This window comes from Campylobacter sp. 107, assembly GCF_002383835.1.
Lineage (GTDB): Bacteria > Campylobacterota > Campylobacteria > Campylobacterales > Campylobacteraceae > Campylobacter_D > Campylobacter_D jejuni.
The window spans coordinates 1-115,343 of record NZ_NXBA01000020.1 but is presented as its reverse complement, the minus strand read 5'-3'; the positions used below and the strand labels follow the sequence as shown (position 1 = coordinate 115,343).

The window sequence follows — 115,343 nt, the reverse complement described above, 5'->3', positions numbered from 1 at the left end:
TATAGGAGATTTTTTGCTTCCTTGTGATATTAAGGCTATAAATTCAGTTTTTGTTTGTTCAAATGAAAATTTAAAATTTCTTGCAAGTTTAGAAAAACCTTTGATGAAACTAAGGCTTAATGCCATGTTTAGAAAAAATCACAATCTTGATTTTAATGATTTTAAGATCAGACTTGCTAGGGATTTGTTTTGTTTTGCTTTAGGTTTAAAACTTTTTGAAAATGAATATAAATTTTTGAGCGTAAAAAAGATAGAAGAATATCAAAAAGATTTTTATATCAGTGCTTTAGATGAGCAAGTGGTGGTTTTGGAAGGCTTTGAATTTATCAATGCTAAGGCAAGAGAGCTTATTTTTTCTAAAGCAGATAAAAATATGGCAAGAATTTCTTATCTTGTAAGCCGTTATAAAGAAAAGGCTTTTATTTTAGAGCTTAGTAAGGATTATGAAGATATTTTGCTTGTCAATAAAGAGCTTAATTTACTTAAACTTTCCTTGCCAAAACACAGCAAAGAACTTTATGAAGAAATTAAAAAAGATGAAATTGGTGCAAGGCTTTTAGAAAATTTTAGCAAGGAATTTCCTCTTTTAGATGAAAATTTTGAGCTTCAAAACAATTTTTATTCTTTGCTTGGGTTAGTAGGTAGAGTGCTAAATTTGGGTAAAAATTTACAAGAGAGTGTTAGCGAGCTTTTAAAAATCGCTGATGAGTCAAAAATGCCTCGTGGAGTAAAGATTGATTATCGTTTGAAAGAAGATAAAAGTTTTGATTATACAAGAACCTTAAGATCTGCTATGAGTTTTATGTTAGCAGGTGTAGATAGTGCTAATATCGCTTATGGAGCGGTTGAGAGTTTGGCTTATTTCTTACGTGATACTTATGATGAATTAAGAGAGAAAAAGCAAAGTGATTTAGCGCTTATAAGTGGATCTTTGTTTGAACATAAATCTTTGCTTAAAAATACTTTAAAACATCTTAAAAATTGTCAGTTAAGCAATGTACCACTTAGGGTATAAGATCAAAATTTCAGGCTTAGTTCAAGGGGTGGGTTTTCGCCCCTTAGTTTATGAACTAGCTTTGAAATCAAAGCTTTTTGGAGAGGTAAGAAATGATGGTTTTGGGGTAGAAATCATCCTTGCTTGCACTCAAAAAGAATGTGAAAATTTCATAGAAAATTTAAAAAATCATCTTCCACCTTTAGCAAGAATAGATCAGCTTATAATCACGCAAATTTCTATTTCAAACTATGAGAATTTTAGCATTACTCCTTCTTTAGAGAATACAAAAAGCACGCCTATGTTAAGCGATTTTGCGCTTTGTAAGGAGTGTAAAAAAGAATTTTTTGATGAAAAAAATCCACGCTTTTTATATCCTTTTATCACTTGCACACATTGTGGGCCACGCTTTAGTATTATAAAAAGTCTTCCTTATGATAGATTTAATACCTCTATGCAAGAATTATTGATGTGTGAGTTTTGTAAAAGTGAATACGAAGATCCTAAAAATAGGCGTTTTCATGCCCAGCCTATTAGTTGTCCTAAATGCAAAATCAATGTTTTTCTTAAAAATCCAAAGGGTGAAATTTTAGCTAAAGATCAAGAAGCTTTTATGCAAAGTGCGAAGTTTTTAAAGGAAGGTAAAATTTTAGCCATAAAAGGCATAGGTGGTTTTCATCTCATGTGCGATGCTTTTAATGAAGAAGCTTTAAAAACTCTAAGACTTAGAAAAAATCGCCCTAAAAAACCTTTTGCTTTGATGTGTAAAGATTTACAAAGTGCTAAAGAACTTGCCTTTATAGATGAAAAAGAAGAAGCTTTGCTTGGTGGGGTTTTAGCTCCTATTGTGATTTTAAAGGCAAAAAAAGCCTTTTCTTTAATCGCTCCTGATGTTGATAAAATCGGTATTATGTTAGCTTATACACCTTTACATCTTTTGCTTTTTGAGTATTTTAAAGGAAGCCTTGTAGCAACGAGTGCAAATTTAAGCGGAGAAAGTATTATTAAAGATGAGTTTAATTTGTGTAAAAAACTTGATAAAGTTTTTGATTTTTATTTGGATTATGATAGGGAAATTATCAATGCAAGTGATGACAGCATAGCTCAAGTGGTAAATGGTGAAACTATGTTTTTGCGTACTTCAAGGGGTTTAAATCCTTTTTATTTGGAAAGAAATTTTAATAAAAAAGGCACTTTTTTAGCTTTAGGTGCGGAACTTAAAAATGAATTTGTGATTTTTTATGAAAATAAACTTTTAATTTCTCCTTATATAGGGGATTTGAAAAGTCTTGATGCGCATGAGAGATTTTTTAAACTTTTAGAATTTTTTAAACAAAATTATGATTTGAAATTTGATGCGATTTTGTGCGATAAACACCCGCATTTTAGCTATGCAAAAGAATTTGAAGAAAGGATTAAAATTTCTCATCATTATGCGCATTTTTGTGCGGCTTATTTTGAATATGAAGAAAATTTTGCAAAAGATGAAAAGGCTTTAGCTTTTATTTGTGATGGAACAGGTTATGGCGAAGATGGTAAAATTTGGGGTGGAGAAGTTTTTGTAGGAAATTTAAAAGAATATGAAAGAATTGCACATTTTGAAAATTTCACTCTTATAAATAGTGATATTAAAAATATACAAAATTTAGCCTTAAGTCTTATTTTTCATTATGATTTAGAAGATAAGGCTAAGGATTTTTTAGCAAAAATTCCAAAAATTAAACTTAAAAATCTTAAAAAAATTTATTCTCATTCTAACTTACAAACAAGTTCTTTAGGACGCATTATCGATGCTTTTGGAAGTATTGTTTTTAACTTAGAAAAAAGTTCTTATGAAGCTCAAGTTGGCTTAATGTGTGAAGCTTTTTATGATAAAAATCTTGATTTTTCTTATAAGCTTTTTGTAGAAAAAGGGCAGGTTAATTTTAAAAATTTAATCCTAGGGGCTTTGCAAGATGAAAAAACTAAGGCGATTACAGGTATGTTTAATGCCTTGGCAAATTTTATCATAGATTTTAGCAAAGATTATGATTTAAAAGTGCTTTTAAGCGGAGGGGTTTTTCAAAACAAAACCTTGCTTGAAATTTTAAAAGCTAAAAATTTTGATTTTTTTATACCTTTAAAGTACCCTTGTAATGATAGCTCCATAGCCTTAGGACAAATGGTGCATTTTTTAAATTTAGAAAAATAAAGCAAATATTCTAAAAACTCATAATTTTTTAATGCTTTTAAGGTTAAAATGAAACAAAAAATATATAAGGAAAGAAAATGTGTAAAGATTGCGGCTGCTCTATAAATTCAAGCCATACGCATGGTCATCATCACGATCACCATCATGAAAATCCAAGCTTAAAAGAGGGTAAAACCATAGAAGTGATTTCTAAAATTTTAAGCAAAAATGATGAAGAAGCTAAGCATAATAGAGCGCATTTTAATGAAGCTAACACGCTTTGTATCAATTTAATGAGTTCTCCAGGTAGTGGAAAAACCACGCTTTTAGAAAGCACGATTAAGGCTTTGAAAAATGAACTTAAAATTGCTGTGATTGAAGGGGATTTAGAAACCAATAATGACGCTCTAAGGGTAAAAAATGCCGGAGCTTTGGCGTATCAAATCACTACAGGGCAAAGCTGTCATTTGGACGCTTTTATGGTGCATGAGGCTTTGCATCATTTAGCCATTGATGATGTGGATTTGCTTTTTATAGAAAATGTTGGAAATTTGGTTTGTCCTGCAAGTTATGATTTAGGAGAGCATTTAAATGTGGTTTTGCTTTCGGTAACTGAAGGAAGTGATAAACCGCAAAAATATCCTGTGATGTTTAAAAAGGCTGATATAGTTTTAATCACAAAGGCAGATTTGGCTCATCATTTTGATTTCGATATTAAAGAGGCGACTAGGTTGATTAAAGAATTAAATCCTAGAGCAGATATTATCACTCTTGATGCAAAAAATGGCACTAATATGGAGCTTTGGTATAAGGTGCTTAAACTTAAAAAGGAGCTTTTTTAATGTGTTTGTCTATACCTTCTGAAATTTTAGAAATCGATGAATTAAACAATGCTTTAGTACAAACTTTAGGTGTGAAAAGAAAAGTTAATTTGGATTTGATTGATGAGCCTTTAAAACAGGGCGATTATGTCTTAATCCATGTAGGCGTTGCTATGGAAAAAATTGACAAAGAAGCTGCACTAGAAAGCATTAAAACCTATCAAGAAATAGTAGAAAAAATGAATAGTGGAGAGATAAAAAGTGATGAGGGAGATTTGGGTTTAAATGAATTTCATCGATGAATTTAGAGATAAAGAAAGCATTTTAGCTTTAAAAAAACTTATAGAACAAGAACTTAAAAATCCTATCAATATCATGGAAATTTGCGGTGGGCATACGCATAGTATTATGAAATATGCCCTGCCTTCTATTTTGCCAAAGGAAATTAACTTTATCCATGGGCCAGGATGTCCTGTTTGTGTTATGCCAAGAGTTCGCATTGATACAGCTATTAAGCTAGCCTCCATGAAAGATACGATTTTTTGTACCTTAGGGGATCTTTTAAGGGTGCCTGGAAGTGAAATTTCTTTACTGGATTTAAGAGCTAAAGGGGCTGATGTTAGAGCACTTTATTCTCCGCTTGAAGTTTTGGAAATCGCTAAGCAAAATTTAAACAAAAATATCATCTTTTTTGCTATAGGTTTTGAAACCACTACGCCTATGAGTGCTTTACTTCTTCAAAAGGTTATAGAAGAAAAAATAAATAATGTCTTTTTTCATATCAATCATATCACGGTTCCAGCACCTGTGGAAGCGATCATGAATGATGAAAATGTAAAAATCAATGCTTTTTTAGGCCCTTCTCATGTGAGTGTGATAACAGGTTATGGTATTTATGAGCCTTTAGCAGCAAAGTTTAAAACCCCTATAGCGGTGAGTGGTTTTGAGCCAGTTGATATTTTAGAAAGTGTGTTAAATATCATAAAACAAAGCAATGAAGGCACTTTTAAAGTGTATAATCAATACAAAAGAGCCGTAAGCAAAGAAGGTAATGTTAAAGCACAAAATTTAGTAAAAAAATACTTTAGGGTGTGTGATTTTGAATTTCGTGGCTTAGGACTTATTAAAGATGGAGGCTTGGAGTTAAAAGAAGAATTTAGCGCTTACGATGCGAGTAAAAAATTTGATTGTACGGTGCAAAGTAAAAATGAAAGCAAAGCCTGTATTTGTGGGCAAATTTTAAGAGGTTTGGCCAAGCCTTATGATTGTAAAGTTTTTGGTAAGGCTTGTACGCCAAGAAGTCCTATAGGAAGTTGTATGGTTTCTGGCGAGGGTGCTTGTGCGGCGTATTATAAATACTCAAAGGTGAATGTATGAAAAATATTTCCTTAGCCCACGGAGGTGGCGGAGAAGAGATGAACGAGCTTTTAACTAAGCTTTTTAAGATCTTTGATAATGAAATTTTAAATGCAAATAATGATGCAGCGATTTTAGGAAATTTGGCTTTAAGCACGGATTCTTTTGTTTTAAGTCCGATTTTTTTAGATGAAGAGGTCAATATAGGCAAACTTTGTGTTTGTGGTTCTATTAACGATGTTTTGATGGTAGGTGCTAAGCCAAAATATCTAAGTTTAGGGCTTATCTTAGAAGAAGGTTTTGAGCTAGAAAAACTAGAACGCATTTTAAAAAGCATTAAAGAAGAATGTGAAAAATGCGGAGTTATGTTAGTTTGTGGCGATACTAAAGTTGTTCCTAAGGGCAAAGCAGATGAAATTTATATCAACACTACAGCCTTAGGTGAAATTATTTCTAAAAAAGAAAGTAAAAATATCAAAGCAGGGCTTAGCATACTTCTTTCAGGTGATATAGGAAGGCATGGAGCTAGTGTTTTAATCAAAAGAAATGAGTTAGAAGCTGATGTTAAAAGTGATTGTAAGGCTTTGGATAAAGAGGTTTTAGAGCTTTTAGAAAAAGATATAAAGGTTGTAGCAATGAGAGATGCTACTCGTGGGGGGCTTAGTGCGGTTTTAAATGAGTGGGCAAAGCAAAGCGGAAATGATCTTTTGATCTTTGAAGAAAAAATCATCGTTCAAGATGAGGTTTTAGGACTTTGCGAGCTTTTTGGTTATGAAGCTTATGAGCTTGCAAATGAAGGCACTTTCATACTTTGCGTGGAAAAAGAAGATGAGTTAAAAGCCTTAGAAATTCTAAAAAAATACAATGCAAATGCGAGTATTATAGGAGAAGTTTTAGAAGAGAAAAAAGCACGTGTGATCTTACAAAACGCTTATGGGGCAAAACGCTTTTTAGAAAGTCCTAAAGGCGAGCTTTTACCAAGAATTTGCTAATGCACGAATTAAGTATAGTAGAATCTTTAATCGAACTTTGTGAAGAAAATGCCTTAAACAATAAGGCTTACAATGTGCAAGAAATTTATGTAAAAATCGGGCGTTTGAGTGGTATAGAAGTGGATCTTTTTAAGCGTTGTTTTGAAACTTTTAAAGAAAACTCAAATATTTGTAAAAATGCTAAACTTTTTATAGAACTTGCTCCACTTGAAATTTTATGCTTAAAATGTGATCAAGTAAGCATTTTAGAAGAAAATGTTTTTAAGTGTCCTAAATGTCAAAGTATAGAATATAAAATCACACAAGGTGAGGACTTGCACCTTATGCGACTTGTGATGGAGTGAGATGATAAATTTAGAAACATTGTTTTTTGTTTGATTTTACATAATTTTTAGTATTATAATAAAATAAAATTTTTAATTTTACAAGGATTAAAATATGTTAAAAGATAAATTATTGCAAGATTTAGAAGAACATTTTGAAACTTTAGGACAAGTTAGAAATTTAGCACAAAATTATGATGAGAAATTATTTGATTATCTTTTAGAAGAAAGTAAATATAAAGAAGAATTTAAAAGTAGATTTTTTATTTTTAGCAAAAAAACTTTGGTTTTTAAGCTTAATGATTTTTTGAATTTTTTAGATCTTAGAAGCTTAGGTGGTAGTTTTACAAGCTATGCTAACAAAATAGGACTTGCAAATAAAACAAAATCTCTTTTAAAAACAAATAACGAAGTAGTATTAAATTTTGCTTTTAAAGATGGTGTTATAAAAGGCGGACAAAGCAAAGATGATGAAATTCAAAATGAAATATTTTTCAATGAAATACTAGCTCGTGATGAAATAGATGTGTTATTTGATAAAAAAGCTTTGCAGAATTTTGAATTAATAGGCGAAAGTAAAAATCCACAAGAATATTTAAAAGATAATCCAAATTTACTTATAAAAGGCAATAATTTACTAGCACTACATTCTTTAAAAAAGCTTTATGCAAATAAAGTAAAATTAATCTACATTGATCCACCTTATAATACAGGTAATGATAGTTTTAATTATAATGATAAATTTAATCACTCTACTTGGCTTACTTTTATGAAAAATCGTCTTGAAGTAGCTAGAGAATTTTTAAGAGATGATGGTGTGATTTTTGTGCAATGCGATGATAATGAACAAGCATATTTAAAAGTGCTTATGGATGAGATTTTTGGAAGAGATAATTTTGTAAGCTGTATAACTTGTAAAGTTAAAAGTGCTGGAGGACTTACAACAGATACAGAGATGTTTTTTAATTGTGTAGAATATATATTATGCTATGGAAAGGGTATAAAATTATTAAATTATAATTCAATAAAGATTGAAACTGAAGTTATAAATTCATTTTCTAAGACAGCAAGTCAGTATAATAGTAGAATATATAATATAGATCTAAGTAAAAAAGAATTTATTGTGGAAAAAGATAAGATTAAATATTACAGAATACCAAAAGGAAGCTTTACTATTGAAAGATTACCTATAAAGTCAATGTCAGAAAAGGATTTTTTTGAAATTAGAAATGAAGTTTTTAGACTTACGGCTCTTAGTGGTGGTATTGGAAAAAAATTGAAAAGACATATTGAAGACTTTACTAATAGTGAAGATTTGTTTATATTTGAGTACATTCCTTCAAAAGGGAAAGATAAAAATAAATTAAGTCAATATTTATTATATAAAAATCAGACAATTACCATGCTTAATAAACTTATAAAAGTTGATAATAAGAATGAAAAAATAATAAAATTAGAGCCTATTAGTAACATTTTTACTGATGATTTTTGGCAAGGTATATCAAATGAAGGGCAAATTACATTAAAAAATGGAAAAAAACCTGAAGCCTTGCTTCAAAGAATTATAGAAATTTCCACAAACGAAAACGACATAGTAATGGACTTTTTTGCAGGAAGTGGTACTACTTTAGCTGTTGCTCATAAAATGAAACGCAAATGGATAGGCATAGAGCAAATGGATTATATAGAAACTATCACAAAAGAAAGACTTAAAAAAGTAATAGAAGGCGAACAAGGTGGTATCAGCAAAGCAGTAAATTGGCAAGATGGTGGAAGTTTTGTTTATGCTGAGCTTATGCCTTTAAATGCAGTTTATAAAGAAAAAATACAAAATTTAAATGATGAAAAAGAGCTAGATGGTATTTATCAAGATTTAAAAACTAAAGCTTTTTTAGATTATAGAGTAGATATAAATGAAATTTTAAAAGATAAAGAATTTGAAAATTTAGACTTAGAAAGCAAAAAAGAAATTTTAAAGCTTGTTTTAGATTCTAATATGGATTATGTTTTATATGGTGATATAAAAGATGAAGATTATGCTATATCTAAAGAAACAATAAAACTTAATAAAATATTTTATGGTGATGAAAATGTTTAGCAAAAAACTACATGAGCTTTTACAAGATGAATTTGGAAAAAGAGGTATAGAGCAAATAGAAATTCCTTTTTATATAAAAGAGAATTTATCAAAAGAGCTAAGAGCCTATCAAGAAAAAGCTCTAAAGTATTATTATGCAAATTTTGATAGTATAAAACAAAGACACTTAATGTTTAATATGGCAACAGGAAGTGGAAAAACACTTATAATGGCAGCTTTAATGCTAGATTGTTATAAAAAAGGATATAGAAATTTTATCTTTTTTGTAAATTCTACTTCGATTTTAGAAAAAACGAAAGCAAATTTTGCCAACAAATACTCAAGTAAATATCTTTTTAAAGAAAATATAAATATAGATTCTAAAAATATAGAAATTAACATTATTAATAATCTTTCTGAAAGTAAAGATGACTGTATAAATATATATTTTACCACCATACAAGCCTTGTTTTCTCTTTTTAAAAATGAAAGGGAAAATTCTTTAAGTTTTGAAGATTTAAAAGACAAAAAGCTTGTATTTTTAGCTGATGAAGCTCATCATTTAAATAGTGATACTAAAAGCAAAAATGAAAATGAGATCAAAGAAGGTTGGGAAGCTATTATAAAAAGAGCTTATGAGAGCAATAATGAAAATTTATTGTTTGAATTTAGTGCTACTATTCCGCAAGAATTTAATGTATTAGAAAAATATCAAGATAAAATCATTTATGAATACACCTTAAGAGAATTTTGCAAAGATGGATATTCTAAGCGTATATTTTTAGTTAAGTATGATAATGATAGTTTAGAACATAGACTTTTAGGAGCAGTACTTTGTAGTCTTTATAGAGAGTTGTTGGCTCAAAAATATAATATCGTATTAAAGCCTGTTGTTTTATTTAAGAGTGAATCTATAAAAGAATCTATGCAAAATCAAGAAAAATTTATAGATTTTATAGATAATTTAGAAAGCTTGCATATAGAAGATTTTTATAAAAATATAAACAAAGAAAGCGATCTTTTAAATAAAAGCTTAGAGTTTTTTAAAAAAGAATATCAAAATACTTATGCAAAAACTATTGTAAATTTTTTGAAAAATAATTTTAAAACGCTTTATATGTTAAACACAAATGATGATAAAGAGCTAGAAAAAAATCAAATTTTACTTAATAGCTTAGAAGAAAAAGATAATCAAATAAGAGTTATTTTTTGCGTTGATAAACTTAATGAAGGTTGGGATGTTTTAAATCTTTTTGATATAGTTAGGCTTGGAAATAAAAAGGCAAGCAAAACAATAACCACAAAGGAAGCGCAACTTATAGGAAGAGGTGCTAGATATTATCCTTTCAAAAGCGATTTGTTTGATTTTGATGATGAGTTTAAATTTAAAAGAAAGTATGATAGTGATCTTGAAAATGAGTTAAATGCTTTAGAGAAATTAACTTATCATACTAGAAATGATGTTGAGTTTATCAAGCAACTCAATGAAAGCATGAATAAAGAAGGATTATTATTTGAGGAGGAAAAAACACGCATAGATTTAATAGTCAATGAAAAAATAAAAGAGATTATTAAAAATAACAAAATTTATTACGCTAATAATAAAAGAATCAAAAAGCGTGATTTGAAAAATTTTTACATTACAAGAATTGAGATGGAACAAAAAATAAAAGGTTTGCAAATTCCTTATTTTTCAAATTCTATAAAAGAAAGTGAGGAGAAATTTGAAGAAATCAAAGAAGAATATGATCTTCAAAAACCATCTGCTCTTAATCATATAGATAATATATATTTTTTAAAAGCTATGAATATATTAGGACTTGATTTTAACAAAATCAATGAAAATTTTACCTTTAAAAGCAAAAAAGATTTTATAGAAAATTGTTTAAAAAATACAGTTGTTTGTTTTTCAAAACGACAAGAATTTAATCAAATAAATAATCTTGAAATAGTCAAATATATTTTAGAAAATTTTAAATCGCTCAAGCAAAACATAAAACAAGAATACGAAGTAAGTGAGTTTATAACTCATGAATTTAATATAGGTAATAAGGTAGTATTTAAAAATAAAGAGAATTTCAAGGAAATGAATTTTGAGTGGCTTTATCACAAAACTTTTTGTTTTGATAGTAATTTAGAAAAAGAATTTTTAAATTTTATAGAAGTGAAAAAAGATGAAATCAATAAAGTGTTTTCTAAATGGTTTGTTATAAGAAATGAAGGCTTTGAAGAATTTAAAATTTATGACAATAGAAAAGATGAAGTAACTTATGCTATGGGATTTGAACCTGATTTTATTTTCTTTGGTAAGAAAAATAAAGATGATGATAATTTTTTAAGTATACAATGTTTTATAGAAACAAAAGGGGAGCATTTAGCAATAGCAAAAGATGCTTGGAAGGAAGAATTTTTAGAGACTTTAAAAGGAAAAATCATAACCACTAAGGATGATAAAAAATTAACTCTTCAATCTTTACCGTTTTTTATAAACAAGAACTTTAATATAAATGATAAATTCCTTAGTAGTTTTGATGAATTTGTAAGTTTTCAAGATGAAAGATAAGTAATATTTATTTTTACCAAGTATAAATCTAGCTTTTCAAAATCCTTGCAAGTTTAAGCAAATTTGAAATTAAAAATTCTTTTTTTACGAGCTTAGAATTGGTTTTAAGCTCGTATTCGCATTTAAGCAAAAGAGTGAAAATTTCTTTATATTGTTCGATTTTTAAACTAAAGGCTTGAGAGCTTAAATTTTGTCCCACTTGAGGAGGTGGAGTATAGCCTAAAAGATCTTTAAAGTCAATTTTACCATTGACTTTAGCATAAAGTGCGATTTTAAACAAACGATAAAAAGAATTATACAAAGAGTTGATTAAAGCAATTTCATTAAAATTATCTAAAATTTTTTCAAGTTCGCTTTTAAAGTCTTGTTTCTTTAAAATTTTCTCAAAAAAGCTTTCAAAACTTCCTGTATTCAAACTATAGCAGTATTGTTCTATGGTTTTTTCATCTACTCTTAAACCACTAAATTTATTAAGCTCACTCGCAGCAAGATATAAGTTTTCATCAAAACTTGTAAAAAGAGTAAATAAAGCATTTTGAGTGATTTCAACCCCTAGTTGTTTTGCTTTTATGCTTAAAAGCTCCACGCCTTCTTTAGCTCCGTTAGCTTTAAAAAATCTTACAAAATGAGGAGAGAAAATTTTTTCTATATCGCTTTGTTTAGAACTTTCATCATAAAGCTCTAAAAGAAAGAAATTGTCCGTATTGTTTTTACAAAGATCTACTAAAACTTTAAGATCTTTTGTTGGAATTTTTTTAGAAGTTTTAATTTCGAGTAATTTTTTTTCACTAAAAAGCGATCCTGCGCTTAAAAAATCACTCGCACGAGTGAAGTTGTATTCTTCAAAAAAAAGTTTCAAAGTTTCATCGGGCTTATATTTTTCTTTTATAAATTCAGCATAAAGTTCGCTTTGAAAATTATCTGCTCCATAAAGAAAGAAAAAATTAGGTATTGAATCTTTAGAAAGTAAGATTTGAAGCTCTTTTCTATACATTTTCTTCCTTTATAAGTCTTTGGGTGATTTTAGCATAAATTTTTGCCATAACTATATCCGCTTCCATGATTTGTACTTCAACATTTTCTAGCAAATTTACACGCGTATCATAAAGGATTATATCCGCTCCTTTGATTTCATCATCTAGTTTGGCTATGCAAACTCCATCATTTTGGACAACTAAAGCTTTAAATTTTTTGCCTATATTTTTAGCTGCCCATCTAGCAAATTTTCTATCCATAAAATCAAAAGCAACCTTATCCGCCTCTCTTTCAAGTGTGCTAAGATTCTCACAAGTACTTTCTATGTTTAAAAGTAGATAATTAAAAAGTTTTTCATCGTTTTTTTGCTTGGCTTTTAAAAGTCTGTGCAAAATAAGATCAGAATACCTTCTTATAGGGCTTGTAAAATGTGAGTATTTATCAAAACCTAAGCCAAAATGTCCCGCATTGACGCTAGAATATTCCGCTTTTTTTTGTGCTTTGATGATGAGTTTATCTACTTCTGCTCTTAAATTTAACTCATCGGCTAAAGCTTGTATGTCGCGTATGAGTTCAGGAAGATTGGGCTTAAAATTTACATCGATGCCTAGTTCGCGTAATTCATTTAAAAGCTTATCGATTTTTCTTACATCAGCACTTAAGTGATTTCTAAAAACACCTATATCTATGAGTTTTGCTGCGGCTTTATTGGCTAAAAGCATACAATCTTCGATCAAATTATGTGAAGGCGTGTCTTTTTCAAAAACTGTACTTTTTAGACTTAAATTTTCATCTAAATTCATTCTTAATTCTTCGGTGCGAAATTCAAAGGCATTTTTAAGACGCATTTTGCGTAAATTTTTTGTGATTTTAAAAAGCTCATAAAGCCATGAAAGCTCTTTTAAATCAGGTTTTTGTATCAAAATTTCATCAACTTCATCATAATTAAAACGGCGTTTTGAGTTGATAATACCTTCAAAAAGTTCTTCTTTTATGACTTTATTTTCATGATCGAGTGTGATTTTAAAACAATACGCTAAGCGATCTAAATGAGGTTTTAAAGAACAGATATTTTCACTTAAAGGATGCGGTAACATAGGTATAGCAATATGTGGAAAATAAATAGAAAATCCACGATTTCTCGCTTCTTTATCTATAGCACTATAAGCATAAACATATTCGCTAACATCAGCAATAGCTACATAAATTTCTCGTTTTTGGATGTCAAAATAAATCGCATCATCAAAATCTTTTGCATGTATAGGATCTATGGTGCAAAAAGGCAAGGCTCTTAAATCCATGCGATTTTCATACATACTCGCATCAACGCTATCACCGTTTGCTAGAGCTTCCTTGATACAAGCGTCGCTAAATTCGTTATTTTTATTAAAAAGAGCTAAGGAGATTTTTTCATCCACGCTTTCATCATCGATATGTCCTAAAACTTCTATGATATTATTATTTTCATTTTCTATTTTTAAAATTGTCCCTAAAGGTAGTGCTTTTAAGGATTTTTGAGAAGCTTTTAAGGCAGTGCTTAATCCTGTTTTGATATTCATTCCAAGCACGGCTTCGCCATATCTTTTGGTGATCACTAAAGAGGTTTCATTAGCTCTTTTTAGAACTAAAATCACCTTTGCACTGGGACGTTTTTTCTTTAAAGGTAGAAGTTTTACCGCGACTATATCTTTATAGTTTGCGCCTTTTAGGTTTTTGTTTTCTATCAAAAGATCTTTTTTGAAACTTTCATCAAAGCATTGTAAAAAACCTGTGCCTTTGTTTGAAATATCAAGTACTCCAAAGGCAAAACCATTGTTAAGATAGTATTTGTTTTTGTGTTCTTTGATGATATGATTGGTTAAAAGTTCTCTTAAAATTTGTTTAAATTCATTGCTTACTTCATGAGAACTAATGCCATAACTAAGACTGTTTAAAAATTCTTTCACTTTTGATACTTTATGATTTTTTATAAAATTCTTACATAAAGTTTATAAAAAAAATATGAAATTTATACTTTAATTGCTATAATAGTATCTTTAATTTTTGAATTTTTAAGGAGTGAATATGGCTATTACAGTATATTATGATAAAGATTGTGATTTAAATTTAATCAAATCAAAAAAAGTAGCAATTATAGGCTTTGGCTCTCAAGGACACGCTCATGCGATGAATTTAAGAGATAATGGCGTAAATGTAACTATCGGACTTCGTGAAGGTAGTGTAAGTGCTGTTAAAGCGAAAAATGCTGGTTTTGAAGTGGTGAGTGTGAGTGAGGCTTCTAAGACAGCAGATGTGATTATGATTTTAGCTCCTGATGAAATTCAAGCAGATATTTTTAATGTCGAAATAAAACCAAATTTAAGTGAAGGCAAGGCTATAGCTTTTGCACACGGTTTTAATATCCATTATGGTCAAATTGTTGTTCCAAAAGGTGTAGATGTTATCATGATAGCACCTAAAGCACCAGGTCATACAGTAAGAAATGAATTTACTCTAGGTGGTGGCACTCCTTGTTTAATAGCTATCCATCAAGATGAAAGCAAAAATGCTAAAAATTTAGCCTTAAGTTATGCAAGTGCGATCGGGGGTGGACGTACAGGTATTATAGAAACAACCTTTAAAGCCGAAACAGAAACAGATCTTTTTGGTGAGCAAGCTGTGCTTTGTGGTGGACTTAGTGCTTTGATTCAAGCAGGTTTTGAAACTTTGGTTGAAGCAGGTTATGAACCTGAAATGGCTTATTTTGAGTGTTTGCATGAAATGAAACTCATTGTGGATTTGATTTATCAAGGTGGTATTGCAGATATGCGTTATTCTATTTCAAATACTGCAGAATACGGCGATTACATCACAGGGCCAAAGATTATCACTGAAGAGACTAAAAAAGCGATGAAAGGTGTTTTAAAAGATATACAAAATGGTGTTTTTGCAAAAGATTTTATCTTAGAACGCCGTGCAGGTTTTGCTAGAATGCATGCAGAACGCAAAAATATGAATGATTCTTTGATAGAAAAAACAGGACGCAATTTGCGTGCTATGATGCCTTGGATCAGTGCTAAAAAATTAGTAGATAAAGATAAGAACTAAACATTGTCAAAGAAAAAATTAGTTCAAATTCAGCGTTATTTAATCATAGCTATACTTTTTTTACTTTGCATAGCTTTAGCTTTGGGAATTTTAGTAAAATATCAAAATTCCCAAGATGTTTCTTCTGTTAAGCCGGATTATTTTATTGATAAACAAGAAGATTTAATTTCATTAAATAAAGATCATTATGAAATTGGTATTTTTCAAGAGAATGAGTTTGATAATAATAAATCTGTAAGTATTTTAGAGCAAAAAATTCAAGAAATTGATGATTTAAATACAAGTTTAAATGAGCAAAATTTAAGCAGTGTGGAGCAGAATTTAAGTTTAGAGCAAAATCAGAGTTTAGAACAAAATTTTATTCTAAAAGATACAAATTTAACCCAAGATCAAAATTTAACTTTTAATGAAGATATTCATTTAAATAAAATTTCTAAAAAACCAAAACTTGCTATTATTATCGATGATATGGCAAATACAAGTCAGGTTAGAGGTTTAAAAGCTTTAAATTTAAAGTTAAATCCTTCTTTTTTTCCGCCAGATAAAAACCATAGCGAAACGCCAAAACTTGCTTTAAAATTTGATTTTTATATGGTGCATTTACCTTTAGCAGCGATTAATTACAATAAACCCGAGCTTGATACTTTAAATCCAAATGATAGCAAAGAAAGAATTTTTAAAAAAATCAAGCAAATTAAAAAAGATTTTAAGGATTTAAGATACATCAATAATCACACGGGAAGTTTATTTACAAGCAATGAAGAAGCTATGAGAAAGCTTTATGAGGTTTTAAAAAATCAAAATATATTTTTTGTAGATTCTAAAACTATAGGAAATTCTAAAGCAAATAAAATAGCCAAAGAGTTAAATGTTCCTTATATACAAAGAGATGTGTTTTTGGATAATGAAGATGATGTTAATTATGTTAAAAAACAAATTCAAAATGCAGTAAAACTTGCACAAAAAAAAGGTTTTGTTATAGCCATAGGACATCCTAGGAAAAATACTTTTAAAGCTTTAGAGCAAAGTAAAGATTTGTTAAAAAGCGTTGATCTTGTGTATTTGAGTGAAATTTATGGCAAGTGAAATTTTGCCTGATGAATTTTTAGAACTTTTTAAAGATTTAAAAAAGCCTCCTAAAAAATTACACTATAAAGGAAATTTATCTTTATTAAAACAAGATAAAATTGCTATTATAGGTTCAAGGCGTATGAGTGTTTATACGAAAAATTGTGTTTTTTCCTTAGCGAGTATGCTTAAAAATGCTCATCTTTGTGTGGTAAGTGGCGGTGCTTTGGGTGTGGATATCACCGCAAGTATGGCGGCTATGCCAAATACTATAGGTATTTTTGCTAATGGTTTAGATCAAATTTATCCAAGAACTAATGAAAAAATCATTAAACAAATTTATGAAAATGCTTTGGCTTTAAGCGAATACGAAGATGATTATTTGCCAAAAAATTATGACTTTTTACTAAGAAATCGTTTGGTTATTGCTTTAAGTAAGGCCGTTGTAGTTGCACAAGCAGATATAAAAAGTGGTTCTATGCAAAGTGCAAAACTTGCTTTAGAACTCAATAAACCTTTATATGTTTTACCGCAAAGACTAGGAGAAAGTACAGGGACTAATTTGCTTTTAAAGGAAAATAAAGCAAAATTGATTTGTGATTTCAAAGAATTTGTAAGTGAGTTTGCAAGTATAGATATAAATCAAGATGAGTTTTTAGAGTTTTGTAAAAAAGGTGTGAGTGTTGATGAGGCTTTAAAAATTTATGGACAAAAAGTTTATGAATATGAACTTGAGGGAAAAATTTCCATAGAAGGGCTTTTTATAAGGGTTTTAGCATGAGAGCTTTGGCTTTAGATGTAGGTTTAAAACGCATAGGTGTAGCGCTTTGCATAGATAAAAAGATCGCTTTGCCTTTAGATGCAGTTTTAAGAAAAAATCGCAATCAAGCCGCTAATGAAATTAAAAATTTACTTAAAATACATGAGATTTCTTTACTCATTGTTGGCATTCCTAAGGGTGGATCAAGTGAAGAAGAAATGACAAGACGCATTAAGCATTTTGTTTCTTTGCTTGAATTTGATAAAGAAATTTGCTTTGTAGATGAAAGCGGAACAAGCAAAGAAGCTTTAGGATACGGTGTAGCCAATACACGCAAAAAAGATGGTAAATTAGACTCTTTATCCGCTTTTATCATGATAAAGGATTATTTTGCTCTCTAGAATAGAAAAACTTTATACCAAAGATGAAATGCAAAATATTTTATCTTCTTTTACTCAAGAAAAAAATGTTTGTGTATTTGCAAATACTTTAAAAATTAGCATTGAAGAATTAGAAAAAGAATTTTTAAAACAAAAATTAAAATTTAAAAAGATCAATGCTTATTGTTATTTGTTTGATGCCAAAGATAAGGCTATCTTAAGTTCTATGAAAGCTTTTAATGAGGCGCACTTTTATATACAAAATTATTCTTCTTATTTGTGTGCTTTAAATTTAGAAGTCAAAGCAGGGCAAAGGGTTCTTGATATGTGTGCAGCTCCGGGTGGTAAAAGTATCAATCTTGCAAATTTTATGCAAAATACAGGTTATTTAGCTTGCAATGAGATGAGTAGGGATAGATTTTTTATTTTGCAAAAAAATCTTAAAAATTACGGCGTGAATGCTAAAGTTTTTATGAAAGATGGTAAAAATATAGGCAATTTATGTCCTTTAAAATTTGATAAAATCTTACTTGATGCACCTTGTTCGACTTTTGCTAAAATAGGTTTTGATTTGGAAAAAAGTTATAAAGAAATCAAAAATATTGCAAAAACTCAAAAAAAACTTCTACATTCTGCTTTAAAGGCATTAAAAATAGGTGGAGAGCTTGTATATAGTACTTGCACCTTTACCAAAGAAGAAAATGAAGAAGTGATAGAGAATGCTTTAAAAAGTGAGTTTAAATTAGAGCTTTTAGATATTGATTTGGAAAATGTTGAGGCTAAAGCAGGGCAAAGTGAAGAATTTGCTGAAATTTCAAAATGCAGACGGATTTTACCAAGCTTAGACTATGATGGATTTTTCATAGCTAAACTTAGGAAATTATGTTAATTAATAAAATTATTCACATTTAAATACAAATTCATAAAAAAACTTAAAAAACAATAAATAATTTTTTCTTTATTTTAAAGCTTAAAGTTCTATTTTTAAGTACTTTGAAAAGAAAATCACAGCGTGAAAAGGCTGTGAATAAAGTTGAATTTTTTTTAACCTTAAAAAGATGAAATTAGCCTGATTGTATTTTTTGCAGTTTTGGAGCTATTACAGCTTGACAATATCCTTGATCGGGATTATTTATAAAATAATGTTGATGATAGTTTTCAGCTTTATAGTAAGTTTGCAATCTTGAAATTTTAGTAACTATTTTTTTACTAAATATTTTTTGCTGTTCTTCAATGAAATTTTGAGCTAAAATTTTATCTTCTTCATTTTCGTAAAATATTATTGAGCGATATTGTGTGCCAATATCTTCACCTTGTTTATCTATACTTGTTGGATCATGAATTTTAAAAAAGAGTATTAGGATTTCAAGAAGAGAGATTTGTTTTTCATCGTAATTTATTTTGACAACTTCTATGTTACCATCACCATTACATACGCTTTCATAGCTAGGATTTGGTTTTCCTCCGCTATATCCAACTTCAGTATTGATTACACCTTTTAGACGTTCAAATACGGCTTCAATACACCAAAAACAACCACCACCTAAAATGATATTTTTCATTGCGAGTTTTCCTTAAGCTTAGCCCTTTGAAAGGGCTAAGCTTATTTATAGTTTTTGATTGCTTTTTCTAAAATTTCAATTGCGGCTTTTTCATCTTTGAAGTCTTGCACTTTAACCCATTTATTTGGTTCTAAAATTTTATAAGTTTCAAAGAAGTTTTTGATTTTATTCAAAGTTGCCTGTGGTAAGTCTGTATAAGTTTTTATATTATCATATCTCGCATCTATTTTTGAATTTGGAACTGCAAGAAGTTTTTCGTCCATTCCACTTTCATCTTCCATGATTAAAACACCGATTAAGCGGCAAGGAATCACAGCTCCAGCTTGGATAGGATATTCATTAAGCACTAAAATATCCACAGGATCACCATCATCAGCCAAAGTATTAGCAATAAAACCATAGTTTGCTGGGTAAAACATCGCGCTAGCCATAACGCGATCTACCATGATAGCACCGCTATCTTTATCGATTTCGTATTTTATGTTTGAGCCATATGGAATTTCAATTACGGCATTGATTTTATTTGGAATATCTCCGATTTTGATTTTGCTTAAATCCATTTTTTCTCCTTATATACTTTGAATTTTTTTAATCAGTTCTTTCATGTCTGCAACGATAGGTTCGATAGCGCGCTCTCCATCGATAATAAAATGAAGTTTTTTCTTTTGATAAAAATCTAAAATTTCATTTAAAGGTTCTGTATAAACTTTCATTCTATTGTAAAACACTTCTTCATTATCATCTGCGCCACGATTTCTGCCTAAAACTCTTTCTTTGGCAACTTCTTCGCTTACTCTTACTTCTATGACGCCTTTAAGACAAATTTCATTTTGCTCACTTAAAACCTTATCAAATTCCATCATTTGCTCTACGCTTCTTGGATAGCCATCGATGATGATAGTTTCAGTTGGAGCAGCTTTTAGAGCACAAACTATAGTATTTATAACAACATCTAAAGGAACAAGATTACCTTTGGAGATAAAACTATCTATAGTTTTTCCAAGCTCGCTCCCACTTGCTACTTCAGCTCTTAAAAGATCTCCTGTTGAATAGTGTGTAATATTTGTCGCATCTGCTTGTGCGATTAAACTAGCATCGGTAGTTTTTCCACTACCTGGTGCACCTATGATTAAAAACAATTCTTTCATTTTATATTCTCCCTTAATTTGATTCCTAATTCTCTCATTGCTTCATTGCTAGCAGGCGATGGTGCATCTGTCATTAAGCATTGCGCTCTTTGGGTTTTTGGAAAGGCTATAACCTCTCTTATGTTGTTTGCTCCTGTAACTAGCATGATGAGTCTATCAAGTCCTATAGCGATACCTCCATGTGGTGGAGCACCAAAACTTAAAGCATCAAGCAAGAAGCCAAATTTTTCTTTTTGTTGTTCTTCATCGATATTTAAAAGTTTAAATACTTTTTGTTGAATATCATTTTTATGGATTCTTATACTACCTCCACCTAGCTCAACGCCATTTAACACTACATCATAAGCAATAGATGAAATTTCTTCTAAATCAGTCTCATCAATATTTTTTGGCATGGTAAAAGGATGGTGCATCGCAGAATAACTTCCGTCATCATTTTGCTCAAACATAGGAAAATCAACAACCCATAAGAATTCCAAGGTATTTGGATCTATAAGTTTTAACTCGTTGGCTAAGAAAATTCTAAATCTTCCCATATAATCAAGCACGGTTTTTTTAGCTCCTGCACCGAAAAATACCACATCTCCTACTTCAAGCTCACAGCGTTTGCTTAGCTCATTTAAATCTTCTTCGCTAAAGAATTTACAAAGTGGACCTTTAAGCCCATCTTCTTTAACTTGTATGAAAGCTAAGCCTTGGGCGCCAAATTTACGCACAAATTCTTCAAATCTTTGCATTTGTCTTTTTGAAAAAATAGTATCGCCTTTTGGAACGCGTATGGCTTTGATGCGATTTTTCTTTGTATCTTTGGCAATATTTGCAAAAATTTCATTATTTGACTTAGCGAAAATATCAATCACATCAATAAATTTAAGATCAAACCTTAAATCCGGCTTATCAGAGCCATAATTTTCCATAGCGTCTTTGTATTGCATTTGTCTAAAAGGGGTTTGAATTTCTTTGCCACAAGCTTTGAAAATATCTTTTAAAAAAGTTTCAGCTACCTTGATCACATCTTTTTGTTCGCAAAAGCTCATTTCAACATCAATTTGTGTGAATTCAGGTTGGCGATCAGCTCTTAAATCTTCATCTCTAAAACATTTTGCAATTTGAAAATAACGATCAAAACCGCTACACATTAAAAGTTGTTTGAAAAGCTGAGGGCTTTGTGGAAGAGCATAAAATTCACCCTGATGCACACGAGAAGGCACGAGATAATCTCTTGCGCCTTCGGGAGTAGCTTTGGTAAGGATAGGGGTTTCAACTTCTAAAAATCCCATATTTGCCAAAGAATTTCTAGCTGCTATACAAGCTTTAGAACGCAAGGCAAAATTTTCATAAAGTTTAGGATTTCTTAAATCTAAAAAGCGATATTTTAAGCGTAATTCTTCATTTACACTTTCATCAGCGATAGCAAAAGGAGGTACGGCACTTTCATTTTCTATGGTAAGTTTAGAAACAACTACTTCGATTTCTCCTGTTTTTAACTTAGGATTTACAAGTCCTTCGCCACGCGGACGAATAGTACCTTCTGTAATAAGTACAAATTCATTTCTTGCATTGGAAGCGATTTCATGAGCTTCTTTACTATCATTTGGATCGCAAACAAGTTGGATAATACCGCTTCTATCTCTTAAATCTATAAAAATAACTCCACCATGATCGCGGTAGCTATTTACCCAACCGCAAAGTTTAACGCTTTGACCAACATGGGAAATTCCCAAGTCTGTATTATAATGACTTCGCAAATTTATTCCTTGAAAAAGATTTTTTAAGATAATGGGCAAAATTATAGTATTTTTATTCTTTTGCTTTGCTAAGATTTGATATAATTTTTTATGCAAAATAAAATAGATTATAAAAATATTAAAAAAATTGGACTTGTTACGCGACCCAATGTGAGTTTAGATAAGGAAATTTTAAAACTTCAATCGATTTTATCTATATATAAAGTTGAACTTATATTGCTTAAAGAAAGTTCTGAAATTTTAGATTTGCCAAAGTATGGATTGGATGATTTGTTTAAAATATCCGATTTTGTTATTTCTTTAGGTGGAGATGGAACTTTGATTTCTTTATGCCGTAAAGCTTGTGAATATGATAAAGCAGTTTTAGGAATTCATGCTGGACATTTAGGTTTTTTAACAGATTTTAAAGTTGATGAAGCTGAAAATTTTTTTCAAGCTTTTTTTCAAGGAGAATTTAGAATAGAAAAGCCTTATTTGTTAAGTATTTTTTTAGAAGATAGGCAAGGAAAAATTTTAGAAAAATTGGCTTTTAATGATGTGGTTATCAGTAAAAACAATCAAGCTTCTATGGCTCATATAGAAGTTTTTAGAAAAGAAAAGAAATTTAATGAATATTTTGGAGATGGGCTTATTGTTGCAACTCCTGCGGGTTCAACAGCTTATAATTTAAGTGCAAATGGACCCATAGTTTATACTTTAGCTCAAGCTTTTATCTTAACTCCTGTTTGTTCTCATTCTTTAACACAACGCCCTATTGTCTTGCCAAAAGGTTTTGAAATAGAGATTATGGCAAAGGATTGCATGCTTTGCATTGATGGGCAAGAAAATTATAAAATGAATGATTTTAAAAGTATAAAAGTGGGTTTAAGTGATAAAAATGTGGCTTTAATTCACCCAAAAAATAGGGATTATTTTCAAATTTTAAAAGAAAAATTACACTGGGGAAATTGATGATAAATAGAATTTTTATGAAAGAAAATCTTGGTTTTAAAAAGGCTGAGCTTGAAATTTCTAAAGGGCTTACCGTTTTTACAGGCCTAAGTGGAGCTGGAAAATCGGTCTTGTTTAAAGGAATTTTATCCGCATTTTCTTTGAGTGAAAGTGAGGCTAAAATTGTCGAAATAGAAGTAGATGATAAGTTGGATTTAGAAAGTTTTGGTATAGAAAGTGAAGAGGAGAATGTTTTTAAGCTCTTAAAAGAAAAAAACACAAAATATTTTATTAACAATCAAAGCATAGCGAAAAAAAGTTTGCAAAATTTAAGTAAAACTTTTATTAAGTATTTAAGCGCAAAGGAAAATAACGAATTTGGAAATGAAAAATTTTTAAATCTCTTAGATGCCTTGGAGATGCAAGAAAATACAAATTTTGTTTCCTTTTTAGAAGATTTTAAAAAAGATTTTAATGCTTATAGTCAAATTTCTAATGAGCTTAATGCAATTTTAGAAGAAGAAAAAAAAGTAGAAGAATTAAAAGAACTAGCTAGAGCGCAAATTGAAAAAATTTCAAGCATTAATCCTAAAATAGGTGAGTATGAAGAGCTTTTAATACTTAAAAAAAAGCTTTCTAAAAAAGATAAATTAGAAGAAGCTTGGAGTAAGGCAGAGCGTATTTTTGAGCTTGAAAAAGTTGTTATTGAAGCTTTAAATTTAAGCGAAGTTGATGCGAGTTTTTTTAGTGAATGTTTAAATGAATTGCGTGTGATTTGCGAAAATCAAAAAATGGAAGATTTGGATTTTGATGTGGAGGCGCTTTTAGATCGCATTGAAAATTTATCCTATCTTATCAAGCGTTATGAAAGCATAGAAAATGCTTTAGAAGTTTTAAAACAAAAAAAATATGAGCTAGAGCATTATGAAAATTTAAGTTTTGAAAAAAAAGAACTTGAAAAAAAAATTCAAGAATTAAAACAAAAATTAGAAGAAAAAGCACAAATTTTAACTCAAACAAGAAAGAAAAACCTTAAAAAATTAGAAAAATGTTTAAATAATTATCTTAAAGATCTTTATATGAAAGATGCAAGTTTGACGCTTAAAGAAAATGAAAAAATTTCAATTTTAGGCAAAGATGAGATAAGGCTAGATATTAATTTAGCTAATTTAAAAAATTTAAGTTCGGGTGAATTAAATCGCTTAAGACTTGCTTTTATAGCCACAGAATGTAATATTTTAAATGCGGGCAAAGGGATATTATTTTTAGATGAAATTGATGCAAATTTAAGCGGAAAAGAGGCTATGAGTATAGCTAAGGTTTTAGAGGAACTTTCTAAGTTTTATCAAATTTTTGCTATTTCTCATTTGCCTCAACTTTCCTCTAAGGCACATAATCATTTTTTAGTTGAAAAAAATGGTGAAGAAAGTAAGGTAAAAAAGCTTGATCAAGAAGAAAGAATTAAAGAACTTGCTAGGATGGTAAGTGGAGAGCTTGTTAGTGATGAAGCGATCGAATTTGCTAAGACCTTATTTAAGAATTAAGCGGATTTTTTATTTTGCTATGTTAAAATATATAACTATAAAATTTCCTTTCTTTTGAAACAAATATAATAAAAAATTTTAGATATAAAGGTATTTTACACACTATGAATAAGAAAATTTTAATTATTGATGACAATAAAATGCTCGGCAAACTTTTGGCTAAAAAAATTCAAATGACTTTAGATTATGAGGTAGATATTGCTTTTGGTTTTGCTGAAGCTAAGGAGTTAATGAATAATGATTATTTTTTAGCTTTTGTGGATTTATGCTTGCCAGATGCCCCAAATGGTGAAGTTGTGGATTATGTTATAGAAAAGAAAATTCCTGCTATTGTTCTTACGGCTAGTGGTGATAAGGCTACTAAAGAAAAATTTATGGATAAAGATATATTAGATTATATTTTTAAAGAAAGTGAAACTTGCATTGATGAGATTATTAGTTCTATTGTAAAACTTAATCAATATGCAAAAACTAAAGTGATTGTAGCTATGAGCAAGCTACCTGAACGTAATGAAATTAAAAAAATACTTACTCAAAGACAATTTAATGTTTTAGCTGCGGCTCATGGTGAAGAAGCAATGAGTTATTTAAATGATAATAATGATGTTAAGCTTATTATAGCAGATGTCAATATGCCAGTAATTAGCGGTTTTGAGCTTTTGACTCAAGTAAGAGAACGTTTTAGTGATGATGAATTAGGTGTGATTCTTTTGGGGGATCATAATGATTCATTTGAAGCGAATTCTTTTAAAAATGGAGTTAATGAGTATTTGTTTAAGCCTTTAAGCAAAGAAAGTTTTAATTGTCGCTTAGATCGTTGTTTATCTTACATGGATGATAAAAAAATTTTAAGCACTTATAATGTTTTAGATCTTGTATCTGGGGTTAAAAATTATAATGCTTTAATCGATGGAATAGATGATTATTTTAACGAAATAGCAACAAAAGACGAGGAATTTGCTTTTGCTTTCTTAGATATAGATAATCTTCAAATGATTAACGATGAATACGGCCGTGAAGTTGGTGATGAAGTAATTAAAATCTGTGCCAATGAAATAGTCAATGAAACTAAAGGAAGAGATCTTGTAGGTAGATATAGTGCAGAAAAAATTTGTATTTTGCTTAAAAATATATCTCAAGAAAGAGCGATTAAAATCTTTTCTCGCATACGAGTAAATATAAAAAAGGCTGGTGTTTTAGTTAATTTAGATGAAGTCTTTTTTACAGCTTCTATAGGCGCGGTTTTTGGAAAAAGTGGAGATAAGATTGATTCTTTGGTTGATAAAGCAAGCAAAATATTGTCTCAAGCAAAAGATAACGGCAAGGATAGAGTTGAAGTATGTTCTTAAATCTTGATTTTCAAGATGGTTTAAGGATTGTTGATACGCATTGCCATCTAGACAGTGAAGCATTTAAAGATGATTTAGATGAAACTTTAAATCGTGCTTTTAAAAATGGTATAGAGAAAATCATTATACCTGGTGCTGATATAAAAGACTTGCCTTATGCAGCTACAATTGCTCATAAATATAAAAATATTTTTTTTGCAGTAGGGGTGCATCCTTATGAAATTGATAATTATGATGAGAAAATTTTAAGGCAGTATTTATGCGATGAAAAATGTATAGCTGTAGGTGAATGTGGGCTTGATTATTTCCGTTTTAAAAGTGATCTTGCTGAAGAAATTCAAAAAGAAAAAGAAAATCAAAAAAAGATTTTTACCGCGCAACTTGAACTTGCTATTGAATTTAAAAAACCTGTTATCATCCACTCAAGAGAAGCAAATCATGATACCTATGAGATTTTACATGGGTATTCTAAGGATCTTGCAGGAGGAGTTTTACACTGCTTTAATGCAAGCGAGCATTTATTAACTCTTTTTGAAGAGGGATTTTATTTTGGCATTGGGGGAGTTTTAACTTTTAAAAATGCTAAGAAATTAGTTGAAATTTTACCTAAAATTCCAAAAGATAGATTGTTGCTTGAAACTGATGCTCCATATCTTACTCCAGAGCCTTATCGTGGTAAAAGAAATGAACCTTTATTAACTCAATTGGTAGCAAATAAAATGTGTGAAGTATTGAATTTATCAAGAAAAGAGCTTCTAGAAATTTGTTTTAATAATTCTGAAAAATTATTTTTTAAAGGTTTTTAATGAAAAAAATTTTATTGTGTTTTTTAATATGTTTTAATTTTCTTTTTGCACAAATTAATACTCCTGAATTTTATGAAAGACAAATGAATGTTTTAAGAAATTTAGATATTAATCCAAGTTTTATCAGTGATTTGATTTTTGTACAAACTCAACAAGATATAAAATCAAAACACGCTCAAACTTTAATAGATAGTATGCAAAATTTTTCAAAAGTTACTCCTATGATAAGAAAAATTTTAGCCCAGCAGGAAGTTCCTGATGAGATTTTGTATCTAGCTATGGTTGAATCAGGCTTGAAAACTCATAGCGTTTCTAATGCCAAGGCTGTAGGGGTTTGGCAATTTATGCAACCAACAGCTAGAAATTTGGGTTTAAGAATCGATGCTTATGTTGATGAAAGGCGTGATCCGGTCAAGTCAACTTATGCTGCTACAAATTATTTAAAAGAGTTAAAAGAAGAATTTGGCAAATGGTATTTAGCACTTTTAGCTTATAATTGCGGAAATGGCAAACTAAGACAAGCTATCAAGCAAGCAGGAAGTGATGATTTAAGTGTTTTATTGAACCCAGATAAGAAATATCTTTCTTTAGAAACTAGAAATTTTATAAGAAAGATTTTAACGCTTGCTTTTTTAGCCAATGATAGGGATTTTTTACTAGATAAAGATGCGTCTTTAATGAATTATGCTTTAAGCAATGAATTTGCAAAAGTTGATGTCCCTTCTTCTGCATCTTTAAAAGAAATAGCTAAAAATTTAAATATGGATCTTGCAACTTTTAAGAAATATAATCCACAATTTAAACATAATTTTACGCCTCCTGGTAAAGGGTATTATATGTATATACCACTTAATAAAGTAGCATTTTTTGATAAAAATTTTAAAGCAGAAAAACTTGCGAAGGTTGATACAACTATACCTATGACAAGAATTTATACCGTTAAGTCTGGTGACTCTTTATATAAAATAGCAAAAAATTATAATATAAGTGTTGATGAAATTCGAGAATTTAATAAAATAGCAAAAAATCATCTTAGCATTAATCAAAAATTAATTATACCAATCAAGGAGAATAAAAATGCAAATAAAAACAATTACACTAAAGTTGTCAGCCGTTAGTCTAGGGGCTTTATTTTTTAGTGGTTGTTTAGGCACTAGTTTTTTTTCTAGCTTGGATAATGCTCAAGTGTATTATCCTTCAAACGATTTTAAAAGCAGTCCTAGTTCTTCATCAGGGACTAAAGGAACGATGAAGCCTTATACTATCAACGGTAAAACTTATTATCCTACTGTTGTAGCAGTAGGCGAAACTGCTGATGGTATTGCGAGTTGGTATGGACCAGGCTTTCACGGCAAGAAAACCTCTAATGGCGAAACCTATAATCAAAATGCTTTAACCGCGGCTCATAAAACTTTACCTATGAATACCATCTTAAAAGTAACCAATCTAAATAACAATCGTCAAGTTACCGTTCGTGTGAATGATAGGGGTCCTTTTGTAAATAATCGTATTATAGATTTATCAAAAGGAGCTGCTAGTCAAATTGATATGATTGCTTCAGGAACAGCTCCAGTAAGGCTTGAGGTTATAGGGTTTGGATCAAGTAATTCGGGTAATAATATTGTACATTCTAATGTAAACTATGGAAATAGTGGAGAGATTGCAAATAATGGACAAATTTATGAAGGTGGAAATTTTATGGTTCAAATTGGAGCCTTTAAAAACCCAGCTGGAGCACAAACGATAGCAGCAAGATATAAAACTTATAGAACTTATAGCTCTACTATACGCACAAGCTCAGTGGATGGGTTAAATCGCGTTTTCTTAACAGGCTTTAGAAGTGAAGATGAAGCAAGGGATTTTGCTGCAAGTGGTGCATTTGCAGGTGCATTTGTTGTAAGAGAATAGAAATTATGACAGAATTGATTTTTTTGGATGTAGATGGCTGTTTAACTGATGGAAAAATTATTTATACTTCTAATGGAGAATTTATTAAAGAATTTGATGTAAAAGATGGAGCGGCTATCGAGGCTTGGCTAAAGCTTGGTAAAAAAATTGCTATTATTACAGGTAGAAATTGTCCTTGTGTTGAAAAAAGAGCTAAAGATTTAAAAATAGAAATTTTATATCAAGGTATCAAAGATAAGTTAGCTTGTGCAAAAGAAATTTTACAAAAACTTAATTTAGATTTTTCTCAGTGTGCGGCTATTGGGGATTATTTTAACGATAAGGCTTTACTTGAAAGTGTAGGACTTAGTTTTAAGCCAAAAGATGGTCATAAAGATTTAAATGTAGACATAGTGCTTAGCAAAAAAGGTGGTAAGGCTGCTGTAGCACAGATGATAGAAATTTTAGTAGAAAAAAATCATCTAAAAGAAGAATGGAATAAGCTTTGGCTATAAAAATTTTTGGAATTTTAATTGCTCTTTTTACAATTACTTTTACGATTTTAAGTCTGCAAGATCCGTATTCTTTGAATTTGCAAACTAATGCTTTAAATTTTAAAAATATTGAGGCTAAAAATTTGAAAGCTTATGAGAGTAATGCTAGTACAATTAAGGCATATTATAAGGCAAATTCTTGGGTGAGATATGCAGATAGAGATGAATTTAATGACTTTATTACTTTAAATTTAGATTTTAATCTTAGTGCGAATCGTTTAGAGTTTTTCAATAAAGATATGAGCAAGGTTTTGTTTGAAGGAAATGTTACTTATATAGGTTCTAATAATGTCAAAATTATTTCTCAAGAGGTAGAATACCAACCTAAGGATAAAATTTTACACACAAATACTAATTTTAAAGCTCTGATCAATGGAAGTATTATTAACGGAAATACTTTAAACTATGATATAAAAAATAAAATTTTAAATATCCAAGGAGTAAGTGCGTGGTTGCAAGACAAATAATTTTATTGTTGGCTTGTGTAAGTGTAACTTGGGCAACTCAAATTGAAGTAAAAGCTTTAAATTTTTACTCAGATGAAAATAAGGGTGAAAGTATTCTTAGTGGAAATGTAGAAGTAATTAGGGGTGATGATATTTTAAATTCTGAAAAATTGATTATTTATACGGATAAAAATCGCAAACCTATTCGTTATGAAGCAATGCAAAATGCTAGCTTTAAGATTGTTTTAAAAGGTAAAACTTATAAAGGTAGTGGAGATAAATTTATTTATAATGTTATTAAAGATACTTACGAGATTAATGGTCATGCTTATATAAATGAGCTTGGAAGCAATCAAAAACTTTTTGGTGATAAAATAATAGTCGATAGAAAAGCTAATATTTATCGAGTAGAGAGCAAGGATCAAAAACCTGCTCGTTTTGTATTTGACCTTAAAGACAAATGATAATTAGTGCTAAATTTATCACTTCTTTAGTGAAATTTGATGAGAATTTGAGCTCAAATTTTAGTGAAGTAGCATTTTTGGGGCGTTCCAATGTCGGAAAAAGTTCTTTAATCAATTCTTTGTGTAAACAAAAAAATTTAGCCAAAAGTTCGGCAACTCCTGGAAAAACTCAGCTTATAAATTTTTTCGAAGTAGCTTGCAAAAGAAATGAAGAAAAATTTAATATCAATTTTATCGATTTACCAGGGTTTGGTTATGCAAAGGTTTCTAAAAATTTAAAAGAAATATGGAATCAAAACTTAGATGAATTTTTAAAATTAAGAACCTCGATAAAGTTATTTATACATTTAATCGACTCAAGACATACTCATTTAGAGATCGATGTAAATTTAAACGACTATTTGAAAAGATTTTTACGACCTGATCAAAAAATTTTAAAAGTTTTTACCAAATGCGATAAATTAAATCAAAGTGAAAAAGCTAAGTTAAAAAATGAATTTAAAGACTCTATTTTAGTTTCAAATTTGAATAAATTTGGCCTTGATTCTTTAGAAGATATTATTATCAATCAAACTTTAGGTCTTGATAAATGAGAAGAAATTTAAGTGCTTATAAAGCAAAATTTAATGGAGCTTATGTCTTTTTAGGATTTTTTTTTCTAATTTATCAGATTCTTGGTTCGACTTTTGTATATACCCCGTTACTTTATGGGATTTTTTTCTGTTATATGTTTTGCTTATTAGAAGAGAGAGAGAGAACTTTTTCAAAGTTTGATTTTAGATGGTATTTTTCTTTATTTTTTTTATTTTTTACTGATATAACTTATAATTTTTTTATTTTTTCATCTTGGTTGGCATTTTTTATTTTTTATTATCTTTGTGCAGATTGGATTAAGACAAATTTAAAAATTGGTAAATTTATCCCTGTTGTTTTTGTGCTTTGTGCTTACGGCATTATTTTGTTTTTGGATATGATATTGTCTTATATTGGAGATGAAAAAATTAAAATTTTAGGATGGGCGTATATTGTTTCAGTTTTTATAGAATGTTGTTTAGCTTATGTGTTTTTTAAAGGTAAAATTTAAATGAGAATGCGTCTAGTTGTTGGATTTATACTATTGTTTTTTATATTTTTATTAAGTCGTGTGTATTATTTGAGTATAAAATCAAATGTATATTATGAAGAGCTTGCTAAACAAAATGCCATAAAAACTGAATTTTTACCACCTGTTAGGGGTCAAATTACAGATAGAAATGGAACTTTATTGGCTATTAATGATTTGGGTTTTAGTATTTCTATTAAACCTTATTTAAGTATTAAAAAGTCAAATAAAGGAATTTTAGATAAAGAATTATCTGAACTTATAAATTTATTCCCCGATTTAAATGCTAGTAAATTAGCAGAAATTTATAAGAGAAATGATTCTTACTATAATCAAGATTTTATTAAAGTTGTAGATTTTATACCCTACGATGAGATTATTCCGCATTATTCAGAGTTAAATCTTAATAAAACAATAAAAATAGATCCTGTTGTAAAAAGAAAATATCCTTTTGGAAAATTGGCTTCGCATATTATTGGGTATGTAGGTAAGGCAAATTTGCAAGATGTTCAAGAAAATGAAATAGCAAAACTTTCTAACTATACGGGAAAAAGCGGTATAGAACGCTATTATAATGATATTTTACAAGGAGAAAAAGGAACTAGGGTTTATAAGGTTAATGCCTTAAATCAAGAAGTAGAACAGCTTACTTACACTCCTGCTAAGTCTAATGATATAGAACTTACGATAGATATAGAGCTTCAGTCTTATTTAACTTCATTGTTTGAAGGGAATGCTGGGGCTGCTATAATTATGAATGTAAATGATGGATCTATTTTAGCTGCAGGGAGTTTCCCTGAATATGATCTTAATCCTTTTGTAACAGGGATTTCTTTTAAGGATTGGGATGAGCTTTCAAATAGTCTTGATCATCCTTTTACAAATAAACTTATAAATGGATATTATCCTCCAGGTTCTGTTGTAAAAATGGGAGTAGGGCTTTCTTTTTTAAATTCTAAAAATATTAGCCAGTCGACTCAATATGTTTGCAATGGAAGCATTGAGCTTGGAGGCAGGTTTTTTAGATGTTGGAATCGATCGGGTCATGGACCTGTGGATTTAAAACATGCGATAAAATATAGTTGTGATGTTTATTTTTATAATGGCAGTTTGCAAGTTGGAATCGATCAAATAAGTGAAACTTTATCTCGCATTGGCTTTGGAGTGAAAACAGGGGTAGATTTACCTAGTGAATTTGTAGGAACTTTACCAAGCAAAAAATGGAAGATGCAAAGATATAGACAATCTTGGTTTCAAGGTGATACTTTAAATACAGCTATAGGTCAAGGTAATTTTCTTGCAACACCTATGCAAATTGCTAGATATACGGCTCAAATCGCAAAAGGTGGAGAGGTTATACCTCATTTTTTAAAAAGCATAGAAAATAATAATACAACTATAGAAAATCAAATGGATGAAAATAAAAAAGAAATTTTTACTTTATTTGAAAAGAGTCAATTGCCTTATATAAGAGATGCAATGTATGCCGTTGCCAATGAGCAAGGAGGAACCTCTTATCGTTATTTGCATAATCTTGATGTGAAAGTTGCAGCAAAAACAGGAACCGCTCAGGTTGTGGGATTTTCACAAACAGATAAAAATAGGGTCGATGAAAAACAATTTGAGTATTATACTAGATCTCATGCGTGGCTTACTTCTTATGCTCCTTATTCTAAGCCAAAATATGTAGTTACCGTTCTTTTGGAGCATGGTGGGAGAAATATTACTTCAGGGGCAACTGTAGCTAAAATTTATCAAAAAATGATTGAACTTGGATATTTTAAATAATTTTTAGTTGTAAATTGAGTTTTGCAAAAAAAACTTTTTTAGCATTTGGTTTAAAAACCTTGTATTAAATAAATTATAAGTTTAATACAAGGAAAATTTATCTATATTAACAAAAATATCTTAAAAGATGGCTTTTGTTCTTTTTTCAAGCCAAACTAGAGCTTTTGGAAAATCACCTAGCTTAGGAGAAAGTTTTTCAAATACTTCTTTGTGGTAATTGTTTAACCACTCTTTTTCTTTTTCATCTAACATTTTTGTATCAATACAAGATATTTCAAAAGGACAAAGAGTAACAGGTTTAAAGTATAAAAATTCTCCAAAATCTTTATTTTTAGGATTTTCTACTTTGGTATGAATAACTAAATTTTCAAGTCTTATACCCCATTTACCTACTTTGTAAATACCTGGCTCTATGGAAGTTAGCATACCTTCTTTGGCTTTTGTTTTTTCAAGCACAGGGGATAGATAAGATAAAACTTGTGGACCTTCATGGACATTTAAAAAATATCCCACGCCATGTCCTGTGCCGTGCATATAGTCAATTTGTTCTTTCCATAAAGGTGCGCGTGTGATTGCATCAAGTAAGGGCATAGCTATATCTTTTGGAAAAATTGCACTGGAAATGGCAATATGTGCTTTTAAAACCAAGGTATAGTCATGAATTTGTTCTGCATTAGCCTTTCCTATTGGTACAACGCGTGTAATATCTGTTGTGCCATTTTTATATTGTCCACCAGAATCAATAAGTAAAAGCCCATCTTTTTTAAGATAAGCAAAACTCTCTTTTGTGGCTTTATAATGTGGATATGCTGCGTTTTCGTTAAAGCCTGCTATAGTGGCAAAACTATCACTTATGTAGTACTTGCTTTGTGCTCTAAATTCGCTCGCTTTAGTATCTATGTCCAATTCGCTTATTAATTCTTTATTTTCTATCGCTTCTTCAAGCCAAGCAAAAAATTTACATAAAGCCACTCCATCTTCTATCATAGCATCTTGTATATGCGCTATTTCTTTTGTATTTTTAGCTGCTTTTAAATGAGTGCTTGGATTAATTTCTTGAATGATTTTTACGCTTTTGTCTAAAGAATTCATGAGTAAAGCGGTCATTTTTGAAGGTTCAATAAGCAAATTTGTATTTGCAAGTTTTTCAAGCTCCATGATGATTTCATCATAATTTTTAAGCCAAAACCCATCTAAATTTAATTTTTTTTCAAGTTCTGAATTTACTTTTTTCTGATCAACAAAAAGCAAAACTTTGTCTTCCAAGATTAGTAAATGACTTAAAAATACAGGATTGTAATTTACATCATTCCCCCTTAAATTTGTAAGCCAAGCTATATCATCAAGGCTGGAGATTAAATGAGAAGTAGCATTTAAATTTTTCATTTTTTGACGCACTAATGCTAATTTTTCTTTTCTTGAGTAAGAGCAGTATTCTAGTTCGTGTTCATAAATTTTTTCTTGTGGTAAAGTAGGACGATCTTTCCAAAGTGGACTTATCAAATCTATATGTTTTAAATTTGCCTTGCAATTAATCTGTAAATCTTTTTGCAAAGATAAAGGTAAAAGTGCAAAATCGATGCCTAAAATTTGATCTTCGCTTAAATTTTTTTCCAACCATTTGGTAAAAGTATTTTTAGCATCTTGCTTTTGTAAAAGTATGCCACTACCTTCTAATTCCTTTTGTGCTTGAAGCCAATATCTTCCATCTACCCACAAAAAGCCCTTTTCTTGTGTGATAAGAACTGTTCCAACAGAACCCTTAAAGCCACTGATAAAGACTCTGTTTTTGTAATATTCTGGTAAATATTCGCTCAAATGCGGATCCGCGCTTAAGATGAGATAGGCGTCAATATTATTTTCTTTCATTAATCTTCTAAGTTTTAATACTCTTTGTTTGTAAATACTCATATTTTCTCCTTAATATTATTTTTTAGTATTTTATTGATAGGTTTTTTGAGTATAAGTAAAATTATAACAGCACCAAGTAATATCCACATACATTGGTAAAATAAATTTGGCAAATAAGCTATATTTTCTTCACTTGCTTTACCACCTATGAATCCAGCTAAAGCATTGCCTAATGCACTTGCCACAAACCAAAGTCCCATGACTTGATTTTTGATTAAATCAGGGGCGACCTTAGTCATTATAGAGAGTCCAATAGGAGACACGCATAGTTCCCCAAGTGTTAAAAAGAATATACTTATGATAATCCAAGCCATGGATATTGGTAAACCATTGTTATTTATTAGATTTTGTAAAGCAAAGGTTATCATCATAAAACCAATACCGGCAAATAATATTCCTAAAATAAATTTTCTAATGGAAGAAAAATATATATTTTTTTCTCTAAAAATATCCAAATATAACTTGCTATAGGAGCAAGTATGATGATAAAAATTGGATTAAAAGATTGAAACCAGTTTGTTGGAATTTTCCAATCAAAAATATTTCTATTTGTAAAATCTTGCGCAAAAAGATTATAAGCGGTAGGGTTGTTGTTTAAAAGTACTCCAAAAAAAGTGGCTGCAAAGAATAAAACAATTAAAATTATTAATTGTTGTTTCTCTCTTTTATTTAAGGCTTTAAAAACAAAAAGATATATGAAATAAATTACCAAACATAGTAAAATTACAATTAGAAGTTTTTTTGATAGTATTATATGGGATTGATATTTACAAGATTAATAAACATTAGAAAAAATCCAATAATACTTAACAAGCTTATACTTAGTATAAGAGTTAAATTTTTACTTTTTTAAATGGTTGTTCCCAGTTTTGCTTTAAGGTGCAATTTTTATGAAATTCTTCAAGCTCAAGGGCAACTTTAAAATATAAAATAAGCAAAGAGATTAGCATGCCTAAATCTCCTAGCCAAATCCTAAATGATAAATTCCATTTTGCTTGAACAAAACCACATATAAAGAGGAGTAATAAATGTTCCAGTGTTAATTCCTATATAAAAAATCGTATAGCCAGTATTGCATCTTGTATTATTTTGTTTATATAACATTCCAACTGTTACAGAAGCGCTAGTTTTAAAAAATCCAGTACCAATAACGATAAAAGCAAGCCCTAGAAAATATAGATGTGCTTAAAATAGATAAGGCTATGCTAATATGTCCTAAAGCTATAATAAAAGAACCTGGAAATAAAGCCTTTTTTGCCCTGAATAATTATCAGTAATCCAGCCTCCAGGAAGCGTGCTGTTAAATACAAGCTCCTGCAAAAATACCATAAAAGCAAATCTTTCTCAAAGTTCTACCATTGATAAAGAGAATAAGGGCTTGCGATGACCTAGGAAATTTGTATCGAGTTTTTGTATTTTTTGTTTAGTCACTTCCCAATACCTTTCTTTTTTTATGCTTAAAATATTTTAACTAATAGTAATAAAAAAATAATTAAATTATAATATTTTAATATTATTATAAATTAACAAATTTGAACATTAAATCAAGCTTTAATTTTAAACCCTGTGTGTTGTATAGTTTTATTTTATCAATTTTTAAAGCTATAGGAAGATTTTCTAAATTTTGTATAAAATTGAGTAAGTCTTTAAAGTTGCCATTTAAACTTAGAAAAACATAATTATAGTGGATAAAATTTTTGTTTTCTTGGGAAAATTTTATTTCATTAATGGTTAAATTTTTGGATAAATTATTGATTTTTTTATTGAAAAAATCTTTATCATAAAAAAATAAATGCAATTTTTCTTTATAGTATTTTAATTTTTCTTCCTCTGTTTTTATCTGTTTTGTTAGCTTTGTCTCTATTTCTTTAAGATGTGAATTTTCTATTTTTGCTTCATTTAACGTAAGGTAATTATGTTCTACTAATGTTTTTTGAAAAATATCTTCCAAAAAGTGATCGTGAATTTTAAAAGCTAAAAACAAAGCACAAAGGCAGATAAAAGAAATAAAAAGAAATTTTTCCCTAGGATTTAAATTTTGCAAAAATACTTCTATTTTATTCATGTATGACTTCTAATATGATATTAAATGTTTCTTCATTTTTATCAAGAATTTTAAAAGCAGAATTTAGATTTTTTAATGCTCTTTTAAAGTGGTTTTCATCGATAAAAGAAAGAATGATTTTTGTTTGTTCAAATTCAAGATTTGTGATTTTGAGTTCATTGGAGTTAAGCCATGATATGATTTGATTTAGAATGATTGCCTTATTTTTGTCTAAATTGATTTCTTTTGTTATAGTGGATAAAATATGAAATTGTTGTTGTGTAGATGATATTTTATTAGAAAGAGTAAAGTTTAAATCTTGTATGTTTGTTAATAATTTTTGCTTATCTTGTTTTAGTTTAGAAATTTCTTCTTGTATGATAAAATTTTTATTTTGAATTTCCTTATTTTGTTTGTACTCTATAAAATCTTTAAATAATAAAGTCATCATGCTAAGACCAAAGCTAAAAATAAATATTAATATAATTTTAAAAGAAATAGATATTTTTATTTTATTATGCTTGATAAAATTACAATTTTGATCTAGATTTTTTATACTATATGAACTTAATTTCAATAAACTATTTTTATCAAGAATATCATTTAGATTTAAACATTTTATTTGAGATGAGAAGTAATGTTTGATTGTATCCAAATCCTGATAAAGTAGCAATTTGCTTTCATAGTGTTTTAAAAGTTCTATAAATCGATTTTGTTTAAAAAATAAATCCATATTGCTTGGGTTGAAATTTTCGATTTTTTTAAGATTGATAAATTTTCCCTCTTGGTAAAAATATAAATATAAAGTTTGATCATATAAATTTAAAACACAATAATTACTTTCCTCAATAAATCTTTCATCAAATAAAGCTTGAAAAATTAAAGGCTCGGGAAAGCAAAAACGACTTTTTTTTAATTTGTAAACAGGTGCTAAAAAACAATGATAAATTTCATTATGTTTAAAAAAAGCTATTTGATAGTCAAAGGGTTTGCTTAGCTTAAAATCTGTGGTTAAATTGTTAAAAAGTTTGTCTTCTTTGAATATTCCTGTTCTTTGAGTATAAAGCAAATCTGTAGATTTTATAAAATTTATTTTATTTAATGAATTAATTTTCATCATTTAAAAGTTTTTTTAAAAATTCTTCATCTTTTTGCCAGTTTTTTTTCACTGTTACGAAAAGCTTTAAAAGTACCTTTTTTTGTGCAAGTTTTGAAATTTTAAAGCGTGCATCTTTGCCTATTCTTTTTAAAGTTACCCCTTCTTTTCCTATAAGCATACCCTTGTGAGAGTTTGTATCTGTGATGATATTGGCTTCTAGGATTAAAAGATTAGGTGTATCTTTGGTGCGATTGATAAGCACTTCGCTATTATAAGGAAGCTCATCGCTTAAATTTTCATAAATACTTTCAAGTATGAAATCTCTATAAATTTCTTTTTCGCTACTCGCGCTTAAAAATTCAGGATCATAAAAATACTCATGTTCATCAAGGTATTTTACTATCTCGTCTAATAAACCTTTTTTATAGCTTTTTTTCTTGGAGGAATAAGGAATGATAGCCTTAAAATATTCGCTAAATTTTGCATATTCGCTAAGTTTTTTTAAAAGTGTAGCATTGTCGGTTAAATCTACTTTATTTAAAGCGATGATATGTGGTACTTGTGGGTTTAGACTAAGAAAATTTTCATAGTCTTTTGTGCTATCAAAAACACTTGCTACAAATAAAATCATATCACAATCCCCCATGGATTTAATAGCACTTTGGACAAGCAGTTGATTAAGCGTAGCACCGCTTTCGTGAAGTCCTGGGGTATCGATAAAAATGATTTGATTTTTTTCATGCATCACTATGGCTTTGATTTTACGCCTTGTGGCATTTTGTTTGTGAGAAACTAGGGCGATTTTTTCTTCTAATAAGGAATTGATTAAAGTACTTTTTCCTGCATTAGTACGCCCTATGATGCTAACAAAGCCACTTTTCACAAAATATACCTTGCAAGATCTTTATTTTCTATGATATCTCCGAGTTTTTCTTCTACCATTTTTTTATCCACTACGAATTTTTTACCCGCATACTCATCAGCTTCAAAGCTTAAATCTTCAAGTAATTTTTCTATCACAGTATGTAAGCGTCTAGCACCTATATCTTGCATTTCTTCATTGGCTCTTGAAGCTATTTTTGCTATTTCTTTAATTGCTTCATCATTAAAATCAAGTTCTAAATTTTCAGTTTTTAAAAGCTGAGAGTATTGTTTTAAAAGTGAATTTTTAGGGCGTGTTAAAATTTCATAAAGAGCTTTATCATCAAGACTATCTAATTCCACTCTTAAAGGAAAGCGTCCTTGCAATTCAGGGATAAGATCGCTTGGTTTGCTAAGATGAAAAGCTCCTGCGGCGATAAAAAGAATATGATCGGTTTTTAAAGTACCTATTTTTGTTTGTACATTTGATCCCTCGACTATAGGAAGTAAGTCTCTTTGCACCCCTTCTTTGCTTGGATCTTGGCGGTTTGAATTTCCGCTTGAAACAGCGATTTTATCGATTTCATCAATAAAAATAATCCCTTCATTTTCCGCTCTTTTTAAGGCTTCGCTTTTGATGCTTTCTTGATCTAGGATTTTTTCTCCTGCTTCGTTTTTTAAAGCATTTTTAGCGTCTTTGATTTTCATTTCTTTTTTGACTTTTTTACTGCCAACGCCTATAACCTTAACTATATCTTGCATTGCACCCATTTCAGGAGGTAGGTTAGGATTGGTATCAAACATATTTTGTGAAATTTCTATCTCTATGGCGCTTTCATCAAGATCGCCATTTCTTAGTTTAGTTCTCATTTTTTCAAGACTGTTTTTATATTCTTCTTGTTTTTCATCGCTGATACCCTTTGGTAGAGGTGGCAAAAGTTTTTCTAAAATTTTATTTTCTATAAATTCATCGATTTTATCTTTGTTTTTTTCTCTTTGTTCGTTTTTTACTAAATTTAAAGCTGCATTGGCAAGATCTCTTACCATGCTTTCTACATCACGACCTACAAAACCTACTTCAGTATATTTACTCGCTTCGATTTTGATAAAAGGAAAGCCCATCATTTTAGCTAAACGCCTAGCGATTTCTGTTTTTCCAACACCTGTAGAACCTATCATCAAGATATTTTTAGGCACGATATCATCTTGTAACTCAGAGCTAAGTTGCATTCTGCGGTAGCGATTTCTTAAAGCTATAGCTATGATTTTTTTAGCTTTTTTTTGTCCTATAACATAATCATCTAAAAATTTAACAATTTCTTTTGGAGTTAGATTCATTTCTCATCCTCGATTACATAAGTTTTGATATTGGTATTAGTATAAATGCAAATTTCACCTGCAATTTGAAGACTTGATTTTACAAGTTCTTCTTCATCTAAATTGGTATGTTTTGCTAAGGCTCTGGCAGCTGAAAGTGCATAGTTTCCACCACTTCCTATAGCTGCGATTTGTCCATCTTCAGGTTCGACCACATCGCCTGTACCAGAAAGTAGAAAAATGTGATTTCTATCAAGTACAAGCATCATGGCTTCAAGTTTTCTTAGGTATTTGTCTTTTCTCCATTCTTTAGAAAAGTCAATTGCTGCTTTTAAAAGATCGCCTTTAGAACTTTGAAGGAGATTTTCAAACATATCAAAAAGATTAAAAGCATCAGCCGTTGATCCTGCAAAACCTGCCAAAACTTTGCCATTGTTGAGTTTTCTAATCTTTACAGCATTGCCTTTTAGCACTGTATTTCCAAAGCTTACTTGTCCATCTCCGCCAATTACGGATTTATTTTTACCTTTGTAAGCTAAAATTGTTGTTGCGTGAAACATTATTCTGCCTTTATGTTTATGTTAAATTTAGCATGGATTGCGTGTCCAAGTTTTACGCTTACTTCGTGGATTCCTAAGCTTTTTAAGGTGTCGCATTCTAAACTTTTTTTATCGATTTCTATATGGCTTTGTTCTTTTAGTGCGTGAGCGATTTCATCTTTAGTTACACCACCAAATAAACTTCCATTTGCACCTACAGGTTTTGAAATTTCAAGAGTGATTTTGCTAAGTTCTTTTTTGAGTTTTTCTAAATTTGCGATTTCAAAGCGTAAATTTTCAGCCTCTTTTTTCTTATCGCTTTCGTATTTTCTTAAAACTTCATTAGTAGCTGCTTTAGCAAAGCCTTTAGCGATTAAGAAATTTTGTCCGTAACCGTCTTTTACTTCTTTTATTTCTCCTGCTTTTCCAAGTGCTTTTACATCTTTGATTAATAATACTTTCATTTTATTCCTTTATTAAAATTTTCTTCCATTTTTTCCTGCGATGATAAAACGCAAAGCATTAAGCTTGATAAAGCCTGCTGCATCTTTTTGATTATACACTTCATCTTCTTCAAAAGTACAATAAGCTGCGTTAAACAAGCTATCGTTCGAACTTTCGCGTCCTATAACCATCACATTGCCTTTATAAAGCTCGAGTTTTACTCTACCATTGGCGTGAATTTGTGACTCATCGATTAAGGCTTGAAGCATCATTCTTTCAGGCGAGAACCAATAGCCATTGTAAATTAAACTTGCGTATTTTGGCATGAGTTCATCTTTTAAGTGTGCTGCTTCTCTATCAAGCGTGATGCTTTCAAGCGCCCTGTGTGCTTTTAAAAGTATGGTACCGCCTGGAGTTTCGTAACAACCACGGCTTTTCATACCTACATAGCGATTTTCTACTATATCAAGGCGTCCTATACCGTGTTTGCAGCCTAGTTCGTTAAGTTTGGTTAAAAGTCCTGCAGGACTTAGTTTTTCTCCATTTATCGCTACTAAATCTCCTTTTTGGAAATCAAGTTCTATAATTTCACTTTCATTTGGAGCATCTTTTGGGCTTTTACTCCATCTCCACATATCTTCTTCAGGTGCGTGTGCAGGATCTTCTAAGACAAGTCCTTCGTAAGAAATATGAAGTAAATTTGCGTCCATAGAATAAGGAGATTTTCCTTTTTTCTTGGAAATATCAATGCCGTGTTTTTGTGCATAAGCAAGGAGTTTTTCACGGCTGTTTAAATCCCACTCACGCCATGGAGCGATGATTTTTAAATCGGGACTAAAAGCAAGATAGCCAAGTTCAAAACGCACTTGATCGTTTCCTTTACCTGTGGCACCATGGCTTACCGCATCAGCACCTGTTTGTAGGGCGATTTGTGCTTGACTTTTTGCTATGAGTGGTCTTGCTATGCTTGTTCCTAAAAGATACTCTCCTTCATAAATCGCATTGGCTCTAAACATAGGAAATACATAATCTTTAACAAATTCATCTCTTAAATCTTTAATGAAAATATTTTCTTCTTTTATGCCTAAAGAAAGGGCTTTTTTTCTCGCAGGTTCAAGTTCTTCGCCTTGACCAATATCTGCTGTAAAAGTTACAACTTCACAATTATATTCATCTTGAAGCCATTTTAAAATAATACTCGTATCAAGCCCTCCAGAATACGCTAAAACTACTTTTTTTACTTCATTTTTCATAAGATATCCTTTGTTAAAATAGATTTGAAAATTATAAAATTGTATCCAAATTTCATTAAAGAAAAGTTTTTACTTGCTATTTTCTTAAAAAAATAAAGCAAAGGCGTAAGCAAATTTTGTTCCAAAAATTGATTTTTTTTGCTAAAATTGCTTTTATGAGAGTAGATAAATTTTTAAATGTAGTTAATATCACGAAAAGAAGAGCTATTTCTGAAGATATGTGTAAAAGTGGTGTAGTGGGGATTAATGGCGTTATTGTTAAGGCGAGTAAAGAGGTTAAGGTAGGTGATATTATTACTTTACATTTTACTGAATACACTCAAAAATATAAAGTGCTAGCTCTACCTAGTACGAAAAGCATTCCTAAAAACGCACAAAATGAATATGTGGTAAAATTATGAAAGAATTTATTTTAGCAAAAAATGAGATCAAAACGATGCTTCAAATAATGCCTAAAGAAGGTGTTGTTTTGCTTCAAGGAGATTTGGCTAGCGGAAAAACAAGCTTGGTGCAAGCTTGGGTTAAATTTCTTGGTCTTGATGCAAGGGTAGATTCTCCAACTTTTTCCACTATGCAAAAATATGAAAATCATGATATTTGCATTTATCATTATGATATTTATCAAGAAGGTTTAGAAGGACTTTTAGCGAATGGTTTATTTGAAAATTTTTTTGAAAAAGGTTTGCATTTGGTTGAATGGGGCGGTGAAAATTTGAAAAAAACTTTAATGAAATTTGGAATTTCTACTATCCAGATTAAAATTAGCATTAAAGATGACAAAAGAAAGTATGAAATTTATGAGTAAATTAGAAATTGTAAATTTGGAAAAAATTATTAAAAAAACTAAGATTATACATGGAATTTCTTTGGAGGTTAATAGCGGAGAAGTTGTAGGACTTTTAGGGCCAAATGGTGCAGGAAAAACAACAACTTTTTATATGATATGTGGACTTATTTCTCCAAGTAGTGGAAAAGTTCTTTTAGATGGTTTAGATGTGACAAAAGATCCTTTAAATAAAAGAGCTCGATCAGGGATAGGTTATTTACCTCAAGAAAGTAGTATTTTTAAGGATTTAAGTGTAGAAGATAACCTGCTTTTAGCGGCTCAGATTTTTTATAAAGATAAAAAAATTTTACATGATAAAGTTGAGCAAATGCTTGAACTTTTAAGTATAGAACCTATTCGTTTAAGGAAAGGTTTAAGTTTAAGTGGAGGCGAAAGAAGGCGTTGTGAGATCGCTCGAAGTTTGATGTGTGAACCTAAGTTTTTGCTTCTTGATGAGCCTTTTGCAGGTGTTGATCCTATAGCAGTAGCTGAAATTCAAACTTTAATTAAAGAGCTTAAAAGATTAGGAATTGGGGTTTTAATTACCGATCATAATGTGCGTGAGACTTTGGCTATTTGTGATAGAGCTTATGTTATAAGATCAGGTTCTTTACTTGCTAGTGGGAATGCTGATGAAATTGCAACCAATAAAGACGTGAAAAAGTATTATTTAGGAGCGGAGTTTAAACTCCTTGATTGATGTTAAAGCAAAAAATCACCCAAGCGCCCAAGACTAAAATTTCTCAAACTTTACGCTCTTGGTTGCCTATTTTACAAGCAAATATAGAGGATTTAAAAGAAAATTTAGATAAATTTGCTGAGGATAATCCTTTCTTAAATGTTCAAGATTCGATACAAATTCATGATAAGGGTAAGAATTATTTTGATTCATTTTATAAACATAATGTAAATTCGGCTTTTGTGGATAGTAAAGGAGTTGCCAAAAAAAGTGTTTATGAGCTTTTAAATGAACAGATTCTTCCTCCTTTGTTTCCTACAAACAAATCTCAAGAACTCGCAAAAAAAATTATAGAATGCTTAAATGAGGAAGGATATTTTGAATACGATGAAGAATTTTTAAAAGAGTATTCCTTAGAAGAAATTGAGCGAGTAAGAACAAGATTTAAATTTTTAGATCCTGTAGGAGTGGGAGCTAAAGATTATAAAGAAGCATTTTTATTTGCTCTTGAAAATATGGAATTAGATGAAGATATTGATGAATTTTGCAGAATGTTGATTATGGATTTTGAAAATATACAAAACTATACCAAAGAGCCTTTATATAAAGAAGCATTAGCTGTACTTAAGCGTTTTAGCACTCCTCCTTTTTTGGAATATTTTGAAGATTCTCGTATAATTGTTCCTGATATTTTTGTTTATAAAGAAAATGGTGAAATTAAAGTAAAAATCAATGATGATTATTATCCTGAAATTTCAATCCAAACTGATGGTTTAGAGCATGATTTTTTAAGTCATTACATCAAAGAAGCAAAAAATTTAGTTGATGCTTTAGCGATGAGAAAAGCTACTCTTTATAAAATAGGGCTTATGATAGTAGAATATCAATATGATTTTTTCATGGGAAAAGAGATAAAACCTATGACTTTTAAGGATTTAGCACTTGATTTAGAACGCAATGCTTCGACTATATCAAGAGCTGTGGCAAATAAATATTTAAGTTGTGAAAGAGGACTTATTCCCTTGCGTGATTTTTTTGCTTTTGCTCTTGATGAAGAGGGAGAGACTTCAAATGTAGGTGTTAAAGAATTTGTGGCAAATTTAGTAAAGAATGAAGATCGCAATAAACCTTTAAGCGATAGTAAAATTTTAGAATTAATCAAAGAAGAATTTAAAGTCGATATAGGACGAAGAACTATTACAAAATATCGCAAACATCTTAATATAGCAAGTTCTACAGATAGAAAAAAATTTTATGAACTTGAAGGATGAAATTCTATCAATCTATCAAACCCATTACACTTTTGTTTTATATTTAAATTTAATTTAAATAATATAAAAAAATATTGTTTTATTTTTATAAATATTATTCTTTAATTTAAAAATGTGATACAATAATAACTGTTTTTAAATATCAATTTTCAAAGGAGTTAAAATGGACTTTTTAACAAGCCTTAGTGAGGCAGGGCAATTTGCAATCCAAATCATTATCGTTTTAATTTGTCTTTTTTATGGTGCAAAAAAAGGCGGTATAGCGCTTGGCTTACTTGGTGGTATAGGTATTTTAATGCTTGTATTTGCTTTTCATATAAAGCCTGGAAAACCAGCCATAGATGTTATGCTTACAATTTTAGCGGTAGTGGTTGCGAGTGCAACTTTGCAAGCAAGTGGTGGTTTGGATGTCATGCTTCAAATAGCAGAAAGAATTTTAAGACGCAATCCCAAATTTTTAACAATATTAGCGCCTTTTGTAACCTGCTTTTTGACTATACTTTGTGGAACAGGACATGTGGTTTATACTATTATGCCTATTATTTATGATATAGCGATTAAAAACGGTATTCGTCCTGAGCGTCCAATGGCAGCAGCTTCTATATCATCACAAATGGGTATTATTGCATCTCCTGTATCTGTGGCTGTTGTGAGTTTGACTGCTTTGCTTTTAAATGCTAATCATAAATTAGCAGGTTTTGATGGTTATATTAATCTTCTTCAAATTACTATACCTAGTACATTATTTGGCGTATTGTGTATAGGAATTTTTTCTTGGTTTAGAGGAAAAGATTTGGATAAAGATGAGGTATTTCAAGAAAAACTTAAAGATCCTGAATTTAAAAAATATGTTTATGGGGATTCTAAAACACTTTTAGGTGTTAAACTTCCAAAAAGAAATTGGGTTGCAATGTGGATTTTTTTAGGAGCTATTGCTTTAGTGGCTTTACTAGGTGTATTTGATTTCTTGCGTCCAAACTGGGGGCAAGTTGTAAAAAATGGCATTCCTCAAGTAGATGCTTTAGGCAATCCTAAAATGGATGTTTTATCCATGGTTTCAGTTATTCAGATGTTTATGCTTTTAGCAGGTTCTTTGATTATCATCTTTACTAAAACAGATGCAAAGAAAATCGGCTCTAATGAAATTTTTAAATCAGGTATGATAGCACTTGTTGCGGTTTTTGGAATTTCTTGGATGGCTGATACTATGTTTGCAGTTCACACTCCTATGATGAAAGCAGCGCTTGGAGATATAGTAAAAGAACATCCTTGGACTTATGCTGTCATGCTTCTTTTAATTTCAAAATTTGTAAACTCTCAAGCAGCGGCTATTTCAGCTTTTGTTCCTTTGGCTTTAGGAATTGGTGTTGAACCTGGTGTGATTGTTGCTTTTGCGGCTGCTTGTTATGGATATTATATTTTACCAACTTATCCAAGCGATTTGGCTACTATACAATTTGACAGATCAGGTACTACTCACATCGGTAAATTTGTTATCAATCATAGTTTTATTTTACCAGGTCTTATAGGTGTAATCACTTCTTGTATAGCAGGATATTTTATCGCTATGGCAGCGGGTTATCTTTAACAATTTTTAGCAGGATTTTTCCTGCTAAATTCTTCATTTGTCTTTTTATTTAATATAGATAAAAATTATAAATAAATCATAAAATTAGTATTAATCAAAATATAAGCTTAACAAGGATAGAATAAATCCTATTTTGAATCAATGAGAAAGGGCTATCCTATGGATGTTATCTTTGCTTTGCTTCTACTTTTAGCTTTTGGTAGTTTATGGTTTTTTATCTATTTTTGTGAAATTCAAACTTAGGACATGCGGATGATATTTTTACTAGTTTTAAGCTTAATACTTGCTCTTTATTTATTTTATGCTCTATTATATCCTGAAAAATTTTAAAGGAAAAATATGCTAGAAATTTTAATAACACTGATTATAGCTTTTATATTAGCTTTAATTTTTGGAAACTATCTTTATAAAATTGCAAGCTGTAAAAAAACTATTTTTGATTTTATTTTTAATCCAATTGATAACTTAATTTATAAAATTTGTGCAATTGATAGAAAAAATATGACTTGGCAAAAATATTCTTTGCATTTAATTGCTTTTAATGCCTTAGTGGCTATTTTTTCTTTCGTGATTTTTTATTTACAAGATAAACTTTTTTTAAATCCTAATTCTATAGATTCTATGAAATGGGATTTGAATTTAAACACTGTAATTAGTTTTATTACAAATACAAACCTTCAGCATTATAGTGGAGAGAGTGCTTTAAGTTTGCTTTCGCAAAATACAGGCATTTTACTTGCTATGTTTGTTTCAAGCACAAGTGGATATTCTGCTTGTATGGCTTTTTGTCGTGCTTTATGTAGTATGCAAATGGGAAATTTTTATGAAGATTTTACGCGTATTATTACGCGTTTGATGTTGCCTTTAAGTTTTATTTTGGCTGTAATTTTTATCTCTGAAGGCGTGGTGCAAAATTATCACGCAAATTTTAGCGTGCTTACTTTAGAAAATAAATTTCAAAGCATTGCCACAGGTCCTGTTGCAGCTCTTGAGTCTATAAAACATTTAGGGACAAATGGGGGTGGTTTTTTTGGTGCTAATTCAAGCATGCCTTTTGAAAATCCTACTTTACTTACAAATTTTTTGCAAATTTTATCCATGATGCTTATTCCTAGTGCCTGTGTTGTAGCTTTTGGATTGATGGTTTATCATAGAAAAGAAAGACAAGGTTTTGCTCTTATGGGAAAAGAAGGGGGAGTTATTTTTGGTGCAATGGGGATTATTTTTATCATTTCTTTGCTTTTAGTTTATTTTAGCGAAAAAATGTCAAATCCAAATTTGGATTCTTTGGGTTTAAATGCAAATTTGGGAAATTTGGAAGGTAAAGAAATAAGATTTGGCACAGATGGTTCGAGTTTATTTAGTGCTGTAACTACTGCTTTTACTACAGGAAGTGTCAATAATATGCACGATAGTTTAAATCCATTAAGTATCAGTGCTACTTTGCTAAATATGATGCTAAATGTGGCTTTTGGTGGCGAAGGAGTAGGGCTTATGAATATGATTATTTATGTGCTTTTAACCGTGTTTATTTGTGCATTAATGATAGGTAGAACTCCAGAATTCTTGGGTAAAAAAATAGAAAGCGCACAAATGAAGCTTATAGCTTTGGTAATTCTTATCCATCCTTTATTAATCCTTGTTTTAAGTGCATTAGCTGTTGTTTTTGCAAAAGATAGTATAAGCAATCCTAGCTTTCATGGCTTGGCTCAAATTTTGTATGAATTTAGTTCTTCGGCAGCAAATAATGGTTCAGGACTTGAAGGTTTAAAAGATGATAATTTATTTTGGAATTTAAGCACAGCTTTTGCTATGTTTTGTGGGCGTTATTTGGTTTTAATAGCTCAGCTTGCTATAGCTGGATCGCTTTTGGCTAAAAATACACAAGAAAATACTGCAAATTCTTTAAAAACGGATAATTTAACTTTTATGTTTGTGCTTGTTTGTATTATATATATTTTTGCTGCACTTACTTTTTTTCCAGTGCTTACTTTATCAAGCGTTGCAGAATATTTATCTTTATGGCATTAAGGAGAGTCAATGTCTAAAAAACAAAATAAACTCATTACAAAAGAAATTTTAAATAATGCCATAAAAGGAGCATTTTTAAAATTTGATCCACGCTTTATGGTAAAAAATCCTGTTATGTTTATGGTGGAAGTTGGATCGATTCTTACTTTGATTTTAAGTATTTTTCCTACTTTGTTTAATGGAAATTCTGATGAAAGAATTTATAACATCTTAATCACTTTTATTTTATTTGTAACCTTGCTTTTTGCAAATTTTGCAGAAAGTATTGCAGAAGGAAGGGGTAAAGCCCAAGCAGCTACCTTAAGACAAAGCAAAAAGGATTCTCAAGCTAGACGCATAAAAAGTGATGGCAGTGAAGAAATGCTTAATTCTAGCGAGTTAAAAATAGGTGATATAGTTTTAGTTAAAGCAGGTGAACTTATACCTAATGATGGAGAAATTATAGAAGGTGCTGCAAGTGTTGATGAATCAGCTATTACAGGTGAAAGTGCACCTGTTATGCGTGAAGCGGGCGGTGATTTTTCTTCTGTTACAGGTGGGACTACGGTTTTAACTGATTTTTTAAAGATTAAAATTTTAGTTGGAGCTGGGGAAAGTTTTTTAGATAAAATGATCAATCTTGTAGAAGGTGCTGCGCGTCAAAAAACTCCAAATGAAATTGCTCTTAATACTCTTTTAATTGTACTTAGTTTGAGTTTTTTGGTGGTGGTTGTAAGTTTATATCCTTTTATGCAATTTTTAGGCGTGAGTTTGCCTATTTCATGGTTAGTAGCATTGCTTGTATGTCTTATTCCTACAACTATAGGGGGGCTTTTATCAGCTATAGGAATAGCAGGTATGGACAGGGTAACGCGTTTTAATGTGATCGCACTTTCAGGCAAGGCTGTTGAAAGTTGTGGTGATGTTGATACTATGATTTTAGATAAAACAGGAACGATTACTTTTGGAAACCGTTTGGCAAATGAATTTTATGAAGTTCAAGGTATAAGTAAAGAAGAAATGATTAAAGCTTGTGTTTTATCCTCTTTAAAAGATGAAACTCCAGAAGGTAAAAGCATAGTTGCATTGGCTCAAAAAATGGGTTATGAATTAGAAGGTAATGATATTAAAGAATTTATCGAATTTAGCGCTCAAAATAGAATGAGTGGTGTGGATTTGCAAGATAATATAAAAATTCGCAAAGGTGCTTTTGATGCTATAAGAGCTTATATAAGCGAAATGAATGGAAAAATTCCTAGCGATTTAGAAACGAAGGTAATGGAAATTTCAAATCTTGGTGGTACTCCTTTGGTAGTGTGTAAAAATGAAAAAATTTTAGGAGTGATTTATCTAAAGGATACAGTAAAACCAGGACTTAAAGAGCGCTTTGATGAGCTTAGAAAAATGGGCATAAAAACTTTAATGTGTACCGGAGATAATCCTTTAACAGCAGCTACTATAGCCAAAGAAGCAGGGCTTGATGGATTTATAGCAGAATGCAAGCCTGAAGATAAAATAGAAGCTATTAAAAAAGAACAAGCCCAAGGTAAGATAGTAGCCATGACAGGAGATGGAACCAATGATGCTCCAGGTCTTGCACAAGCTGATGTAGGTATAGCTATGAACTCAGGAACTCAAGCAGCCAAAGAAGCAGCCAATATGATAGATCTTGATTCTAATCCTACTAAAATTTTAGAAGTAGTTGAAATAGGAAAAGGTTTGCTTATTACTAGAGGCAGTCTTACAACTTTTAGTATGGCAAATGATATTGCTAAGTATTTTGCTATTTTACCTGCTATGTTTAGTGTGGTTTTACCTCAAATGCAAATTTTAAATATTATGCATTTAGCTACCCCGCAAAGCGCTATTTTATCAGCACTTATTTTTAATGCTATTATTATACCTTTGCTCATACCTATTGCTATGCGTGGAGTTAAATTTAAGCCTATGAAAAGCGAGCATTTGCTTTTAAGAAATTTAAGTATTTATGGTTTGGGTGGTATGATCGCACCTTTTATAGGGATAAAAATAATTGATATTCCTATAGCTTGGATACTTAGAATTTTAGGAGTGTGATATGTTTAGAACTTTGCTTAGTTTTTTTGTGGTAATGCTAATATTGTGTACTCTTGTTTATCCTTTTGCTTTAAATACAGTTGCAAAATTTATTTTTCCTTATCAATCAAGTGGAAGTTTAGTAGATAAAGAAGGTCGTCCGACTTTGGATGTAAGCAAAGCGGTAGGTTCAAAGCTTTTGGGTCAAGATTTTAATAAACCTTATTTTCTACATTCAAGAACATCTGTGTCAAATTACAATACAAGCGATACAAATGAAAGCAGTGTAAGTTCAGGTGGATTTAATTATGCTATGTCAAATCCTGCTTTAAAAGAGCGTGTGCAAAAAGATTTGCAAAAATTTTTAGATGAAAATCCGCAAATTACAAAAGAACAAATTCCTTTGGATTTATTAAGTGCTTCAGGATCAGGTCTTGATCCTCATATCAGTCTTCAAGCAGCCCTAGTGCAAATTCCTAGGATAAGTCAATCTTCAAAAATCACCAAAGAAGAACTAGAAAAAATCATTCAAGAAAATACCGAGTCTAAATTTTTAGGGATTTTTGGGGAAGAAAAGGTTAATGTTTTAGCTGTTAATATAGCTATTGCTAAAGCCATGAAAAAAGAATAAACATGCAAAGACAAAGTCCTGAACAAATTCTTAAAAAACTTGAGGTTAAAGCTAAGGAAGAAGAAAAAAACAAACTTGCAAAATTAAAAATTTTCTTAGGTTATGCTGCAGGTTCTGGAAAAACTTATGCTATGTTAAGTGAAGCTAGAACTTTAAGGGATAATGGAGTTGATGTTGTTTTAGGCTATATAGAGCCTCACGATAGACCTGAAACAATGGCTTTAACACAAGGTTTTGAAAGTATAGCTAATCTTGAAATTCCTTATAAAAATATAGTATTAAAAGAATTTGATTTAGACGCTACCCTTAAGAGAAAGCCTGCTTTGGTTTTAGTAGATGAGCTTGCACACACTAATGCTAAAGGCTTGCGTAATGAAAAGCGTTTTCAAGATATAGAAGAACTTCTAAAAGCAGGGATTGATGTTTATACTACTTTAAATATACAACATTTAGAAAGCTTAAATGATTTAGTCGCTAATATCAGTAAGATAGAAGTTAAAGAGCGTATTCCTGATCGTATTTTTGATGAGGCTGATCAGGTTGAACTTGTTGATATTGAACCTAATAAGCTTTTAAAAAGAATGCAAGATGGTAAAATTTATAAGGAAAAACAAGCTAAACTAGCACTTGAAAATTTCTTTCGCCAAGAAAGACTTATAGCTTTGCGTGAGATTGCCTTAAGAAGACTTGCTTCAAGAGTGAATTTAAGAGCAAGTGAACAAAGGCTTATTAATGATGATTTAGCTTATCATACTGGAGAGCATATTTTAGTTTGTATTAATGCTTCAAATGCAAAGGTTATTCGTGCAGCTGCAAGACTTGCTTTAGCTTTTCATGCTAAATTGAGTGCGCTTTATATAAAAAATCCCAATATTAAAGAAGCAAAAGCCTTAGAAGAAAATATAGAACTAGCTAAAAGTTTTGATGCTGAAATCATTAGCGTATATGATGATGATATAGCAAGACAAATTGCAGAGTATTCAAGCCTTAGCAATGTCTCTAAAATTGTTTTAGGCAAAAATAAAGATAAAAAAAAGTTTAAAGAAGAGATTTTTGAAGCTGTCGCTAAAAAAGCACCCAATATTGATTTATATCTTGTCAATGAAAATCAAATTTCTACTCCTAAAATACGAAGTAAAAAAGGTTTTGATTTTTTAGGTTTTTTAAAAATCACAGGAGTTTTGCTTTTAGCAACTTTTATAGCTTTTGTATTTCATAAATTTAATACTCAGCCAAGTAATATAGTTATGATTTTTATTTTAGCAGTTTTTGCTTCTTCTTTTATTTCTGACAATAAAATTTTCGCCTTTTATTCTTCTTTGGTAAGTGTTTTGATTTATAATTTTTTCTTTTTAGAACCTATTTTTAGTCTTAAAGTTCATGATAGTGGAAATATTATTACTTTTACAACTATGTTTATAGTTGGATTTTTAACAGCTGTTTTTACTAGAAGATTAAAATTGCAATCTAAAGAACTCACTAAAAGAGCTTATAGAACAGCTATTTTACTTGAAAATAGTGAAAATTTAGCAAGAGTGAAAAGCAAACAAGAGCTTTGGGAACAACTTGGAAATCAAGCTTTAAAATTATTAAATTTGCCTATTATTATTTATCCTATAAATAAAAACAATATTTTATCGAAACCTTTGCTTTTTTTTAACGATGATAAGCAAATGTTAAAAAATTGTTTTAGTGCCGATGAGATTGCTATTGCTCAATGGGTTGCAACAAATAAAGAAAGAGCAGGTGTTTGTACGAATACCCTGCCTAATGCTAATGCTATGTATTTACCTATAGAAGATGGGGAAAAAACTAAAGGGGTTATAGGTATAGTTTTAAAAGAAAAACGTCCCTTGCAAGACTTTCAGTATGAAATTTTAAGTGCTTTACTTAATGAGGCAGGAGTTAGAACAAGGGATATATTTTTATTATAAATCCCTTAATTTATTAATCTCATCTCTAATTGCAGCAGCTTTTTCAAACTCAAGTGCTTTAGCTGCTTCAAGCATTTGTTTTCTTAACTCTTTGACAAGTTTTGCTCTTTCGCTAGCAGGCATTTTTTCTAGTTTTTTACCTTTGCGATAAATTTCGCCCAAATCCTCTTCATTTTTCAAGCTCTCTTCAATATGGCGTTTAACTGAAGTTGGCGTGATATTGTGTTTTTTATTATAAGCCATTTGAAGTTTGCGGCGTTCATTGGTGGTATCCATAGCTTCTTGCATGGATTTTGTGATTTTTTTGCAAAAAAGCAAAACCTTACCATTGACATTTCTAGCTGCTCTTCCCATGGTTTGGATTAAACTTGTAGCACTTCTTAAAAAGCCTTCCTTATCTGCATCCATAATGGCAATGAGTGAAACTTCAGGTAGGTCTAGTCCTTCTCTAAGTAAGTTAATGCCAATTAGCATATCAAAAGCACCGCTTCTTAAACCTCTTATGATTTCATTGCGTTCTATAGCATCGATATCTGAGTGCATGTATTTGACTTTTATACCAAGCTCTAAATAATACCTTGTAAGCTCTTCGGCAAGTTTTTTAGTCAGTACAGTTACTAAAACTCGCTCGTTTCTTTGTATGACTTTTTTAGCCTCATCAAATAAAATTTCAACCTGATTATCACTATCTTTTAACTCTATTAAAGGATCAAGCAGTCCTGTAGGACGCATGATTTGATGAAAGATGTTTTCTTTGCTAAGTTCAAGTTCTAAAGGTGCAGGTGTGGCTGAAACAAAAAGAAATTGACAATTTTTATGGATAAATTCATCAAACATTAAAGGACGATTATCCAAGGCTGAAGGTAAACGAAAACCATAATCTACCAAAGTTTGTTTTCTGCTTCTATCTCCTGCAAACATACCTCTAAATTGTGGTAAAGATACATGGCTTTCATCGACTATAACAAGAAATTTCCTATTTTTAATCGCAAAATAATCAAAAAGCGTATAAGGAGTATCACCTTCTTTAAGCCCTGTTAAATGTCTTGCATAATTTTCAACGCCTTTACACATTCCTGTGCTTGTAAGCATTTCAAGATCAAATTCAACCCTTTGTTTAAGGCGTTGATATTCTACGAGTTTATTTTCATGTTCAAAATAAGCAAGGCGTTCGTTAAGTTCTGCTTTTATGTCTTTTATCGCTTGTTTTAGTCTTGTTTCACCTACACTAAACTGGCTTGTAGGATAGAGTATGAAGCGTTTTAAATCTTTGCCTTTTTTATTTTCTAAAACATTGTAATGATACATAGCATCAAGCTCATCGCCAAAAAATTCAAGTCTTACTACTTCATCTTCATAATAAGCTGGATAAATGTCTATAATATCTCCTTGAACTCTAAAATCTGCACGATCAAAAAAATTATCATTTCTTTTATAACCCATATCTACAAGTTTTTTTAAAAGTTCTTTTTGTGAAATTTGCATACCTAGTTCAAAGATTAAAACCATGCCTATGTATTCATTTGGATTACCAAGTCCATAATTTGCTGAAACACTAGCTATGCAAACTACATCTTCATAACTTAAAAGAGAAGCAGTAGCACTCAGTCTTAAACGCTCTAAGTCTTCATTAGTGGAGCTGTCTTTTTCTATGAAAACATCAGTGCGTGGAATATAGGCTTCAGGTTGATAATAATCATAATAAGATATAAAATATTCCACATGATTTTTAGAAAAAAAGCCTTTAAATTCGCTATAAAGTTGCGCACAAAGGCTTTTGTTGTGACTCATGATAAGAGTGGGCATATTAAGTTCTTTAATGACATTTGCCATGGTAAAGGTTTTTCCACTTCCTGTAACGCCTAGTAAGGTTTGATATTTGTTGCCTTTTTTTATACTTTTTACTATACCTTTTATGGCTTCTTGTTGATCAGGACTAGGTTTAAATTCGCTGGTAAGTTCTAACATTTTTCTACTTTATTTTTATTTTTGAAAAAATTTTAAAAGAAAATGCTTTAATTAAAAATTAATTGACAATAAAAACCTAAATTTAAATTTTTTTCTGCTACAATATCAAATAATATTTTCCATAAATTACAAATTTTTTAAGAAGGCAAAAATATGTTTGATGAAAAAATAATCAATACTATGACAGATAAAGTAAATGAATTAATTGAAAAGTATAACGAAGTTTGTGAAGCCAATGAGGCTTTAAGAAATGAGCTTGTGAGCGTTAAAGCACAAAATGAAGCAAAAAGTAATCAAATTATGCGTTTAGAAGAAGAACTTAAATCTCGCAATATAGAAAGCGAAGATATTTATAAGAAAATAGAGGCTGTTCTTGGCAGATAATCTAAAACAAGTCATTGTTAATGTTAATGCAAAAGATTTCATTGTTAAGTGCAGTGAAGAATTTGCAAATTTTTTAGAAGATGATATCGCTTTGATTTCAGGGGGTACTAAAAAAATAGAACTTAAACGCTTTGTAGATGCGTTTGTTAAAAAAAGTTATGAAAATTATATTCTAGAAAGAGAACTTAAGAAACTAATAAAAGCAATCAATGAAGAACTCCCGACAAAATGAACAAAGCTTTTACTCTGCTTGAGCTTGTTTTTGTGATTTTGATTTTGGGAATTTTGTCAAGCTTATCTTTATCTTTTATCAATACTACAAAAGATGAGGTTAAAATTTTAAAATTAAAAATGGACTATGAAATGCTAAGCTCAGCTCTTGCTTTAATGCGTAGTCAAATGAGACTTAAAAATTTAAATTTTCCAGAAATTTTAGATAATGCGCAAAATAATCAAGCCAAAGAAAAACTCTTTTATTGTTTAAATGATTGTGATTATTCTTTGCTTGATACACCTATTTATTCTGATTTTAAATCTTGGATAAAAATAGGTAAAAATCACTATAGATTTGCATTAAATGCTAAAGAGATGGTTGAATTTATTTATGATTCTAAAGAAGGTTTGTTAAAGTGTATAGGAAGTTCTAGATGCAAAGATCTGATATAAGATATTATGAACTTGCAATTTGTGGTTTGTATTTGGATAATTTAACTTTTCATAGTTTTGATGAAATCAAACCTTTAACACAGGTATTAGTGGATTTAAAATCTAAAAAAAATCTTAAAGCCATCGTACTTAAAGAATGTCAAAAACCTGATTTTAAAACTATAGAAATTAAAGAAATTACAAAGTATTTTCTAACTCCTTTGCAACTTGAATTGGCAAATTTTATTGTTTATTATTATGCTTCAAAACTTGGTTTTGTTTTGGGCTTTTTCGAAACTAGTCCTAAGTATGAATGTCAAAAAATGTTTTTTAAAGATACCCCTAAGCTAAACAATCAACAACAAAATGCCTTAAGTTTTCTTCAAAAAGAAAATAATTCTTTGCTTTTTGCTGACACAGGTAGTGGTAAGACTGAAATTTATATTTCTTTAATAAAAGAGTGTTTAGAACAGGGTAAGCAAGCTTTACTTTTGATGCCAGAAATCGCACTTACTCCACAAATGCAAAAGCGTTTAGAAGTATATTTTAAGGATAATTTTTTCCTGTGGCATTCTAAAATTTCAAAGAAAAAAAAGCAAGAATATTTAGAGTGTTTTTGCAAGGGAGAAGTGCTTTTAGTAGCGGGTGCAAGATCGGCTTTGTTTTTACCTTTTAGAAATTTAGGACTTATTGTAGTAGATGAAGAACACGATAATTCTTATAAGGCTTCTAACCAGCCTTTTATCAATGCAAGAGATTTAGCACTTTTTTTGGGTCAAAAAAATAATATTAAAGTGGTTTTAGGTTCTGCAACCCCATCTTTAACGAGCTTTTATAAACAAAAAAGTTTTAGACTAAAAGGAACTTTTTTTGAGAGTAAAAAACATTTTTTATATGATGAAAATGAGCTCGGTATAACACCTATGCTTTTAAGCGAATTAGAAAAAAGTTTAAAACATCAAAAACAAGCTATAGTGTTTTTACCTACAAGGGCTAATTTTAGGCAAATCATTTGCAAGGATTGTGGAGAAACGATAAAATGTCCCTTTTGTTCTATTGCCATGAGTATGCATAAAAAGAAAAATATTTTAAAATGTCATTATTGTAATTATACTTCTTTAATAGAGCAAAATTGTCCAAGTTGCAAAGGAGAAATGTTAGAAGCTAGAAAAATTGGGACTGCTGAACTTTTAGAGCTTTTGCAAAATGCTTTGCCTTTAGCAAAAATAGCAAAATTTGATAGCGATGAAATCACAAGCGTTAAAAAGCTTAATACTATTTTAAAAAACTTTAATGAAAATAAGATCGATATACTTATTGGCACTTCTATGCTTGCTAAAGGACATGATTATCATAGTGTGGATTTGAGTGTGATTTTAGGGCTTGATGAATATTTGTTGCGTCCTAGTTTTAGAGCGAGTGAAGAAACTTTAGCTTTAGCTATGCAAGTTGCAGGTAGGGCAGGGCGTAAAGGCGAAGCAAGAGTACTTTTGCAAACAAAAAATAGAGCTTTTTTTGAAAGGTATATAGAGAATTATGATGCTTTTTTAAAAGATGAGTTAGAAAATAGAAAAGATCTTTACCCCCCATTTAAACGCCTTTTAAGAGTTCTTATAGAAGATAAAGATCAAAAAAGTGCACAAAAACTTTGTGAAAAATTTGCTTCTCAATTTAGAAATATCAAACAGGTAGAATTGGTAGGCTATGGAATTTGTGGAGTTGAAATGCTGTATGGAAAATATCGTTTTTATTTGTTGCTTAGAAGTGAAAATTATAAAGCTTTAGTGGCAATTGAAAATTATATTTTGCAATTTAAAAATGCAAGTGCGGATATTGATCCTATTGATTTTGTGTAAGTGATATGATTATTTATCTTTGTATATTTTTTCAAATTCTTTATAATATTTCCAAGAATCAATAATATGAGGATGTGTTTGTTTTAAATGATTTAGTTCATTTTCAAATATATTAAAAAAAGTGTAAATAAGTGATTTATTTTTTATAAAATAATCTATTACATCTTTTTCTTTCATCATTTTTGATTCTGTTTCATCTATGGTTATTTTAATTTGATATAAAAAATCATACAAATAATGTTTAATTGTTGAAAATAAAAGATTGTTTTGTTCTAATTGCTTAAAATCATTTTTATCAATATATACACCCATATCATTACATAGGTCGTTTTTTATAATTTCTTGTATTATGTCTATTTTTTCATGATTGATATGTTTTCTGTCTAAAATTATGGGAATGCTAGAAGTTCTATCAATATTGAAATTTTTATTATTTTTTAGGAGTATTAAGATAAAAGGTGTTATTAATATCTTTAGAATTTGCATAAAGTGTAATAGGAAAAAGATAGCGAATATAACCTCTAAATTCTTTAATTTTAAATAAATCTAATTTATCTTTATGGGGGGGGGTAAAATTAAAATTTATAGCAAGTAAATTCATGGTATCGAAGGCCTTTGATTGGCGGATTTCTTCCATATCAAGATAGTATACATTGTCTTTGTTAAAATATTTTAATAAATAAGAGATGATAAAAACTCCTTGTTGTAGTTCATTTATATCGATTTTAATTTTATGATTTTGATGAGTAAGATAGTTGATGTAATAACGCCAATCATAAGTTAGATTAAATTCAGGGGGATAGTTTCTTAAAACTTTACTCCAATCTCTTCCCCAGCTATGCTTTAAAAGTCCCATTGGATCTCGAACTCCGCAAATAATCTTAGAATTAAAATCTAATAAAGATAGATATTTATCAAAATAAGGTAGATTAATTTCTGATATATTAATAGCATATTGAGCAATTGTATTATCATTTAGACACATGTAATTAATACAATATCTCTCTTTGCTATCAGGTGGTAAAACCCAGGAGGCAAAACAAGTTACATCGCAACATTGATTAAGGTATCTTAAAAATGCTGCTGCTCCAACGCCATGTGGAGAAATATAGATAAATTTATAGTGTTTAGGCAGGGGTAAATTTAAATCCCAAGCTAATTCTGCGCAATGTCGACTAGAATCTATTTCTATAAAATTAGGATTGATTAAAGGTGGATAAGGATGTTTTGTTGATAAATATCTATCCCTAAATTCGTTAGAATTGAGCCAAGTGCAAATTGTTTCAATATTTTCCAAAACAAAGGTAAAAAATTTTTCATTATTCGAATTTTTTAAAGCTTGTAAAAGAATTTGAGCTAGGGTTGGAGTTAGGTTATTTTTTATATAGAGTAAAAGATTTTGCATATAACCTCTTTTAATTGTATTTAATTTATATATAATTCATAAATATTTAAATGTCATGAAATTTAAATATATTATCAAAAATAAACTTTAATTAAAGCAATAAAAAGTTAAAATTTGATATTAAAATTTTTCAAAGAGTGAAGTTATGGAGTATAAAAGATTTAAAACCAGACAAATCAAAGTAGGAAATGTTTTAATAGGCGGTGATGCACCCATTTCAGTTCAATCTATGCTTTTTACTAAAACAAGAGATATAGAAGGTTCTTTAGAACAAATCAATCGTCTTTATTTTGCAGGAGCAAACATAGTGCGTTTGGCGTGCTTGGATATGGCTGATGCAAGGGCTTTAAAAGAGATTAAAGCTAAAAGTCCTCTACCTTTAATCGTAGATATTCATTTTAATCATAATTTGGCTGTATATTGTGCTGAATTTATCGATGGAGTGCGTATAAATCCTGGCAATATAGGCTCTAAAGAAAATATTAAAGAAGTGGTAAAAGCATGTAAAGAACGGGGTATCCCTATACGCATCGGTGTAAATCACGGCTCCATAGAAAAACAATTTAGTGATAAATTTGGTTATGGTGTCGATGCCATGCTAGAAAGTGCCATGTATAATATCAAGCTTTTAGAGGATTTAGACTTTTTTGATATTAAAATTTCCATGAAGACTTCAGATGCTCAAAAAACTATAGAAGCTTATGAGAGATTAAGACCGCTTTGTGATTATCCTTTTCACTTAGGGGTAACTGAAGCAGGAACTAAATTTCATAGCACTGTAAAAAGTTCTATAGCTTTAGGAAATTTACTTCTTAAAGGTATAGGCGATACTATGCGTGTTTCTATGACGGGTGAGCTTGAAGAAGAAATTCGTGTAGCGAGAGCAATTTTGCAAGATAGCGGAGTACAAAAAAGCGGAGTAAATATTATTTCATGTCCAACTTGCGGTAGGATTCAAAGTGATTTGTTAAGTGCGATTAAAATCGTAGAGGAAAAAACCAAGCATATAAAAGAACCTTTAAACATCAGTGTCATGGGTTGTGTGGTAAATGCTTTAGGCGAAGCTAAGGGCGCTGATGTGGCTATAGCCTTTGGGAAAAATCAAGGACTTGTCATAAGACATGGTGAAGTTGTAGCTAAATTAAAAGAAAGTGAACTTGTAGATAGATTTTTAGCTGAAGTTGAAGATGAGGTTAAAAGTAGGGTTGTAAAAGAATAAAAGCCTAAAAGCAAGGTTAAACCTTGCTTTTTAGAATGGCCATATCGCTTCTATAACTTTACTACCCCAAGGTTTTCTTGTGCTTCTATCCACTTCTCCTTCTGTTTTATATAGAATTTTAGCATCTGCTATATATTTACTATCTATAGTATTGTCTTGACCGATGTCATAAGGACGAATAACACCGCTTAATTGTATGATTTGCTTCTCTCCGTTGATTAAAAGCTCTCTTGAACCTTCGATAAAATAATTACCATTTGATAAAATTTTAATTACACGTGTTGAAATTGTAGTATTGAAACTTTCATTTCTGCTTTGCGAGCCTGTTCCTGTGTAGTTGTTTGAACTATTGGTTTGAAAGCCTATATTAGAATAAGCATTGACTTTATTAAGAGCATTAGCTACCACTCCTGAACTTCCTGTTAAAGCACCTCCGCCTAAATTTGAGGTATTAGTTCTGCTTGTTGCTTTATTAGCTTGTGTGCTTTGAGTGGTACTTTCTTGTATAACAACTGTAACTAAATCATTTACATTCATAGCTTTTTTATCTGAAAATAAAGGATTATCTCCTTTGCCAAAAAGCGATCCTGGCGCACTTTCTATATTATTACTTTGTTTTGGTGCAAGTTCTTCTACATAAGCAGGTGGTTTCATTGAAATTTGCGGATCAACCGTTGCAGAACAACCAAAAAATACAAACGGTAACACATAAAATAAAACTTTTTTCATTTTCGTCCTTTAAAATATGAATTTTTATTTTTCTTTGTTAAAATTAGAAAAAGCAAAGAGTGTTCCACATTTATAAATTCAAGGAGAAAATGATGGCAAATCTTTATTTGATGAGATCTAGAAGTGATGAGTTAAATACTATTATTAGTACAAATTTGCTTAAAAATTATAGCAAAATTTACAAAAATATCGCAATTTATTGCCCTGTGATATACATACATCGCGTCCCTGTTTTGCAGGGTTGGTTGGAAGAATTTAATATCAATCAAACCGTAAAAAGTGCCTATGGTTTTACCTTTAGAGAGGCAATGGAGGAATTTAGCAAAGATCCTCATAATTTTTTTAATGTTATTTTAGAAGAATACGAAGAGTTAAAACGCAAATACGATTTTGTGCTTGTAAATAGTTTTTGCGAATTTGGAATACTTGATGGATTTGATCTTAGTATAAAATTAGCTAAAAATCTTAATACCCCTATCGCTGCTATTATTAACGATGAAGATAAACTTATAGCTCAAAAATATTTCGATCATGCCCTAGATGGTCGTAATTATGTTTTGATTAATGAAAATTTTAATTTTGAAGAAGTGCAAAAGCTTAAAGAGTATGATTTTATAACTCCGCATCGTTTTAAATATGAATTGATTAAACAAAGCGTAAAAAATAAAAAAACCGTTGTTTTACCAGAAAGTAATGATGAGAGAATTTTAAAAGCTGCTGAAATTTTATTAAAAAGTAAAGTTGTTGATCTTATTTTATTGGGCGATGAAGAAAAAATCAAACAAGATGCTACTAGATTAAGTCTTGATTTAAGTGCTATGCAAATTATGAATCCACTTAATTCAGAATATAATCAAGAATTTACTTCTATTCTTTATGAAGCAAGAAAATCTAAAGGCATGAGTTTAGAAGAGGCTAGGAAGCTAGTTCAGGATAAAACTTATTTTGGAACTTTGCTTATACATACTGGAAAAGCTGATGCTATGGTTAGTGGAGCATCAACTACTACAGCTGAAACGATTCGCCCAGCATTACAGCTTATTAAAACTAAAGAAGGCATTAGTTCCGTTTCAGGAATTTTCTTTATGGGACTTGAAGATCAAGTTTTAGCTTTTGCTGATTGTGCTGTAAATCCAAGCCCAAGTGCTGAGCAACTTGCAACTAGTGCCTATGTAAGTGCTATGACTGCTAAATCTTTTGGACTTGAACCAAGAATAGCTTTGCTTTCTTATTCTAGTGGTGATAGCGGTAAAGGAGAAAGCGTAGATCTTGTAAAAGAAGCATTAAAGATTGCTAAAGAAAAATATCCTGAGTTGAATATAGATGGTCCTATGCAGTTTGACTGCGCTTATGATCCAAAAACTGCAGCAAAGAAAATGCCAAATTCTAAGATAGCAGGTCATGCAAATGTGTATATTTTTCCTGATCTTAACGCAGCAAATATTTGTTACAAAGCAGTTCAAAGAACTGCTAATGCTTTAGCAATCGGTCCTATTTTGCAAGGTCTTAAAAAACCTGTCAATGATTTAAGTCGTGGATGTTTGGTAGATGATATTGTAGATACCGTAATTTTAAGTGCAATACAAGCTCAATAGAAAGGAATGATAAATGAAAATTTTAGTTTTAAATTCAGGTTCTTCATCGATTAAATTTAAATTTTTTGATAATAAAATCGTTAAAGCCAGTGGATTGGTAGAAAAAATTGGAGAGCAAAATTCAAAGGTTGTATTAAAAAATACTTTAAATAATGAAAGTTTTGAAAGAGAATTAACAATAAATAATCACGAAGAAGGCCTTAGTATAGTTAATGAGCTTTTTAAAGAATCAGGAATTTTAGCAGATTTAAATGCGCTTGATGGCTGTGGTCATCGTATAGTTCATGGGGGAAGAAATTTAAGCGAGCATTGTTTAGTGGATGATTATGTTCTTAAAGAGATAGATAGGGTTAGTATTTTTGCTCCTTTGCATAATCCTGCGCATTTAGCAGGTATAAAAACAATGATCAAAGCTGCACCTAGTGTTGCTAATGCAGCTATTTTTGATACAGCTTTTCATCGCACTATGCCTGATTTTGCTTATATGTATGCTTTGCCTTATGATTTTTATGATAAGCATAATATTAGAAGATATGGTTTTCATGGGACTTCTCATGCTTATGTTAGTTCTAGAGCGGCAAAATTTCTTCAAAAAGATCAAAATGAATTAAATGTCATCTCTGCTCATCTTGGAAATGGTGCAAGTGTATGTGCTATAGAAAAAGGTAAGAGTGTGGATACTTCTATGGGCTTTACTCCGCTTGAAGGACTTATTATGGGAACGCGTTGTGGAGATATAGATCCTGCTATTTTACCTTTTATTAGTCATCTTAAGGGTTTAACTATAGAAGAAATAGATACTCTAATGAATAAAAAAAGCGGAGTATATGGAATTTGTGGTTATAATGATTTTAGAGATATAGAAAGAGAGATAGAACAAGGTAATGATAAAGCACGCTTGGCTCTTGATATGTTTTGCTACCGTCTTGTAAAATACATAGGAGCTTATTTTGCTATATTACCAAAAACCGATGCTATTATTTTTACAGGTGGTATAGGAGAAAATGATAGTTTGGTTCGACAAAAAGTATGCGAGAGATTAGCTCATCTTGGTATCGAGTTAGATTTTGAACTTAACAAACAAAGGATTTCGGGCGAAAGAATGATAAATCAAGTAAATTCTAAAGTTAAAGTGCTTGTTATTCCTACAGATGAAGAATTAGAAATCGCTAGAATCACAGAAGAACTTATCGGTAAAAATTAAATTTTAAAAACTATATAAATCTTTCATTTATATAGTTTTTAGCAAGGTTATATATTCACTTTGCTTTTCGTTTAAAACCTTAAAAGTGCTTATCATGTAAGAAAATTCATCATCACTTAAACCATAAAGTTCTTTAACCAATAAATCATTTTTTGCTCTTAAGATATCATAAGCCTTTTTAGTTTTTGGAATTTCTTCATTTTTTATACTAAATTCTTGTTTTAGCTCATCAAAATGATGATTTTGATCATTGTAAAGCTGTAAAAGCAAGGCATTTTTAGCTAGAGTTTTATAGATTTCATTGTTTTGAATTTCTTCATCACTTGGTTGAGGCAGGGGAATTCTTTCTAGATAGGTTTTGCTTACATTGATTTGTACCATATTTCTTATGATAAAATCAACCACTAAAGAATTTAACAAAGCCAAAACAAATAAAATCTTTTCATAAGGCACTATATCCATGCAAATTTCATCATCTTTTAAAATATATTGTTTTGGAATATTAGAATAAACACTATTTCCACATCCACAATTTTTTGGCAATAAAGAAGCTATCAAAGTTCTCTCATTTGTATCACTTGCAACGGCTCTATAAGCAAGTCTAAAAAATTCTCTATCATACTTTATCAATTCAGGCTTTAGTTCTTTACCGGTGGCCTTTTTAGCTCTTGAAAGTTCTTTACTTTTTAAACGCTCATCAAATTTAGCCTTTTCTAAAAAATAAGTAGCTTGGCTAAAATTTGCATCAAATTGATGTATCATTTTACCTTCATATAAGGGTAAAAGTCCTTCTCTAAACTCTTCTATAAACAAATCTTTATCATTTGTCATATGAAGTTCATTTACAAAATCTATATAATCAAAAGACAAGTTTTGAAAAGCATTGTAGCATTTTCTTAGAATTTCTAAAGCCTGTTTGTCTTTTAACTCCATTAAGGCTAGGTGAGTTGGACTTAGCTTTTTGATATCTTCTAAGCTTAGAGTTAAAATTTCATCTTTGTTTTTTAGTGAGTTAATATCTGTTTTATAAAACATCATTTTGATTTTGTGAGTGTGATTTGCTTGTGTGTTTTTTATAAGCATAAGAGCAAATTTATAGCTTTTATGCACATCAGCAAATATAGCTTGTCTATTTTCAAAACTATAAAAATATTCTAAAGTTTTATTTTCTAAAATTTCTTTTCTTAAAGTTAAGCTTCCATCTTCAAACATCAAAGCACTAGGTAAAACATAAGCTAAATTTCCATCTTGTTTTAAAAGAGAAAGATTTTTTTCTACAAAAAGACGAAATAAATTTCCATCTCCACTGCCTTTGTTTAAAGGATAGGCTTTTTTATAATACTCGTTTAAATCATTTATATATGCTTTTTGTTTTTCATAATTTTGCTTTATATAATCTTTCGCTAGCAAATTGTCTTGAATTTCTTTTTTCTTGCTAGCGATTAAGCTTCTATAATCGCTTTTATATTGTGGAAAGAAATCATCATCACTAAATTTAGTTTTATCCCAAGGTGGATTACCTATGATGATATCAAAGCCTTTAAAGACTTGATTTTCTATGATTTCAGGAAATTCTAACTCATAGTTAAAGAAGTTAAATTCTTTTTGATATTTGCTAATGATGTTTTTTGCTTGTTCATTTTGGCTTAAATTTTGTATATCATCTTGACTTAGGGCTTTTAGAATTTGTAATTCTTCTTTGTTGACAAAATGAAGCGTGTTGATATAGTTTAGATATAAATTTAGTTTATTAAGTTTTGGTGTGATTTCATTTTGATAGATTTGTTTAGATTGTTTGATTTGTTCTTCGTTGGTATCTTTTAGATTATCAAGTTTTTCAAATACTTCTTGTAAAATTTCAAATTCTTGTGTTATGGAATTTGTAAAAAGGTTGCTTGAGTTTTGTTTTATCAAATCTTTAAAATCACTTAGGTTAGAATTGATCAAAGCATTGCCGCACTTTATGTGGTGTTCTATAAAAGAAAGTGGGGTTCCAAAGATAAAACTATCTATCCAAAGGCTAAGTTTAGTAAGCTCTATGCTAAAAGGGTTTAAATCCACCCCATAAATAATGCGTTTTAGTAAAAGTCGTTTTAAAATATCACTCTCATCTACTTCATAGTCTTGCACAAAATCTTTTATATAGTTTAAAATATTTTCTTTTTCTTCTTCGTAAAGTTCTTTTAAATTTGTAAAATGATCAAAATCTGATAAAACAATGTGTGTAATAGCATTTAAAACTCCAACTAAAAAATGTCCACTACCGCAAGCATTGTCTAGTATTTTAAATTTCAAAATATTTTCATTGTTTAGTTTATCTTTTAAGGCACTTTGGATTAAAAAATTAGCTATGGATTGAGGGGTGTAAAAGCTTGCGCTTGCTTTTCTTGAGTTGCTAGTATTTTTAAGGTAAATTTGTCCTTTTTTGTAAAAGGTGTATTTTTCTACTTTTTTTGATTTTTCTAAAATTTTGAAATCATAATTATCAAAATAACATTCTATTTCTTTTGATTTTTCTTTATAGCTTACATAGTAAATATCTTCATTTGCTATTTCAAAAAAATAAGAAAGCAAGCCTTCATAAATCGTGCCTAAATGTTCTACACTTAAAGTTTTGTAATCTCTTTTAAAGCTTAGATTTTTATCTTTAAAATTTAATAATTGATTTAAAATGAATTTTAAATCTTTATCGTTAAAGATTTTTGGCGTGCTTAAAAGAGCGGTTTTGCTCTCATCAAACAAACCGCCATTAAAAACAGGCATATCAAAATTGCCTTTGCCTTTGTTGTAAATGTTGAAAATATTTTCAAGTTCTCCAAAGCCACCACTTGAGCTTTCATCTTCTTGTAAATTTTCAAGTAAGGTTCTAAGACTGATTTTACTTTTAAAATACTTATGTTTTTCTAGTATAATTTCAAATTTATCTTCAAAATAAACAATAAATAAAAGCCTAAAGATAAAATATAAAGAATTTTCATAGATTAGTTTTAAATCCGCCTTTGTTTTATTGTAAATTCTAGAGCCTATGAATTCAAATAAAGATTCATTTCCATTAGTTCCGTAAATGATAGATTTTAAATCATCTTCTATTTTGATTTTTGAAAGTTTATTGTTTTGTAGAGTTATTTCTAAATGATCTTCTTTTTCTGTGAAATTAAAAGCGCTAAATACACTATAAAAATACGCAAAAGCTTCAATATTTTGATCTTCAATGATTTTTTCTAGATTGATTTCGTAAAAAACTTTGTTTGAATTCAGTATAGAATTATCATAAAAACGCCAAAATCTACCATTGGTTAAAAAACCATAATTTTTCTTAAGATTGCCTAGATATCTTAGAATTTGAAAGTGAGGGTTGTCTTTTACTTTTTTATTGTCTATTTCTATATTATAAGCTTTTGACTCTAAAATGATTGTGAAATCATTGCTTGATTTTTTTGTTTCTTTGTCTAAATTTTCGTATTTTGATTTTAATTTGTCATTGCTAAAAAGTAGAAAATCAGGTTTTTCCAATTTTCCTTGTATGATTTTTTCATCTTGTCTTACAAAGCACCACCCTAAAATTTCTAATACTTTTGATATAAATTCATCTTCAAATTGATGTTCGTTTTGTTTTATAAATTTGTTTTTGTCGTAAATTTTTGTAATTTTAGTTAAAATATCTCTAAAGGCTTTTTGATTTGCGTTGAAATTATAAATCTTAGGAAAGTCAATTTCTAAAGAATAGCTTGTAAAAAGATTATTGTTGAGGTATTTTTTAAGTTTTTGATAGTAATTCATGGCTTTCTTTCTAAAGTATTTTTAAAAATTTGACATTTTAAATTATATCTAAAAAACTTTAAAGACTTGTGCTTATTTATGAAAATGATTTTTTAGTTGGAATTAATTTTCTTTGGATAAAATTTTAATTAAAAAATAAAGCGTGGATTATGAAAAAATTTAAAGAATTTAGCCTTCGTTTTTTATTTAAAGTATCAGAGCAACCTGTTCTTATAAGAGATTTATTAGAGGCAAATGCACTTTTTAACGATGGAATGCTTGTAGATCCTTCTAAGCTAAATTTTAATTTCAAAATTCTAAATTCTTATATTTATTTTGGTGTTTTTTGCGCTGTGATTTTATTGCCATTGCTTTTGATTACTCATTATTTTTTAACAAAGCTTGACTTTCATATAAGCATAGTGAGCGCTGTTATGGTTACTGCTTGTGTATTTATAGGATATGATATTTTTAAAGTTTATACTCGCAAAATAATCTCAAAAAAAATAATACAAAAAGCCTGGGCTTTACACTTTCCTTATTTTGCTTATGAAAAGTACTCTACAATGGCGGGTGAATTTTATAAAGAAGCTTTAAAAGAAGAAATTCCAAAAGCAAATTTAGAGCAGTATGTTTTAGATAAGATTATTCATTCTAAATAATCTAAAATTTGATTTTGGAATCGCATATTTTCAAGTCTTCTTTTTAAGTCTTTATTTTCCTCGTTTAAAACACTTTCTTCTGTTCTTAATGTAGCAATCTCTCTGCTAAGATAGTAAATTTGATTTCTAATATAAATTTGTGGGGCAAATAAAAATAATGCAAAACTAACAAGTAAAGCTGCAAAAAGAAGATGATTGAAGTTTAGGTTTCTATCTTCTTTGGTAGCATTAGAGAAGCCTTCTAGTAAAATATTTTTTGCCTTTTGAGCATCTTCATCATTTTGTTGTTTTTCTTGAGCTTGATTAGATGGTTTTGGAAGTTCTTGTTTATTTTCTTGTGGTGTTATTTTTTTTTGTAAATTTTCTAAACTTTTCTTGATATTAGGTTGATTTTTAACATCTAGTTTTTTTTCTATAATTAGAGGTTTTTGTATTTTAGTTTCTGTTTTTTGAATTTTTTCTATAGAATTTGTAAGTTCCTTTTTTTCTTGTTTTGTTTGAGTGGTAGCTTGATTGCTTTTTGTTTGAATTTGCGTTTTGGTTTGGATATTTTTTATTTCGTTTGCTTTTTTTCTGCTAAATAAAAAATTTTTTTTAGTTTTTTTATTTTCTTCTTTTTTTCTTTCTTTCATTTTGGAAAAAATTTTTTTAGCAAGAGATTGCTTTTCTTCTAATTTAACATTGATTAGATCTTCTTTTAAATATATATTTGATTTTTTAGTATGTTTTGACTCATACTCTTCATCGAATTCTTCTAAGAATTTATTAGGAGTCTTTTTTTTAAAACGACGTCTTAAAATATCATCGCTAGAAATTTCATCTCTTAAATCATCATCAAGCGGTTTGCCTTGATTTATGGCGCGAGAAAATTTCAGCATTTTTTGGCGTATGTTTTGGCGTTCTTTTATAAAATCATCTTCTAGCATTATTTATTGTCCAAATTATTAAAATAAAAAGCCCGCATTTTAGCACAACTAGAGCGAGAATTTTTTAAAAGTTCTTCCTTGCTCGCACTTATAGCTTTTTTAGTTATTATTTGTCCTAGGCTATGGTTATTTCCACATTCGCAACGCATTATTTTTTCATTACAAATGCAGTTTTTTGACCATTTTTTGAAAAATTGTTTTACTATTCTATCTTCTAAAGAATGAAAGCTAATGATAGCTAAAATGCAATTTTTTGGTTTTAAATTTTCTAAATGTTCAAGAAAATCTTTAAGCACTTTAAGTTCTTGATTTACTTCTATTCTAATGGCTTGAAATGCTAAAGTAGCTTTGGAAATTTTTCTATGATTTTGTTTACCTTTTCCTATGATTTGATAAAGCTCTTTGGCGCTTTTGATTGGATTTTTACTTCTTTCTAGGCAAATTTTTTCAGCAATAAAATGTGCATCATGTAATTCTCCATAATCTTTAAAAATGGAAGTTAATTGCTCTTTTGTATAAGTATTAATAATCTCATAAGCCGATATTTTGGAGTTTTGATTCATTCTCATATCCAAAAAGTCAGAATTTACACTAAAACCTCTTTCGTTATTATCAAGCTGAAATGAAGAAACTCCAATGTCTGCTAAAATACCTCTTAATTCTTCTTTATGTGAAATTTTTTCTAAAACTTCACTAAAATTACTTTGCATAAAAGTTATCCTATTGCGAAAATCTTTAAGACGTTTTTTAGAAAATTCTAAAGCTTGTTGATCTTGATCACAAGCAATGAATTTAAGATCAGGATGATTTTTAAGCAAAGCTTCACTATGTCCGCCAAATCCTAAAGTGCAGTCTAAAAAATAACCTGTTTTAAGATTTTTAAAAATCTCTTGAACTTCATTAAGCAAAACTGGGATATGAGGAATTTCCAAAATCAATCCTAATAAATTTTTATAAACTATAATTATAACTAAATTTCATTGTAAAAATCATAAAATTTAAAGAACAAATATTTTTTGGTAAAAATTTTATAATTAAACTCCACTTAAACACTTCTACGATACAATATCTAGTTTAAATTTAATCAAGGAATGATATGCTTACTTGGATGCAACATCATAAAAAATATCTTGTTGTTACTATATGGGTTAGTACTATAGCTTTTGTTGGCGCTGGCTTTTTAGGTTGGGGTGCTTATGATTTTAATCTCAATAGAAGTTCGAGTGTTGCAACTGTAGGAAATGAAAAGATAGGTTTTAGCGAATTTGATACTAGATATAGACAAATTTTAAGTTATTATAATCAAATTAGCAATGGTGCTTTAACTCTAGAAAATGCTGAGCAACTAGGCATTAAAAATATAGCTTTAAGCTCTCTTGTTGAAGATAAGCTTTTGTTAAATTTTGCCAAAGATTTGGGTATTGGCGTAAACGAGAATGAAATTTTACAAAAACTTGCAAATACTAGAGAATTTCAAGATCCTACAGGGGATTTTAACAAAACAATTTATTATGAACTTTTAAATGCCAATAATTTAACTCCAAAAGATTATGAAACACAACTTGCAAATGAAGTAATTACCGATAAACTTAATCAAATTTTTAATATTCCTAGCAAAGATGAGGAATTAAAAATGTTAGCTTCTAGTTATTTTATGCAAGATGCTTTAAGTATTGCAAAAATTGATTATGACAAAAAAAATATTAAGATTAACGAAGAGGATTTAAAAAAGCTTTGGAATGAACATAAAGAAGATTATAAAACTAAAAAAATATATGAAATTTCAACTTATTTTTTGCCAGTTAGCAATGAGAAAATTGACGACAAAGAATTAGAAAAATTTTATAATCAAGATGAAAATAAACTAAAATATAAAGATTTTGCAGGTAAAGTGATGGATTTTCAGTCTGCTAAAAATGAAGTTGCTAAAGATTACGCCTTAATGCAACTAAAGAATGTGGCTAATGCTAAATTTTTAGATTTAAAAAATGGGAAAGATAATTTTCAAAAAGATCAAAATATTAGTGAATCTGATGTTTATTATCCAATTGATCTTTTGAATAAAGCTAAAAATGGAGATGTTTTACGGCCAGCACCTTATAATAACGGATATATCATAGTTAAACTAAATAAAGTAGATCCTATAAGAAATAAAACTTTTGAAGAAGCTAGAGAAGAAGTTTTACCTATGTATTTAAGCGAACAAGCTAGAAAAAATTTAGAAGAAAAAGCTAAAAATAGTTTAGTAAATTTTAAAGGCGATGATATAGGCTTTGTAAGTCGAGATAGTTCTCGCGAGAGTGTAAAGGTTAGCGATAAAATATTAAACGATTCTGAATTTGCTTATTTTTTAATGAATGTATTTAATACTGATCAAAATAGTTCTTATGTGGTCATTAATGACAATAAAGCAATATTATATAAAATAAATAAACAAAAATTAGATATGAACTCCGATAAATTTGAACAATACAAAACTATGCTTGAACAAAATTTGCAAAATTTAAAAGCAAATGAGCTTAAGCAAGAACTTGTTGATGAACTTAAAAAGATATATCCGATAAAAATTTATTATAAAGGGAATTGATTTTGAATATATTAGGAATTGACTTAGGCTCAACCCAGACTTGTGCCATTATTGCTCAAAAAGATGAAGATGGATTAAAAATTATTGGTTTTTCCAAGTCGAAAACCAACGGGGTTAAAAAAGGTGCCATTACCAATATAGAGCTTGCTTCTAAATCTATTGAAGAGGCTGTTAGAAGTGCTGAGATGATGAGCGGAGTTCATTATGATAGGGTTGTAGTGTCTATATCAGGTGCTTATACTAAAAGCGTTGATAGCATAGGTGTTGTTAATATTCCAAATCATGAAATAGGCATTAAAGAAATTCATCGTGCTGTAAGTACAGCTAAGCATACTGCCAATCTACCAAGTGGTTATGAAATTATCCATGTTTTGCCTTATAATTTTAAGGTTAATGATCTTGAACATGTTGATGATCCTTTGGGAATGAGTGGTAATCGTTTAGAAGTTTCAACCCATATAGTGATTTCACAAGAATCTCATATTAAAAATCTTAAGAAAGCAGTTGAATTAGCTGATTTAAGAGTGGATAATATAGTTCTTTCGGGATATGCTTCAGCTATAGCTTGTTTAGATGATAGCGAAAAGGAATTAGGTGCTGTTTTGATTGATATGGGTGGAGCGATTTGTGATATGGTTGTTCATACTGGAAATTCAATTAGATATAATGATTGTTTGCAAATTGGCTCGATTAATATCACCCAAGATTTATCAATGGCATTGCATACACCTTTAAAAGAAGCAGAAAAAATCAAGCTTAATTATGCAGCTCTTTCACAACAGCCTAATACCCTTATACAAATCCCTTCAATGGGTGATGAAAGAAAAGTTAATGAAGTTTCTTTGGATATTATTTCAAACGTAATTTATGCAAGAGCGGAAGAAACTTTGATGATTTTGGCAAAAATCTTAAGTGATAATCGTTATGCCAATGCTATAGGTGGCGGAGTTGTTTTAACAGGTGGAATGACTAAGTTAGCAGGTATTGATGAGCTAGCTCCTGCAACATTTGATAATCGCTCAGTTAGACTGGCTACTGCAAGAAAAGATTTGATTACTGGTTTTAGTGAAATTTTTAATGATCCTGAAAATACTTGTGCTATAGGACTTTGTTTATATGGAGCGGGATATTTTACGCCTTATGAACTTGATTCTAATGAGAAATTAAGATATAAAGGGGAAATTGAAAATTTTAATCGTCAAATTAAACAAGATATTGTTTTGCAAAAAGATACAGAAAGTGAAATAAAATCTGATTTTTTTGATGAAAATTTGCAAGAAAATGATACAATTGCAATACAAGAACAATTAGATTTTAAAGAGCCAAAAGAAAAAAAACCTAGTGTTTTTTCAAATATCTGGCATAAAATTATGAATCAATTTTAACAAGGAGAAATTTTTATGAGTGAATTTTTAGTAGAAGAAATGCAACATAATAAAGGTGCAAAAATTAAGGTTATAGGCTGCGGTGGCGGTGGCGGTAATATGATTAACCATATGGTTAAAATGGGATTAAATGATCTTGATTTAATTGCAGCGAATACTGATGCACAAGCTATTTCAATTTCATTAGCAAAAACTAAAATTCAACTTGGCGAGAAAAAAACTAAAGGTTTGGGCGCTGGTATGCTTCCTGAAGTAGGTGCAGAAAGTGCTAGAGAAAGTTTTGAAGAAATAAAAGCAAGTCTTAGTCAAAGTGATATTGTATTTATTGCTTCAGGTTTTGGTGGAGGTACTGGAACGGGTGCCACTCCAGTTATTGCACAAGCAGCTAAAGAGATTGGAGCTTTAACTGTTTCTGTTGTAACTATGCCTTTTGCATTCGAAGGAAAACAAAGAAAAAAACTTGCTGAAAGCGGTCTCCTTGAGCTTAAAAAAGAAAGTGATTCTATTCTTGTAATTCAAAATGAAAAATTATTGAGCATTATTGATAAAAAAGCAGGCATTAAAGATGCTTTTAGGTTGGTTGATGATATTTTAGCTCGTGCTGTAAAAGGTATGGTGTCTATCTTACTTGATAATGGAGATATTAATGTTGACTTTGCGGATGTAAGAACCATCATGAGTCATCGCGGACTCGCGCTTATGGGTGTTGGTAGTGCTAGCGGTGAAAATGCTATAGAAGAGGCTCTTTCAAACGCTATAGAATCTCCTTTGCTTGATGGAATGGATATTAAAGGTGCCAAGGGAGTTATTTTACATTTTAAAACAAGTTCTAATTGCTCTTTGTTTGAAATTTCGGCAGCAGCAAATAGTATACAAGAAATTGTTGATGAAAATGCTAAGATTATTTTTGGTTCTACCACAGATGATAGCATGGAAGATAGAGTTGAAGTAACTATTATTGCGACAGGGTTTGAAGATAAAGATACAGTAGCTAAAAAATCTACCGAAGAAGCTCAAGCTTCTAAGAAAAATCCTTATTTAAGTCTTAAAAAGGTAAGTGGTGGTTACGATGAAGAGATAATGGCGCAAATTGAAACACCAACTTTCTTGCGTCGTCAAATGGATTAAAATTGATTTTTAAAGCAAGATTGAGTCAAATCTTGCTTTTTATAGTTTAAAATTCTCTCCTAATAATCTTTCAAATATTTATTTTTCTTTGTTTTTAAAAGTTGGAACACTCTTTGCTTTTATAGTTATAAAATCTTAAATTTATAGGTGAAAATATGCAAAATGGATATTATCAAGCAACTGGCGGAATGGTAACTCAGTTTAATAAACTTGATGTGATTACTAATAATCTTGCCAATATCAATACAAGTGGATATAAAAGAGATGATGTGGTTATTGCAGATTTTAAAAGGATTTTTAAAGAAACTCAGGATGAGTTGCCTATAGAAAATCACACAAGAGATGCATCTCGTTTTGTAAATACTACAATAGATGGCATCCCGCAAGTTTCTCAAGAATATACGGATTTCAGCCTAGGTTCTTTAAAGGCCACAAACAATCCTTTAGATTTGGCAATGACTAGAGAAGATGCTTTTTATTTGGTTCAGACCAAAGATGGAGAAGTAAGATTAACCAAAGATGGAAATTTTCAACTTGATGATGAGGGTTATTTGGTAAATAAGCAAGGATACAAGGTATTAAGTAGTGATTATTTTAATAATCCTCAGAATGCTGGCATACGCATTCCTAATGGTGCTGTTCAAATTAGCGTTGATAAAAACGGAAGCATTGAAGTTGATGGAGCTCAAAATGCAAGATTATTTGTAGCACAAGTAGATGATATAAGAGCTTTGCAAAAAGATGGGGATAATGTCTATAAAATAGATGATCTAACCCGTATTAGAGATTTGAAAAACTCCAATGCTATTCGCCAAGGTTTTTCTCAGGGATCAAATGTTAATCCAGTTACTGAAATGGTAGGACTGATTGAAGCAAACAGAATGGTAGAAATGTATCAAAAAGTTATGACAGCTCATATGGATGACTTAAATCAAGAAGCTATCAATAAGCTTGCAGCTGTTAAATAATTTAAAATAAAATGAAAAAGGATTCAAGATGATGAGATCACTTCATACTGCTGCTACAGGAATGGTAGCGCAGCAAACACAAATTGATGTTACTTCCAATAACATCGCCAATGTTAATACAGCAGGTTTTAAGAAAAGTCGTGCAGAATTTGCTGATCTTATGTATCAAGTTATGAAGTATGCAGGAACTTCAACTTCAGCTACTACTCTTTCTCCTTCGGGTATAGAAGTGGGTGTGGGTGTGCGTCCAACAGCGGTAACTAAAGTTTTTACTGAAGGAAATTTAAAATCAACAAGTACTGATGGTCTTGATATGGCTATTGCAGGCAATGGGTTTTTTCAAATACAACTTCCTGATGGCACTATAGGATATACTAGAAATGGGCAATTTACAAAAGATAATGAAGGTAATATTGTAAATTCAGATGGTTATAGACTTTTACCTGAAATGACAATACCTGAAGGTGCAACAGCAATTAATGTTGCTACAGATGGAACCGTTTCTGTAATGTTACCAGGGGAGCAACAAGAAACTCAAATTGGCCAAGTGGAGCTAGTTCAGTTTATAAATCCAGCGGGTCTTCATTCTATGGGTGATAATCTTTATCTTGAAACAGGAGCAAGTGGTGCACCTGTTGCGGGTATAGCAGGGCAAGATGGACTTGGAACCATAAGACATGGATTTATAGAACTTAGTAATGTTCAGCTTGTTGAAGAAATGACAGATCTTATCACAGGACAAAGGGCTTATGAAGCGGGTTCTAAGGCAATTACAACAAGTGATGATATGCTAGGAATTGTAAATCAGCTTAAGCGATAGTTGATATAAAATAAATAATTTTTAATTCTTTTTTAGTTTAATGGCGTGTTAAACGCCATTAAATTTTTTAGCAAGAGTAGCAAGTTTTAAATTCATAAGCAGTTGGACGAGCTTCTACTGGCCAAACTTGTGTTTCAAATTTTAAATGCTGATAGTCATCGATAAAAATATCGCTCATTACAGGTTTTAAATAAGAATTATGTCGGATTAAAGCTTCTAAACTTCCTCTTAGAGTATGCGGTAATTGCTCTATCCCTTTTTCACGTATTTCATCCAAAGTAAGATCAAATAAATTTTCATCCATAGGACCTATAGGAATGGTTTTATTTTTGATTCCATCAAGACCTGCCATTAAAAGACTAACAAAAGCTAAATAAGGATTAGCAGTGCTATCAGGGAAGCGAATTTCTATGCGAGCTGAATTTTTACCTATGCCATAAGGAACGCGACAACTTGCTGATCTGTTTTGACAAGAATAAGTTAAAATACAAGGAGCTTCAAAGCCAGGAACTATTCTTTTGTAAGAGTTGGAACTTGGATTTGTAAAAGCTGCGACACTTCTAGCATTTTTTAAAATTCCACCTATATAATTTATAGCAGTTTGACTAAGTCCACTGTATCCATCTTTATCGTAAAATAAATTTACCCCATCTTTCCATAAGCTCATATGAACATGCATACCATTGCCATTATCTCCGTATAAAGGTTTTGGCATAAAAGTGGCAGTTTTGCCATTTAAATGAGCTACCATTTTTACAACATATTTATAAATTTGAACATTGTCAGCTGCTTCTACAAGCGTGCCAAAATTTACTCCTATTTCAGCTTGTCCTTGTGCAACTTCATGATGATGAACAAAAGTTTTAAGGCCTACTTTTTCAAGAGTTTGAACCATTTCAGAACGAATATCTACTAAAGAATCAATTGGCTGAACTGGAAAATATCCACCTTTGTTTCTTGGCCTGTGTCCAGTATTGTAGCTATCAGTAAATTCTCTATCATCATTCCACTCTCCTTCTTCGGTATCAACTTCATACTTAGAACAATGAGTAGTATCAACTATTTTTACACTATCAAAAACAAAGAATTCATTTTCTGGTCCAAAGTAAGCAATATCAGCTATGCCACTATTTTTAAGGTAATCCATTGCTTTTTTTGCTATGCTTCTTGGACATTTTTCATACATTTGTCCTTTGTAAATATCATACACATCACAAAACACTATGATGGTAGGGTCAGCTGTAAAAGGATCTAAAAAAGCACTTTGTACATCAGGTTTTAAAATCATATCTGATTTTTCTATAGGTTGCCATCCATGGATTGAGCTTCCATCAAATGGAATACCAGTTTGAAATGTTTCTTCATTGATTGCATGAAGATTATAGGTAATATGATGCCAAGTTCCTATCATATCTGTAAAACGAAAATCAACAAAAAGCACTTCATTTTGTTTGCAAAATTTGAAAAAATCATCTATATTATTAACAAATTTTCCCATATTTTTACTCCTTTTATGTAATTAAATTTATAAAATTATATCATAAAATTTTTAATTAAGATTTAATTAATATATTTTTTTTAATAAATTTAAAATTTAATTTAAAAAGATTAAAAAATAAAAATTTATATTTTTGTTTTAGATAAAATTGATTATAATTTTGAGCAATTATTGAAAATCTAGATTTAAAAAAAGGAAAAAAATGACTCAAGAAGAGCTTGATGCTTTGATGAATGGTGATGTTGATCTTGATTCAGAGACAGAAGCAGATGTAAAAACCGAAGAATCGAATACCGAAGAAGATGCTTTGATGTTAGAAGATGTCAAAATAGCTGATTACAAACCTAATCCTAGCGTGGTATGGCCACCACCCCCACCAAATCAGGAGCATAAAGTTGTACATCAGTTAGATGATGTTACAAAAGATAGCGAGCTTAAAGCAACGGAAATGATGGATAAGCTTGAAAGTATTAATAATTTTTTTGCGGATTCTGAAAGTTTACTCAAAGAAATAAATAAAGTAATAGAAAAAAATATTGATATTTTTTCTAAACTTAGTGAAAAATTTCCTAATGTGGAAAGTTTCAGTGAAGCTTTAGAATTAAACAATCAAGCTAAAAAAAGTTCCAAGGAGATTGTCGGAAATCTTCAAAGCGGACAAGATGAAGTGATGATGGCAATGGATGCAATGCAGTATCAAGATATACATCGTCAAAAAATTGAACGTGTTATTAATGTAATGCGTGCTTTAAGCCGTTATATGAGTTCTTTATTTGAAGGTAAAATTGATGATAAAAAACGTGTAAGTTCTGCAGTGCATATTGAAGGTGATAGTACTGCCGATGTTGTAAGTAATGATGATATAGAAGCTTTAATTGCAAGTTTAGGGCAAAAATGATCATTCCTGAAATAGTAGCTCCTGCAGGAAATTTCACAAAATTAAAAATTGCTTTAGCTTATGGCGCAGATGCGGTTTATGCGGGTGTGAATAATTTTTCTTTAAGATCACGCACCGCAAGAGAATTTAATTATGAAAGTTTTGAAGAAGCTATTAAATATACCCATAAGTGTGGTAAGAAAATTTATGTTACTTTAAATGGTTTTCATTTAAGCTCCCAAATTGAAGGTTTAAAAAGACATATATTAAAATTACGCGAGATTAAACCCGATGCTTTTATTGTAGCTTCTGTTGGAGCTATGCGTCTTGTTAAAGAGCTTGCACCTGAAATTTCTTTACATGTTTCTACTCAGGCAAATATTTTAAATTATTTAGATGCTCAAGTTTATAAGGATATGGGTGCTAAAAGGGTTGTAATTGCGAGAGAATTAGGGCTTAAAGATGCTAAAGCTTTAAGAGAAAATTGCGATATTGAACTCGAAGCCTTTGTGCATGGTTCTATGTGTTTTGCTTATTCTGGGCGTTGTTTAATAAGCTCTGTGCAAAGTGGAAGAATGAGCAATCGTGGATCTTGTGCAAATGACTGTAGATTTAATTATGAGCTTTATGCTAAAAATCCAGAAAATGGCACTTTATTTCGCTTAGAAGAAGATGAAAATGGTACTCATATTTTTAATTCTAAAGATTTAAATCTTTGTTCTTATATAGAAAAAATCATGCAAGAAAATTGTATCAGTGCTTTTAAAATAGAAGGACGTACTAAAAGTGAATATTATGTTGCGCTTACAACAAGGACTTATAAAATGGCCATACAAGATGCTTTAGAGGGTAAATTTGAGTCAAGTAAGTATGAAAAAGAGATTGCTACACTTAAAAATCGTGGTTTTACAGATGGCTATCTTGTTTCGCGTCCTTTAGAAAAAACCGACACGCAAAATCATAATACAAGCATAGAAGAAGGTTCTCATCAAGTGCATGCTATAAGCGAAGATGGAAGCTTTTTTAAATGCAAAGGGAAAATCGTTTTAAACACGCCTTATGAAATTTTAGCCCCTTTAGGCGATGTGATTCAAACTTGCGATAATGAACTAGGTAAAATTTATCAAAAAGAGGATAAATATTTTATAGAGTTTAAAAAACTCATTGCTAAAAACAATAAAGAATTTAGCGAAATTCATAGCGGTAATGAACATGAAATCCAATTACCAAATAAAATCAGTGCATTAAGTTTTTTAAGAAAGGAAATATAGATGAATTTTGTTTCTATTTTAATGGGAAGCAAGAGTGATTATGAGACTATGAAAGAATCTGCTAAAACTTTAGAAAGTTTTGGGGTAAAGTATGAACTTATTATCTCATCAGCTCATCGTAGTCCAAAAAGAACAAAAGAGTATATTGCAAATGCTGAAGAAAAAGGTGCGAAAGTTTTTATAGTAGCAGCTGGAATGGCAGCGCATTTAGCTGGAGCTGTTGCAGCTTATACAACAAAACCTGTTTTGGGAGTGCCTATGCCAGGAAGTAATCTTGCAAGTATGGATTCTTTGTTTTCTACGGTGCAAATGCCTAGTGGAATTCCTGTAGGAACTTTAGCTATTGGTAAGGCTGGAGCGATCAATGCTGCTTATTTGGCTATGCAAATTTTAGCTATTTATGATGTTGATTTAGCACAAAAGCTTAAAGAAGATCGTCTTGAAAAAGAAAAAAAACTTGCATCTGATTCAAAAGAAGTGGAAGTTTTATTATAAGGGATAAAAATGCAAACCTATCTTGAACTTGAAGAATTTTGTAAACTTGTGCATTTAAATGAAGATGTGGTTAAGGGTATGATGGCTAATGGGGCTTTAAATTTTAAAGAAGAAGAGGGTAAAATTTACATCGAAGCTCATCAAGGTACTTTTAGTGTAGTGCCTAGTTCTACAAAATCTCAAACTGCAATGGTAAATTCAATGACTTTAGCAGGAGAAAGTTTTGTTGAAAAAACAATAGGAACTATTTTAAATTTACATGAAAAAGTTTTAGATGCTAAAGATGAAACACTTGAAGCATTAAAAAATGAGAATAAATTTTTAAAAGATGCCCTTTATTCTATGCAAGAACTCTACGATGAAGATAGAAAAACTATAGAAACCTTAAACAATGAGCTAAAACATGCGCGTGAAGAGATAGAATTTCTCAAGCGTAAATATAAATTAATGTGGAGTAAAACTGCAGAAATTTTTGGAGCTAAGACAGAGCCTGATTTGGAAATGAATAAAAATTTAGAAAAACCTATTGAAAATATGGAACAATAAAGAGAGATACAATGACTTTTTCACAAATGATACTTAATTTACAAAATTATTGGCAAGAGCAAGGTTGTGCGATTATGCAACCTTATGATATGCCAGCAGGTGCAGGAACCTTTCATCCAGCAACTTTTTTAAGAAGTTTAGGAAAAAAACCTTGGGCAGCTGCTTATGTGGCTCCAAGCAGAAGGCCTGCTGATGGACGTTATGGTGAAAATCCCAATCGCTTAGGTGCTTATTATCAATTTCAAGTTTTAATTAAACCTAGTCCTGATAATATCCAAGAATTGTATCTTAAAAGTCTTGAAAATTTAGGTTTTGATTTAAAAAGTCATGATATTCGTTTTGTTGAAGATAATTGGGAGAGTCCAAGTTTGGGTGCTTGGGGTTTAGGCTGGGAAGTATGGCTTGATGGCATGGAAGTCACTCAATTTACTTATTTTCAGCAAGTTGGTGGTATAGCAGTAGATTTAGTAAGTGCTGAAATTACCTATGGTCTTGAAAGAATAGCCATGTATCTTCAAAATGTTGATAATGTTTATGATGTAGTTTGGAGTGAATTTAATGGAGAAAAAATTAAATACGCAGATGTGCATAAGCAAAGTGAATATGAATTTAGTAAATACAATTTTGAAGTAAGTGATATTAAAATCTTAAATGAGCAGTTTGAAAACTCTTACAAAGAATGTAAAAATATTTTAGAACAAGGATTGGCTTTGCCTGCTTATGATTATTGTATGCTTGCTGCACATACTTTTAATCTTTTGGATGCAAGAGGAGCAATTTCTGTAGCACAAAGACAAGATTATATGTTAAAAATTCGTGAACTTTCAAAAAATTGTGCTGAAATTTATAAGAAAAATTTAAATGAAGCTGAGTGAAATTTATAATTTTTTAGATCAATTAAGTCCCTTTAATATCCAAGAATCATGGGATAATAGTGGAATTTTGCTTGGAGATAAGGATGGTGAAATTTCAACTGTTTATTTAAGCTTAGATATTGATGAAAATATTATTAAAGAAGCGAGTGAAAATTCTTTAATTATCACACATCACCCTTTGATATTTAAAGGTTTAAAAGATTTATATGACAAGACTTATCCTAGGGCTTTTATTAAAGAAATGATTTGTAAAAATATTTCTTTAATCAGTATGCATACAAATTATGATTTAAGTCATTTAAATACTTATTTTACGGAAGAAATTTTAGGTTTTAAAATTTTTTTTAAAGACGAATTTTTAATTTATGTAGAAAATTCTATGTCTTTTGAAACTTTGTGTGACTGGGTGAAAAAAAAGTTAAATTTACAAATTTTACGTGTAAGCGATTGTGGTAAAAAAGACATTAAGCGTATTGCTATATGTACTGGAAGTGGCGGGGATTTAATTTATAAAGTAGATGCAGATTGTTTTTTAAGTGGAGATTTTAAATATCATCAAGCTTTAGAGGCGCTTAGCAATCAAATCAGTCTTATTGATTTAGGTCATTTTGAAAGTGAGAGATATTTTTCTCAATGTTTAGCAAAAGACTTGAAAAATTTGCCACTACAAGTTATAATAACAGTTTCAAAAAATCCATTTCAATATTTTTAAGGAAAATAAATGAATAAATATCTCGAACAATTAGTGCTTTTATCAAAAATAGATCAAGAAATTGATAGTTATGAACCAAAAATAGACAGTATTAATAGGACTTTAAAAGATGCTGAGTTAAAAATAGGAAAAATCAACACAGATTTAGAAAAAATCGATGAAGAAATCAAAGATATAGAAAATCAAAAAGTGCAAAATAATGCTCATATTTCTGAGTTTTCAGCAAAAATTAAAGAGCTTTCTAAAAAAAGTGGCGCAGTAAAAACAGAAAAAGAAGCTAATGCTTTAAAAATTGAAGAAGATATTGCAAAAGAGCAATTGGACGCTGCAAATGATGAGATTGTAAGACTGGATAAAATTTTAGAGAATAAAGAAACTTATAAAAAAGAACTCGAAGAAGAAAAAATCAAACAAGAGCAAAATATTAATGAGATTAGAGTAAGTATTAAATCTGAAATGGAAGTTCTTGAAAAAGATAGAATGAGTGTTTATGATAAAAAAACCAAACTTGTGGGCGAGATGAATCAAAAAGTTCTAAGTTTTTATGAGAAAATTCGCAAATGGGCGAAAAATACTGCTGTAGTACCCGTTAAGAAACAAGCATGCTATGGATGTTTTATGAAAATTTACGATAAGACCTATCTATCTGTTGTAAAAGGCGAAGAGATTGTAACTTGTCCTCATTGTGGAAGAATTCTTTATAAAGAGCAAGAAGAACAAAATTGATCTTTTTTTATTATTTTTTAACTTGGACGGCATTTTTATTTTGTGCTGTCTTTATTCTTTTGCTTTCTTTTTTAAAATCCAAATACAAAACTAGTTTAAAATCCCGATTTTTTCTTTATAAAAATTTACATCAAGAAAAAGCTGATGTACATTTTCATGCTTGTTCTTACGGGGAGGTAAGAAGTATTAAAACTTTGGTTTTGAAATTTGATTCAAGAATAACTACTATTACTCAAACAGGTTTTGAATGTGCAAAAGAATTTTGTAAAAAGGTAAATTATCTTGCTTTTGAAAATTTTTTGCCTTTTTGGCTTAAGCCTTGCAAGGTTTTGGTAATTTTTGAAGCAGAATATTGGCTTATGCTTGTTTTTATGGCACGTATTTATAAGGCTAAGATTATTTTGCTTAATGCGAGAATATCTGATAAGTCTTATCATTCTTATCAAAGATTTTCTTTTTTTTATAAAAAAATTTTTTCTTATATTGATGAAGTTTTTGCTCAAAGTGATTTAGATAAAGCAAGACTTGAAAGTTTGGGAGCTAAAAATGTTAAAATTTTTAAAAATATTAAGGCAAATTTAGAAATTAAAAATAATAAAATTTATACCAAACCTAAGGAAAAACTTATCATTTTTGCCAGTACTCATAAGGATGAAGAAGAGCTTTTGCTTGATCATTTTAAACTAGAAGAAAATGAAAAACTCATTATCGCCCCACGACACCCTGAACGTTTTAAAGAAGTTGAAAATTTGCTTTTAAACAAAGGTTTAGAATTTGAAAAATTTAGTTCTTTAAAAGATGAAAATAAGAAATTTTCTAAAAAAATTTTGCTTTTAGATGCTTTAGGGGAGCTTGTAAATTTTTATGCAATTTCTGATGTTGTTGTGCTTGGAGGTTCTTTCATAGAAGGCATAGGAGGACACAATCCTATAGAAGCGGCATATTTTGATAATGTATTAATCAGCGGGAAATTTATTCACAATCAAAAGGTTTTGTTTGAAGAAGTGGAAAATGTATATTTTTGTGAAAAATTAAAAGATTTAAATGATAAAATTCGTTATTTAAATTTAAAAGCTAAAATTTCCAAAAAAGAAAATTTAGATCTTATCATACAAACTATACAAAAGGGAATTGATGCAAGAAAAAGCTTATAAACTCTTAGCTTTGCAAGAAAAAATTTCAAATCGTGAAGCTAAAGATTTGATTGATAAGGGTTGTGTTTTTTCACATGGAAAAAAAGTTGTGGTTGCTAGAGCTTTGATGAGCGATAAGGCAAGATTTAATGTGATAAAAGCTAAAAATCCTCAAATTATTTTTGAAGATGATAAGATTATTGCTATTAATAAACCTTATGCTTATGTGAGTGAAGATTTAGAGAAAAAATTTAATGCCAAGCTTTTAAATCGTTTAGACAAAGAAACAAGTGGTGTGATTTTGCTTTGTAAAGATGAAGATTTTAGAAAGCTTTGTATAGAAGAATTTAAAAAACACAGGGTTTATAAAAGTTATATTGCGGTTTTAGATGGGGTTTTGGCTGAAGAGGTTGAAGTGAATGAACCTATTTTTACTATAAAAGTAAAAGGCTGGGCGTTAAGTAAAGTTTCAAAAGATGGTTTAAGTGCCTTAAGTATCATTACTCCTATCATGATACAGTCAAAAAAAACCTTAGCAAAAATAGTTATTCAAACAGGTAGAACTCATCAAATCAGAGTGCATGCTAAATTTATAAAACATGGCGTTGTAGGTGATGAAAAATATGCTAAAATTTCAAGCGATAGAATGTATTTGCATAGCTATGAAATTAAAATTTTTAATTATCATTTTAGGGCTAATTTAGATAGTGGTTTTGCAAAATTTGGCTTTGATATAAAAAATTTAGATTTTTAAAGCCATTTAAGAAAAAATTTTGTATAATGCAAGGTTTAATTTAAAAATTTTATAGAAAGGTGATAAAGTGTTTGAGTTAGTCAGCGAATCTTTTAAATCAGCGATTAATAAATTACGTTTTGTTGATGATGAAAAAGCACTTAAGAATGCTTTAGAAACCTTAAAAAAAGCTCTTTTAAAAGCAGATGTTCATCATAAGGTAACTAAAGAGCTTTTGACTTTAATAGAAGAAGATGTAAAACAAAATGGCATAGGTCAAAAACAATTTTTAAATGCCATTAAAATAAATTTAGAAAATATTTTAAGTGTCAATGGTAAGAATCAAGGTTTTGTTTTTACTTCTAAACCCCCAACAGTAGTTCTAATGGCAGGTTTGCAAGGAGGCGGTAAGACTACAAGCACTATCAAACTCGCAAATTATTTAAAATTACGCAATAAAAAAGTTTTAGTTGCAGCTTGTGATTTGCAGCGTTTAGCAGCAGTGGAGCAACTAAGACAACTTTGTGAAGCTAATGAAATTGAACTTTTCTTTATAGAAAATGAAAAAGATCCTATTAGAGTTGCTAAAGAGGCTTTAAAAAAGGCTGAAAGTTCCATGGTGGATGTTTTGCTTGTGGATACTGCTGGACGTTTGGCTATAGATGAGGCTTTGATGAATGAATTAAAAGCAGTTAAGGATGTTTTAAATCCTGATGAGATTTTCTATGTTGCTGATGCAATGAGTGGTCAAGATGGGGTTAAGACTGCGGCTAGTTTTAATGAAGCTTTGAATATCAGCGGGGTAATTTTATCAAAATTTGATGCAGATACTAAAGGTGGAGTAGCCTTGGGTATAGCAAAACAAATCGGTATTCCTTTAAGATTTATTGGTGTAGGTGAAAAAGTAGCAGATTTAGAAGTTTTTATACCAGATCGTATAGTAAGTCGCATTATGGGCGAGGGTGATTTGGCTACTTTAGCTGAAAAAACTGCTGCAGTGATTGATGAAAAAGAAGCTAAAAAACTCAATCAAAAAATCAAAAAAGGGGAATTTAATTTTAATGATTTTCTTAACCAAATGGAAAGTATTAAAAAATTAGGAAGTATGAAGTCTTTAATCGGTATGATACCAGGACTTGGTGGAATGGCAAATGCGGTAAAAGATATAGATTTGGATAATTCTAAAGAAATTATACACATTAAAGCAATGATCTCTTCAATGACTCCAAAAGAAAGAGAAAATCCTGATTTATTAAATAATGCTAGAAAGCGTCGTATAGCAGAGGGAGCAGGTCTTTCTCAGGTAGAAGTCAATCGTTTTTTAAAACAATTTAGCAATGCAGCAAAACTTGCAAAAAGATTTTCAGGTAAAAAAGGAATGGAGAGTTTGACACAAATGATGAGTCAAGCTAGAAGACAATTTTAAATTTTATTTATAAATACTTTTTATAGTATCTATAAATAAAATTTTTAATTTTTTAAGGAGTATAAATGACAGTTATTAGACTTACAAGAATGGGTAGAACTAAAAGACCATTTTATCGTATTGTAGTTACGGACAGTAGAAAACGTCGTGATGGTGGTTGGATAGAAAGTATTGGGTATTATAATCCTATGGTAGAACCTGAAGTAATTAAAGTTGATACAGAGCGTTTAGCTTATTGGAAAAGCGTTGGTGCAAAACTTAGCGATAAAGTTGCTTCTATCACTAGCAAATAATCATGGTAGAGAATTTTCTTAGAGAATACGCAAAATTAATTGCAGATTATCCTGAACAGATTGATACTCAAAAAATTGAATTAAGTGAAAATTTTTTTGAGATTGTTCTTTTTGCACATAAGGTTGATACAGGTAAGCTTATAGGTAAAAATGGAAAAATGATCAATGCTATAAAAACTGTAATCTCTGCTTATAAGAGCAAGGATGCAAGTTCTTATAGAGTAACGGTAAAAGCACTTGAGTGAAAAAGATTTTGTTCAAGTTGCAAAACTTGGTAAAACTGTGGGTCTTAAGGGTTATGTAAAATTGCATAACCTGAGCGACTTTTCTTCTCAATTTAAAAAAGATGCTACTTTTTTTATAAAAAACACTAAAGAAATGTTAAAGATTAAGCATTATAATACAAGCAATTCTACTGTTTTATTTGAAAATTATGAAGATATAGAAAAGGCCAAAGAATTAACTAATCTTATTCTTTTTCAGAGTATCGAGAAAAGTAGACAAACTTGTAAATTAAAAAAAGATGAGTTTTTTTATTTTGATATTTTAGAGTGTGAAGTTTTTGAAGAAGATAAGAGATTAGGTAAAGTGGTTGATATCTTGGAAACTGGAGCTTCTTATTTATTTGAAATTCAAAGTGATGAAAAATGGGTTGAAAAAAAATATCCTAAAATATTTTTTATTCCATATTTAGATAAATTTGTTAAAAATATAGATATAGAAAAACGACAGATTTTTTGCACGCAAGATGCTTTTTTAATTTTAGAAAATTCATGAAATTTAGCTTCGTTTCTTTGTTCCCTAATCTTATGGAATTTTACTTTCAAGATTCTATACTTGCAAGAGCAAAAGAAAAAAAACTTTTCAAACTTAATTTTTATAATCCAAGAGATTTTTCTAAAAATTCCTATCATAAAGTCGATGATTATAAAATAGGTGGTGGAGCTGGACTTTTGATGCAAGCTGAACCTATGTATGAGGTGCTAAGAAGTATTCAAGAAAAAAAAGAAAATCCCTATTTTATTTTTTTAAATCCAAGTGGTAAAACCTTTAATCAAAAAGACGCCAAACGCTTAAGTAAAAAAGAACATATAGTTTTTGTATGTGGGCGCTATGAAGGTATAGATGAAAGAGTGCTTGAAATTTTCGCGAATGAAATTTTTAGTATAGGGGATTTTATTTTAACAGGAGGAGAATTACCTGCGCTTGTAATGTGTGATGCGATTTTAAGAAATGTTAACGGGGTTTTAGGAAATATGGAAAGTTTGAAAGAAGAAAGCTTTGAAAATAATTTACTCGAAGCGCCTGCTTTTTCAAAACCTTTTATTTTTGAGAAAAAAAATAAAAAATTTTATACTCCTTCAGAGTTTTTAAAGGGTAATCACGCTAGAATTGCAAGTTTAAAAACTACTTTGGCGTCTTGCAAAACGAAATTTTTTCGTCCAGATTTATTTTTAGAGCATGAACGCAAAAAATAAGGGATTTTTTATGAAAAATAAATATATAGAACAATTTGAAGCAAAACAAATTGAAGGTAAAAATGTTCCAGATTTTCGTGCTGGTGATACTTTAAAGCTTGCAATTCGCATTAAAGAAGGGGATAAAACAAGAATCCAAAATTTTGAGGGTATTTGTATTGCTAGAAGAGGTAATGGCGTAAGTGAAACTTTTATCGTGCGTAAAATTGGCGCTAATAATGTTGGCGTTGAGAGAATTTTCCCTATTTATAGTGAAAGTTTAGAAAGTATTACTGTTTTGCGTCGTGGTCGTGTACGCCGTGCAAGATTATTCTACTTAAGAGATAGACGTGGTAAAGCAGCGCGTATTAAAGAGCTTAAAAAATAATTTATAATTATTTTCTATTATAAGTCTAACAATTAAATAATTATAATTAATTTATAATTATTATTTATTTGATTTTAATTATTAATAATACTCTTGTATAATATTTCTTGTAAATATTATACAAGGAGAGAAAATGTTTTCTATTAAAAAAACTTTATTAATACTAGCAAGCGTGCCAATGTTTTTGAGTGCTACTGAATATCAATTAAGTACTCATGTCTTGGATATTACTTCTGGACAACCTGCTCCTAAAGTAAAAGTTGAGCTTTATAAGTTGGAAGCAAATCAACAGTGGAAAAAAGTAAGTGAAGAATTTACCGAAGAAAATGGTAGAATAGGAGATTTATTACCATATGAAAAAGCTGAAAATAGGGCTTTTGGAATTTATAAGCTTAAATTTTTTACAAAAGACTATTACACATCACACAAAATAAATACTTTTTATCCTTTTGTAGAGGTAAATTTTGAGCTTTCTAAAGATCAGAAACATTATCATGTTCCAATAACCCTTTCTCCTTTTGGTTATTCGACTTATAGAGGAAGCTGATAAATAAAACGAAAGAAAAAACCATGTGGGCTAAGAATTCTTGGAAAAACTATCCTATAAAACAGCAACCTATCTATCCAGATCAAGAGGAAATGAATAGGGTTTTAGCAAGACTTGAGAAACTTCCTCCTTTGGTTTTTGCTGGAGAAGTGAGAAATCTTCAAAAGTCTTTAGCAAGAGTTTGTAAAAAAGAAGCTTTTTTACTTCAAGGTGGAGATTGCGCTGAAAGTTTTGAAAATTTTGGCGCTGTAAATATCCGTGATATGTTTAAAATTTTACTTCAAATGGCTATAGTACTTACATTTGCTGGTGGATGTCCTGTTATAAAAATTGGTCGTATTGCAGGGCAGTTTGCCAAGCCAAGAAGTAGTGATTTTGAAGAGTTAGATGGTATAAGTCTTCCTAGTTATCGTGGTGATATTATTAATGGTTTTGAATTTAGTGAACAAGCACGCATTCCTGATCCACATAGAATGCTTGAAGCTTATTATCAAAGCGCAACAACGCTAAATTTGTTGCGTGGATTTGCTAAGGGTGGTTTAGCAGATTTACATGAAGTACATCGTTGGAATTTGGGCTTTTTAAAAAAGAGTGAACTCCATAAGCAATATACTGATATCAGTGAAAAAATTTCACAAGCTTTAGCTTTTATGGAAGCTTGTGGAATTAATACAAGTAATACTCCAAGTCTAAGAGAAGTTAGTGTTTATACTTCACATGAAGCTTTACTTTTGCCTTATGAAGAAGCTTTAACTAGAGTGGATAGTTTAAGTGGAGAAATTTACGATTGTTCAGCTCACATGCTTTGGATAGGTGAAAGAACAAGGGCGCTTGATGAGGCCCATGTGCATTTTTTAAGTGGAGTAAAAAATCCTTTAGGGGTTAAAATAGGACCTAGTGCAAGTGCTGATGATATCATAGCTTTAGCAAATGTTTTAAATCCAAATAATGAAGAAGGAAGATTAAATATTATTATCCGCATGGGTGCAGATAAAATTATCAATAATTTGCCAAAAATTTTCTCTAAACTTAAAAGTGAAGGTTTAAATTTAGTATATAGCATAGATCCTATGCATGGAAATACGGTAAAAGCAGGCAATTTTAAAACACGTGAGTTTGATAAAATTATGCAAGAAGTGAGATCTTTTTTTGAGATTGCAATAAGCGAAGGGGTTTATCCAGGTGGAGTGCATCTTGAAATGACTGGGAAAGATGTAACAGAATGCACAGGTGGTGCAAGCAATGTTACTGCTCAAAGCTTGGAAGATCGTTATGAGACTCAATGCGATCCAAGACTTAATGCGGATCAAGCATTAGAACTTGCTTTTTTAATTGCAGATTTGGTAAAAAAGGCTAGAAAATGAAACTTTATGGTATTAAAAATTGCAATTCTGTAAAGAAAGCTATGGATGCTTTAACACAAAAAGGTATTGTGTTTGATTTTATGGATATTAAAAAGATTAATCAAGATATTTTATACACATGGTTAAAACAAAAATCTTTTGAAGAACTTATCAATACTGCTGGATTAACTTCTAAAAAACTTGGCTTAAACAAAGAAAAAGTTAAAAATTTAAATGAAAAAGAACTTGAAAAAATTGTATTAGAAAATCCAAGTTGTATTAAGCGTCCTATTATCGAGTATGAGCAAAACATATATATTGGTAAGGAATATGAGAAAATGTTATGATAGAGTGTTTGATTACACTCTATTTTTTATTAATTGATTAATTTCATTTTGATATGGAAATCTTTCACTTTCGCAATTAATAAGTTGTGTTTTAGAGAAGATAACTTTTCCGTCTACTTCAACGATAAAATCACCTCTGCCACCAATTTCAAATTCTACTTCAACATCTTTGAAATCGCTTTGTAGTTCTTCTGCAACCCTTGCAGCTTGTGGGCGATAATTTCAAAGATTGCAATAAGCAATTTTTACTTTCATCATTTCATCCTTTGAAAAGTTCTTTTTATTAAGATTAAAATCTTAGATTTTATTATAGTTTATTTTGGCTGAATTTTTGCCTTTTTGTCAAATTTAAGTTGAAATTTAGGGCTAATTTCTTTCAAATTCAGCGAGAAAAATTTATAATTTTTATCAAAATTAAAATAAGCCTTAAAAAATTAAAGGAAGAAAATGAGTCAATTTACACACTTGCATTTACATACAGAATATTCTTTGCTTGATGGAGCCAATAAACTTAAAGAATTAGCTTTGACTTTAAAAGAGCAGGGTGCTACAAGTGTTGCTATGACAGATCATGGAAATATGTTTGGGGCAATTGATTTTTATCAAACAATGAAAGCACAAGGTTTAAAACCTATCATTGGTATGGAAGCGTATTTGCATAATCATGATGAATTAGATGATAAAAGTTCTCGTCAGCGTTTTCACCTTTGTTTGTATGCAAAAAATGAGATCGGATATCAAAATTTAATGTATTTAAGTTCTCAAAGTTATATTAAAGGTTTGTATTATTATCCGCGTATCAATAAAAAGCTTTTGGAAGATTATAGCGAAGGTCTTATTTGCTCTTCTGCTTGCTTGCAAGGTGAAGTAAATTGGCACTTAAATACTTATAGTGAAAGAAATGTGCGTTTTGGTGCAAAAGGCTATGAAGCAGCAAAAGAAGTGGCATTATGGTATAAAAAAGTTTTTAAAGATGATTTTTATTTTGAAATCATGCGTCATGGTATAGGCGACCAAAGAATGATAGATGATGATATTATCAGACTTTCTAAAGAATTAAATATAAAAATTATTGCTACAAATGATACGCATTATACCTTTAAAGAAAGAGCGGCTGCCCATGAGGTTTTTATGTGTATAGCTATGGGAAAAAAACTTAATGATCCTGATAGAATGCGTCATAGTGTGCATGAATTTTATGTTAAAAGTCCTGAGCAAATGAGTGAGCTTTTTGCAGATATTCCAGAAGCTATAGAAAATACACAAGAAATCGCACAAAAATGTAATTTAGAGCTTAATCTTGGCAATCCCACTCCACCGAATTTTAAATTTACAAGAGAATATGCTAAAGATCATAATATTACCTTACCTGAAGAAACAAAAGAATTTAGCTTTGATAATGATGATATAGTTTTTGAAGAACTTTGCAAAAAGGGACTTGAAGAGAGATTAAAATTTATCGATGAAAGCAAGCATGAAGAATACAAACAAAGACTTGAAGTAGAAATTAATATTATTAAAAATATGAAATTTTCAGGTTATATGCTTATTGTTCATGATTTTATTAAAGTGGCTAAAGATAAAGGTATTCCAGTAGGTCCTGGAAGAGGATCGGCTGCAGGAAGTTTGGTTTCTTATTGTTTAAGGATTACGGATTTAGATCCTATTCCTTATAGTCTACTTTTTGAGCGTTTTTTAAATCCTGAGCGTGTGAGCATGCCTGATATTGATGTGGATTTTTGTCAAGACAGACGTGCTGAAGTGATTGATTATGTGATTGATAAATATGGAGCAGATAAGGTTGCACAGGTGATTACCTTTGGTAAACTTTTGGCTAAAGGGGTGATTCGTGATGTGGCTAGAGTTTGTGATATGAGTATTCAAGATGCTGATGAACTTGCTAAACTTGTGCCTGAAGAGCTTAAAATAACTCTTGATGCTGCTTATGAAAAAGAACCTAAAATCAAAGAATTTATCGATCGTCATCCTAAAGGTCCTGAAGTTTGGGAGTATGCAAGAGCTTTGGAAGGATTAAATCGCAATGCTGGTATGCACGCAGCGGGTGTTGTAATTTCTAATGAAAGTTTATGGAAGAAAACTCCGCTTTTTAGACAAAGTAAAAATGATGAAAGACATTTAGTAACGCAGTATTCTAAAGATCATTTAGAAGATGTGGATTTGATAAAATTTGACTTTTTAGGTCTTAAAACTTTAACAGTAATTAATAATGCAATCAAGCTTATTAAAAAGCGTTACAATAAAGACATTATTTGGGAAACTATAGATGTAAATGATAGCAAGGTTTATAAAACCATACAAAGTGGAAATACTTTAGGGATTTTTCAAATCGAATCAGGCGGTATGCAAAGCTTAAATGCACGCTTAAAACCAGAGCGTTTTGAAGATATCATTGCGGTTCTTGCGCTTTATCGTCCAGGCCCTATGGAATCAGGAATGCTTGATGATTTTATCGATAGAAAGCACGGTTTAAAAAGCATAGAATATCCTTTTGACAGTTTAGAAAAGGTTTTAGAACCTACTTATGGGGTTATTGTTTATCAAGAACAGGTTATGCAAATTGTTCAAATTATAGGTGGCTTTTCTTTAGGAGGTGCTGATGTAGTGCGTCGTGCTATGGGTAAAAAAGATCCTGAGAAGATGAAGAAGCTTAAGACTGATTTTGCAGATGGAGCAGAAAAACAAGGATATGATAGAGTAAAAGCTGAAGATTTATGGGAGCTTATCGTAAAATTTGCAGGATATGGTTTTAATAAATCTCACTCTGCGGCTTATGCGTTGATTACTTTTCAAACAGCTTATTTAAAAACTTATTATCCTAGTGAATTTATGGCAGCGCTTTTAACAAGCGAAGAAAACAATGTGGATAAAATTGCTGTTTATATTGATGAGATGAAAAAAATGAATATTAAACTTTTACCTCCATCGATTAACAAAGCGATCCGTGAATTTAGTGCTTTAGAGCAAGATGGCAAGGATGCTATTATATACGGACTTGGGGCTATAAAAAGTGTGGGTATTCCTGCAGTTGAAAATTTACTTGAAGCAAGGCAAGATGGAGAATTTAAGGATATTAATGATTTCTTAGGTAAGATAGATCCTACCAAGATAAACCGTAGAACATTAGAAAGTCTTATTAAGGCAGGGGCTTTTGATGAGTTTGGTTTTACTAGAAAAGCTTTGTTTGATAATATGGAAAATCTTAGCGAAGCATCGCGTAAAATGGCTGAAGTAAGAAAAAATGCTGCAAGTTCTCTTTTTGGTGAAGAGGAGTTAACTTCAGGTGTTCAAGTAAATTTTACTCCCAAAAATGAAGAATTTGAAGTGATGGAAAAATTGGGATATGAAAAAGAAATTTTAGGAATTTATGTTTCAGGCCATCCTTTAGATCGATTTTATGAACAAATTAATGCCATAGATTATGTTAAAAGTTTAGAGTTTGAAGGTTTAAAAAACAATGGAGAAATTTTAAGTATAGGTAAAATTGAAGATTTTAAATCTATGATGAGTAAAAATAATAAGCGTTATGGTAGAATTGAAATTTTGGATTATTATTCTTCGTTTGATGCTACTGTATTTGAAAGTAATGTAGAAGAAATAGAAAATATCATTAAAGATGAAAATTTGAAAAATAATGCTTATGGTTTTGTATTGGGATTTAAAGCTGAAGGAGGGGAAAAGCCCAGCTTTTTTTTAAAAGCAATTAAAGACTTGCAAAGTCTTGAAGATGGTGAGATTAAAGCTATAAAAAAATTTGGCACAAAAAAAGATTTTAAAAATAAAGAAGAAAATCATTTTACCGCAGAACCTAAGGAATTTGAAAAAAATATCATAGAGCTAGATTTGACAAGGTTAAATAGAGAATTAATCTATGAAATTCATGAAATTGCTAGAAATGCACATAATCCTAATGAAAAAAATAATAAAAAACTTGTTTTAAAAGTTATTAGCGCGGGATCTTGCCTGCTTTATCATACAGATTTTATTATCTCTGATAGTATAGTAGAGGAAATTTCTAATAAATATGCTTAAGTAAGATTGTTTTACTTAAGATTTTTAAATAAAATGCTTCCGAGTCTTACCAAGTTGGATCCGCATTTTATAGCAATTTCAAAATCATTACTCATCCCCATAGAGCAAATCTTAGCCCCATGTTTTTGAAGAATTTCATAAATTTTAAATGTAGTTTCAAAGCTTTTTATAATATTTTCTTTATCTTGGCTGTGTGATCCTATGCTCATTACGCCACAAAGATTTAAATTAGAGCATTCTTCTTGTATTTGTAAATATTCTTCTACGGCTTGATTTGGATCTAGACCGCTTTTGCTATTTTCATTTGCGCTATTGATTTCTAATAAAGTATTTAATTTATAATCAAGTCTTTTGTCCATAGCTTTAGCTATTTTAATACCATTGCAAGAGTGCCATAATATAGGTTTTTGTTTGATTAATAGATTGATTTTGTTGCTTTGTAGCGTTCCTATAAAATGCCACTTTATGTCTAGTTTTTTTTCATCAAGATTTTCTTTTTTTTGTGCTAGAGCTTGGACTTGATTTTCTCCAAATTCTACTATACCTTGATCAAAAAGCTTTTCAATTATACTTGCATCGACATACTTGCTTGCGGCTACAAGACGAACGTTTTTGGTTTTTTCTAAAATTTGCTCTAAAGTCATTTTGATAAAAAATAAGCCCTATTTAGGGCTTATTTTATTGTAATAAATTAGCAATTTTGCTTTGAAGCTGCATGTTGGATTGCGCAGCAACAAAAGCAGCAGCATTTTCTTTTAGATAATTGGCATTAAAATCATTGACATTTTTTGCCATGTCATTATTTAGTAAATTATTTTCAGCTGCTTTTGAGTTGATGCTATTTTGAACACTTGCGTTAATATTTGATGTGATAGCATTGATACCTGAACCTATTTCACTTCTTAAACTTCCAAGTTGATCCATAAAATTTGTAATACTGTCTTGATTATCTATGCTTAATCCACCTGTTGCTAATGGATTTAAATTCGTAGTTTCAGTTCCGCTACCTACTACAAAATTCATAGTTTGAAAGACATTTTTTCCATTATAAGTTGCATTGTTAAAAGAATCATTGATGGATTCTTGTATGCGTGTTGCTTCTGTTCTTAGCATTCCTTTTTGAGAATCATTGAGCGCAGCGTTGTTCATTTTTGCTGAAAGTTGATTAAGTTTATCTGCACTTTGAGAGATATTGGTAAGGCTAGCATCTGCAATTTGTAAAACCCCTATAGCATCATAAGCATTTGCGACACCTTGATCTATAGTGCTTGATTGAGATCTTAAAGAATCAGCAATAGCTAAATTAGCACTATCAACTCCACTTATTGCACGAACAGCTGCAATATTTTCTAAAGCTTTATCACTAGCTTTTTGTGCATTATTTAAATAATAATTTTGTTGCATCATGGTTGCATCAGAGATCATCATGGCCTACTCCTTCTCTTTTGGATTTATTTAATATTTTATCATTTTTTTGCTATTTTAAAGCTTAAGAAATATAAAAAAACTTGCATTATTAAGATGATTTTAATCACCACTTCACTTGCATTATGGATACTGATAAATTCTTGAGTTTTTGTAGCATTTTCGCCTAAGTTTTGGAGCTCAATTATGGCATTAGTAAAATAAAAAACAAATATTAAGCTTAAAATCAAAATAAGCAAACTTAGCATAAATTTTGAAAATTTTATTTGAAATTTCATTTCATCTTTTATAAGAGAATAAATTTCATATAAAAAATTAACCACTGAAACAAAAATCAGTAAATAACCCATTTTAACAAAAATTTGCGTCATCATTAAGCCACTTTGAAAATGGCTCAAAACTCCTTCTCCTATAAGATTTTGAGGAAAAAAAATTGTTGGTGCAACAACTATTCCTAGTATGAGTTCAACCCCTATGATGGAGGCAAGTAAAAATAAATTAACAGCTTTCAAGAGTTTCTCCTTTTATTTTTTATCATAACGCATATTTGTAAATTTAGCTATAAAAGCACGATTATAACTTTGTTCATCTTTGAAAAAATCAACAATGAAATTATTTTGGTATAAAATTTTCCCCAAAATTTCTTTTTGATCATAGCCAAATTCGCAAGCTAAAAATTTAACTTTTTTATCAAGGGAAAAATGTATGATTTCTTCTAGAACTTCATATCCTTTTTCTCCGCCAAATAAAGCCTCTTTGGGTTCTTTTTGCACCCAAATATCTATAGGATATGAATTTTTAATATAGGGCGGATTTGAAAAAATAAAATCATAATTTTCTTTGATTTGCTTAAAATTACAAAGTTTAAAGTCAATCAAATGATCGACTTTGTGTAATTTGGCATTCTCTAAAGCTAATTCTAAGGCTTTGGGATTGATATCACAGGCTGTGATTTTTAACCCAAGTTCTTTGGCTAAAACAATGCTTAAAATTCCGCTTCCAAATCCTATTTCTAAAATCCCATTAAAAGTATTTTTTTTGCATAAATTTAAAATTTGAAAAAGTAAAATTTCACTATCGTAGCGAGGGATTAGAACGCCTTTTTTTATCTTAAATTCTAAGCCCCAAAAATCCACTTTTTCAAATATATATTCAAAAGGTTCTCCAGATTTAAAACGCTTTATAAGCTCAAAATAAGGTTCATGATCTATTTTTATATCTTGGTTTAAAAATAACCAAGCTTTATCTTTTTTTAGATATTCACAGAGTATAAATACTGCTTCATTTTCATAACCTTTTAAGCTAGATTTAGCTTTCATAAGAGCATTTTTAATAGTCAAGAAAGAGCCTTGATTCTATCATTAATACTTGGATGACTGAGATAAAAAAATGTATATATTTTACTTGTTTTGATAAAAGCTTTATTTTCTCTTGCTAGAGCTATCAATGCATTTTTCATATCTTCTTTGCTTGTAACTTTGGCTCCGTGTTGATCAGCCGCAAATTCATTTTTTCTACTTAAGGCATTAAGCATAGGAGAGATTAAAAAGCTAAAAATATTTGCAAAGATAAATAAAAGAGCAAACACGCCACCATTTACTCCTTCTAGATGACTTTCTAAGTAAACAAATTCAGATAAATTTGCAAAAACAAAAAAAAGTAAAAACATAGCTATAGCACCGTTAAATAAAGCTTTGATAATATCCTTATGAACAAAATGTCCAAGCTCGTGTCCTAGAACAGCTAAAAGTTCTCTTTCGTTTAAGGCTTTTAATAATGTATCAAAAAGCACCACTCTTTTGCTTTTAAAAAGTCCACCAAAATAAGCATTTAAACGTTTATCTCTTTTGCTTGCATCAATAACATAAACCCCATTTGCACTAAACCCACATTGTTTCATCAAAGAGCTGATTTTTTTCAGTAAATTTTTATCGTCTAGTTTTTCCATTTTATTAAAAATAGGTGCTATCAAGGTAGGGTAGATGAGATTTATAATCACTATAATACAAAAGGCAAAAATAAAGGCCGCAATCCACCAAAAAGTTCCAAAAAAATCATAGCAAAAAATCAAAGCATAAAGGATTAAAAATCCAAATATTAAAGTTAAAATAAGACTTTTTACAGTGTCTTTGATAAAAAGTTTTACAGTCATATTTGAAAAACCATGGGCTTTATCTTTGATAAAACTTTCATAAATACTTAAAGGTAGATTTAAAATACTTGTGATTATTAAAAAAGATAATAAAAATAAAGTATTTTCAAAACGAGTGTTGTTTGAGATAAGCAATTCTTTAAGATATAAAAATCCAAAACCTATCCATGCAATATTGATGATTAAATTATAAAAATTGGAAAATAGTTTAAATTTTTCATTTTCGATGGCAATATCTGCTGCATTTTGATAGTCTTTTTCGCTTAAAATTTGAGCTTGTTTATCTTTTTCTCTTTCTAAGAAACGAATTTGAGCATAGGAAATCCAAGATAAAAGTGCTGTATAAAGACATAAAATTGCAATTAAAGTCATTATTTTTCCTTGATTAGTTTTTTGCGAATTCTAGCTTAAAATAATGAAATAAAGTTAATAGTTTAAAATCTAAAATAATATTCTTTTCAACTAAGTTGGTGTATATTTATAAAAAAGGATTAAAGAATGTTTTTTAAAAAAAAGATTTCACAAAAGCAAAAAGAAAAGCCTAAAATTCCAATCAATGATGTGATTTTAGATGACAGACTTTATAAGTTTAAAAATAAAATACAAAAGATAAGCAAAGATGAAGCTTCAGCAAGTCTGCTTGCTAGACAATTAAGCAGACTTGTTAGGGCTAATAAATTTTAATTTTGACATTTTTTCTTAGGGCGAAAAACCTTAATAACTTCATCATTTGCTTCTATATAAGCACCTTCTATCAAATCAATACAGTAAGGTATAGCCGGAAAAACAGGCTCTAGGCATTCTTTTATAGCCTTAGGATTTCCTGGTAAATTAATGATAAAAGATTTATTGCGAATTCCTGCACTCTGTCTTGAAAGTATAGCTGTTGGGACATATTTTAAACTTTCTAAGCGCATAAGTTCTCCAAAACCTGGCATCATTTTATCACACACGGCTTCCGTGGCTTCTGGGGTTACATCACGAAGTGCTGGACCTGTCCCTCCGCTTGTAACAATCAAATCACATTTTTTTTCATCTGCTAGATAAAGTAATTTTTTAATGATCAAATCATAATCATCAGGGATTAATTCTTTATGATAAATAATATCATTTTTTATATATGAATTTAACACTCTTTCAATTTCAGCAGTAGCTTTATCTTCATATATACCACTACTTGCTCTATCGCTTAGGGTCAAAATTCCTATGTTTATTGTATCCATTGTTTCTCCTTAATAAATTTTTATAACCATCCTTTTTTCTTGAAAACAACCAAAGGTAAAATGATAGAAACTACCATCACGCCAAGCACTATGGGATAAGCATAGTGAAGTTCAAGTTCGGGCATGAATTTAAAATTCATACCATAAACAGTTCCTATTAAAGTAGGTGGCATCATGGCAACAGTTGCAACGGTAAAAATTTTAATGATTTTGTTTTGTTCTATGTTGATTTGGCTGGCTAAAATGGTTTGAATATTATCTAAGATATTAAGTTGAGAAACACTAAATTCAACCAAAGAATTTAAGTCTTTTAAAACTATAGTGAGATTTTGTTTTATATCTTTATCGATTTTATCGCTTTTTAGCAAAGAAGTCATAGCGCGACGCTTATCAAATAAAGAATCTCTTACGCGCATATTAAGCTCTTGTAAACTTGAAATATCTTTTAGCATTTCATCATAGCTATATTCATCTTTTTTTTCTAAAACACTTGTTCTTAAGCGTCTTGCTTCTTTATCTATCCATTCTAGTAAATCCGCATCTTTTTCAACGCGCACTTCAAACATTTTATCAATAATATCAAAACCATCTTCAAAATTCTTCGGACTAGCTAAAATCCTTGCTTGAATTTCTTCAAAAGTGCTAAATTCGTTATATCTTATAGTAAATAAGATATTTTTAGCTGTAGCAAAAGTAACAATTTCTGTGCGAAGCTTGATTAATTTCTTATCTTCTTCATCACTTTTAAGATTTCTTACTAAAAAATGGGCATTGATGGTTATTGTCGCATTATCTTCCCAATATTTTGCGCTAAGCTCTATTTCTTCTCTTTCTTCTTTTGTAGGAAACTCAAGATTAAATTCACTTGATATAAAAGCAATTTCTGCTACACTTGGATGAAGCAAATCAATCCATAAAATATTTTGCGGTAGTTCTTGACTATCGAGATTAAAATTGATTCTTTGAACTAAAGCATTTTGAGTTTTGATATAAATATAAAGCATGATCGCTCCTTGTTTATGACTTTAAAATTATAACCTTGTTTGCTTAAAAATTAACTTGTTTCTAAAATGCTTCTAAAACTCATTAAATTTCCAAAATATTTTTGAAAGGAAAAAATGAGTAAAAAATTTTTCTTAAGTTTAGGTATTGTTGCCTTATTGTTTTCAAATTCACAAGCTATTGATGAGAATTTGATTAAAGCTGTGCAAGCAGAAGGTAGGGTAAATTCTTTGGCTATGCCTGATACTTGGGCAAACTGGAAGGATACTTGGGCAGATCTTAAAAATCTTTATGGTGTAGAACATAGCGATACAGATATGAGTTCAGCTCAAGAAATTGCTAAATTTAAAGCCGAAAAGAAAAATGCAAGCGGTGATATCGATGATGTAGGAGCTCTTTTGGAGAGATAGTGGTTTTAAGACAAGCTACTGGGATCAAATTCCAACTTTGGGCTAAAGATGGAAATTGGCTTTTAGCTTATACAGGAACCATAGCTTTTATAGTCAATAAAGATGTAGTAAAAGATATACCTAAAACTTGGCAAGATTTGCTTAAGGGAAATTATAAAATTACTATGGGTGATGTAAGTATAGCGTTCAAGCTGTGAGTGCAGTTTTGGCAGCTAATTATGCCTTAGGTGGAGAAAGATTTAAGTCCTGCTTTAGCTTTTTTTAATACTCTAGCCAAACAAGGAAGACTTGTAAATAATGATGTAAGCATAGCCAATCTTGAAAAAGGTGAAGTTGAAGTGGGTTTAGTTTAGGATTTAATGGTTTAGGCTATAGAGATAAAGTGGGCAAAGATCGTTATAAAGTTTTAATCCCTGCTGATGGCAGTGTTATTTCGGGCTATACAACTATTATCGATAAATACGCAAAATATCCAAATGCGGCTAAATTAGCCCGTGAGTTTATACTTTCTGATAAAGGACAAATCAATCTAGCAAAAGGTTATGCAAGGCCAATAAGAATTGATCATATTACCTTCCAGATGATATAAAAGCTAAGCTTTTGCCAAGTGAGCAATACAAAAATGCAAGAGTAATCAAAGATCAAAAAGCTTGGGAAAAAAAGCACTAAAGAATTGCCGCAACTTTGGCAAGAAAAAGTGATAGTGGATATGAAATGAGGATTAAAAAATGAAAAAATTGTTTTCATAAGCACTCTAGTTTGTAATGCTTTGTTTGGAGTTCAAGAGTATGAGGCCAATTTAGCAGGCCATATTATCATAGATTCTAAAAGTACAGTAAAACCTCCTAAGGATGCTCCTGATTTTTTAAAACTTATAGGAAATTTGCAAATATCACTAGAGAAGAAAAAATTGGAACTTTTAAATCCAAGGGAAACAGGGAAACAGATTTTTATTTATCTTTTAAAAATCAACCTATACAAGGGCATAGTGGGATAAAATATATTCCAAAAAAAAGATGTTTTTTGGGTGATTAGTGATGATGGCTTGGATAAAAAGTATAATTCTTATGATGTTATGCTTTATGCTCATGAGTTTAAATTTGATTTTAAAAATTCAAAATACGAACTTTTAAAAACAGTTTTTTAAAGATAGTGATAAAAAATATCCTTATTCTATAACCACCGAAATAACCAAAGAAAGGTATTTAAGTGGGGCTGATTTTGATACTGAGAGCATACAGTTTATCAATGATAAATTTTATATAGGTGATGAATTTGGTCCTTATTTGCTTCATTTTGATAAGAATGGGAATTTAAAAGAAGTTTTTGATGTGTATGTGGAGGGTAAAAAACTTATTTCTCCCGATAATCCAAGTTTAAAATTTAGCGATAAGCCTGATGGAGAAAATGAGAAATTTAATATCAAGCGCTCTAAAGGCTTTGAAGCTATGGTAAGCTCTAAAGATGGTTCTAAACTTTATTTGCTTTTAGAAGGAAGTATTTACAATAACAACGCTTATGAGAATGAAAAAGGTAAAGAATATCTAAGAATTATAGAATTTGATGTAAAAAATAAAAAATTCACCGGCAAAACTTATAAATATTTCTTAGAAGATAAAAGCTATTCTATAGGTGATTTTAATATGATAGATGATAAATACGGCATCATTTATAGAAAGAGATCAAAAAGAAGGCACTAAAGATAAGGCTTGCAAAGAAGGTGAAGATACTAAGCATTGTTTTAATAATGTAGCTCAATTTAAAAGAATTTATAAGGTTAAATTAGATGATAAAACTCATGAAGCTCAAAAAATTTCTTATATAGATCTTTTAAATATTAAGGATGGAAATAAAATTTCTAAAAAGCCTTTGGTAAATGATAAATTTGTTTTTCCTTTTGAAACTACAGAAGGTGTGGATATAGTAGATGATTCTCATATAGTCGTAGAAAATGACAATAACTTTCCTTATTCTTCAAGTAGAGAACCTAATAAAACTGATGATAATGAATTTATTTTACTTAAAGTAAAAGATTTTTTAAAGAGTAAATGATGTCCAAAGTTATTTTAGTTGTGCTTGATGGCTTAAATTGTAAAAGCTCTAGTATAAATATGAGATATTTAAATGTGCTTTGCAAAGAGAATTTAGGCAAATTTTATTCTTTAGAATGCGAACTTCTTGGCATGTCTCGTCCCTTTATACGAGTGCTTATTAACAGGCGTAAAGCCTGTTTTAAGTGGGATAATTGATAATAAATTGAGTTTTTCAAAACAAACAAGCATTTTCGACCTTTGTAAAGAACAAGATTTAAAAGCTGGAAGCGCAGCTTATCATTGGGTTTTTGAGCTTTATAATAAAAAAGAATTTATTCCTTCTTTACATCGCCATATAGAAGATGAAAATTTAACTTTGCCTTATGGACATTTTATTATGAAGATGATTATTTAGATTCTCATTTATTTGCGGATGGGGAGCATTTAAGAAACAAATATAATTTAGATTTTACTCTTATACGCTCTATGAATATAGTGATGCAGGACATAAATTTGGCTCACGCTCTATATTGAGTATGCCAAAAAACCAAAAAAGTTGATGTTTTGATTTCTGAGTATTTGCCCACTTGGTTAGAACAAGGTATCACTATAATCATCACAAGCGATCATGGTATGACAGAGGGTAAAAGTCATGGAGGCTTAAGTGAAGATGAAATTGTAGTGCCTTTTTTCACTTTTGGTAGTGCTTTTTCGTATGAAAATGCCAAGATAAAACAGGATGAAATTTGTGGCAGTGTCTGTGAAATTTTAGGACTTAAACACGATAAGAGGTATAATGATGAAATTTTAAAGACCAAAAAATGAAAGAAAAATTTCTAGCCTTTTTAAGTATTTTACCTTTTTTTATAGTTTTTACTTTTTTTATGATGGTACCTTTGATTTGGATTGTTTTTAATGCTTTTTATGTAGAAGAGGATGAAATTTATTCTTTAGCCAATTTTATACATATTTTTGAGTCCAAATTCTATCTACAAGGCATTATAAATTCTTTACAAATCAGTTTTATTTCTAGTATTTTTGGACTTTTATAGGACTTTTGGCGAGCTATTCTTTATTTATCTTAGCTCCATCAAAAATATGTAAATTTCTTTTTTCTTTAAATACTATGATAGGTAATTTTTCAGGAGTTCCTTTAGCTTTTGCTTTCATTATAGTTCTTGGAAGCAATGGTGTAGTTAATGTGTTTTTGAAAAATTTAGGCATAGAACCTTTTGTTAGTGTTTATGCTAATTTTGGGGTAAATATTGTTTATGTGTATTTTCAAATTCCTTTGGCAATCTTGCTTTTGCTTCCGGCTTTTAAAAATCTTGAAAATTCACATTTAAATGCTTGTAAAATGTTAGGTGGAGGCAATTTTTTATATTGGTTAAAATAGCTTTGCCTTTGCTCGCTCCTGTTTTGTTTGGTGTTTTTGTGATTTTATTTGTCAATGCTTTTGGAGCTTATACGACTATTTATGCTTTAAGTTCGGGAAATTTTAATGTCACTCCTGTAAGAATCACTGCTTTAATCGCAGGCGATATCAATCTTGATCCTTATATGGCTAGTGCTTTAAGCATCATTATAACTATTATCATGCTTGTTGTTACTTTATAGCCAATTTCTTTTCTAAAAAATATCATTTTAAGGTGCTTTAAATGAATGAAAATTTGAGTTTAAAAGCTAAAATTTATCATTATGCAGTTTTGTTTTTGGTTTTTTTTATTTTTAGCTTTGCCTTTTATATATAGGGCTTTAGATAATGCTATATCTAATGTCAATCTAAATGAACTCATCACATCTAATGCTATGCTTGGAGGTTCTTTAATGGGAGTGATTTTTAAACTTGTCTTGCCTAACTTAAGAAATGGAATTTTGGTGGCAGTTTTTTAAGTTTTTCTTTTTTAATAGGCGAATTTTTATATGCAAATATTCTTGTAGGAAGTATTTATGAGACTTTGCAAGTTTATCTTTGTAATATTAAAAATCAAAGTGGGCATTACTCTAGTGCTTTGGTAATAGTTTATTTTGTGTTAATTTTTATAACAACTTTTATAGCTAGTTTGATTAAGGAGTGAAAAATGGCTTATTTAAAGATTAAAAATTTTAAAAAAGCTTATGGGGATAAAATTATTTTTGAAGGTATTAATTTTAGTGCTAAAAAGGGTGAGTTTATGACTCTTTTATGTCCAAGTGGCTGTGGAAAATCCACTCTTTTAAGGTGTATAGCAGGGCTTAGCCAAATTAATGGAGGAAAAATTTCTTTAAATGATAAAGATCTTACCAAATTAAGTCTTCAAAAAAAGAAATATAGGTATGGTTTTTCAAAATTACGCTCTTTTCCAAATCTTAATGTTTTTGAAAATGTAGCTTTTGGCTTAAAGATCAAAAAAATGGATAAAAATGACATAGAAAAAAGAGTGAAAAAATGTTAAAACTCGTCGAGCTTGAAGAATACGCTAAAACTTATCCGCATAAACTTTCAGGTGGACAAATGCAAAGAGCGGCTTTAGTAAGATCTTTGGCGACCAAACCTGATTTACTTTTGCTTGATGAGCCTTTATCGGCACTTGATGCTAAAATTCGTAAGTATTTAAGGGTGTAAATTAAAGAAATTCAAAAAGAACTTGAACTCACCACTATTTTTGTAATGCACGATCAAGAAGAAGCTTTAGAGTTATCCGATAGGATTATTTTAATGAATGAGGGTAAAATCATACAAAATTCCAATGCAAATAATCTTTATCTTTTGCCAGAATCTCATTTTGTGGTTAGCTTTATAGGAAATTACAATATTTTAAGTCCTAAAGAGCTTGATAGCTTGGGTTTAAAATACGATTTTAAAAAAGATATAGCCTTGCGTCCTGAAACCATAGAAATTTCTAACGAAGGTTTAGAAACTAAGATCAAAAAAAACATTACTAGGTAATATCATACGCTATAGGGTTAGAGTGTAAGAAATCGAATTTAAGGTAGATACTTTAAATTTTTAGCACTCATAGTACTTGTGAAGCAGGTGATAAAATCGCTTAAAATTCAATCTTTCTTTAGCAAAAGAGTGAAAATGAAACTTGTTTTATTTGATTTAGATGATACTTTAATACAAGACGATAGTGCTAAACTTTGGCTTAAATTTTGCATTGAAAAAGGTTTTTTACCTCAAGAATATTTAGAAAAAATCGTTTTTTATCAAAAACAATATCAAGAAAAAAGCTTGACATGGATGAATTTATGACTTTTTTCTTCAAAGCGTTAAGGCTAAAAATGAAGATAGAATTTCATCTTTAGTAAATGAATTTATAAAAATTTATATAAAACCTTATGAAAAAGCTAAAAAACTTATAATCAAATATCAAGATCAAAGGTGTATTACAATTTCAGCTACGGCTGAATTTTTAGTTAGAAAAATCGCCTCTTTTTTTTGGGAGTGAGAGAAAGCATAGCCATAAAATGTGAGCGTGTAGGTGATAAATTTAGTGGAAAAGCTTATGGGATTTATAGCTTTAAGGAAGGCAAGGTTTTAAGACTTAAAGAATATTTGGGTAAAGATTATGAAAAATGGATGAAAGATTCTTATTTTTTTAGTGATTCTATCAATGATTTACCTTTATTAGAGTCTGTTAGCAAAGCCTTTGTATGTAATGGTGATGAAAAAATTTTAAAAATTGCAAAAGAGAGAAAATATAAAATTTTAACTTTTGAAGCTACAAGCGTGAAAATTCACGCTTATTCTAATTCATATTTTTTAATTAAAGTATCATAAAATCCATCAGTTTTTGCTTCATCTATGCCTTTGTTAAATATTTCAATAATATCTTTTTGTTTATTTTTATCAAAAGCAAAACTAAAGCCTTCTCCTCCATCTGTTTCTTGATAGAAACTTACCAATTCCGGATTTTCAGCTAAAAAACCTTTAGCAGTATCTTGATCAGCTACAATAGCATCGATTTTGTTGTTTTTTAGTGCTAAAACAGCTATGTTTAAATCTTTATTGCTTTGTACTTGTGCATTTTTGATAGCTTTTGCAGTATTTTCTTGTAAAGTTCCTAGTTGAACTCCTATTTTTTTACCTTCTAAATCATTTTTTGTTTGAAGAGAATCGTTGTTTTTTAGTTTAAGATAAAGATTTTTACTCATATAGTAAGGTTTGGTAAAATCAACACTTTGTCTTCTTTCATCAGTTGCGCTCATAGCTGAGGCAATCATATCGATTTTGCCAGCTTTTAAAGCAGGAATCAATCCATCGAAATTGGTTTCAACCCAAATAATTTTAATACCATTTTTTTTGGCAATCTCTTCAACCAAATCGGTATCAAAACCTGTAAGTTTTGAGTTTTCTTTATAATTAAAAGGTTTATAATTTGGAGCAGTTCCAACTTTTAATTCTACACTTGCATTTGATTCTTTATTTTTAGAATCACTACAAGCACCTAAAAATAAACCAACTAAAGCAACTAGAGCAATGCTTAATATTTTTTTCATTTTTTTCCTTTGATATAAAATGTTTTAAAATTATACTTATTTTAAATTTATATTTAATTAAGTCTGGATCAATTTTTAGAAAAGTTGTATTAATGTTGTGCTTTTAGATAATATTTAAATAATTATAAAAGTATTTTTTTAATATTTGAAATAAAATTTTATTCAATAATATATTAATATAAAATTTGTTAAATTTTCATTAAATTTAAATATTGAAAAATAAAATATTAAATTAATATTTTATTTTATAATCAACTCAAGACATACGGGATAGTGTTGTAAATAATCAATTTGTGATAAATCAAAAGGATTTTATTTGAATGAGAAATGAGATGAAAAAATATTTTAAAATTTTTGCAAATAAGACAAATGTAAAATTTGACTTGGGCGTTTGTAGTGTGGTTTTATCTTCTTCGGTTTGTTTTGCGGCGGTTCAGGCTACAAGTAATTTTTATATTTCTGAACATTCTTTTAAGGATAATCAAGTTTATGATCCTCAAGCAGAAATTTTTAAAAAATTAATGGAAAAAATTTCTATGCTTCTAAGTCAAAATACCCTATATCAAATTTAACTATGATTTATAATAACCCTAAATCTGGAAATAAAAATTTATCCAAGCTTGAAATTTTAACTCCGGATACTTTAAAAGAAGAGATCACAACAGCTTTTAGCACTTTAGAAACCGTATTTTCAGATACTCAAGCTGTTCCTAGTTATTTTATGCCTTTTATTGTAACAGCTTATGCTCAAAATACAAATGCAACAAATAATAAACTTATATTATAAAATGGAGAATTGTCTTCTGTGTATTTTTGCAAACCAAGCATAGGGGATTGTGGAGTGCCTAATAATTCTCAAAAAGGCGATCGTTTTAAATATTTAATTACTGCGGCGTTTACCTACAGGGGTGGGGGATTTAACAATCAAACCATTTTAAAAGAAAACTCCTATATCAATATGGGTGTAGAAAATATCTACACCTTGCCCTTAAATAGAGCTCCTTATATTTCAGGATCTGTAGCTTTTGATGGTGAAGCTAAAGACAATAAATTAATCTTAGAGTCAAATACAAAAATTGACCTTCATAATTCCCAGTATTTTTCAGATGAATAAGGTAAGGATATTTATGATGAAAGAATTACTCGTTTAATAGGAGCTTTTGGCATAAATTCTAATTTACAAAACAATAAAGTTCTTATCGATTCAGCTAATATCGTCCTTCATGGGCCAGATGGTGAGTATACAGCTCGTTCGACCTTTAAAATTTTAAGTGCTTTAGCTGATGTAAATAATCTTAAAAAATACAATGCAAGCAAAAATTCTGTAATAATTAAAAATTTAAATTTAGATTTAATGGTGAATTCGCAAAATAAAATAACTTTTTATGATGCTGTTTTATTTGGAGAAATTTATGACGGAAAAACATTACAGGGTAATGCAGAAAAATTCTATAGAGATTTATCATTTTAACCCATTAGATCATCTTAATAAAAACATTAAAACATATGCATCGTTAAACCTCTATGGTGGGTATTCTAACGATGGTGAAGCTAATGGAAATAAAATTGTATTTCGCCTTAAAAAACCTTTAAAAATCAGTGATAATTTTTATGGAAAAAATTATTACAATCTTTACGGATGTTTTGCTACAGAGGGTGCGAATTTTAATGTTATTGATATACAAAATGATTTAACCCATGAAAAAGTTCCACAAAATTATTCTGATAAATTTACCGTATATGTGGCAAGAACTTTAAGTGGAAAAGCAAATAATAATACCTTAAGTATAAAAGATTCTGTTATTTCATTGCCTTTATATGCTTTTATTACAAGTGAAATTACGCTAGATGGTATAGATTATATCGCTAAGAATCAAACAATAATGAAGTAAATTTTGAAAATATTAAATCATCTAAAAATTTAAGTTTGATGATCAATACTAAAAATGTTTCAAATAATAAAATAAATTATAATCTCATTCAGAGTCTAACTGAAGCGAGTTATTTAGGAAAGGGCTCAAAAACTATTTTAAAAGCAGCTCAAAATGCAAATAACAGCCTTATAAAGCTTAAAGATTGTTCTTCTGGAAAGTTCGTGCATCATAAAAGCAGATAAAGAAAGTGCTTTTAATAAAATCATCATCAACAACACAGCTTTAGCACTGCCTCAGATAAAAGACAAGGTTATGCGGGGTTGATAGCTGGAGTGTCTACAAATTCCATGATAATATCATGGAATTTGTTAATTTAAACATAGATGAGTATAAAAATCAAGATGCTATATTTTTAGCTCCATCTGGAATTTCGGATATTTCAAATTTTAAATCTTATAACAATACTTTATAGTTAGGTGGAGAGTTGAATTTCTTTAAAGATGTAAATATCGATTTGCTTTCTGGTTCTGTTTTTCATGAAGTAAATAAAAAAGGTAAAATAATCACTCAAATTCTACCGCATCAAGAAGATTTTTCTAAAAACAATCGTTTAATTATAGATACTCACGATGTCAAAACAGAAGTGGTAAATAACTTTGAAAATTTTACTTTTATTTTACCAAATAAAATAAAAAATCCTATCTTGACTATAGAAAAACTTATCAATCTTCCTGCAAATGGAAGTATGGAAATTCTTACTAAAAATAAATCAACAAAAGGAAAATATATTCTCATACAAAGCGATGTTGGAATTTATGATGGTGACAATGGATTGCTAAATCAACAAGAATTAGAAAATTTGTTAGAAAAAATGAAAAATAATAAAAATAAATTTAATTACAACAAGATAGAAAAGTTGGCTAAAAGTACATTGAAAAATGTAAATTTTAGCTTTGAAGTTTCAGATGATGCAAAAATAATTTATATCAACATACTTTAAAGGAGAGTAACATGAAAAAGATGAGTAAACATATAGTTTTATCATTTGCGGTGAGTTCTTTGCTCTTTTCTCAAGCTTATGCTTTACCAAGTGGGGGTAAATTTACTCATGGTACAAGTGGGACTATCCATACCTCTGGCAATACTGTAACGATTACAGGAAAAGGACAAAATCATGTTATCCAATGGGGTGGCGGTTTTAATATAGGACGAAATGAAAGTGTAAATTTTAACGGCAAAAATCAAAACTACCTAAACATTGCTTATCAAAAAGATGCTTCTAAGATAGACGGAGCTTTAAATAGAGGGAATAACAATATCTTTTTAGTTAATCCTATGGGAGTTTTGATTGGCAAAACAGGAACTATTACTGCGGGAAAATTTGTAGCTAGCACAACAGCTTTAAGTGATGATAATGTCAAAACTTTTTTAGAGAAAGGAGCTAGTTTCTCTCCGGTATTTGATGTAAGCAAACAAGGAAATATTATAAATCTTGGAAAGATCAATGCAGATAATATTGTTTTAATAGGAAATAAGGTTGAAATCAATAAAGGAAAAATTACTTTAGATGTATTAAAACTTGAAGGTAATAAAGTTTATGTTGATGCTGGAGTGGTAAAAGATACAAAAAATATCGCAGCCAAAGCAGAGCAAGAAGCTATCATTCAACAAAGCATAACAAGTTTTGAAGAAGATGGAACTTTATTGCGTAATTCTAGTAGTAAATTTAGTTTTGATGATAGTAGTAAAGTTAAAAACTGGACTAAATATGGAAGTATTGCGGATGCAACAAAATGGAATAAATTTGCTGATTTTTGGAATGTAAATAAAGAAAAATTTAGAACAGTTTTTGATCATTTTCGTTTGATTGATGATATTGATTTTAGTGGCGTGAAAACATACATAGTAGGTGATAATACAAGCAATGCTTTTGCTAAATCTTTCGATGGTTCTGGTTATGCTTTAAAAAATGTTAATATTAATTCATCAAATCAATATGTAGGAATTTTTGGAGTTGTTCAGAATAGCTATATAAGAAACCTTAATATTCAAGGATTGAAAATTGCTTCAACTGGTTATGATGCTTATGTTGGAGGTATAGTAGGGCAAAATATTGCAAACAGTTATACGGGTTTTGAAAATGTGACTGTTAATGATCTCGTTATTAATACAGCTGTAAATACTAAAGTTGGCGGAATAATAGGCTGGGGAAATGGTAGTGGAGGGAATAACACTATCAATTTTACAAATGTTGCTATTAATAATATAAGTATAGTAGCAAAAGAAGGTTCTTATGTGGGTGGCATAGGCAGACAAATTGATGGTGGTAATTTTAATAATGTTGTGGTTAATGACATAGAAAAACTTATAACTTCTGGGAATGATAGTAAAACAGGAGGATTTACTGGAAAAGTTGGAAATTTAAAGATTAATAATGCTTACTTATTTTATAAAAATGGAGCAATTTTGAGTGCTGGAAACTATAAAACACAAGCTGGAAAAGTTATTGGTGATCCTGGAGTTAGTGTAAATAATAATTTTAGTAATATTTATGTTTATCATAATTTGGAAAATGGTTACATTGATGAAGGACAGAATTTTTTTAAGTCTGTGCAATATAATAATGAAGCAACAGGAAAAAAAGATTTTGATAGTACTGTAAGAAAGAAATTTAACGATATAAAATATCTTGATAATAATTCTTATGCTTTTGCTGATTCTTTTACCAAGGTAACAGATGCTGTGAAATTATCCAAAGACGACTTTGACCCTAAATTGCTTCAAAGAATTTTAGATGATTTGATGAATGGAAAATACACTTATGATTTTGATATCAAAACTTGGATTTACGCAGATAGCAAGGGTGTGGCAAGGGAAAATGAAGCCAGTGAGATCACTCAAAGTTTAAATTTCTTAAATACATTTAAAGATACTAGAGTAGAACAAGAATTTTTAAAGTTATGGCAAGGTTCGCAAGAACAAAGTTATAAAAATTATACCAATCTTTATGAAAAATGGACGCAAAAGAAAACTGCTATGGATAAAATCAAAACCGGCAAAGGTTGTTTCGCTAGTTTTAAAGAAGAATTACAAAAATACCAAGAAGCCTTAGCTCAACTTGACAAAGAAAATAAAAACTATGAAAAAATCAAAGAATCAGGCTTAGTTAGCGATGAAACGCTTAGAGTTATGTATGCAAAACTTTTAGAACAAAAAGAAGCTCTTGAAAAGCAGTTTGCGGATCTTAGTGGAAATGAAGGATTTCACTATAAGCTTGAAAATGAGATTCTAAATTCTCAAGGTTTTGCTATAAATGGAAGCGATGTAGATGGTAAAGTGTACACTGGAAAATATAATTTTGAAGGAAAATTAGCCTCATTGCCAGAAAAATCAAATATATCTATCTATGAGCCAGATAAACAAAAAAAGAGGGAGAGGGGGTGAAGATCCAGACAAACCTTCTGTATTGCCGCCTGAAATTCCTGAAAAGGTTGTAGAAGCTCCTATAAAAATTCAAACTAAAGTAGACACAAAAAAAGAAGATGATGATCAAGTGGACATAGGAAAAGCAGATGCTAGAAGTAGTGGTTTGCGTTGTATTGTAAGTGATAATTTTAAGACAATGAACATTTGTGTAAATGCAAAATAGGAAATAAAAATGAGAAAAATTTTAGTTGTTTTAATCTTATTGCAAGTATTTTTACATGCTGAAGAGCTAAATAATAATAAAATAAGAGAGCTTATAGAAAGCTCTTCTGAAGCAAATGGACCACAAAATAAAAATTAAAAAATACATTAAAAAATCAAAAAAGCCCTGTAAATTTTAAAGAGCAAAATACTACAAATATTGCAAATTTACAAACTGATCAAAATGAAGCTAAGGTTTTTGTAAGAGAGTATGTTTTGCATATCGATAATAAAGATTTGACATTTAAAAAATTAAGAATTAGCGAAAAATAAATTCAAGATGCAATAGCTGAATATCGCAACCAAGAATTAAGCTTACAAAATTTAAAAGATATAACAAACATTATAGCTTATTATTGTCAATTAAGTAGCCATCCTTCGGCAACTGCTTATATACCACCGCAAGATTTAAGTTCTAACAAAGTGCAAATTAACATAGCTTTTGGAACTTTTAGGAAAAGTAATCATTAAAAACAACTCAGGTGTCAGAGATTATGCTTTAGAGAGTAAATTGAACAAAAATCTTAAAGGGAAAGTTATCACAACTAAAAATGTGGAAAATGAAATTTATAAAATCAATGAAATATACGGAATCTAAACCAATGCTAATTTACAATCAGGTGATGGTTGTGGAGAAAGTGATGTTATTATAGAAGTAAACAAAGGTGAGATAGTGCAACTTTAACTTTATATTCTAACAACTATAGGACTAAAGAAACAGGTCGTTTTAGAGCAGGAATGAGTCAAAGTTTAAACAATATAGCAAGATAAGGGGATAACTTAAATTTTTATCTTTAAGATAGTGATGAAAATCAAACAGATTATGGGATTAATTATAGTACTTTTATAGGGAATTTAAAAATTACTCCATTTGTAACTCAAGGACATTATGTTCTTGGCAGAATTTATAGAAATCTTAGTTTTTATAGGGACTCAATGAATATTGGAGTAAATTTTTCTTATCCTGTGTTTTTATATACTGAGTATTCTTTATATCTTGTTTCGGGTTTTACTCATAAAAAGATTAAAGATTATTATCTTGATGGTTTAGTAAGCAATGAAAAAGCGAGAAATAGTGTAAATTTGGGCATAGAAAGAACTTATAAAGGTTTGGAGAATAATGTCCTAAGTTATACTTTAAATTTTATATATGGTAATGTTGAAAATGATGGTGATTTTTCTGGATTTAATGGAGTAAATTTAGGAAATTTTGGAAAAATGAATTTAAATTTAAGCAACAAATATCAATTCTAAGAACGCTTAACTCACATTTTTCAACTCAATTATCAAAAAGTTATCAGCGATGCTGTTTTAGATAGTAATGAATCTGTATCTTTAGGTAGACCTTGTGGTGTATGTGTTTATTTAGAAGGTGAGGGAAGTGCGGATAATGTTGTTTCTGGCACCTTGGGAATAAGATTTCAAACACCTTTAGAAAGGCTTTACTCGACTCCTTTTTATGATATAGGGTATTCTTGGTATGAAAATAAAGAATATCAAAGTGAAAATCATTATCTTATGGATGCAATGGGTATACAAATACTCTATACAAGAAGTGCTAATTTTTATGTAAAAATGGATGCTGCAAGAGTTGTTCATCGGTTTAAACACGATGGAGAACATCGAGCAAGAGTTTATGCAAGCCTAGGAAAATTTTAACTTTGGGGTGATTGGAAACCCCCCCCCCCATTTTTAAACCCACCAAATACTTATATAAATACTTACACAAATATTTATACTAT

General features: G+C 29.9%; 107 protein-coding genes and 12 pseudogenes (1 of these 119 running past the window's edge). 87 read left to right on the top strand and 32 right to left on the bottom strand.

Translation table 11 applies throughout. The annotated features are described in order from the left end of the window. The 9 genes from BGS40_RS02990 to BGS40_RS02950 all read left to right on the top strand — a co-directional run. On the top strand, positions 1-1,015 hold the 3' portion of the coding sequence (locus BGS40_RS02990) for a hypothetical protein (protein WP_096738353.1). It extends 506 nt beyond the left edge of the window; 1,015 of the gene's 1,521 nt are visible here — the last part of the coding sequence; its start codon lies beyond the left edge, outside the window; its stop codon occupies positions 1,013-1,015. Then, the gene (hypF, locus tag BGS40_RS02985; RefSeq protein WP_052794070.1) at positions 996-3,185 is read left to right on the top strand and encodes a carbamoyltransferase HypF; all 2,190 of its coding nucleotides are present in this window, start codon (positions 996-998) and stop codon (positions 3,183-3,185) included. Before BGS40_RS02990 ends, hypF begins: the two co-directional genes overlap by 20 nt. A 77-nt stretch (positions 3,186-3,262) precedes the next feature. Further along, complete coding sequence (hypB, locus tag BGS40_RS02980) at positions 3,263-4,006, top strand: hydrogenase nickel incorporation protein HypB (RefSeq protein ID WP_004304654.1); 744 nt, start codon at positions 3,263-3,265, stop codon at positions 4,004-4,006. Then, the gene (locus BGS40_RS02975; protein ID WP_002776342.1) at positions 4,006-4,287 is read left to right on the top strand and encodes a HypC/HybG/HupF family hydrogenase formation chaperone; all 282 of its coding nucleotides are present in this window, start codon (positions 4,006-4,008) and stop codon (positions 4,285-4,287) included. Before hypB ends, BGS40_RS02975 begins: the two co-directional genes overlap by 1 nt. Then, entirely contained in the window at positions 4,271-5,362 is a 1,092-nt protein-coding gene (gene hypD, locus BGS40_RS02970; protein ID WP_002785902.1) for a hydrogenase formation protein HypD, read from the top strand. The genes BGS40_RS02975 and hypD overlap by 17 nt, the downstream gene beginning before the upstream one ends. After that, entirely contained in the window at positions 5,359-6,333 is a 975-nt protein-coding gene (hypE, locus tag BGS40_RS02965) for a hydrogenase expression/formation protein HypE (RefSeq protein WP_052779044.1), read from the top strand. The genes hypD and hypE overlap by 4 nt, the downstream gene beginning before the upstream one ends. Beyond that, the gene (gene hypA / locus BGS40_RS02960; protein WP_002876687.1) at positions 6,333-6,677 is read left to right on the top strand and encodes a hydrogenase maturation nickel metallochaperone HypA; all 345 of its coding nucleotides are present in this window, start codon (positions 6,333-6,335) and stop codon (positions 6,675-6,677) included. The genes hypE and hypA overlap by 1 nt, the downstream gene beginning before the upstream one ends. Positions 6,678-6,771: 94 nt before the next feature. Continuing rightward, a complete protein-coding gene (locus BGS40_RS02955; RefSeq protein ID WP_096738352.1) occupies positions 6,772-8,754 on the top strand; it encodes a site-specific DNA-methyltransferase in 1,983 nt (660 codons plus the stop codon). After that, on the top strand, positions 8,747-11,296 hold the full coding sequence (locus BGS40_RS02950; protein ID WP_096738351.1) for a DEAD/DEAH box helicase family protein: 2,550 nt from the start codon (positions 8,747-8,749) through the stop codon (positions 11,294-11,296). The genes BGS40_RS02955 and BGS40_RS02950 overlap by 8 nt, the downstream gene beginning before the upstream one ends. Before the next feature lie 28 nt (positions 11,297-11,324). Here the strand turns inward: BGS40_RS02950 and holA are convergent, their stop codons facing one another. Continuing rightward, complete coding sequence (gene holA, locus BGS40_RS02945) at positions 11,325-12,290, bottom strand: DNA polymerase III subunit delta (protein ID WP_061405832.1); 966 nt, start codon at positions 12,288-12,290, stop codon at positions 11,325-11,327. Beyond that, on the bottom strand, positions 12,283-14,217 hold the full coding sequence (locus tag BGS40_RS02940) for an RNB domain-containing ribonuclease (RefSeq protein WP_096738350.1): 1,935 nt from the start codon (positions 14,215-14,217) through the stop codon (positions 12,283-12,285). Before BGS40_RS02940 ends, holA begins: the two co-directional genes overlap by 8 nt. Before the next feature lie 118 nt (positions 14,218-14,335). Here BGS40_RS02940 and ilvC point away from each other — a divergent pair, with 118 nt between their 5' ends. From ilvC to BGS40_RS02915, 5 genes are read left to right on the top strand one after another with little or no spacing between them, the layout of a single operon-like run. After that, on the top strand, positions 14,336-15,358 hold the full coding sequence (ilvC, locus tag BGS40_RS02935) for a ketol-acid reductoisomerase (RefSeq protein ID WP_058000803.1): 1,023 nt from the start codon (positions 14,336-14,338) through the stop codon (positions 15,356-15,358). 3 nt (positions 15,359-15,361) lie between these two features. After that, positions 15,362-16,444, top strand: a complete 1,083-nt coding sequence (locus tag BGS40_RS02930; protein ID WP_096738349.1) for a divergent polysaccharide deacetylase family protein — start codon at positions 15,362-15,364, stop codon at positions 16,442-16,444. After that, a complete protein-coding gene (locus BGS40_RS02925; protein ID WP_002866495.1) occupies positions 16,434-17,207 on the top strand; it encodes a DNA-processing protein DprA in 774 nt (257 codons plus the stop codon). The genes BGS40_RS02930 and BGS40_RS02925 overlap by 11 nt, the downstream gene beginning before the upstream one ends. After that, positions 17,204-17,587, top strand: a complete 384-nt coding sequence (gene ruvX / locus BGS40_RS02920; protein ID WP_002852281.1) for a Holliday junction resolvase RuvX — start codon at positions 17,204-17,206, stop codon at positions 17,585-17,587. Before BGS40_RS02925 ends, ruvX begins: the two co-directional genes overlap by 4 nt. 28 nt (positions 17,588-17,615) lie before the next feature. Continuing rightward, positions 17,616-18,455: an RsmB/NOP family class I SAM-dependent RNA methyltransferase gene (locus BGS40_RS02915; protein ID WP_002866496.1), complete on the top strand. Its 840-nt coding sequence runs from the start codon at positions 17,616-17,618 to the stop codon at positions 18,453-18,455. A gap of 175 nt (positions 18,456-18,630) precedes the next feature. Here BGS40_RS02915 and msrA read toward each other — a convergent pair whose 3' ends face one another. From msrA to aspS, 4 genes are read right to left on the bottom strand one after another with little or no spacing between them, the layout of a single operon-like run. Beyond that, positions 18,631-19,128 carry a peptide-methionine (S)-S-oxide reductase MsrA gene (gene msrA, locus BGS40_RS02910; protein ID WP_087691776.1) on the bottom strand — a complete coding sequence of 166 codons (498 nt, stop codon included), beginning with the start codon at positions 19,126-19,128 and terminating at the stop codon, positions 18,631-18,633. A 41-nt stretch (positions 19,129-19,169) separates the two neighbouring features. Further along, positions 19,170-19,688, bottom strand: coding sequence for an inorganic diphosphatase (ppa, locus tag BGS40_RS02905; RefSeq protein ID WP_002871349.1), 519 nt, complete (start codon positions 19,686-19,688; stop codon positions 19,170-19,172). Between the two features lie 9 nt (positions 19,689-19,697). Beyond that, positions 19,698-20,276 carry an adenylate kinase gene (locus tag BGS40_RS02900; protein ID WP_058000806.1) on the bottom strand — a complete coding sequence of 193 codons (579 nt, stop codon included), beginning with the start codon at positions 20,274-20,276 and terminating at the stop codon, positions 19,698-19,700. Further along, positions 20,273-22,024 carry an aspartate--tRNA ligase gene (gene aspS, locus BGS40_RS02895; RefSeq protein WP_058000807.1) on the bottom strand — a complete coding sequence of 584 codons (1,752 nt, stop codon included), beginning with the start codon at positions 22,022-22,024 and terminating at the stop codon, positions 20,273-20,275. Before aspS ends, BGS40_RS02900 begins: the two co-directional genes overlap by 4 nt. 90 nt (positions 22,025-22,114) lie before the next feature. Here aspS and BGS40_RS02890 point away from each other — a divergent pair, with 90 nt between their 5' ends. The 12 genes from BGS40_RS02890 (at position 22,115) to mrdA (ending at position 32,894) form a co-directional block, all read left to right on the top strand. Next, positions 22,115-22,975 (top strand): NAD(+) kinase, encoded by an 861-nt coding sequence (locus BGS40_RS02890; protein WP_002859582.1) that lies wholly within the window; start codon positions 22,115-22,117, stop codon positions 22,973-22,975. Next, positions 22,975-24,498 (top strand): AAA family ATPase, encoded by a 1,524-nt coding sequence (locus tag BGS40_RS02885; RefSeq protein ID WP_052794063.1) that lies wholly within the window; start codon positions 22,975-22,977, stop codon positions 24,496-24,498. The genes BGS40_RS02890 and BGS40_RS02885 overlap by 1 nt, the downstream gene beginning before the upstream one ends. Positions 24,499-24,602: 104 nt before the next feature. After that, complete coding sequence (gene cbrR, locus BGS40_RS02880; protein ID WP_096738348.1) at positions 24,603-25,847, top strand: bile resistance response regulator CbrR; 1,245 nt, start codon at positions 24,603-24,605, stop codon at positions 25,845-25,847. Then, entirely contained in the window at positions 25,838-26,653 is an 816-nt protein-coding gene (locus BGS40_RS02875) for a TatD family hydrolase (RefSeq protein WP_002873642.1), read from the top strand. Before cbrR ends, BGS40_RS02875 begins: the two co-directional genes overlap by 10 nt. Then, the gene (locus tag BGS40_RS02870; protein ID WP_052782001.1) at positions 26,653-27,771 is read left to right on the top strand and encodes a lytic transglycosylase domain-containing protein; all 1,119 of its coding nucleotides are present in this window, start codon (positions 26,653-26,655) and stop codon (positions 27,769-27,771) included. The genes BGS40_RS02875 and BGS40_RS02870 overlap by 1 nt, the downstream gene beginning before the upstream one ends. Further along, complete coding sequence (locus BGS40_RS02865) at positions 27,731-28,561, top strand: septal ring lytic transglycosylase RlpA family protein (RefSeq protein WP_032581036.1); 831 nt, start codon at positions 27,731-27,733, stop codon at positions 28,559-28,561. The genes BGS40_RS02870 and BGS40_RS02865 overlap by 41 nt, the downstream gene beginning before the upstream one ends. A 5-nt stretch (positions 28,562-28,566) precedes the next feature. After that, positions 28,567-29,055 (top strand): HAD-IIIA family hydrolase, encoded by a 489-nt coding sequence (locus tag BGS40_RS02860; protein WP_002872380.1) that lies wholly within the window; start codon positions 28,567-28,569, stop codon positions 29,053-29,055. Further along, complete coding sequence (locus BGS40_RS02855) at positions 29,046-29,561, top strand: hypothetical protein (protein WP_002898565.1); 516 nt, start codon at positions 29,046-29,048, stop codon at positions 29,559-29,561. The genes BGS40_RS02860 and BGS40_RS02855 overlap by 10 nt, the downstream gene beginning before the upstream one ends. After that, entirely contained in the window at positions 29,543-30,004 is a 462-nt protein-coding gene (locus BGS40_RS02850) for an LptA/OstA family protein (protein ID WP_002857019.1), read from the top strand. Before BGS40_RS02855 ends, BGS40_RS02850 begins: the two co-directional genes overlap by 19 nt. Next, complete coding sequence (yihA, locus tag BGS40_RS02845) at positions 30,001-30,597, top strand: ribosome biogenesis GTP-binding protein YihA/YsxC (RefSeq protein WP_002859990.1); 597 nt, start codon at positions 30,001-30,003, stop codon at positions 30,595-30,597. Before BGS40_RS02850 ends, yihA begins: the two co-directional genes overlap by 4 nt. Beyond that, positions 30,594-31,088, top strand: a complete 495-nt coding sequence (locus tag BGS40_RS02840) for a hypothetical protein (protein ID WP_087691773.1) — start codon at positions 30,594-30,596, stop codon at positions 31,086-31,088. Before yihA ends, BGS40_RS02840 begins: the two co-directional genes overlap by 4 nt. Beyond that, positions 31,089-32,894, top strand: a complete 1,806-nt coding sequence (mrdA, locus tag BGS40_RS02835) for a penicillin-binding protein 2 (protein ID WP_057096045.1) — start codon at positions 31,089-31,091, stop codon at positions 32,892-32,894. A gap of 120 nt (positions 32,895-33,014) precedes the next feature. On the opposite strand, the gene BGS40_RS02830 is transcribed toward mrdA, so the two are convergent. The 10 genes and pseudogenes from BGS40_RS02830 to BGS40_RS02775 form a co-directional block, all read right to left on the bottom strand. Next, positions 33,015-34,805, bottom strand: coding sequence for an aminopeptidase P family protein (locus BGS40_RS02830; RefSeq protein WP_096738347.1), 1,791 nt, complete (start codon positions 34,803-34,805; stop codon positions 33,015-33,017). Further along, positions 34,802-35,517: pseudogene (locus BGS40_RS10030) on the bottom strand (oligopeptide:H+ symporter). Before BGS40_RS10030 ends, BGS40_RS02830 begins: the two are co-directional and overlap by 4 nt. A 260-nt stretch (positions 35,518-35,777) precedes the next feature. After that, positions 35,778-35,954, bottom strand: coding sequence for a POT-type proton-dependent oligopeptide transporter (locus BGS40_RS10025; RefSeq protein ID WP_230095730.1), 177 nt, complete (start codon positions 35,952-35,954; stop codon positions 35,778-35,780). Positions 35,955-36,321: 367 nt separating this feature from the next. Continuing rightward, positions 36,322-36,870: a hypothetical protein gene (locus BGS40_RS02805; protein ID WP_052797769.1), complete on the bottom strand. Its 549-nt coding sequence runs from the start codon at positions 36,868-36,870 to the stop codon at positions 36,322-36,324. Beyond that, entirely contained in the window at positions 36,863-37,969 is a 1,107-nt protein-coding gene (locus BGS40_RS02800) for a hypothetical protein (protein ID WP_096738344.1), read from the bottom strand. Before BGS40_RS02800 ends, BGS40_RS02805 begins: the two co-directional genes overlap by 8 nt. After that, positions 37,956-38,831: a GTPase Era gene (era, locus tag BGS40_RS02795; protein ID WP_058000815.1), complete on the bottom strand. Its 876-nt coding sequence runs from the start codon at positions 38,829-38,831 to the stop codon at positions 37,956-37,958. Before era ends, BGS40_RS02800 begins: the two co-directional genes overlap by 14 nt. Next, positions 38,828-40,147: an ATP-dependent protease ATPase subunit HslU gene (gene hslU / locus BGS40_RS02790; protein WP_002868416.1), complete on the bottom strand. Its 1,320-nt coding sequence runs from the start codon at positions 40,145-40,147 to the stop codon at positions 38,828-38,830. The genes era and hslU overlap by 4 nt, the downstream gene beginning before the upstream one ends. Continuing rightward, positions 40,144-40,686, bottom strand: coding sequence for an ATP-dependent protease subunit HslV (gene hslV, locus BGS40_RS02785; protein WP_044261193.1), 543 nt, complete (start codon positions 40,684-40,686; stop codon positions 40,144-40,146). The genes hslU and hslV overlap by 4 nt, the downstream gene beginning before the upstream one ends. Then, positions 40,686-41,129, bottom strand: a complete 444-nt coding sequence (gene rplI / locus BGS40_RS02780) for a 50S ribosomal protein L9 (protein WP_052794057.1) — start codon at positions 41,127-41,129, stop codon at positions 40,686-40,688. The genes hslV and rplI overlap by 1 nt, the downstream gene beginning before the upstream one ends. A gap of 12 nt (positions 41,130-41,141) precedes the next feature. Further along, on the bottom strand, positions 41,142-42,362 hold the full coding sequence (locus BGS40_RS02775) for an argininosuccinate synthase (RefSeq protein WP_087692040.1): 1,221 nt from the start codon (positions 42,360-42,362) through the stop codon (positions 41,142-41,144). Positions 42,363-42,517: 155 nt separating this feature from the next. On the opposite strand from BGS40_RS02775, the gene BGS40_RS02770 reads away from it, so the two are divergent. From BGS40_RS02770 to BGS40_RS02725, 10 genes and pseudogenes are all read left to right on the top strand, one after another. Further along, positions 42,518-42,763: an RNA-binding S4 domain-containing protein gene (locus tag BGS40_RS02770; RefSeq protein ID WP_002864726.1), complete on the top strand. Its 246-nt coding sequence runs from the start codon at positions 42,518-42,520 to the stop codon at positions 42,761-42,763. Continuing rightward, entirely contained in the window at positions 42,760-43,167 is a 408-nt protein-coding gene (gene tsaE, locus BGS40_RS02765) for a tRNA (adenosine(37)-N6)-threonylcarbamoyltransferase complex ATPase subunit type 1 TsaE (protein WP_002871995.1), read from the top strand. Before BGS40_RS02770 ends, tsaE begins: the two co-directional genes overlap by 4 nt. Then, positions 43,160-43,888 (top strand): LPS export ABC transporter ATP-binding protein, encoded by a 729-nt coding sequence (gene lptB, locus BGS40_RS02760; RefSeq protein WP_002855252.1) that lies wholly within the window; start codon positions 43,160-43,162, stop codon positions 43,886-43,888. Before tsaE ends, lptB begins: the two co-directional genes overlap by 8 nt. After that, positions 43,888-45,138: an RNA polymerase factor sigma-54 gene (locus BGS40_RS02755; RefSeq protein WP_052817340.1), complete on the top strand. Its 1,251-nt coding sequence runs from the start codon at positions 43,888-43,890 to the stop codon at positions 45,136-45,138. Before lptB ends, BGS40_RS02755 begins: the two co-directional genes overlap by 1 nt. A 163-nt stretch (positions 45,139-45,301) precedes the next feature. Then, positions 45,302-46,726: an anaerobic C4-dicarboxylate transporter gene (locus tag BGS40_RS02750; protein WP_096738343.1), complete on the top strand. Its 1,425-nt coding sequence runs from the start codon at positions 45,302-45,304 to the stop codon at positions 46,724-46,726. Between the two features lie 141 nt (positions 46,727-46,867). Continuing rightward, positions 46,868-47,056: pseudogene (kdpF, locus tag BGS40_RS02745) on the top strand (K(+)-transporting ATPase subunit F). A 9-nt stretch (positions 47,057-47,065) separates the two neighbouring features. Beyond that, on the top strand, positions 47,066-48,757 hold the full coding sequence (gene kdpA, locus BGS40_RS02740) for a potassium-transporting ATPase subunit KdpA (RefSeq protein WP_096738342.1): 1,692 nt from the start codon (positions 47,066-47,068) through the stop codon (positions 48,755-48,757). Positions 48,758-48,766: 9 nt separating this feature from the next. Continuing rightward, entirely contained in the window at positions 48,767-50,812 is a 2,046-nt protein-coding gene (gene kdpB / locus BGS40_RS02735) for a potassium-transporting ATPase subunit KdpB (protein WP_096738341.1), read from the top strand. A 1-nt stretch (position 50,813) separates the two neighbouring features. Next, positions 50,814-51,422 carry a potassium-transporting ATPase subunit KdpC gene (gene kdpC / locus BGS40_RS02730; protein ID WP_087704469.1) on the top strand — a complete coding sequence of 203 codons (609 nt, stop codon included), beginning with the start codon at positions 50,814-50,816 and terminating at the stop codon, positions 51,420-51,422. A 2-nt stretch (positions 51,423-51,424) separates the two neighbouring features. Next, positions 51,425-53,356: a sensor histidine kinase gene (locus BGS40_RS02725; protein ID WP_087704470.1), complete on the top strand. Its 1,932-nt coding sequence runs from the start codon at positions 51,425-51,427 to the stop codon at positions 53,354-53,356. On the opposite strand, the gene uvrB is transcribed toward BGS40_RS02725, so the two are convergent. Further along, entirely contained in the window at positions 53,351-55,324 is a 1,974-nt protein-coding gene (gene uvrB, locus BGS40_RS02720) for an excinuclease ABC subunit UvrB (protein ID WP_052794049.1), read from the bottom strand. The genes BGS40_RS02725 and uvrB overlap by 6 nt on opposite strands. 153 nt (positions 55,325-55,477) lie before the next feature. On the opposite strand from uvrB, the gene BGS40_RS02715 reads away from it, so the two are divergent. The 4 genes from BGS40_RS02715 to BGS40_RS02700 are packed head-to-tail and all read left to right on the top strand — an operon-like array spanning position 55,478 to position 58,209. After that, entirely contained in the window at positions 55,478-55,708 is a 231-nt protein-coding gene (locus tag BGS40_RS02715) for a hypothetical protein (protein WP_002852327.1), read from the top strand. Continuing rightward, a complete protein-coding gene (locus tag BGS40_RS02710) occupies positions 55,698-55,940 on the top strand; it encodes a hypothetical protein (protein ID WP_002854947.1) in 243 nt (80 codons plus the stop codon). Before BGS40_RS02715 ends, BGS40_RS02710 begins: the two co-directional genes overlap by 11 nt. Further along, positions 55,937-56,374 (top strand): prepilin-type N-terminal cleavage/methylation domain-containing protein, encoded by a 438-nt coding sequence (locus BGS40_RS02705; RefSeq protein ID WP_002852324.1) that lies wholly within the window; start codon positions 55,937-55,939, stop codon positions 56,372-56,374. The genes BGS40_RS02710 and BGS40_RS02705 overlap by 4 nt, the downstream gene beginning before the upstream one ends. Beyond that, complete coding sequence (locus tag BGS40_RS02700) at positions 56,356-58,209, top strand: primosomal protein N' (RefSeq protein ID WP_096738340.1); 1,854 nt, start codon at positions 56,356-56,358, stop codon at positions 58,207-58,209. Before BGS40_RS02705 ends, BGS40_RS02700 begins: the two co-directional genes overlap by 19 nt. A gap of 9 nt (positions 58,210-58,218) precedes the next feature. On the opposite strand, the pseudogene BGS40_RS02695 reads toward BGS40_RS02700, so the two are convergent. Further along, positions 58,219-59,614, bottom strand: a pseudogene (locus tag BGS40_RS02695) (DUF2972 domain-containing protein). A gap of 145 nt (positions 59,615-59,759) precedes the next feature. On the opposite strand from BGS40_RS02695, the gene ispG reads away from it, so the two are divergent. Then, on the top strand, positions 59,760-60,833 hold the full coding sequence (gene ispG, locus BGS40_RS02690) for a flavodoxin-dependent (E)-4-hydroxy-3-methylbut-2-enyl-diphosphate synthase (RefSeq protein WP_002852250.1): 1,074 nt from the start codon (positions 59,760-59,762) through the stop codon (positions 60,831-60,833). A gap of 30 nt (positions 60,834-60,863) precedes the next feature. On the opposite strand, the gene flgH is transcribed toward ispG, so the two are convergent. Further along, a complete protein-coding gene (gene flgH / locus BGS40_RS02685) occupies positions 60,864-61,562 on the bottom strand; it encodes a flagellar basal body L-ring protein FlgH (protein ID WP_002852146.1) in 699 nt (232 codons plus the stop codon). Positions 61,563-61,651: 89 nt separating this feature from the next. Here flgH and pta point away from each other — a divergent pair, with 89 nt between their 5' ends. Together pta and BGS40_RS02675 are read left to right on the top strand one after the other, a co-directional pair. After that, complete coding sequence (gene pta, locus BGS40_RS02680; RefSeq protein WP_075912943.1) at positions 61,652-63,157, top strand: phosphate acetyltransferase; 1,506 nt, start codon at positions 61,652-61,654, stop codon at positions 63,155-63,157. A 13-nt stretch (positions 63,158-63,170) separates the two neighbouring features. Continuing rightward, entirely contained in the window at positions 63,171-64,361 is a 1,191-nt protein-coding gene (locus BGS40_RS02675; protein ID WP_057096037.1) for an acetate kinase, read from the top strand. A 27-nt stretch (positions 64,362-64,388) separates the two neighbouring features. Here BGS40_RS02675 and BGS40_RS02670 read toward each other — a convergent pair whose 3' ends face one another. Next, positions 64,389-68,141, bottom strand: coding sequence for an Eco57I restriction-modification methylase domain-containing protein (locus BGS40_RS02670; protein ID WP_096738339.1), 3,753 nt, complete (start codon positions 68,139-68,141; stop codon positions 64,389-64,391). 149 nt (positions 68,142-68,290) lie between these two features. Here BGS40_RS02670 and BGS40_RS02665 point away from each other — a divergent pair, with 149 nt between their 5' ends. Beyond that, positions 68,291-68,782, top strand: coding sequence for a hypothetical protein (locus tag BGS40_RS02665; protein WP_002852223.1), 492 nt, complete (start codon positions 68,291-68,293; stop codon positions 68,780-68,782). Here the strand turns inward: BGS40_RS02665 and BGS40_RS02660 are convergent. Both BGS40_RS02660 and rsmH read right to left on the bottom strand, forming a co-directional pair. After that, positions 68,770-69,708: a hypothetical protein gene (locus BGS40_RS02660; RefSeq protein WP_087692032.1), complete on the bottom strand. Its 939-nt coding sequence runs from the start codon at positions 69,706-69,708 to the stop codon at positions 68,770-68,772. The genes BGS40_RS02665 and BGS40_RS02660 overlap by 13 nt on opposite strands. Next, positions 69,708-70,646 (bottom strand): 16S rRNA (cytosine(1402)-N(4))-methyltransferase RsmH, encoded by a 939-nt coding sequence (gene rsmH, locus BGS40_RS02655; RefSeq protein ID WP_002859605.1) that lies wholly within the window; start codon positions 70,644-70,646, stop codon positions 69,708-69,710. Before rsmH ends, BGS40_RS02660 begins: the two co-directional genes overlap by 1 nt. A gap of 158 nt (positions 70,647-70,804) precedes the next feature. Between rsmH and BGS40_RS02650 the strand changes: the two genes are divergently transcribed. The 5 genes from BGS40_RS02650 (at position 70,805) to flgG (ending at position 76,596) form a co-directional block, all read left to right on the top strand. Further along, positions 70,805-72,295 carry a peptidylprolyl isomerase gene (locus BGS40_RS02650; protein ID WP_096738338.1) on the top strand — a complete coding sequence of 497 codons (1,491 nt, stop codon included), beginning with the start codon at positions 70,805-70,807 and terminating at the stop codon, positions 72,293-72,295. Continuing rightward, a complete protein-coding gene (gene ftsA, locus BGS40_RS02645; protein ID WP_002859607.1) occupies positions 72,292-73,680 on the top strand; it encodes a cell division protein FtsA in 1,389 nt (462 codons plus the stop codon). The genes BGS40_RS02650 and ftsA overlap by 4 nt, the downstream gene beginning before the upstream one ends. Before the next feature lie 15 nt (positions 73,681-73,695). Beyond that, positions 73,696-74,808 (top strand): cell division protein FtsZ, encoded by a 1,113-nt coding sequence (gene ftsZ, locus BGS40_RS02640; RefSeq protein WP_002852071.1) that lies wholly within the window; start codon positions 73,696-73,698, stop codon positions 74,806-74,808. A gap of 155 nt (positions 74,809-74,963) precedes the next feature. Continuing rightward, positions 74,964-75,776, top strand: a complete 813-nt coding sequence (locus tag BGS40_RS02635) for a flagellar hook-basal body protein (RefSeq protein ID WP_002858501.1) — start codon at positions 74,964-74,966, stop codon at positions 75,774-75,776. Positions 75,777-75,804: 28 nt separating this feature from the next. Further along, positions 75,805-76,596: a flagellar basal-body rod protein FlgG gene (flgG, locus tag BGS40_RS02630; RefSeq protein ID WP_002852142.1), complete on the top strand. Its 792-nt coding sequence runs from the start codon at positions 75,805-75,807 to the stop codon at positions 76,594-76,596. A 67-nt stretch (positions 76,597-76,663) separates the two neighbouring features. Here the strand turns inward: flgG and glnA are convergent, their stop codons facing one another. After that, positions 76,664-78,094, bottom strand: a complete 1,431-nt coding sequence (gene glnA, locus BGS40_RS02625; RefSeq protein ID WP_096738337.1) for a type I glutamate--ammonia ligase — start codon at positions 78,092-78,094, stop codon at positions 76,664-76,666. A 202-nt stretch (positions 78,095-78,296) separates the two neighbouring features. Here glnA and BGS40_RS02620 point away from each other — a divergent pair, with 202 nt between their 5' ends. The 18 genes from BGS40_RS02620 (at position 78,297) to BGS40_RS02535 (ending at position 91,263) form a co-directional block, all read left to right on the top strand. Beyond that, entirely contained in the window at positions 78,297-78,992 is a 696-nt protein-coding gene (locus tag BGS40_RS02620; RefSeq protein WP_002856728.1) for a hypothetical protein, read from the top strand. Further along, on the top strand, positions 78,989-80,242 hold the full coding sequence (locus BGS40_RS02615) for a peptidase U32 family protein (protein WP_096738336.1): 1,254 nt from the start codon (positions 78,989-78,991) through the stop codon (positions 80,240-80,242). Before BGS40_RS02620 ends, BGS40_RS02615 begins: the two co-directional genes overlap by 4 nt. Next, entirely contained in the window at positions 80,243-80,737 is a 495-nt protein-coding gene (gene purE, locus BGS40_RS02610; RefSeq protein WP_002857167.1) for a 5-(carboxyamino)imidazole ribonucleotide mutase, read from the top strand. 9 nt (positions 80,738-80,746) lie between these two features. Continuing rightward, the gene (locus BGS40_RS02605) at positions 80,747-81,283 is read left to right on the top strand and encodes a DUF3972 domain-containing protein (protein ID WP_002856824.1); all 537 of its coding nucleotides are present in this window, start codon (positions 80,747-80,749) and stop codon (positions 81,281-81,283) included. 11 nt (positions 81,284-81,294) lie between these two features. Continuing rightward, positions 81,295-82,158 (top strand): glycine--tRNA ligase subunit alpha, encoded by an 864-nt coding sequence (gene glyQ, locus BGS40_RS02600; protein ID WP_052782020.1) that lies wholly within the window; start codon positions 81,295-81,297, stop codon positions 82,156-82,158. After that, positions 82,145-82,870, top strand: a complete 726-nt coding sequence (locus tag BGS40_RS02595; RefSeq protein WP_052782021.1) for a Nif3-like dinuclear metal center hexameric protein — start codon at positions 82,145-82,147, stop codon at positions 82,868-82,870. The genes glyQ and BGS40_RS02595 overlap by 14 nt, the downstream gene beginning before the upstream one ends. Before the next feature lie 9 nt (positions 82,871-82,879). Beyond that, positions 82,880-83,596 carry a zinc ribbon domain-containing protein gene (locus BGS40_RS02590; RefSeq protein WP_002856929.1) on the top strand — a complete coding sequence of 239 codons (717 nt, stop codon included), beginning with the start codon at positions 82,880-82,882 and terminating at the stop codon, positions 83,594-83,596. Next, positions 83,593-84,750 carry a lipid IV(A) 3-deoxy-D-manno-octulosonic acid transferase gene (gene waaA, locus BGS40_RS02585; RefSeq protein WP_096738335.1) on the top strand — a complete coding sequence of 386 codons (1,158 nt, stop codon included), beginning with the start codon at positions 83,593-83,595 and terminating at the stop codon, positions 84,748-84,750. The genes BGS40_RS02590 and waaA overlap by 4 nt, the downstream gene beginning before the upstream one ends. Further along, positions 84,731-85,483, top strand: a complete 753-nt coding sequence (locus BGS40_RS02580) for an RluA family pseudouridine synthase (RefSeq protein ID WP_052817359.1) — start codon at positions 84,731-84,733, stop codon at positions 85,481-85,483. The genes waaA and BGS40_RS02580 overlap by 20 nt, the downstream gene beginning before the upstream one ends. 67 nt (positions 85,484-85,550) lie before the next feature. Then, positions 85,551-86,888 (top strand): signal recognition particle protein, encoded by a 1,338-nt coding sequence (ffh, locus tag BGS40_RS02575; protein WP_032590902.1) that lies wholly within the window; start codon positions 85,551-85,553, stop codon positions 86,886-86,888. Positions 86,889-86,953: 65 nt separating this feature from the next. After that, a complete protein-coding gene (gene rpsP, locus BGS40_RS02570; RefSeq protein WP_052817361.1) occupies positions 86,954-87,181 on the top strand; it encodes a 30S ribosomal protein S16 in 228 nt (75 codons plus the stop codon). A gap of 2 nt (positions 87,182-87,183) precedes the next feature. Next, on the top strand, positions 87,184-87,426 hold the full coding sequence (locus BGS40_RS02565; protein ID WP_002852144.1) for a KH domain-containing protein: 243 nt from the start codon (positions 87,184-87,186) through the stop codon (positions 87,424-87,426). Continuing rightward, positions 87,419-87,958 carry a ribosome maturation factor RimM gene (gene rimM / locus BGS40_RS02560; RefSeq protein ID WP_002868041.1) on the top strand — a complete coding sequence of 180 codons (540 nt, stop codon included), beginning with the start codon at positions 87,419-87,421 and terminating at the stop codon, positions 87,956-87,958. Before BGS40_RS02565 ends, rimM begins: the two co-directional genes overlap by 8 nt. Beyond that, positions 87,955-88,659 carry a tRNA (guanosine(37)-N1)-methyltransferase TrmD gene (gene trmD, locus BGS40_RS02555; RefSeq protein WP_002885710.1) on the top strand — a complete coding sequence of 235 codons (705 nt, stop codon included), beginning with the start codon at positions 87,955-87,957 and terminating at the stop codon, positions 88,657-88,659. The genes rimM and trmD overlap by 4 nt, the downstream gene beginning before the upstream one ends. Positions 88,660-88,669: 10 nt before the next feature. Continuing rightward, the gene (gene rplS, locus BGS40_RS02550) at positions 88,670-89,026 is read left to right on the top strand and encodes a 50S ribosomal protein L19 (protein ID WP_002852307.1); all 357 of its coding nucleotides are present in this window, start codon (positions 88,670-88,672) and stop codon (positions 89,024-89,026) included. 133 nt (positions 89,027-89,159) lie between these two features. Next, positions 89,160-89,573 carry a hydroxyisourate hydrolase gene (gene uraH, locus BGS40_RS02545; RefSeq protein WP_096738334.1) on the top strand — a complete coding sequence of 138 codons (414 nt, stop codon included), beginning with the start codon at positions 89,160-89,162 and terminating at the stop codon, positions 89,571-89,573. Positions 89,574-89,596: 23 nt separating this feature from the next. Next, positions 89,597-90,937: a class II 3-deoxy-7-phosphoheptulonate synthase gene (locus BGS40_RS02540; RefSeq protein WP_002867848.1), complete on the top strand. Its 1,341-nt coding sequence runs from the start codon at positions 89,597-89,599 to the stop codon at positions 90,935-90,937. Beyond that, on the top strand, positions 90,934-91,263 hold the full coding sequence (locus BGS40_RS02535; protein WP_002854966.1) for an ArsC/Spx/MgsR family protein: 330 nt from the start codon (positions 90,934-90,936) through the stop codon (positions 91,261-91,263). The genes BGS40_RS02540 and BGS40_RS02535 overlap by 4 nt, the downstream gene beginning before the upstream one ends. 12 nt (positions 91,264-91,275) lie before the next feature. On the opposite strand, the gene BGS40_RS02530 is transcribed toward BGS40_RS02535, so the two are convergent. Next, positions 91,276-91,518 (bottom strand): SelT/SelW/SelH family (seleno)protein, encoded by a 243-nt coding sequence (locus BGS40_RS02530; RefSeq protein WP_257406500.1) that lies wholly within the window; start codon positions 91,516-91,518, stop codon positions 91,276-91,278. A gap of 192 nt (positions 91,519-91,710) precedes the next feature. Here BGS40_RS02530 and dnaE point away from each other — a divergent pair, with 192 nt between their 5' ends. Continuing rightward, positions 91,711-95,313, top strand: a complete 3,603-nt coding sequence (gene dnaE / locus BGS40_RS02525; protein WP_096738333.1) for a DNA polymerase III subunit alpha — start codon at positions 91,711-91,713, stop codon at positions 95,311-95,313. Positions 95,314-95,324: 11 nt separating this feature from the next. Here dnaE and BGS40_RS02520 read toward each other — a convergent pair whose 3' ends face one another. The 5 genes from BGS40_RS02520 to BGS40_RS02500 are packed head-to-tail and all read right to left on the bottom strand — an operon-like array spanning position 95,325 to position 99,262. After that, entirely contained in the window at positions 95,325-95,957 is a 633-nt protein-coding gene (locus tag BGS40_RS02520; RefSeq protein WP_002852054.1) for a YggS family pyridoxal phosphate-dependent enzyme, read from the bottom strand. Positions 95,958-95,991: 34 nt separating this feature from the next. Then, complete coding sequence (gene flaC / locus BGS40_RS02515) at positions 95,992-96,741, bottom strand: flagellin C (protein ID WP_096738332.1); 750 nt, start codon at positions 96,739-96,741, stop codon at positions 95,992-95,994. A gap of 38 nt (positions 96,742-96,779) precedes the next feature. Beyond that, complete coding sequence (locus tag BGS40_RS02510) at positions 96,780-97,250, bottom strand: DUF4149 domain-containing protein (RefSeq protein WP_057096027.1); 471 nt, start codon at positions 97,248-97,250, stop codon at positions 96,780-96,782. A 12-nt stretch (positions 97,251-97,262) separates the two neighbouring features. Beyond that, complete coding sequence (locus BGS40_RS02505; protein WP_096738331.1) at positions 97,263-98,078, bottom strand: HemK/PrmC family methyltransferase; 816 nt, start codon at positions 98,076-98,078, stop codon at positions 97,263-97,265. Next, positions 98,075-99,262, bottom strand: a complete 1,188-nt coding sequence (locus tag BGS40_RS02500; RefSeq protein WP_096738330.1) for a M48 family metallopeptidase — start codon at positions 99,260-99,262, stop codon at positions 98,075-98,077. The genes BGS40_RS02505 and BGS40_RS02500 overlap by 4 nt, the downstream gene beginning before the upstream one ends. A 126-nt stretch (positions 99,263-99,388) precedes the next feature. Between BGS40_RS02500 and BGS40_RS02495 the strand changes: the two genes are divergently transcribed. Further along, positions 99,389-99,574 (top strand): hypothetical protein, encoded by a 186-nt coding sequence (locus BGS40_RS02495; protein WP_052782032.1) that lies wholly within the window; start codon positions 99,389-99,391, stop codon positions 99,572-99,574. Here BGS40_RS02495 and mog read toward each other — a convergent pair. Both mog and corA read right to left on the bottom strand, forming a co-directional pair. Next, positions 99,571-100,113 (bottom strand): molybdopterin adenylyltransferase, encoded by a 543-nt coding sequence (mog, locus tag BGS40_RS02490; RefSeq protein WP_002842823.1) that lies wholly within the window; start codon positions 100,111-100,113, stop codon positions 99,571-99,573. The genes BGS40_RS02495 and mog overlap by 4 nt on opposite strands. 20 nt (positions 100,114-100,133) lie before the next feature. Beyond that, positions 100,134-101,117, bottom strand: a complete 984-nt coding sequence (gene corA / locus BGS40_RS02485) for a magnesium/cobalt transporter CorA (protein ID WP_087704416.1) — start codon at positions 101,115-101,117, stop codon at positions 100,134-100,136. 114 nt (positions 101,118-101,231) lie between these two features. On the opposite strand from corA, the pseudogene BGS40_RS02480 reads away from it, so the two are divergent. From BGS40_RS02480 to BGS40_RS02450, 9 genes and pseudogenes are all read left to right on the top strand, one after another. After that, positions 101,232-102,243: pseudogene (locus tag BGS40_RS02480) on the top strand (ABC transporter substrate-binding protein). An 18-nt stretch (positions 102,244-102,261) separates the two neighbouring features. Continuing rightward, positions 102,262-103,577: pseudogene (locus BGS40_RS02475) on the top strand (esterase-like activity of phytase family protein). Next, a pseudogene (locus BGS40_RS02470) lies at positions 103,574-104,383 on the top strand (alkaline phosphatase family protein). The pseudogenes BGS40_RS02475 and BGS40_RS02470 overlap by 4 nt, the downstream one beginning before the upstream one ends. Further along, positions 104,380-105,216, top strand: a pseudogene (locus BGS40_RS02465) (ABC transporter permease). The pseudogenes BGS40_RS02470 and BGS40_RS02465 overlap by 4 nt, the downstream one beginning before the upstream one ends. 67 nt (positions 105,217-105,283) lie before the next feature. Beyond that, a pseudogene (locus BGS40_RS02460) lies at positions 105,284-105,636 on the top strand (ABC transporter permease); the annotation flags it as partial. A 3-nt stretch (positions 105,637-105,639) separates the two neighbouring features. After that, a complete protein-coding gene (locus BGS40_RS09680; RefSeq protein WP_251818991.1) occupies positions 105,640-105,993 on the top strand; it encodes an ATP-binding cassette domain-containing protein in 354 nt (117 codons plus the stop codon). Beyond that, positions 105,987-106,163, top strand: coding sequence for an ATP-binding cassette domain-containing protein (locus BGS40_RS09675; protein WP_251818990.1), 177 nt, complete (start codon positions 105,987-105,989; stop codon positions 106,161-106,163). Before BGS40_RS09680 ends, BGS40_RS09675 begins: the two co-directional genes overlap by 7 nt. A gap of 93 nt (positions 106,164-106,256) precedes the next feature. Beyond that, the gene (locus BGS40_RS09670) at positions 106,257-106,487 is read left to right on the top strand and encodes a hypothetical protein (protein ID WP_228583401.1); all 231 of its coding nucleotides are present in this window, start codon (positions 106,257-106,259) and stop codon (positions 106,485-106,487) included. Between the two features lie 135 nt (positions 106,488-106,622). Beyond that, positions 106,623-107,258: pseudogene (locus BGS40_RS02450) on the top strand (HAD family hydrolase); the annotation flags it as partial. A gap of 26 nt (positions 107,259-107,284) precedes the next feature. Here BGS40_RS02450 and BGS40_RS02445 read toward each other — a convergent pair. Beyond that, complete coding sequence (locus tag BGS40_RS02445; protein ID WP_052797756.1) at positions 107,285-108,040, bottom strand: basic amino acid ABC transporter substrate-binding protein; 756 nt, start codon at positions 108,038-108,040, stop codon at positions 107,285-107,287. Positions 108,041-108,360: 320 nt separating this feature from the next. Here BGS40_RS02445 and BGS40_RS02440 point away from each other — a divergent pair, with 320 nt between their 5' ends. The 9 genes and pseudogenes from BGS40_RS02440 (at position 108,361) to BGS40_RS09640 (ending at position 115,260) form a co-directional block, all read left to right on the top strand. Next, a complete protein-coding gene (locus BGS40_RS02440; protein ID WP_052797755.1) occupies positions 108,361-108,612 on the top strand; it encodes a hypothetical protein in 252 nt (83 codons plus the stop codon). A gap of 2 nt (positions 108,613-108,614) precedes the next feature. After that, entirely contained in the window at positions 108,615-108,827 is a 213-nt protein-coding gene (locus BGS40_RS09345) for a hypothetical protein (protein WP_162842031.1), read from the top strand. A 171-nt stretch (positions 108,828-108,998) separates the two neighbouring features. Next, positions 108,999-110,914, top strand: a pseudogene (locus tag BGS40_RS02430) (hypothetical protein). 11 nt (positions 110,915-110,925) lie between these two features. Continuing rightward, a pseudogene (locus BGS40_RS10020) lies at positions 110,926-111,570 on the top strand (two-partner secretion domain-containing protein); the annotation flags it as partial. A 954-nt stretch (positions 111,571-112,524) separates the two neighbouring features. After that, positions 112,525-113,452, top strand: a pseudogene (locus BGS40_RS09660) (hypothetical protein); the annotation flags it as partial. Positions 113,453-113,572: 120 nt separating this feature from the next. Then, positions 113,573-113,701, top strand: coding sequence for a hypothetical protein (locus tag BGS40_RS09655; RefSeq protein WP_257841693.1), 129 nt, complete (start codon positions 113,573-113,575; stop codon positions 113,699-113,701). Between the two features lie 173 nt (positions 113,702-113,874). Next, positions 113,875-114,072 (top strand): POTRA domain-containing protein, encoded by a 198-nt coding sequence (locus BGS40_RS09960; protein ID WP_223212451.1) that lies wholly within the window; start codon positions 113,875-113,877, stop codon positions 114,070-114,072. A 465-nt stretch (positions 114,073-114,537) separates the two neighbouring features. Continuing rightward, complete coding sequence (locus tag BGS40_RS09645; protein ID WP_052794034.1) at positions 114,538-114,855, top strand: hypothetical protein; 318 nt, start codon at positions 114,538-114,540, stop codon at positions 114,853-114,855. A gap of 153 nt (positions 114,856-115,008) precedes the next feature. After that, positions 115,009-115,260 carry a hypothetical protein gene (locus BGS40_RS09640; protein ID WP_096738329.1) on the top strand — a complete coding sequence of 84 codons (252 nt, stop codon included), beginning with the start codon at positions 115,009-115,011 and terminating at the stop codon, positions 115,258-115,260. Positions 115,261-115,343 lie beyond the last annotated feature (83 nt).

Bases quoted from the DNA above. Each gene is read 5' to 3' on its own strand.
- BGS40_RS02885 (WP_052794063.1), top strand. From the start codon at position 22,975: ATGATAAATAGAATTTTTATGAAAGAAAATCTTGGTTTTAAAAAGGCT.
- glyQ (WP_052782020.1), top strand. From the start codon at position 81,295: ATGACTTTTTCACAAATGATACTTAATTTACAAAATTATTGGCAAGAG.
- corA (WP_087704416.1), bottom strand. From the start codon at position 101,117: ATGCTTTATATTTATATCAAAACTCAAAATGCTTTAGTTCAAAGAATC.
- uraH (WP_096738334.1), top strand. From the start codon at position 89,160: ATGTTTTCTATTAAAAAAACTTTATTAATACTAGCAAGCGTGCCAATG.
- BGS40_RS02665 (WP_002852223.1), top strand. From the start codon at position 68,291: ATGAAAAAATTTAAAGAATTTAGCCTTCGTTTTTTATTTAAAGTATCA.
- BGS40_RS02775 (WP_087692040.1), bottom strand. From the start codon at position 42,362: ATGAAAAATGAAGTAAAAAAAGTAGTTTTAGCGTATTCTGGAGGGCTT.
- BGS40_RS02580 (WP_052817359.1), top strand. From the start codon at position 84,731: ATGCAAGAAAAAGCTTATAAACTCTTAGCTTTGCAAGAAAAAATTTCA.
- kdpC (WP_087704469.1), top strand. From the start codon at position 50,814: ATGTTTAGAACTTTGCTTAGTTTTTTTGTGGTAATGCTAATATTGTGT.
- hslU (WP_002868416.1), bottom strand. From the start codon at position 40,147: ATGAATCTAACTCCAAAAGAAATTGTTAAATTTTTAGATGATTATGTT.
- BGS40_RS02615 (WP_096738336.1), top strand. From the start codon at position 78,989: ATGATCATTCCTGAAATAGTAGCTCCTGCAGGAAATTTCACAAAATTA.
- flaC (WP_096738332.1), bottom strand. From the start codon at position 96,741: ATGATGATCTCTGATGCAACCATGATGCAACAAAATTATTATTTAAAT.
- msrA (WP_087691776.1), bottom strand. From the start codon at position 19,128: ATGAAAAATATCATTTTAGGTGGTGGTTGTTTTTGGTGTATTGAAGCC.
- BGS40_RS09655 (WP_257841693.1), top strand. From the start codon at position 113,573: ATGAGAAAAATTTTAGTTGTTTTAATCTTATTGCAAGTATTTTTACAT.
- holA (WP_061405832.1), bottom strand. From the start codon at position 12,290: ATGTATAGAAAAGAGCTTCAAATCTTACTTTCTAAAGATTCAATACCT.
- BGS40_RS02875 (WP_002873642.1), top strand. From the start codon at position 25,838: ATGTTCTTAAATCTTGATTTTCAAGATGGTTTAAGGATTGTTGATACG.
- ispG (WP_002852250.1), top strand. From the start codon at position 59,760: ATGGAGTATAAAAGATTTAAAACCAGACAAATCAAAGTAGGAAATGTT.
- hypE (WP_052779044.1), top strand. From the start codon at position 5,359: ATGAAAAATATTTCCTTAGCCCACGGAGGTGGCGGAGAAGAGATGAAC.
- hypF (WP_052794070.1), top strand. From the start codon at position 996: ATGTACCACTTAGGGTATAAGATCAAAATTTCAGGCTTAGTTCAAGGG.
- ruvX (WP_002852281.1), top strand. From the start codon at position 17,204: ATGAGAGCTTTGGCTTTAGATGTAGGTTTAAAACGCATAGGTGTAGCG.
- glnA (WP_096738337.1), bottom strand. From the start codon at position 78,094: ATGGGAAAATTTGTTAATAATATAGATGATTTTTTCAAATTTTGCAAA.
- BGS40_RS02800 (WP_096738344.1), bottom strand. From the start codon at position 37,969: ATGATGAAAATTAATTCATTAAATAAAATAAATTTTATAAAATCTACA.
- cbrR (WP_096738348.1), top strand. From the start codon at position 24,603: ATGAATAAGAAAATTTTAATTATTGATGACAATAAAATGCTCGGCAAA.
- tsaE (WP_002871995.1), top strand. From the start codon at position 42,760: ATGAAAGAATTTATTTTAGCAAAAAATGAGATCAAAACGATGCTTCAA.
- hslV (WP_044261193.1), bottom strand. From the start codon at position 40,686: ATGTTTCACGCAACAACAATTTTAGCTTACAAAGGTAAAAATAAATCC.
- BGS40_RS02975 (WP_002776342.1), top strand. From the start codon at position 4,006: ATGTGTTTGTCTATACCTTCTGAAATTTTAGAAATCGATGAATTAAAC.
- mrdA (WP_057096045.1), top strand. From the start codon at position 31,089: ATGAGAATGCGTCTAGTTGTTGGATTTATACTATTGTTTTTTATATTT.
- yihA (WP_002859990.1), top strand. From the start codon at position 30,001: ATGATAATTAGTGCTAAATTTATCACTTCTTTAGTGAAATTTGATGAG.
- kdpA (WP_096738342.1), top strand. From the start codon at position 47,066: ATGCTAGAAATTTTAATAACACTGATTATAGCTTTTATATTAGCTTTA.
- hypB (WP_004304654.1), top strand. From the start codon at position 3,263: ATGTGTAAAGATTGCGGCTGCTCTATAAATTCAAGCCATACGCATGGT.
- kdpB (WP_096738341.1), top strand. From the start codon at position 48,767: ATGTCTAAAAAACAAAATAAACTCATTACAAAAGAAATTTTAAATAAT.
- BGS40_RS09670 (WP_228583401.1), top strand. From the start codon at position 106,257: ATGAATGAGGGTAAAATCATACAAAATTCCAATGCAAATAATCTTTAT.
- BGS40_RS02955 (WP_096738352.1), top strand. From the start codon at position 6,772: ATGTTAAAAGATAAATTATTGCAAGATTTAGAAGAACATTTTGAAACT.
- BGS40_RS02520 (WP_002852054.1), bottom strand. From the start codon at position 95,957: ATGACTTTAGAGCAAATTTTAGAAAAAACCAAAAACGTTCGTCTTGTA.
- trmD (WP_002885710.1), top strand. From the start codon at position 87,955: ATGAAATTTAGCTTCGTTTCTTTGTTCCCTAATCTTATGGAATTTTAC.
- BGS40_RS09345 (WP_162842031.1), top strand. From the start codon at position 108,615: ATGATTTATAATAACCCTAAATCTGGAAATAAAAATTTATCCAAGCTT.
- BGS40_RS02495 (WP_052782032.1), top strand. From the start codon at position 99,389: ATGTTTTTTAAAAAAAAGATTTCACAAAAGCAAAAAGAAAAGCCTAAA.
- BGS40_RS09645 (WP_052794034.1), top strand. From the start codon at position 114,538: ATGAATATTGGAGTAAATTTTTCTTATCCTGTGTTTTTATATACTGAG.
- ppa (WP_002871349.1), bottom strand. From the start codon at position 19,688: ATGGATTTAAGCAAAATCAAAATCGGAGATATTCCAAATAAAATCAAT.
- BGS40_RS02750 (WP_096738343.1), top strand. From the start codon at position 45,302: ATGGACTTTTTAACAAGCCTTAGTGAGGCAGGGCAATTTGCAATCCAA.
- BGS40_RS02770 (WP_002864726.1), top strand. From the start codon at position 42,518: ATGAGAGTAGATAAATTTTTAAATGTAGTTAATATCACGAAAAGAAGA.
- BGS40_RS02705 (WP_002852324.1), top strand. From the start codon at position 55,937: ATGAACAAAGCTTTTACTCTGCTTGAGCTTGTTTTTGTGATTTTGATT.
- BGS40_RS02540 (WP_002867848.1), top strand. From the start codon at position 89,597: ATGTGGGCTAAGAATTCTTGGAAAAACTATCCTATAAAACAGCAACCT.
- pta (WP_075912943.1), top strand. From the start codon at position 61,652: ATGATGGCAAATCTTTATTTGATGAGATCTAGAAGTGATGAGTTAAAT.
- BGS40_RS02925 (WP_002866495.1), top strand. From the start codon at position 16,434: ATGGCAAGTGAAATTTTGCCTGATGAATTTTTAGAACTTTTTAAAGAT.
- BGS40_RS09680 (WP_251818991.1), top strand. From the start codon at position 105,640: ATGGCTTATTTAAAGATTAAAAATTTTAAAAAAGCTTATGGGGATAAA.
- flgG (WP_002852142.1), top strand. From the start codon at position 75,805: ATGATGAGATCACTTCATACTGCTGCTACAGGAATGGTAGCGCAGCAA.
- BGS40_RS09675 (WP_251818990.1), top strand. From the start codon at position 105,987: ATGTTAAAACTCGTCGAGCTTGAAGAATACGCTAAAACTTATCCGCAT.
- hypA (WP_002876687.1), top strand. From the start codon at position 6,333: ATGCACGAATTAAGTATAGTAGAATCTTTAATCGAACTTTGTGAAGAA.
- BGS40_RS02950 (WP_096738351.1), top strand. From the start codon at position 8,747: ATGTTTAGCAAAAAACTACATGAGCTTTTACAAGATGAATTTGGAAAA.
- BGS40_RS02890 (WP_002859582.1), top strand. From the start codon at position 22,115: ATGCAAAATAAAATAGATTATAAAAATATTAAAAAAATTGGACTTGTT.
- rplI (WP_052794057.1), bottom strand. From the start codon at position 41,129: ATGAAAGTATTATTAATCAAAGATGTAAAAGCACTTGGAAAAGCAGGA.
- BGS40_RS02900 (WP_058000806.1), bottom strand. From the start codon at position 20,276: ATGAAAGAATTGTTTTTAATCATAGGTGCACCAGGTAGTGGAAAAACT.
- BGS40_RS02445 (WP_052797756.1), bottom strand. From the start codon at position 108,040: ATGAAAAAAATATTAAGCATTGCTCTAGTTGCTTTAGTTGGTTTATTT.
- BGS40_RS02620 (WP_002856728.1), top strand. From the start codon at position 78,297: ATGACTCAAGAAGAGCTTGATGCTTTGATGAATGGTGATGTTGATCTT.
- hypD (WP_002785902.1), top strand. From the start codon at position 4,271: ATGAATTTCATCGATGAATTTAGAGATAAAGAAAGCATTTTAGCTTTA.
- ilvC (WP_058000803.1), top strand. From the start codon at position 14,336: ATGGCTATTACAGTATATTATGATAAAGATTGTGATTTAAATTTAATC.
- BGS40_RS02650 (WP_096738338.1), top strand. From the start codon at position 70,805: ATGCTTACTTGGATGCAACATCATAAAAAATATCTTGTTGTTACTATA.
- BGS40_RS02805 (WP_052797769.1), bottom strand. From the start codon at position 36,870: ATGAATAAAATAGAAGTATTTTTGCAAAATTTAAATCCTAGGGAAAAA.
- BGS40_RS02700 (WP_096738340.1), top strand. From the start codon at position 56,356: ATGCAAAGATCTGATATAAGATATTATGAACTTGCAATTTGTGGTTTG.
- BGS40_RS02605 (WP_002856824.1), top strand. From the start codon at position 80,747: ATGCAAACCTATCTTGAACTTGAAGAATTTTGTAAACTTGTGCATTTA.
- BGS40_RS02635 (WP_002858501.1), top strand. From the start codon at position 74,964: ATGCAAAATGGATATTATCAAGCAACTGGCGGAATGGTAACTCAGTTT.
- BGS40_RS02660 (WP_087692032.1), bottom strand. From the start codon at position 69,708: ATGCTAGAAGATGATTTTATAAAAGAACGCCAAAACATACGCCAAAAA.
- flgH (WP_002852146.1), bottom strand. From the start codon at position 61,562: ATGAAAAAAGTTTTATTTTATGTGTTACCGTTTGTATTTTTTGGTTGT.
- BGS40_RS02755 (WP_052817340.1), top strand. From the start codon at position 43,888: ATGTTAAAGCAAAAAATCACCCAAGCGCCCAAGACTAAAATTTCTCAA.
- BGS40_RS02565 (WP_002852144.1), top strand. From the start codon at position 87,184: ATGGTAGAGAATTTTCTTAGAGAATACGCAAAATTAATTGCAGATTAT.
- mog (WP_002842823.1), bottom strand. From the start codon at position 100,113: ATGGATACAATAAACATAGGAATTTTGACCCTAAGCGATAGAGCAAGT.
- BGS40_RS02725 (WP_087704470.1), top strand. From the start codon at position 51,425: ATGCAAAGACAAAGTCCTGAACAAATTCTTAAAAAACTTGAGGTTAAA.
- BGS40_RS02865 (WP_032581036.1), top strand. From the start codon at position 27,731: ATGCAAATAAAAACAATTACACTAAAGTTGTCAGCCGTTAGTCTAGGG.
- BGS40_RS02830 (WP_096738347.1), bottom strand. From the start codon at position 34,805: ATGAGTATTTACAAACAAAGAGTATTAAAACTTAGAAGATTAATGAAA.
- BGS40_RS02670 (WP_096738339.1), bottom strand. From the start codon at position 68,141: ATGAATTACTATCAAAAACTTAAAAAATACCTCAACAATAATCTTTTT.
- BGS40_RS02535 (WP_002854966.1), top strand. From the start codon at position 90,934: ATGAAACTTTATGGTATTAAAAATTGCAATTCTGTAAAGAAAGCTATG.
- lptB (WP_002855252.1), top strand. From the start codon at position 43,160: ATGAGTAAATTAGAAATTGTAAATTTGGAAAAAATTATTAAAAAAACT.
- BGS40_RS02595 (WP_052782021.1), top strand. From the start codon at position 82,145: ATGAAGCTGAGTGAAATTTATAATTTTTTAGATCAATTAAGTCCCTTT.
- BGS40_RS02870 (WP_052782001.1), top strand. From the start codon at position 26,653: ATGAAAAAAATTTTATTGTGTTTTTTAATATGTTTTAATTTTCTTTTT.
- BGS40_RS02440 (WP_052797755.1), top strand. From the start codon at position 108,361: ATGAGAAATGAGATGAAAAAATATTTTAAAATTTTTGCAAATAAGACA.
- rpsP (WP_052817361.1), top strand. From the start codon at position 86,954: ATGACAGTTATTAGACTTACAAGAATGGGTAGAACTAAAAGACCATTT.
- BGS40_RS02840 (WP_087691773.1), top strand. From the start codon at position 30,594: ATGAGAAGAAATTTAAGTGCTTATAAAGCAAAATTTAATGGAGCTTAT.
- BGS40_RS02715 (WP_002852327.1), top strand. From the start codon at position 55,478: ATGTTTGATGAAAAAATAATCAATACTATGACAGATAAAGTAAATGAA.
- ftsZ (WP_002852071.1), top strand. From the start codon at position 73,696: ATGAGTGAATTTTTAGTAGAAGAAATGCAACATAATAAAGGTGCAAAA.
- BGS40_RS02915 (WP_002866496.1), top strand. From the start codon at position 17,616: ATGCAAAATATTTTATCTTCTTTTACTCAAGAAAAAAATGTTTGTGTA.
- BGS40_RS02500 (WP_096738330.1), bottom strand. From the start codon at position 99,262: ATGACTTTAATTGCAATTTTATGTCTTTATACAGCACTTTTATCTTGG.
- BGS40_RS02860 (WP_002872380.1), top strand. From the start codon at position 28,567: ATGACAGAATTGATTTTTTTGGATGTAGATGGCTGTTTAACTGATGGA.
- BGS40_RS02675 (WP_057096037.1), top strand. From the start codon at position 63,171: ATGAAAATTTTAGTTTTAAATTCAGGTTCTTCATCGATTAAATTTAAA.
- uvrB (WP_052794049.1), bottom strand. From the start codon at position 55,324: ATGTTAGAACTTACCAGCGAATTTAAACCTAGTCCTGATCAACAAGAA.
- dnaE (WP_096738333.1), top strand. From the start codon at position 91,711: ATGAGTCAATTTACACACTTGCATTTACATACAGAATATTCTTTGCTT.
- purE (WP_002857167.1), top strand. From the start codon at position 80,243: ATGAATTTTGTTTCTATTTTAATGGGAAGCAAGAGTGATTATGAGACT.
- rplS (WP_002852307.1), top strand. From the start codon at position 88,670: ATGAAAAATAAATATATAGAACAATTTGAAGCAAAACAAATTGAAGGT.
- BGS40_RS02590 (WP_002856929.1), top strand. From the start codon at position 82,880: ATGAATAAATATCTCGAACAATTAGTGCTTTTATCAAAAATAGATCAA.